At 60.9% G+C, this 92,622-nt stretch carries 87 protein-coding genes and 1 tRNA gene (1 of these 88 running past the window's edge); 52 read left to right on the top strand and 36 right to left on the bottom strand.

What is annotated here, in order from left to right; translation table 11 throughout:
• Window positions 1-211: 211 nt before the first annotated feature.
• Complete coding sequence (locus ACM6IP_RS23965) at window positions 212-1,156, bottom strand: LysR family transcriptional regulator (protein ID WP_095166120.1); 945 nt, start codon at window positions 1,154-1,156, stop codon at window positions 212-214.
• Between the two features lie 102 nt (window positions 1,157-1,258).
• Between ACM6IP_RS23965 and ACM6IP_RS23960 the strand changes: the two genes are divergently transcribed.
• Entirely contained in the window at window positions 1,259-2,434 is a 1,176-nt protein-coding gene (locus tag ACM6IP_RS23960) for an aspartate aminotransferase family protein (protein WP_095166118.1), read from the top strand.
• Between the two features lie 14 nt (window positions 2,435-2,448).
• On the opposite strand, the gene fnr is transcribed toward ACM6IP_RS23960, so the two are convergent.
• The 6 genes from fnr to ACM6IP_RS23930 form a co-directional block, all read right to left on the bottom strand.
• Window positions 2,449-3,171, bottom strand: a complete 723-nt coding sequence (gene fnr / locus ACM6IP_RS23955; protein WP_095166116.1) for a fumarate/nitrate reduction transcriptional regulator Fnr — start codon at window positions 3,169-3,171, stop codon at window positions 2,449-2,451.
• Between the two features lie 112 nt (window positions 3,172-3,283).
• The gene (locus tag ACM6IP_RS23950; protein ID WP_095166114.1) at window positions 3,284-4,957 is read right to left on the bottom strand and encodes a cation:proton antiporter; all 1,674 of its coding nucleotides are present in this window, start codon (window positions 4,955-4,957) and stop codon (window positions 3,284-3,286) included.
• 284 nt (window positions 4,958-5,241) lie between these two features.
• Window positions 5,242-5,670: a bleomycin resistance protein gene (locus tag ACM6IP_RS23945; RefSeq protein WP_414862400.1), complete on the bottom strand. Its 429-nt coding sequence runs from the start codon at window positions 5,668-5,670 to the stop codon at window positions 5,242-5,244.
• Between the two features lie 49 nt (window positions 5,671-5,719).
• Window positions 5,720-7,642 (bottom strand): alkaline phosphatase D family protein, encoded by a 1,923-nt coding sequence (locus tag ACM6IP_RS23940; RefSeq protein ID WP_414862399.1) that lies wholly within the window; start codon window positions 7,640-7,642, stop codon window positions 5,720-5,722.
• Between the two features lie 73 nt (window positions 7,643-7,715).
• Window positions 7,716-7,994: a hypothetical protein gene (locus ACM6IP_RS23935; protein WP_095166109.1), complete on the bottom strand. Its 279-nt coding sequence runs from the start codon at window positions 7,992-7,994 to the stop codon at window positions 7,716-7,718.
• Window positions 7,984-8,775 (bottom strand): VacJ family lipoprotein, encoded by a 792-nt coding sequence (locus ACM6IP_RS23930; protein ID WP_095166107.1) that lies wholly within the window; start codon window positions 8,773-8,775, stop codon window positions 7,984-7,986. Before ACM6IP_RS23930 ends, ACM6IP_RS23935 begins: the two co-directional genes overlap by 11 nt.
• Window positions 8,776-8,943: 168 nt before the next feature.
• On the opposite strand from ACM6IP_RS23930, the gene ACM6IP_RS23925 reads away from it, so the two are divergent.
• Both ACM6IP_RS23925 and ACM6IP_RS23920 read left to right on the top strand, forming a co-directional pair.
• Window positions 8,944-9,654: a response regulator gene (locus tag ACM6IP_RS23925; protein WP_095166105.1), complete on the top strand. Its 711-nt coding sequence runs from the start codon at window positions 8,944-8,946 to the stop codon at window positions 9,652-9,654.
• Window positions 9,651-10,994 (top strand): ATP-binding protein, encoded by a 1,344-nt coding sequence (locus tag ACM6IP_RS23920; RefSeq protein WP_095166103.1) that lies wholly within the window; start codon window positions 9,651-9,653, stop codon window positions 10,992-10,994. Before ACM6IP_RS23925 ends, ACM6IP_RS23920 begins: the two co-directional genes overlap by 4 nt.
• Window positions 10,995-11,176: 182 nt before the next feature.
• On the opposite strand, the gene ACM6IP_RS23915 is transcribed toward ACM6IP_RS23920, so the two are convergent.
• Window positions 11,177-12,052 carry a serine hydrolase domain-containing protein gene (locus ACM6IP_RS23915; protein WP_414862403.1) on the bottom strand — a complete coding sequence of 292 codons (876 nt, stop codon included), beginning with the start codon at window positions 12,050-12,052 and terminating at the stop codon, window positions 11,177-11,179.
• A 54-nt stretch (window positions 12,053-12,106) separates the two neighbouring features.
• Window positions 12,107-12,892 carry an AraC family transcriptional regulator gene (locus ACM6IP_RS23910; protein WP_414862398.1) on the bottom strand — a complete coding sequence of 262 codons (786 nt, stop codon included), beginning with the start codon at window positions 12,890-12,892 and terminating at the stop codon, window positions 12,107-12,109.
• A 93-nt stretch (window positions 12,893-12,985) separates the two neighbouring features.
• Between ACM6IP_RS23910 and ACM6IP_RS23905 the strand changes: the two genes are divergently transcribed.
• Both ACM6IP_RS23905 and ACM6IP_RS23900 read left to right on the top strand, forming a co-directional pair.
• Window positions 12,986-13,879 carry an EamA family transporter gene (locus ACM6IP_RS23905; protein ID WP_095166098.1) on the top strand — a complete coding sequence of 298 codons (894 nt, stop codon included), beginning with the start codon at window positions 12,986-12,988 and terminating at the stop codon, window positions 13,877-13,879.
• An 84-nt stretch (window positions 13,880-13,963) separates the two neighbouring features.
• Complete coding sequence (locus ACM6IP_RS23900; protein WP_414862397.1) at window positions 13,964-14,305, top strand: potassium channel family protein; 342 nt, start codon at window positions 13,964-13,966, stop codon at window positions 14,303-14,305.
• Window positions 14,306-14,320: 15 nt separating this feature from the next.
• On the opposite strand, the gene ACM6IP_RS23895 is transcribed toward ACM6IP_RS23900, so the two are convergent.
• From ACM6IP_RS23895 to ACM6IP_RS23885, 3 genes are all read right to left on the bottom strand, one after another.
• Entirely contained in the window at window positions 14,321-14,650 is a 330-nt protein-coding gene (locus tag ACM6IP_RS23895; RefSeq protein WP_414862396.1) for a hypothetical protein, read from the bottom strand.
• Between the two features lie 129 nt (window positions 14,651-14,779).
• Window positions 14,780-15,532: a carbonic anhydrase gene (locus ACM6IP_RS23890; RefSeq protein WP_414862395.1), complete on the bottom strand. Its 753-nt coding sequence runs from the start codon at window positions 15,530-15,532 to the stop codon at window positions 14,780-14,782.
• A gap of 151 nt (window positions 15,533-15,683) precedes the next feature.
• A complete protein-coding gene (locus tag ACM6IP_RS23885; RefSeq protein ID WP_401126383.1) occupies window positions 15,684-16,724 on the bottom strand; it encodes an EamA family transporter in 1,041 nt (346 codons plus the stop codon).
• A gap of 229 nt (window positions 16,725-16,953) precedes the next feature.
• Between ACM6IP_RS23885 and ACM6IP_RS23880 the strand changes: the two genes are divergently transcribed.
• The 3 genes from ACM6IP_RS23880 (at window position 16,954) to ACM6IP_RS23870 (ending at window position 20,892) form a co-directional block, all read left to right on the top strand.
• On the top strand, window positions 16,954-17,499 hold the full coding sequence (locus tag ACM6IP_RS23880; RefSeq protein ID WP_414862394.1) for an RNA polymerase sigma factor: 546 nt from the start codon (window positions 16,954-16,956) through the stop codon (window positions 17,497-17,499).
• Complete coding sequence (locus ACM6IP_RS23875) at window positions 17,496-18,350, top strand: FecR family protein (RefSeq protein WP_414862393.1); 855 nt, start codon at window positions 17,496-17,498, stop codon at window positions 18,348-18,350. Before ACM6IP_RS23880 ends, ACM6IP_RS23875 begins: the two co-directional genes overlap by 4 nt.
• 118 nt (window positions 18,351-18,468) lie before the next feature.
• Window positions 18,469-20,892 carry a TonB-dependent siderophore receptor gene (locus ACM6IP_RS23870; protein ID WP_414862392.1) on the top strand — a complete coding sequence of 808 codons (2,424 nt, stop codon included), beginning with the start codon at window positions 18,469-18,471 and terminating at the stop codon, window positions 20,890-20,892.
• A gap of 76 nt (window positions 20,893-20,968) precedes the next feature.
• Here ACM6IP_RS23870 and ACM6IP_RS23865 read toward each other — a convergent pair whose 3' ends face one another.
• Window positions 20,969-21,388, bottom strand: a complete 420-nt coding sequence (locus ACM6IP_RS23865) for a RidA family protein (RefSeq protein ID WP_414862391.1) — start codon at window positions 21,386-21,388, stop codon at window positions 20,969-20,971.
• Between the two features lie 31 nt (window positions 21,389-21,419).
• Window positions 21,420-22,418 carry a cyclase family protein gene (locus ACM6IP_RS23860; RefSeq protein WP_414862390.1) on the bottom strand — a complete coding sequence of 333 codons (999 nt, stop codon included), beginning with the start codon at window positions 22,416-22,418 and terminating at the stop codon, window positions 21,420-21,422.
• A 97-nt stretch (window positions 22,419-22,515) separates the two neighbouring features.
• On the opposite strand from ACM6IP_RS23860, the gene ACM6IP_RS23855 reads away from it, so the two are divergent.
• Window positions 22,516-23,460 (top strand): LysR family transcriptional regulator, encoded by a 945-nt coding sequence (locus ACM6IP_RS23855; RefSeq protein WP_414862389.1) that lies wholly within the window; start codon window positions 22,516-22,518, stop codon window positions 23,458-23,460.
• A gap of 32 nt (window positions 23,461-23,492) precedes the next feature.
• Here ACM6IP_RS23855 and ACM6IP_RS23850 read toward each other — a convergent pair whose 3' ends face one another.
• Together ACM6IP_RS23850 and ACM6IP_RS23845 are read right to left on the bottom strand one after the other, a co-directional pair.
• On the bottom strand, window positions 23,493-24,113 hold the full coding sequence (locus ACM6IP_RS23850; RefSeq protein ID WP_414862388.1) for a LysE family translocator: 621 nt from the start codon (window positions 24,111-24,113) through the stop codon (window positions 23,493-23,495).
• A 132-nt stretch (window positions 24,114-24,245) separates the two neighbouring features.
• On the bottom strand, window positions 24,246-24,668 hold the full coding sequence (locus ACM6IP_RS23845) for a DUF2000 domain-containing protein (RefSeq protein ID WP_414862387.1): 423 nt from the start codon (window positions 24,666-24,668) through the stop codon (window positions 24,246-24,248).
• A 316-nt stretch (window positions 24,669-24,984) separates the two neighbouring features.
• Between ACM6IP_RS23845 and ACM6IP_RS23840 the strand changes: the two genes are divergently transcribed.
• Window positions 24,985-25,470 (top strand): Lrp/AsnC family transcriptional regulator, encoded by a 486-nt coding sequence (locus ACM6IP_RS23840; protein WP_095166082.1) that lies wholly within the window; start codon window positions 24,985-24,987, stop codon window positions 25,468-25,470.
• 223 nt (window positions 25,471-25,693) lie between these two features.
• Here ACM6IP_RS23840 and ACM6IP_RS23835 read toward each other — a convergent pair whose 3' ends face one another.
• Together ACM6IP_RS23835 and ACM6IP_RS23830 are read right to left on the bottom strand one after the other, a co-directional pair.
• Window positions 25,694-25,990 carry a hypothetical protein gene (locus tag ACM6IP_RS23835; RefSeq protein WP_414862386.1) on the bottom strand — a complete coding sequence of 99 codons (297 nt, stop codon included), beginning with the start codon at window positions 25,988-25,990 and terminating at the stop codon, window positions 25,694-25,696.
• A gap of 126 nt (window positions 25,991-26,116) precedes the next feature.
• A tRNA-Leu gene (locus tag ACM6IP_RS23830) sits at window positions 26,117-26,201 on the bottom strand.
• A gap of 107 nt (window positions 26,202-26,308) precedes the next feature.
• On the opposite strand from ACM6IP_RS23830, the gene queA reads away from it, so the two are divergent.
• From queA to ACM6IP_RS23800, 6 genes are all read left to right on the top strand, one after another.
• Window positions 26,309-27,358, top strand: a complete 1,050-nt coding sequence (queA, locus tag ACM6IP_RS23825; RefSeq protein ID WP_095166070.1) for a tRNA preQ1(34) S-adenosylmethionine ribosyltransferase-isomerase QueA — start codon at window positions 26,309-26,311, stop codon at window positions 27,356-27,358.
• Between the two features lie 14 nt (window positions 27,359-27,372).
• Window positions 27,373-28,488, top strand: coding sequence for a tRNA guanosine(34) transglycosylase Tgt (gene tgt, locus ACM6IP_RS23820; protein WP_166592911.1), 1,116 nt, complete (start codon window positions 27,373-27,375; stop codon window positions 28,486-28,488).
• A gap of 44 nt (window positions 28,489-28,532) precedes the next feature.
• On the top strand, window positions 28,533-28,868 hold the full coding sequence (yajC, locus tag ACM6IP_RS23815; RefSeq protein ID WP_095166066.1) for a preprotein translocase subunit YajC: 336 nt from the start codon (window positions 28,533-28,535) through the stop codon (window positions 28,866-28,868).
• A gap of 62 nt (window positions 28,869-28,930) precedes the next feature.
• A complete protein-coding gene (gene secD / locus ACM6IP_RS23810) occupies window positions 28,931-30,799 on the top strand; it encodes a protein translocase subunit SecD (RefSeq protein WP_095166064.1) in 1,869 nt (622 codons plus the stop codon).
• 9 nt (window positions 30,800-30,808) lie between these two features.
• Window positions 30,809-31,723: a protein translocase subunit SecF gene (gene secF, locus ACM6IP_RS23805; protein WP_095166062.1), complete on the top strand. Its 915-nt coding sequence runs from the start codon at window positions 30,809-30,811 to the stop codon at window positions 31,721-31,723.
• A 119-nt stretch (window positions 31,724-31,842) separates the two neighbouring features.
• A complete protein-coding gene (locus ACM6IP_RS23800; protein ID WP_095166060.1) occupies window positions 31,843-32,391 on the top strand; it encodes a glycine zipper 2TM domain-containing protein in 549 nt (182 codons plus the stop codon).
• 141 nt (window positions 32,392-32,532) lie between these two features.
• On the opposite strand, the gene suhB is transcribed toward ACM6IP_RS23800, so the two are convergent.
• A complete protein-coding gene (gene suhB, locus ACM6IP_RS23795; protein ID WP_414862385.1) occupies window positions 32,533-33,351 on the bottom strand; it encodes an inositol-phosphate phosphatase in 819 nt (272 codons plus the stop codon).
• Window positions 33,352-33,496: 145 nt separating this feature from the next.
• Here suhB and trmJ point away from each other — a divergent pair, with 145 nt between their 5' ends.
• The 21 genes from trmJ (at window position 33,497) to ACM6IP_RS23690 (ending at window position 52,339) form a co-directional block, all read left to right on the top strand.
• Complete coding sequence (gene trmJ / locus ACM6IP_RS23790; RefSeq protein ID WP_159997807.1) at window positions 33,497-34,267, top strand: tRNA (cytosine(32)/uridine(32)-2'-O)-methyltransferase TrmJ; 771 nt, start codon at window positions 33,497-33,499, stop codon at window positions 34,265-34,267.
• Between the two features lie 2 nt (window positions 34,268-34,269).
• The gene (gene cysE / locus ACM6IP_RS23785) at window positions 34,270-35,046 is read left to right on the top strand and encodes a serine O-acetyltransferase (RefSeq protein ID WP_095166057.1); all 777 of its coding nucleotides are present in this window, start codon (window positions 34,270-34,272) and stop codon (window positions 35,044-35,046) included.
• A 265-nt stretch (window positions 35,047-35,311) separates the two neighbouring features.
• Window positions 35,312-35,803 (top strand): Fe-S cluster assembly transcriptional regulator IscR, encoded by a 492-nt coding sequence (iscR, locus tag ACM6IP_RS23780; RefSeq protein ID WP_095166055.1) that lies wholly within the window; start codon window positions 35,312-35,314, stop codon window positions 35,801-35,803.
• 50 nt (window positions 35,804-35,853) lie between these two features.
• Window positions 35,854-37,068: an IscS subfamily cysteine desulfurase gene (locus ACM6IP_RS23775; RefSeq protein WP_095166053.1), complete on the top strand. Its 1,215-nt coding sequence runs from the start codon at window positions 35,854-35,856 to the stop codon at window positions 37,066-37,068.
• Between the two features lie 89 nt (window positions 37,069-37,157).
• On the top strand, window positions 37,158-37,544 hold the full coding sequence (iscU, locus tag ACM6IP_RS23770) for a Fe-S cluster assembly scaffold IscU (protein ID WP_003443374.1): 387 nt from the start codon (window positions 37,158-37,160) through the stop codon (window positions 37,542-37,544).
• Between the two features lie 34 nt (window positions 37,545-37,578).
• Window positions 37,579-37,902 carry an iron-sulfur cluster assembly protein IscA gene (gene iscA, locus ACM6IP_RS23765; RefSeq protein WP_003227904.1) on the top strand — a complete coding sequence of 108 codons (324 nt, stop codon included), beginning with the start codon at window positions 37,579-37,581 and terminating at the stop codon, window positions 37,900-37,902.
• 8 nt (window positions 37,903-37,910) lie between these two features.
• Window positions 37,911-38,432, top strand: coding sequence for a co-chaperone HscB (hscB, locus tag ACM6IP_RS23760; protein WP_095166052.1), 522 nt, complete (start codon window positions 37,911-37,913; stop codon window positions 38,430-38,432).
• A 51-nt stretch (window positions 38,433-38,483) separates the two neighbouring features.
• The gene (hscA, locus tag ACM6IP_RS23755; protein WP_401126224.1) at window positions 38,484-40,349 is read left to right on the top strand and encodes a Fe-S protein assembly chaperone HscA; all 1,866 of its coding nucleotides are present in this window, start codon (window positions 38,484-38,486) and stop codon (window positions 40,347-40,349) included.
• Entirely contained in the window at window positions 40,349-40,690 is a 342-nt protein-coding gene (gene fdx, locus ACM6IP_RS23750; RefSeq protein ID WP_095166049.1) for an ISC system 2Fe-2S type ferredoxin, read from the top strand. Before hscA ends, fdx begins: the two co-directional genes overlap by 1 nt.
• Before the next feature lie 14 nt (window positions 40,691-40,704).
• Window positions 40,705-40,905: a Fe-S cluster assembly protein IscX gene (iscX, locus tag ACM6IP_RS23745; RefSeq protein ID WP_008084655.1), complete on the top strand. Its 201-nt coding sequence runs from the start codon at window positions 40,705-40,707 to the stop codon at window positions 40,903-40,905.
• 88 nt (window positions 40,906-40,993) lie between these two features.
• Window positions 40,994-41,419 carry a nucleoside-diphosphate kinase gene (gene ndk / locus ACM6IP_RS23740; protein ID WP_007916882.1) on the top strand — a complete coding sequence of 142 codons (426 nt, stop codon included), beginning with the start codon at window positions 40,994-40,996 and terminating at the stop codon, window positions 41,417-41,419.
• A gap of 28 nt (window positions 41,420-41,447) precedes the next feature.
• Window positions 41,448-42,596 carry a 23S rRNA (adenine(2503)-C(2))-methyltransferase RlmN gene (rlmN, locus tag ACM6IP_RS23735; RefSeq protein ID WP_095166047.1) on the top strand — a complete coding sequence of 383 codons (1,149 nt, stop codon included), beginning with the start codon at window positions 41,448-41,450 and terminating at the stop codon, window positions 42,594-42,596.
• 12 nt (window positions 42,597-42,608) lie between these two features.
• Window positions 42,609-43,367 (top strand): type IV pilus biogenesis/stability protein PilW, encoded by a 759-nt coding sequence (pilW, locus tag ACM6IP_RS23730; RefSeq protein ID WP_401126229.1) that lies wholly within the window; start codon window positions 42,609-42,611, stop codon window positions 43,365-43,367.
• On the top strand, window positions 43,367-44,356 hold the full coding sequence (locus tag ACM6IP_RS23725) for a RodZ domain-containing protein (protein WP_401126231.1): 990 nt from the start codon (window positions 43,367-43,369) through the stop codon (window positions 44,354-44,356). Before pilW ends, ACM6IP_RS23725 begins: the two co-directional genes overlap by 1 nt.
• Window positions 44,357-44,359: 3 nt before the next feature.
• Entirely contained in the window at window positions 44,360-45,469 is a 1,110-nt protein-coding gene (ispG, locus tag ACM6IP_RS23720) for a flavodoxin-dependent (E)-4-hydroxy-3-methylbut-2-enyl-diphosphate synthase (protein ID WP_095166042.1), read from the top strand.
• Window positions 45,470-45,491: 22 nt separating this feature from the next.
• Window positions 45,492-46,781 carry a histidine--tRNA ligase gene (hisS, locus tag ACM6IP_RS23715; protein WP_095166040.1) on the top strand — a complete coding sequence of 430 codons (1,290 nt, stop codon included), beginning with the start codon at window positions 45,492-45,494 and terminating at the stop codon, window positions 46,779-46,781.
• 40 nt (window positions 46,782-46,821) lie between these two features.
• Window positions 46,822-47,463 (top strand): tetratricopeptide repeat protein, encoded by a 642-nt coding sequence (locus ACM6IP_RS23710; RefSeq protein ID WP_095166039.1) that lies wholly within the window; start codon window positions 46,822-46,824, stop codon window positions 47,461-47,463.
• Window positions 47,456-48,607: an outer membrane protein assembly factor BamB gene (gene bamB / locus ACM6IP_RS23705; RefSeq protein WP_095166036.1), complete on the top strand. Its 1,152-nt coding sequence runs from the start codon at window positions 47,456-47,458 to the stop codon at window positions 48,605-48,607. Before ACM6IP_RS23710 ends, bamB begins: the two co-directional genes overlap by 8 nt.
• A 183-nt stretch (window positions 48,608-48,790) precedes the next feature.
• Window positions 48,791-50,254 carry a ribosome biogenesis GTPase Der gene (der, locus tag ACM6IP_RS23700; protein WP_095166035.1) on the top strand — a complete coding sequence of 488 codons (1,464 nt, stop codon included), beginning with the start codon at window positions 48,791-48,793 and terminating at the stop codon, window positions 50,252-50,254.
• 157 nt (window positions 50,255-50,411) lie between these two features.
• A complete protein-coding gene (locus ACM6IP_RS23695) occupies window positions 50,412-51,560 on the top strand; it encodes a pyridoxal phosphate-dependent aminotransferase (protein WP_414862384.1) in 1,149 nt (382 codons plus the stop codon).
• Window positions 51,548-52,339, top strand: a complete 792-nt coding sequence (locus tag ACM6IP_RS23690) for an amidohydrolase (protein WP_095166032.1) — start codon at window positions 51,548-51,550, stop codon at window positions 52,337-52,339. Before ACM6IP_RS23695 ends, ACM6IP_RS23690 begins: the two co-directional genes overlap by 13 nt.
• A gap of 168 nt (window positions 52,340-52,507) precedes the next feature.
• Here the strand turns inward: ACM6IP_RS23690 and leuA are convergent, their stop codons facing one another.
• From leuA to ACM6IP_RS23670, 4 genes are all read right to left on the bottom strand, one after another.
• Window positions 52,508-54,187 carry a 2-isopropylmalate synthase gene (gene leuA / locus ACM6IP_RS23685; RefSeq protein WP_095166031.1) on the bottom strand — a complete coding sequence of 560 codons (1,680 nt, stop codon included), beginning with the start codon at window positions 54,185-54,187 and terminating at the stop codon, window positions 52,508-52,510.
• 358 nt (window positions 54,188-54,545) lie between these two features.
• Window positions 54,546-55,367, bottom strand: coding sequence for a peptidoglycan DD-metalloendopeptidase family protein (locus ACM6IP_RS23680; protein WP_159997795.1), 822 nt, complete (start codon window positions 55,365-55,367; stop codon window positions 54,546-54,548).
• Window positions 55,368-55,370: 3 nt separating this feature from the next.
• Window positions 55,371-56,750 carry an exodeoxyribonuclease VII large subunit gene (gene xseA / locus ACM6IP_RS23675; RefSeq protein WP_159998906.1) on the bottom strand — a complete coding sequence of 460 codons (1,380 nt, stop codon included), beginning with the start codon at window positions 56,748-56,750 and terminating at the stop codon, window positions 55,371-55,373.
• Window positions 56,751-56,794: 44 nt separating this feature from the next.
• Entirely contained in the window at window positions 56,795-57,691 is an 897-nt protein-coding gene (locus tag ACM6IP_RS23670) for a LysR family transcriptional regulator (protein ID WP_401126236.1), read from the bottom strand.
• Between the two features lie 99 nt (window positions 57,692-57,790).
• Between ACM6IP_RS23670 and ACM6IP_RS23665 the strand changes: the two genes are divergently transcribed.
• From ACM6IP_RS23665 to tadA, 6 genes are all read left to right on the top strand, one after another.
• A complete protein-coding gene (locus ACM6IP_RS23665) occupies window positions 57,791-58,558 on the top strand; it encodes a sulfite exporter TauE/SafE family protein (RefSeq protein ID WP_159997791.1) in 768 nt (255 codons plus the stop codon).
• Window positions 58,559-58,693: 135 nt separating this feature from the next.
• On the top strand, window positions 58,694-59,242 hold the full coding sequence (locus tag ACM6IP_RS23660) for a sugar ABC transporter ATPase (RefSeq protein ID WP_414862383.1): 549 nt from the start codon (window positions 58,694-58,696) through the stop codon (window positions 59,240-59,242).
• 116 nt (window positions 59,243-59,358) lie between these two features.
• Complete coding sequence (guaB, locus tag ACM6IP_RS23655) at window positions 59,359-60,828, top strand: IMP dehydrogenase (RefSeq protein WP_095166020.1); 1,470 nt, start codon at window positions 59,359-59,361, stop codon at window positions 60,826-60,828.
• A 99-nt stretch (window positions 60,829-60,927) separates the two neighbouring features.
• Window positions 60,928-62,505 carry a glutamine-hydrolyzing GMP synthase gene (gene guaA, locus ACM6IP_RS23650; RefSeq protein WP_095166018.1) on the top strand — a complete coding sequence of 526 codons (1,578 nt, stop codon included), beginning with the start codon at window positions 60,928-60,930 and terminating at the stop codon, window positions 62,503-62,505.
• Window positions 62,506-62,721: 216 nt separating this feature from the next.
• Window positions 62,722-64,098 carry a multicopper oxidase family protein gene (locus ACM6IP_RS23645; protein WP_414862382.1) on the top strand — a complete coding sequence of 459 codons (1,377 nt, stop codon included), beginning with the start codon at window positions 62,722-62,724 and terminating at the stop codon, window positions 64,096-64,098.
• Window positions 64,098-64,595, top strand: coding sequence for a tRNA adenosine(34) deaminase TadA (gene tadA / locus ACM6IP_RS23640; protein WP_095166016.1), 498 nt, complete (start codon window positions 64,098-64,100; stop codon window positions 64,593-64,595). The genes ACM6IP_RS23645 and tadA overlap by 1 nt, the downstream gene beginning before the upstream one ends.
• A gap of 126 nt (window positions 64,596-64,721) precedes the next feature.
• Here tadA and cmoB read toward each other — a convergent pair whose 3' ends face one another.
• The 5 genes from cmoB to lon form a co-directional block, all read right to left on the bottom strand.
• Window positions 64,722-65,678 carry a tRNA 5-methoxyuridine(34)/uridine 5-oxyacetic acid(34) synthase CmoB gene (cmoB, locus tag ACM6IP_RS23635; RefSeq protein ID WP_414862381.1) on the bottom strand — a complete coding sequence of 319 codons (957 nt, stop codon included), beginning with the start codon at window positions 65,676-65,678 and terminating at the stop codon, window positions 64,722-64,724.
• Window positions 65,675-66,418 (bottom strand): carboxy-S-adenosyl-L-methionine synthase CmoA, encoded by a 744-nt coding sequence (gene cmoA, locus ACM6IP_RS23630; protein ID WP_095166012.1) that lies wholly within the window; start codon window positions 66,416-66,418, stop codon window positions 65,675-65,677. Before cmoA ends, cmoB begins: the two co-directional genes overlap by 4 nt.
• A 143-nt stretch (window positions 66,419-66,561) precedes the next feature.
• Entirely contained in the window at window positions 66,562-67,197 is a 636-nt protein-coding gene (locus ACM6IP_RS23625; protein WP_095166010.1) for a lysoplasmalogenase, read from the bottom strand.
• Window positions 67,198-67,199: 2 nt separating this feature from the next.
• A complete protein-coding gene (locus ACM6IP_RS23620; RefSeq protein ID WP_095166008.1) occupies window positions 67,200-67,592 on the bottom strand; it encodes a protease inhibitor I42 family protein in 393 nt (130 codons plus the stop codon).
• 205 nt (window positions 67,593-67,797) lie between these two features.
• Complete coding sequence (gene lon / locus ACM6IP_RS23615; protein WP_095166007.1) at window positions 67,798-70,227, bottom strand: endopeptidase La; 2,430 nt, start codon at window positions 70,225-70,227, stop codon at window positions 67,798-67,800.
• 306 nt (window positions 70,228-70,533) lie between these two features.
• Between lon and ACM6IP_RS23610 the strand changes: the two genes are divergently transcribed.
• Complete coding sequence (locus ACM6IP_RS23610; protein WP_414862380.1) at window positions 70,534-72,042, top strand: Fic family protein; 1,509 nt, start codon at window positions 70,534-70,536, stop codon at window positions 72,040-72,042.
• Between the two features lie 339 nt (window positions 72,043-72,381).
• Here the strand turns inward: ACM6IP_RS23610 and ACM6IP_RS23605 are convergent, their stop codons facing one another.
• Together ACM6IP_RS23605 and ACM6IP_RS23600 are read right to left on the bottom strand one after the other, a co-directional pair.
• Window positions 72,382-74,790: a glucose/quinate/shikimate family membrane-bound PQQ-dependent dehydrogenase gene (locus ACM6IP_RS23605; protein WP_095166004.1), complete on the bottom strand. Its 2,409-nt coding sequence runs from the start codon at window positions 74,788-74,790 to the stop codon at window positions 72,382-72,384.
• A gap of 224 nt (window positions 74,791-75,014) precedes the next feature.
• A complete protein-coding gene (locus ACM6IP_RS23600) occupies window positions 75,015-76,397 on the bottom strand; it encodes a carbohydrate porin (RefSeq protein ID WP_414862379.1) in 1,383 nt (460 codons plus the stop codon).
• A 279-nt stretch (window positions 76,398-76,676) separates the two neighbouring features.
• Between ACM6IP_RS23600 and ACM6IP_RS23595 the strand changes: the two genes are divergently transcribed.
• Window positions 76,677-76,907 (top strand): VF530 family DNA-binding protein, encoded by a 231-nt coding sequence (locus ACM6IP_RS23595; RefSeq protein ID WP_095166001.1) that lies wholly within the window; start codon window positions 76,677-76,679, stop codon window positions 76,905-76,907.
• Window positions 76,908-76,916: 9 nt separating this feature from the next.
• Window positions 76,917-77,582 carry a Pr6Pr family membrane protein gene (locus ACM6IP_RS23590; RefSeq protein WP_414862378.1) on the top strand — a complete coding sequence of 222 codons (666 nt, stop codon included), beginning with the start codon at window positions 76,917-76,919 and terminating at the stop codon, window positions 77,580-77,582.
• A gap of 120 nt (window positions 77,583-77,702) precedes the next feature.
• Here ACM6IP_RS23590 and ACM6IP_RS23585 read toward each other — a convergent pair whose 3' ends face one another.
• Window positions 77,703-78,485 carry a siderophore-interacting protein gene (locus ACM6IP_RS23585; protein ID WP_414862377.1) on the bottom strand — a complete coding sequence of 261 codons (783 nt, stop codon included), beginning with the start codon at window positions 78,483-78,485 and terminating at the stop codon, window positions 77,703-77,705.
• A complete protein-coding gene (locus tag ACM6IP_RS23580) occupies window positions 78,485-79,060 on the bottom strand; it encodes a PadR family transcriptional regulator (protein ID WP_095165995.1) in 576 nt (191 codons plus the stop codon). The genes ACM6IP_RS23585 and ACM6IP_RS23580 overlap by 1 nt, the downstream gene beginning before the upstream one ends.
• 555 nt (window positions 79,061-79,615) lie before the next feature.
• On the opposite strand from ACM6IP_RS23580, the gene ACM6IP_RS23575 reads away from it, so the two are divergent.
• The 5 genes from ACM6IP_RS23575 (at window position 79,616) to ACM6IP_RS23555 (ending at window position 85,339) form a co-directional block, all read left to right on the top strand.
• Window positions 79,616-80,104 carry a CS1 type fimbrial major subunit gene (locus ACM6IP_RS23575; protein ID WP_414862376.1) on the top strand — a complete coding sequence of 163 codons (489 nt, stop codon included), beginning with the start codon at window positions 79,616-79,618 and terminating at the stop codon, window positions 80,102-80,104.
• A gap of 107 nt (window positions 80,105-80,211) precedes the next feature.
• The gene (locus ACM6IP_RS23570; protein WP_414862375.1) at window positions 80,212-82,734 is read left to right on the top strand and encodes a CS1-pili formation C-terminal domain-containing protein; all 2,523 of its coding nucleotides are present in this window, start codon (window positions 80,212-80,214) and stop codon (window positions 82,732-82,734) included.
• On the top strand, window positions 82,735-83,979 hold the full coding sequence (locus ACM6IP_RS23565; protein WP_414862374.1) for a hypothetical protein: 1,245 nt from the start codon (window positions 82,735-82,737) through the stop codon (window positions 83,977-83,979). It abuts the gene before it with no gap.
• Window positions 83,980-84,038: 59 nt separating this feature from the next.
• Window positions 84,039-84,782, top strand: coding sequence for a molecular chaperone (locus tag ACM6IP_RS23560; protein ID WP_414862373.1), 744 nt, complete (start codon window positions 84,039-84,041; stop codon window positions 84,780-84,782).
• A 62-nt stretch (window positions 84,783-84,844) separates the two neighbouring features.
• Entirely contained in the window at window positions 84,845-85,339 is a 495-nt protein-coding gene (locus ACM6IP_RS23555) for a CS1 type fimbrial major subunit (protein ID WP_095165986.1), read from the top strand.
• Window positions 85,340-85,490: 151 nt separating this feature from the next.
• Here the strand turns inward: ACM6IP_RS23555 and ACM6IP_RS23550 are convergent, their stop codons facing one another.
• The gene (locus tag ACM6IP_RS23550) at window positions 85,491-88,610 is read right to left on the bottom strand and encodes a transglycosylase domain-containing protein (protein WP_414862372.1); all 3,120 of its coding nucleotides are present in this window, start codon (window positions 88,608-88,610) and stop codon (window positions 85,491-85,493) included.
• Between the two features lie 491 nt (window positions 88,611-89,101).
• Here ACM6IP_RS23550 and ACM6IP_RS23545 point away from each other — a divergent pair, with 491 nt between their 5' ends.
• Window positions 89,102-90,523, top strand: coding sequence for an amino acid permease (locus ACM6IP_RS23545; RefSeq protein ID WP_159997759.1), 1,422 nt, complete (start codon window positions 89,102-89,104; stop codon window positions 90,521-90,523).
• Between the two features lie 68 nt (window positions 90,524-90,591).
• Here the strand turns inward: ACM6IP_RS23545 and ACM6IP_RS23540 are convergent, their stop codons facing one another.
• The 3 genes in view from ACM6IP_RS23540 to ACM6IP_RS23530 are tightly spaced (at most 43 nt apart) and all read right to left on the bottom strand, a layout consistent with a single transcriptional unit that may run on beyond the window.
• On the bottom strand, window positions 90,592-90,891 hold the full coding sequence (locus ACM6IP_RS23540) for a putative quinol monooxygenase (RefSeq protein WP_320332946.1): 300 nt from the start codon (window positions 90,889-90,891) through the stop codon (window positions 90,592-90,594).
• A gap of 25 nt (window positions 90,892-90,916) precedes the next feature.
• Window positions 90,917-92,533 (bottom strand): FMN-binding glutamate synthase family protein, encoded by a 1,617-nt coding sequence (locus tag ACM6IP_RS23535; protein WP_159997755.1) that lies wholly within the window; start codon window positions 92,531-92,533, stop codon window positions 90,917-90,919.
• Window positions 92,534-92,576: 43 nt separating this feature from the next.
• A protein-coding gene (locus tag ACM6IP_RS23530; protein WP_414862371.1) for a response regulator transcription factor crosses the window boundary here: on the bottom strand, window positions 92,577-92,622 show its 3' portion. It continues 764 nt past the right edge of the window; the window shows 46 of its 810 coding nt (coding positions 765-810); its start codon lies off the right edge, out of view; it ends in the stop codon at window positions 92,577-92,579.

Below are 92,622 nucleotides of genomic sequence, written 5' to 3'. Positions count from 1 at the left end.
TAAGAGCGTTTTGCTTACTTTTGCCTGGGCCGGCATTCCGGCTGTTCAAAAGTGAGCCGCCGTCAGGCGGAACCATAGGAGGCCGTTACCGAAGAAATGGATATGTACTCGGCCTGATCCAACATCCCGGTCGCACCACAGTCGTGTAGATACCTATGCCGCGATGCCTCGATGCCGCCCTTGAGATCGCGATCGCGAGCAAGCTTTGCTCCTACGGTGATTTGTGCGATTTGGGTGCGCCCGGCCCGGCACCTTGTTTGCCCCACATTTGCACTGCGAACTCGACAAAACAGCGCAGCTTCGGCAAGCGGTAGCGATCCGGTGCGTAGACCAGGTTCATCGGCCGGCGGGGCAGTTGATAGTCACGCAGCAGCGCCACCAGCTTGCCGTCTTGCAGGTCCTGCTGCACCAGCGCATCGGGCAGCATGACCACGCCCATGCCGGCGCGGGCGGCCTGGTGCAGGCCGGGTGCACTGTTGATCATCATCGGCCCGCTGACCGGCACCAGCACCTCGCCTTCGGGCCCGGTCAGTGGCCATTGTTTGCCCACCGCGCTCCAGTCATCGCCGACAGGGTAGGCGTAGGTCAGGCAGGCGTGGTGGCTCAGTTCGGCCGGCGTGCGGGGTACTCCCCGGCGCTCCAGGTAGGACGGGGCGGCGCAGATGGTCAGGGTGAAGTCCATCAGCGGCCGCGCGATCAGCCCCGATGGCTCGGGGGTGCCCAGGCGAATGGCGGCGTGGACGCTGTTGTCGATCAGGTCCACCACCTGCTGGCTCAGCACCACATCGACGCGGATTTGCGGGTATTGCTGCGTGAACAGGTGCATGGCTGGCGCCAGGCATTCGGAACCGAAGCTCGGTGGGGCGGCAATGCGCAGTATGCCCTCGGGTTCGTCCTGCACGGTTTCGGCGAGCCGTTCGCTGTCCTGCACCAGCCCCAGTACCTCCAGGCACCGCTCGTAGTAGGCCGCGCCAAACTCGGTCAGGCGCTGGCGGCGGGTGGTGCGGTTGATCAGGCTGACGCCCAGGCGTTGCTCGAGGGCGCGCAAGTGATTGCCGACCATGGTGGTCGACAAGCTGCATTGGCGGGCAGCGGCGGTCATGCTGCCAGTCTCGACCACTTTGACGTACACCGTCATGGCCAGGAATAGGTCCATTATCAAGTCCAGCTTCAAGATGATTGAAGTTTCAGGCTGTTTATCCAGCTCAGGTGGCTAACGATACTGCAAAAACACCGAACCCTGCTGGAGCACGCTGCCATGACCGCCACCCACCTGATGAGTACCTACCAACCCCTGGCCCTGAGTTTTGCCAAAGGCCTGGGGACCCGCCTGTGGGACCAGGCCGGTCGCGAGTACCTGGACGCGGTGGCGGGTGTGGCGGTGACCAACGTCGGCCACTCGCACCCACGGCTGGTCAGCGCCATCAGCGAACAGGCCGGCCTGTTGCTGCACACCTCCAACCTGTACAGCATCGACTGGCAGCAGCAACTGGCGCAAAAGCTCACCCAGCTGTCAGGCCTGGAGCGGGCGTTCTTCAGCAATTCCGGGGCCGAAGCCAATGAAACCGCGCTGAAGCTGGCGCGCCTGTACGGCTGGCAAAAAGGTATCGAGCAGCCCTTGGTGGTGGTCATGGAAAACGCCTTTCACGGCCGCACCCTCGGCACCCTGTCGGCCAGCGACGGCCCGGCGGTGCGCCTGGGCTTCGGCGCTTTGCCGGGGGACTTCCTGAAAGTACCGTTCGGCGACCTCGCCGCGCTGGATCAAGCGCACCAGGATCACGGGCAGCGCATCGTGGCCATCCTGATGGAGCCGATCCAGGGCGAGAGCGGCGTGCAACTGGCGCCGCCGGGCTATCTGAGCGCGGTGCGCGAGCGCTGCAACCGGCGCAATTGGCTGCTGATGCTCGATGAGATCCAGACCGGCATCGGTCGTACCGGGCAATGGTTCGCCTTCCAGCACGAGGGTGTGGTGCCGGACGTCATGACGCTGGCCAAGGGCCTGGGCAACGGCGTGCCGATCGGCGCGTGCCTGGCCCGGGGCAACGCTGCGCGGCTGTTCACCCCAGGCAGTCACGGCAGCACTTTTGGCGGCAACCCGCTGGCCTGCCGGGTGGGTTGCACGGTGCTGGAGATCATCGAGGAACAAGGCTTGCTGGACAACGCCAGGCGCCAGGGCGAACGCCTGTTGGCACGGCTGCACGCCGAGCTCGATGGCCTGGCGAACGTGGTAGCGATTCGTGGCCAGGGCTTGATGATCGGGATCGAACTGAGCCACTCGATCCGCGACCTGAGCCTGATCGCCGCCCGCGATCATGGCCTGCTGATCAACGTCACCCGGGGCAAGACCATCCGCCTGCTGCCGCCCCTGACCCTTGATGAGCGGGAAGTGGAGATGATTGTGCGTGGGGTGTATGGGGTCTTGAAGGCGTCATGAACACGCCGCGGCGCCTAGCGGTCGGACAGCTCGCACAGCGAGGGCGCGTCAATGATCTTGATGTATTTGCCCTGCGCCTGGATCAGGCCTTGCTGCTGCAGGAAGGTGAATGTGCGGCAGGTGGTCTCGGTGGCGATCCCCAGGTAGTTGGCGATTTCCTGGCGGGTCATGCTCAGGCGAAACTGATGGGCCGAGTAGCCATTGGCGTGAAAGCGCACTGAGAGATTGATCAGGAAAGCCGCCAGGCGCTCCTGGGCATTTTTCTTCGCCAGCAGGCGCATCATGTTCTGATCGTCACGAATCTCGCGGCTCATGATGTGGATCAACTGGCGGCGCAGCTTGGGGATCTTCTCCAGCAGGTTCTCCAGTTGGTCGAAGGGGATTTCGCACACCGTGGTGGTTTCCTGGGCCTGGGCCGTTGAGGTGTAGGCGTTCAGGTCCATGGCGGAGAAGCCGATCAGTTCGCCCGGCAAATGAAAGCCGATGATGTGTTCTTCGCCGTTGCTGGTGAGGCTGGAGGTTTTCAGGGTGCCGGAACGAATCGCGTAGATGGAGGTAAAGGGGTCGCCCTGGTGGAACAGGTAGTCCCCTTTGCGCAACGGGCGTTCGCGTTTGATGATCTCGTTCAGCGCGCTGATGTCCTGGCTGTTGAGCGCCAGCGGCAGGCACAAGGCGGCTAACTTGCAGCTTTGACAATGCAGCGGTTCGGCGTGCTTGAGGGCGACAGAATTGAGCATGTTTTAGCCTTGAAAGAATCGTCGGGCGTCATCGAGGGGCACAGTCGCGCCTGGCGGGCGCCCGTTTACGCGCGCCCGTTGATCAGTGACGGTGGATTGGCTTTTATCCGGCCTACAGCAAGCGATAACGATTACGTCGCACGTCCTCGACCCGCAGTTGCACACGCTCTTTGGAGGTGCCGAGCATGATCAGGGTGTGGGCCGCCAGGGTCAGCGTCGACTCGAGCACTTCGGGGACGACCTCGGTGGCACCGGCCGTTTTCAACTCGAGGGTCTGGCTGTCGTCCTGGGTGCGCACGATGATTTCGATGGTGCTGTTGATCTGGCGCACGGCGTGGGTAATGGCCATTGCCGCATCCGGGTCATTCACCGCGATCACCACCAGGCGTGCGCGACTTATCCCCAGGGCGGTGAGCAGCTCCAGGCGCCGCGAATCACCATAGTGCACATGCGTGTGCTCGGCCCCGTGCTGGATCTGCGCGGGGTCGTCATCGACCGCGACAAACCGATAGTGCTCACCCTGCAACACACGGCCAATGGCCTGGCCGACGCGACCGTAGCCACAGATGATCACGTGCCCCTGCAGTTCCTGGCTTTGCTGGGCGATTTCATCCATGTTGACCGCATCGTTCGGCGCCCGGTGCAGGCGCTTGGCGATGGCCGGCGCGACCCGCAGCATCAGCGGGGTGACCACCATCGAGCAGAAGGTCGCGGTCAGCAACAGCCCGCTCAGCTCCTTGGACACCAGGTTGTTGGCTTGCATCTGTGTCATCAGGGCAAAGCAGAACTCGCCACCCTGGGCCAGGGCCAGGCCGCTGCGCCAGGCGGTTTCGCTGTTGCTGCCAGTGAACCGCAGGATCAGGGCGACCACCACACCCTTGGTCACCAGCAGCGCCAGGGTCAAGCCGACAATCAGCAAGCCGTGGCTCTGGAAGATTTTCAGGTCGATCAGCATGCCGATACTGACGAAAAACACCCCGAGCAAAATATCCCGGAACGGCCGGATGTCGGCCTCGATCTGATGGCGATAGCTGCTTTCACCCAGCAGCATGCCCGCCAGAAATGCCCCGAGTGCAGGTGACAGTCCCAGCAGATGGGTCAGCCAGGCCGTCAGCATCACAATCACCAGGGCCAGCAGCACGAACAGCTCGGCGGAGCGCGAGGCCGCGATCTCGTCGAACAGCTTGGGCAACAGCCAGCGGCTGATCAGGAACAGGCCGACAAACAGCACCACGGTCTTGCCCAGGGTAATCGGCAGGGCCCAATACCAGGCTTGTCCGGACGTCCCGGAAAACACCGGCACCATGGTCAGCAGCAGGACAGCGATCACGTCCTGGAACAGCAGCACGCCAATGGCGTTCTGGCCATGGGGGCTGAAGACCTCGCCCAGGCTGGTCAGCTCTTTGCTGACGATGGCCGTGGAGGACAGCGCCAGGCCGGCCCCCAACAGGACCGCGGCACTGGGCTGCACGCCCGCCATGTACAGGGCTCCGCCTAACAGCACGCTGGAGACCAGCACCTGCAGGCTGCCCAGGCCGAATACCACTTTGCGCAGGGCGAGCATTTTCGACAGCGAAAACTCCAGGCCCAGGGAAAACAGCAGGAACACCACCCCCAGCTCCGCCAGGTAGGGCAGGCCTTCGGAGTCACTGACCCAACCCAACGCCTGTGGCCCGACCAGCAAGCCGACACACAGGTAGCCAAGGATCGGTGGCAGGTTCAAGCGCCGGAACAGCGCAATGACCACCAGCGATGCCGTAAGAATAATTAAAATATCTCTGAGCATGGGTCGTTCTCTGAGTGATTGCACAGCGTGTCGGGCAGATGGGCAGTCGCGGTGTGGCACAGAACATTCAAGGTGCAGCAAGGGTAGTCCAGCGCTGGCTGGAGCGCGAAGCCGGTGTGCGACGCAGGGCTGTTTACCGGCTGACGCGCCCCCGACCAGCAGGCCGCCGAGCGGGTTCTGGTGGTCTTGCATTAGGGGCGCGCCAGGCCTGGAGCGTCAATCGCGGCAGGGGCCAAATAAGCATTATTGATAAACTGATAACCCTGTCGGCGCAGGCTATGGCGCTAGCGCAGAGGCCTTTCGCCCAGGGCTTCGACCAGTCGCAACAGATAGCCGTCGGGGTCCTGCACGATCAATTCACGCTGGCCGACCTCCACTTCACCCGAGCGATACCAGGCATCGGCAAAGGGGCGAAACAGCGGCCATTGCACAGCGGCCAGGCGGGCCAGGATCGGCTCGACGCGATCCACCGTCATCTGGAAATTGATCCCGCGGCCAAACGGCGCTTGCAGTGCGCCGGTGTGCCATTGCCCGTCGTCCTCGGCGATGTACTGTTCGAGCATCACTTGCACGCCGTCGAAATCCAGGTAGGCAAAGCCTTCTTCGCGGCGTTCGTAGGCGATCTGAAAACCAATCAGGTCGGTCCAGAACGCCAGGCTCTGCTGGATGTCGCTGACCGTCAGTTCGGGGACCATCTTGTTCCGTGTGAGCATACGTATCCTTCGTAGACCTAGTGAGTACTGCGTTGGTGTGGGGCCGTGGTCAATCGACCGTCGGCGCCACCATCCGGGTTTTTTCTGCGCCATTGGCGTTGTGCTGGTAGATCGCTTGCGGCTGGCCCTGCTGATTGAAAAACACCTGGCCGATGCCCGCCGAATTCCACAGGCGTTCGCCGGCTTCTGCGTGCTCGGGCACATGGGGCACCACCTGCATGCGCCGGCGTTTGGTCAGCCAGTTCAGCGGCGAGCGCGGCGAGTACAGCCAGCGGTTGAGGCGGTCGAACCACTCCAGCAGGCTCGGCGGAAATTCATTCTTGATGCCGCTGCTGGTGATTTGCCAGATCCGTGGCCCGGCGGTGCGATGCCGGATCAGCACCTCGTAGACGAACGAGTAATGCACATCGCCGGAGAGGATCACGTAATTGCCGGGCGTGCGCGAGTGGCGAAAGATGTTGAGGATCACCTGCGCTGCGCCACGGTGGGCCATCCAGTTTTCCGCGTCCACCAGCAGCGGGTAGCCGCACCAACTGAAGACTTTCTGCACGGTTTCGATCAGCTTGACGCCGAACACCGGCGCCGGCGACACGATGATGGCGCAGGGGTGGTCGAGCAGTTCCTGCTGCAATTCGCTGAGGGCTTCCCAGTCCAGCAAGCCCGAGGGTTGTTTGAGGTTGAACTCACTGCGCCAGCGCCGGGTGCGGGTGTCGAGCACCACCAGTGCCGGGGTGGTCGGCAGCACGTAGTGCCATTGCTGGAATTTCAGCAGGTCGCCGATCAATTCATCCTGGGCGCTGTTGTCCAGGTAGCCGTCCTGGGGGTTGAGGCCGCGGGTTTTTTCCAGCAGCGCGGTGAAGGCATCCGGGTTGTTGCCCCAGCCCTGGCACAGCATGTAGGCGAGCAGCGCGTTGCCGATGATGCGCTTGGAGAACGGATGGCCGTAGGCGGTTTCCTCCCACTGGGCGCTGAGGTTCCAGTCGTCGGTGATGTCGTGGTCGTCGAAGATCATCAGGCAGGGCAGGTGGGCAAACACCCGGGCGACATTGCCCAGCCCCTGCTTGAAGCCATCGATCCGGGTCTGTTTCAGGGTGTAGCGCTCGCGGCGCTCGGGTGTCAGCACCGGTGGCTGCGGGTCGATCAGGGTCCAGGCGGTCGGGCCCCAGACCAGCAGGTACATGGCCATGACTTCGGCGAAGGTCACCAGGTGATTGTCGGCGCTGCTGCTGGTGAAGATCGGCTTGCGCGCACCGCCGAAAAACCGTTCGCGCAGGCTGTCGTTACTTTCCAGTGCCGGCAGCAGGTCGGCGCGATGGTAGTAGCTGGCCGGGTGCTGGTAGAGCGCGGCGCTGTCTTGCACCACTGCGCCGTCCAGGTGTTCGCCGTATAGCCCCAGCCGTTCGATCAGAGCATGGATGGCCCGCAACATCGGCCCGGCGACATCGTCGGCGTAGACTTGGTCGCCACTCATCATCAGCAGTGCCGGGCGCTGGCTCGGCTCATGGGGCGTCGCCAGCAACTGGTCGACGCAGAGCAAGCCGTCGTTGGCCGGATGATGGGGTTTGCGGCACGAGCCGTGGAGCAGTTGATCGATGCGGCTGCGCAGGACGAAATTCGGCGATTGTGCCGGGTCGTAGAGCAGGTGCGGGGCCCACTGGGCAATGCCGACCAGGCTGGCGTCGTCCTCACGGATCAACAGGTCGTAGTCGATGCTGATGTCCTGGGGCAGGGCGCTGTCCAGGTGGATGTCGATCAGGTGGACAAAGGCATGGGTGCCGACCGGGATGACCTGGCAGCGCGTCGCATCGAGCACCAGGTCGCCCACAGGCGCCAGGCGCAAGGTCAGCGCCAGCTCCCGCGAGCCTACCAGCCACAGCACCAGGCGCGTCGGTTCCAGGCGCCGCAACAGCGGGCCGACCAGGACGGCGGGCAAGGGTGTGGGGGGGGTGGACTGCGGTGCTGGCGTGGACATCCGGGGCGAAGCTCCAGGGCAAAATTAGCCGGCGATGATAACCCAACTTGAAGGCGGCCCTTATCGGCGCAATTCAGTTCATTGCCTGGCGTGCCGGCAGCTCCTGGCCTTGCTCCACCGGCAGCGCTTCGCCCTGGGCGATGATCCAGCGCAGCAGGGCAGTCACCGAGACTCGGTGGCTGCGCTCGACCCACTCCACGCCTTCGGGGCGGTAGAGTTCGATGTAGCGGCTGAGGATCAATTCACGCTGGTCTTCCGACAACCGCAGGCTGGTCTCGCTGCAGTGCAGGCCGGTGTTGGCGCGCTTGACCAGGCGTTGCTCGAGCATCAGCGACGGGCTGTTACGTGGCATCGGTTGGAGCTTCTGTGCAGAGATCGTCGTGCAGCCCGGACGCGCCGCGTTTGCCGTTCTGGACAAAGTCCGCGCGTTTTTCGGCGCTGACGTCACGCAGCGCACTGTACGGGTCCGGCAGGGCTTGCAGGGCGTCGGTCAGCGGCAGCGCTTCGGCGCGCTTGTCGATGGTGCCACCGACACTGGCCACTGTCGTCAGGGTCTCGACGGTATCGCTATGGTCGCCGAACGGGTTGATGGCCACTGCCAGTACCTTGCCTACGGCATCGCGACTGTTGGCGGTCCCGAGCACTGGGACTTCGACGATCGGCCCGTCCGGGATGCCCCAGACGCCGAAGGTCTGGCCGAAGTCCGAGCTGTGGCGCGGGATTTCCAGGGAGTCCGAGACATCGATCACCCCCAGCAGGCCGGCGGTGCTGTTGAGGGTGAAGCGCCCCAGGGTGTTGAGCGAGCGCTGGCCATTGCCTTGCAACAGGTCGTTGAGGAACACCGTCGGTTCGTTGAAGTTGGTCGTGAAGTTGTGCATGCCCAGCTGGAAGAATTCCGGCGTGTAGCCGTAACCCCGGGCGACCGGCGCGACGGCGTACTCGTCAATCACCTGGTTGAAGGCGAAGATCCCGCGGTTCACCGGCTCGGCCGGGTCATACAACGGGTAGCTGACTTGCGCGCAGGTCATCGGGTTATCGGTCGAGGTGCGACTGGAGCATCCGTACAGATAGGTCAAGCTCAACAGCAGTGCGGCATTGCGAAACAGTGCAGGGGAGCGCTTGAACAAAGGCATGGCGAACAGTCTTCGTAGAAAAGGAGCTTGATCCTGGCAGCTGCGCCTTGCACAAAGATGTCTGGTTTTTTACCGCTGCGTCGCTTTGTGACCAGGATGAAATAAATGACGCGGCGCGCCGAATGGTTTTAGATATCCGCACTATCAGTCGTTGAGTGATGCCCGCCGGTGAGCCATCTTTTGATCGTGGACGACGACCTTGAGGTCCTCGATCTGCTGAGTAAGTTTTTTGTCCAGCAAGGTTATGACGTGGCCGTGGCCACCGACGGCGTCGCGCTGTGGGCGGCTATCGAGCAGCAAATGCCGGACCTGATCATCCTCGACCTGATGATGCCCGGCGACAACGGCCTGACCCTGTGCCAGCGCCTGCGCCAGCAATACACCACGCCGGTGATCATGCTCACCGCCATGGGCGAGCTGAGTGATCGGGTGGTGGGCCTGGAAATGGGCGCCGACGATTACCTGAGCAAACCTTTCGACGCCCGCGAACTGCTGGCGCGGGTGCGCGCGGTGTTGCGTCGGGTGGGTGAAGTCCGGCCGTTGACCGGCCAGGTGCCGCATCCGCTGATCAAGTTCGCCGACTGGCAACTGGACCTCACGCGCCGCGAACTGCGCTCGCCGGACCAGGTCATGATCCCGTTGTCGGCCGGCGAGTTCGACCTGCTGCTGGTATTCGTCGAACACCCGCAGCGCATCCTCACCCGCGAACTGCTGCTGGACCTGGCCCGTGGGCGTACCCATGAAGCCTTCGACCGCAGCATCGATGTCCAGGTCAGCCGCTTGCGGCGCAAGCTGGAAATCGACAGCAAACGCCCGGAAATGATTCGCACCGTGCGCAACGGTGGTTACCTGTTCACCCCCAGCGTGACCCGTCAATGAAGGGCTGGCGGGCGGGCTGGTGCCTGCGCTCGCGGGACACCGTGACGCGCTGGATCGCCCTCACCACCATCCTGGCGATGCTCACGTCGCTGGGCTTCTACGCCCTGTTCACCCAGGTGGCCGGGGTGTGGGCCTATCCACCTTTGACCGAGACCGGGCTGCTGGAAAAACTTTCCTCCCTGAGCCGGGTCATTGCCGCTTCCGAGCCCGCGCAACGCCCGCAACTGGCTGCTGCCGCCAGTGACAGTAGCCTGGGAATCCGCTGGAGCCAAAGCCATGCGGCCCTGGGCCTGCCGGTAACCCCTGAGGCGGCCACCCGGGCCAACACGGCGAAGGCCCACCAACTGTTCAACAGCCAGCACCTGGAAGCCTATCAACCGACGGACTGGCCACAACAGGACGGCCAGTACGCCATGGCGATGCAACTGAGCGACGGTTCCTGGCTGATGTTCAGCATGCCTTCGCGCAGTTGGGGCCTGGAGCATTGGGCGCGCAACCTGATCGTGATCGCCCTGGTGTTGCTGTCCACTGGCCTGGTGGCGCTGATCGCCACCCGCCGCCTGGCCCGGCCGCTGCAGACCTTCGCCCAGGGCGCGCGACGCTTTGGCGTGGACTTCCGTGCGCCGCCGATCAAGCCGCTGGGGCCGCTGGAAATCCGCCAGGCGATCCTCGCGTTCAATGCGATGCAGGCCCAGTTGCAGCACTTCATCAAGGACCGCACGCAGATGCTGGCCGCCATCTCCCACGACCTGCGCGCACCACTGACCCGCATGCGCCTGCGCGGCGAGTTCATCGACGACCCGCAACTGCAGGCCAAGTTGTTCCGCGACGTCGATGAGATGCACGCCATGATCAACTCCAGCCTGGAATTCTTCCGCGACAACGCCCGTCTCGAAGAGGCCACGCCGTTCGATCTGGCCGAACTGCTGCAAACCCTGATCGACGATTACCGCGACCAGTCCATCGACATCCCCTTCAGCGGCCCTCCGCGCCTGGCCTACCTCGGCCGGCCGCTGGGGCTCAAGCGGGTGATCACCAACCTGCTGGAAAACGCCCTCAAATACGCCAGCGAACCGGCCATTGAACTGCGCAGCCACGACGACCACGTGACCATCCGCGTCCTGGACCGCGGCCCGGGCATCCCCAAGGAAAGCCACGAACAGGTATTCGTGCCCTTCTATCGCCTGGAAGGCTCGCGCAACAAAAGCACCGGCGGCGTCGGCCTCGGCCTCTCGGCTGCACGGGCGATCGTGCTGGAACATGGCGGCGAACTGACCGTGAGAAACCGCAAGGTCGGCGGGCTGGAGGCGCGGGTGGTGTTGCCGGTGTTGGAGGGGTAGGCAGAAGTCATGCCCCTTTGATGATTTTGACTGTTCGCAGATTTTGCGTACACCCACCCAACCTGTGGGAGCGAGCCTGCTCGCGATAGCGGTGTGTCAGGCACAGTAGATGTTGAAGGCCCCACAATGATTTTTGCTGTTCGCAGATTTTGCGTACACCCACCCAAAAACGCGCTGCCGGGTTATTGGGCACTGACCAAGGCTAGTCTCAAGTCGCGGACCACCGCCGCCTCGACCTCTCCATCCATACCCCCCTGCAGAAACGCCCCACAGCTCGCCGAATGTTCGCCATCCGTGGCCCGATAAACCGCCACCACACTGCCGGGCCCACCGCCGGTATGCCCACACAGTTGCAAGCCCCCCGAGATCGTGCCGCTCATGACTCCCAGGCCATAACCTGCAGACTCCCAGGGTCGGCCAGCTATTGGTCCGCCTAACTGACGCAGGGTCTGCATTTGGCTCAACAAATGATCCGGCAACAACTGCCCGGCCAGTAGCCGATCAAGGAAGGTCACGGCCTGCTGCAGCGGTCCGAGCAACAGGCCGTGATAGACCCACGCCGGATCGTAGCCCGGGGCCATGTCTTGCAGGTCGCCGGGCACTTTGGCGAGCCGTACCTGGACGATATCCAAAGGCGCCAGCGCCCGCTGGATCAGCGCCTCTTCCAGCGCCAGGCCGGTGGTACGCTCAATCAACCGGGCGATATACAGGTAGCCGACATTCGAATAGCCCCAGCCACTGCCCGGCGCATAACGCAGCCGGGCAGCGTCCAGGCGTTGCAGCATCTCCTCGGCCGACCACGCGGTTTCATGCCGGGCAACGGCCGCGTGGTACTCCGCCAGTTCGCCGTAGTCCGCCAGCCCGGCCTCATGCCGCAGCAATTGGCGCAAGGTGAACGGACCTTCCTCGACCGGATCGTCAAGAGCCACCAGGCCATCGCGCACCAGGGTCAGCGCCGTGGCCGCCAGCACGGTTTTACCGAAGCTCCACCAGGGCACGCTGACCGGCTCGGCGGCGGGGGCGAGGGGCAGACCGTTGTTTACCGTGCAGGACATCATCAAGGGTGTACTCATCCATGGGGACCTTTGTTTGTGTGAAGCGCCACAGCTCAATCAAGCCGGGCTATTTTGCGTGAAGTAGCGACTTGGTGCCTGCCCCAGCACCCGCCGGAAAACCCCGGTGAACGCACTCGGGCTGCTGTAGCCCAGATCGGTTGCCACCCGCGTCACGGCCTCGCCATTGCCCAGGCGTACCACGGCCATCAACAGGCACGCCTGCTGGCGCCATTCGACAAAGCTGATTCCGGTCTGCTCGCGAAACAGCCGGGTAAAGGTGCGGCGGCTCATGGCGACCTGGCGACACATGTCGTCGATCCCGATCGCCAATGACGGCTGCTCCAGCAGCTTGCTGCAAGCCTGGGCCAGGCGCGGCTCACTGGGCAGCGGCGCATTGAGCGACAGCGGCTGCATGTCGGCGATTTCGTGCAGCAGCAGGTTCATCAGGTGGCCGTCCCGCTGGTCCTCGGCGTACAGCGCCGGCACGTCCATGGCGCGGATCAACAGTTGGCGCAGCAGCGCCGACACACCAAACACCTGGCAGTGCGCCGGCAGGCCGAGCCGTGTGGCGGCGATGGGGCAGATGTAGCTGTTGAGCATGGTCACCGGCCCGTGCATGTGCATTTCGTGGGGCACATGGGCCGGGACCCAGACGGCCCGTTGTGGGGGCACCACCCAGTTGCCCTGGTCGGTGAACACCGTGATCACCCCGCAGGCGGCGTAGGCGAATTGCCCGCGTTGATGGCTATGCCGAGCGAAGTGCAGGCCGTCGCAATAGTCGTTGGCAGTCACCACGGCGTCGCGGGGCGTGTGTTCGTAGGGATCGATATCAATGTCGCGCATGGCCCAAATCTACCGATCAATGACCTGATAGTGCAAGCGGGCCGTGGCGTTCATTGTCCATAGTGTCGGCCTCATTTTGTGGAATGGCCGAGCATGCAAAACAAACACCTGATCCTCGCCGTGTTGGTGACGGCGGTCTGGGGTCTGAACTTTCCGGTGACCAAGCTGGGTTTGGCGGCGATTGATCCGCTGTTGCTGACGGCCCTGCGCTTCACCCTGGCAGCGTTGCCCTGGGTGTTTTTTGTCCGCCGTCCGCCGATCGCCCTGGGCTGGTTGGCGGCCTATGGCCTGATTTTTGGGGTGGCGATGTGGGCGTTGATCAACCTGGGCATCGAGCTTGGGGTGCCGCCCGGGACGGCGGCACTGTTGGTCCAGTTCAGTGCCTTTTTCACCCTGGGCTGGGGCGTGCTGCTGTTTCGCGAGCGCTTGCGTCTCGGCCAGTTGGTGGGCGTGGGGCTGGCCGTGGTGGGCTTGCTGTGCATCATCGTCAACAGTCCTGGCCAGGCCACGACCCTGGGGTATGCGCTGTTGTTGGTCAGCGCATTCAGTTGGAGTGTGGGTAACGTCATTATCAAACAGTCGAAAGTGCGTGAGATGTTTGCCTTTGTGGTGTGGGCCAGCCTGTTTCCGCCGATTCCCTTGTTGTTCCTGACCTGGCTGGCCCATGGCTCGGCGCCTTTTACCGGGCTGGTCCGGCACTTCGAGTGGCTGGCGCTGTTTTCCCTGCTGTTCCAGGTCTACGCGGCGACTCACTTCTGTTACTGGGGCTGGAACCTGTTGCTGCGCGAGTATCCGGTGTCGAGGGTGGCGCCGCTGTCGTTGCTGATCCCGGTGTTCGGGGTTGCCGGCTCGGTGCTGATGCTGGGCCACCGAGTGGATATCAATGAAGGACTGTCGATCCTGTTGATACTGGCAGCGCTGGTGGCGGGGTTGATCCAGGGCCGCCGACCGCAGCCCAGGACAGCGGCGACCGTTGAACACAAATAATCAACAATTGACCTCGATTTTCCGAGGCCTGTGCCAAGCTGATGGGGTCCCCCAATGGGTCATCACCCCCAGGAAGCCCACACCATGACATCCACGCATTCAGCGCACGTGCGCCGTGAGTTCTACAAAGCCGTCGGCTTCTACTTTCGCGTCGTCTGGCCGATTTTCTCCATCCTGTTTTTGCTGATCGTGGTGTTCGGCCTGATCATCAGCCACCTGGAAGGGTGGGCGCCGTTGGACGGCATCTACTTCGGCTTCGTGACCGGCTTGACCATCGGTTATGGCGAGCTGGTACCCAAGCTGGGCGTCTCGCGGGTGCTGGCCATTCTGCTGGGGTTCAACGGCGTGCTGATGACTGCGATATTCGCGGCAATTAGCGTGCGGGCGATCGAAGTCGCAGTACGCGCGTCGGGCAAGGACGAGTAGGGCGCGCCAGGGCCCTCACTGAATGTCTTTCAGGTAGTCCCTGAGCGCCAGGAGCGGAACCTGCATCTGCTCCAGCGTCTGCGCCTGGCTGAACTCCGCGGCCAGGCGCTGCAGCTCACGGCCCATGGGTTTGTCCACCCCGCCCAGGGCCGCCAGCGCCAGGTCAACGCAGGTCGCCACTTTCAACTGGATCACCGCCACATCACCACGGCGCACCAGCAACTGGAAAACCTCCCGCTGGTAGTCGTCCATGATCGGATCGTCACGCAGGATCGGGCTTTGGCCTTCGCTCTCGTGAACCAGCTTGAGGGCGAAGAGGGCGACGGTTTCCAGGGGGCGGTCCATGGGGATGGGTCCTTGTGCGGTGGTGTGGGTCACTTTACTACGGGCGAAAAAAGACCTTGATAAACAAGGTCTCTTTTTAACTGGCTGGCCGATTATATCTCAGGGGTAGAGGATTGCAGCCAGCACGGCTCAGGCAATCAGCTCGACTTTACCGGTTGCCAGGCGATAGATGCCGCCGACGATTTTCAGATTGCCCTTGTCCAGTGCATCGCTCAACAGGGGAGTGGCCCTCTTCAGGCGCTCGACCGAGTCCTTGACGTTTTGCACGGTGGCGTTTTCCACCAATTCACCTGGTTGCTTGAGCACGCTTTCGATAGAGGGCTTGAGTGCGTCCGTCAGTTTCGGGATGTGCCCGGGGAACACCGTGTGATCCTTGACGGCTTTGATACCGGCCTCGATAGCGCCGCACCGCTCATGCCCCAAGACCAGGATCAGCGGTGCCCCCAGCACCGCGACACCGTATTCAAGACTCGCCAGACCTTCATCGGTAACGAAGTTGCCCGCCACGCGTATGGCGAACAGATCGCCGCGTGCGGTATCAAACGCGTACTCGGGTGCGATACGCGAGTCGGAGCAACTGAGGACTGCCACGAAAGGATTCTGGCCGGAGACCAAGGCTTCACGCTCGTCCTTGAAATCGTGGGTTTCGGAGTTACCGCTGACGTAACGTTCATTGCCGGCCATCAGCCTTTTGAGTGCCTCATCCGGGCTGATGACGTTTTTCGGTTTGGGCGGTGCGGAGGTTGCCTCGGCGGCCTGAGCAAGCCTGCCGGGCAGAGCGCCGGCCAGCAGCAGGGCGCCAGCTCCCAATCCGACCAGACGAAGAAAATGACGACGAGTGTTCACTTTTGAAACAGAGCCTGAATCGCATGATTCACACATGATTGTGTACTCAGTTCAATTCGGTGGGAATGACAGCTTCGGGGAGTGCCTGCAGGGACCTGCGGCACTGGAGTGGTGGAGTCTAGTCGGTCTGTGTGGGTGCGGTTGGCGCCGCTGGCTTCAGATACGGCGCTATGCCGAGGGCTGCCCCTCAGTGTTTATGCCGGTGATGGATATCAGGAAAGTGCGGGTGGCTATGGAGTATGGGGGCGTGTTTGTGCACATGGCTATGAGGCTCAGATGCATCCCACTCAAAGGCGTGTTCATGTTGATGGTGCTCGTCGTGAACGTGCTGATGGTCATGTGTCTGCGGATCGTGTTGATGTTCGTGTGAATGACTCTCGGTGAGGTGGATCCAGACTCCAATCCCCATCAGGCCCGCAGCAACCCAAAACTCCCATGACACGGCTTCGCCCAGAAACAGAATTGAAATAGCTGCTCCCAAGAAGGGAGCGGTAGAGAAATACGCGCCGGTCCGAGCTGTTCCCAGTCCCCGCAAAGCCAGCACGAAAAGCACCAGGCTCACGCCGTATCCCAGGAAACCTACGAGGAGGGTGGGGGCGAGCAGAGACCATTCGGGGAGATGCATGCCCAGCGCAACCCCCAGGGTGCAATTGACCACCCCGGCGACCAATCCCTTGATACCTGCAATGAACAAGGCGTCCGATGCTGAAACCTTCCGAGTAAGGTTGTTATCGACGGCCCAACAAAGACATGCGATTGCTACTGCAGCCGGGCCAACCCAGCCATTGCTCTGTGCTGAAGTTTGCGGCCAGCCCAGCATTACGCCGCCTGCCACTATCGCGATCATTCCAACGACGATCCGCCTATCAGCGTTCTCCTTGAACACCATCCACGCAAGTAGTGCGGTCAACACGGCCTCAAGGTTCAGCAACAGCGAAGCGGTAGTGCCAGAGGTAAGGGTCAGTCCAAACATCAACGACACCGGCCCCAGCACCCCGCCGAAAACAATGGCGCCAATCAGCCACGGCCACTCGGATGCAGTTAAACCGACAGGCTGCCAGCCGCGATCACGGATTAACCGACTGATCGTCAAGCCCAAGCCGCTTCCCAAGTACAGCAACCCGGCGAGCAAGACTGCAGGGACGTCCAGTCCCAGAACCTTGGCAAGCGGTGTGCTGGCACCAAAGAGCGCGGCGGCACCCAAGGCGTAGAAAATGCTTCTGGTCATCATCCGATCCGTAGCGAGGGTATCGATGGCAAACACGATACTCGTCGCAATCGGATAGCGCATTGAATCGTGGCGGGGGCGCTGAAAAGCTGGCGGGGGCCCTGAGGGTTTCTCAAGAGCAACTGCGTTGGACTTCATATCAGTTTAATGAACAACATCGGACGGCTCGCAAACGCCGCAAAGATGACGATACAATGAGACACATTCTCATCAATGCCGTTTGCTTACCATGTCGAAGACGTCGCCCAATGAAGAGCTGATGACTGCGCTGACCCTTCACTACGATTCGCTGGTGGAGTACATCCGGCTTCGTTTCAACGGCAAACACTTTGCTCGTGATCTTGTTCACGACGTTTGTATCCAGATTCTCGAAAAGCCGCCCCAGGAAAAAGTCGCACTGCCTTTGGCATTCCTGCGCAAGATGAGTTTCAACCGCGCCATCGACCGCATCCGCGCCGAGCGCACTCGCAGCCTGTATGTTCTGACGCACCAGTCACCTGAAGAGGCAATGGACAGTTGGGACGGTGCACGGGCAGTCGAATTCGAACAACACGTGCATGCCCTGCTGGCAATCATCGAGGCGCTGCCGGCGCGCCAGCGCCAGGTATTTTTGCTGCACCGTATCCATGGCATGCCGCAACGTGAAATTGCCGATGAGTTGGATATTTCCCTGAACATGGTCACCCAGCATTTTGGCCGTGCAATGGCCGCCATCATTCTGCGCTGGGAGCCTGCACGCCGGCTTGTGCGGCAACAGAAGCAGGTGAAAACATGAATCGGCCGGACACGCTCGACAAAAAACGCCGCCCCGACCTGGACGATCCGTTGCAACCGTTTGCCGAGGCTTTGCGTGAGCGCGTTCCGTCCAGGGAAGCCCTGCTGGCCGAAGGCAAGGCAATGACTGACAGCCGCCGTAAACGCCGGAATGCGGCTTGCGGCGGCCTTCTGGTCCTGGCTCTGAGCAGTGCCGTGTGGTTACTCGACCCCGCCTGGCACACCGAAGATGTTCAGGTCGCACTAGGCCAGCGGCAACAGTTTGAATTGGCCGACGGTAGCCGCGTCGAGTTGAATTCCGGCAGTCACTTGATCATTGAGAAGCGCCTGCGCAGCCGCCAATTGGAGTTACGTCACGGCGAAGCGCTGTTCACCGTCGTGCATGCCGACACGCCCTTTATCGTGCGCAGCCAAGGCGTCAGTGTCCGGGACATCGGTACGGTATTTGATGTGCGCAGTGATGCTCGTGGCGTGGACGTGGCTGTAATCGAGGGTGCCGTTGAGGTCAGCAGCAATCGTTCTGCAGCCGTCAGACTGAACGGCGGCCAGCAACTGCGGGCGTCATCGAGCCACTTTGGCGACGTGCGGCCAGTCAATGTCGCGGCCCTCACCGCCTGGCGTCAGAACAAGTTGCGCTTTGACGGCACCCCTTTGAGCGAGGTGATCGCGGACCTTCAGCATTACCGTAGCAAACCGTTGCGGTTGGCAGATGCGCAGGTCGGCGAATTGCGCCTCTCCGGCGAATTTGACAGCAACTCGGTCGAAGCGCTGATCGGCCTGCTGCCATCGATCCTGCCAGTAAGCCTCGCGCGCGCGGCCGACGGCAGCATCACTTTCAGTAAAGCTCGCTGATAAAAATACCGTCCTTTAAACAAATGAGAATTATTTCCAGATCAACCTCAACATCTGGCTCGGTCCATACGCCAATCCCATGAAGAACGCTTTTATCGACTGTTCGAATGGGGAAATCATGGGTAAGAACACGTCATCGCTTCGCCTGAGCTTGCTCGCGAGCGGCCTGATGCTGGCAGGCACCGTCAACGCACAAGGCGCTGTTTATTCGCTGGATATCCCGGCACAGGCGCTGGATAAATCACTGAACGCGCTGGCGGCGCAGACCGGGAGCCGAATACTGTTCGCCACTGACGTTGCCGAAGGTCGTCAGGCGAGCGCCCTGCATGCGCAATTGAGCGTTGAGCAAGCGCTGGAGCGTATCGTTGGTAACACCGGCCTGGTGGCGCAAAAAACCGCCGATGGCAGTTACCTGATTGCCGCTCCCTACCAGGGCGACGCCCTGGAACTGGGTGCTACCACCATTCAGGGCGCCGGTTTGGGCATCAATACCGAGGACACCCGCTCATACACCACGGGCGCCGTAAGCATCGGTAAAAGCGAGCGTCCCCTCAAGGATATTCCACAGAGCATTACGGTACTCACCGCCCAGCGCATCAAGGACCAGAACATCCAGACCCTGGATGACGTCTACAACGTCCTGCCCGGCGTGATCACCTACGGCTATATGGTGGGGGACAACCAGCCTTACGCCCGCGGTTACCAGATCGACAACTACCAGATCAACGGCATTCCGCTGCCCAACAGCAACAGCATTACCTCGCAGAACTGGGCTGACCTGGTGCCCTACGAACGCGTTGAATTCCTCAAGGGTTCAGCCGGCCTGTTTCAGGGTGCCGGTTCGCCGGGTGGTGCCATCAACCTGGTGCGCAAACGTGCATCAGCGGACTTCCACCTGGGCACCACTACATCCGCGGGGCGTTGGGACAACTATCAACAGCAAGTCGACGTCCAGGGTCCGCTTAACGAAGACAAGAGTGTTCGGGGCCGTTTGGTAACTTCCTACGGCGATCGTGGGTACTTTTATGACAACGCCAAGACCGAGCGGTCTTCGACCTATGGCGTCCTGGAGTTCGACCTGTCGCCACAAACCCTGATAAGCACCGGTTTTTCCTACCAGAACGTGAACAATCGTGGGGTGATGGACTTCGGCCTTCCAGCCTACAAGACCGGTGCGAACATTGACTGGAAACGTTCGACCAACCTGAGTTCGCCATCGGACTACAACGATGTGGAAACCACTCAGGTGTTCCTCGAAGCCAAGCACCAGCTCAACGACGATTGGCGGATGAGCCTGACCACCAACTACACCAAAATGAATCTGGACACCATTTACAGCAACACCGGCGGCCTGATTGATCCGCTGACCCATGGCGGTGGCTACAACTGGGCGGAAAGCCGTTCGGAAAACAACTATCAGTACAACACCGACGCGTACCTCAACGGGCACTTCGAACTGTTCGAACGCCGCCACGAAGTCATCCTCGGGGCCAACGCCACGCACGCCAAGCGCGACTCTGGTCGCTATGACACCCAGTGGTATGCGGAAACGGAAAACATTCCGAACATCCTCGAATTCATCCCGCCAGAATATGATCGCCTGGCCCGCTACCGCACCGTTAAGTCAACGCTCGACCAGCAGGGCGTTTATGGTTCCTTGCGGATGAACGTGCTTGATCCACTGGACGTCATCATCGGTGCCCGCGTCAGTTGGTGGGATTACAGCCAGGACCAGATCGCCGAGCCAAGCGGCGTCTCTAAACCCACCGGCCAGAAAACCAATGCCAAGGTCGTTCCCTTCTACGGGCTGGTATATGAACTGACGCATAACTGGTCGGCGTATGCCAGCTACGCCGAAATCTTCTCCCCACAAACCGACTACATGACGTATGCCGGCAACACCTTGGCCCCACGCTCTGGAGAAACCTACGAGTTGGGTCTCAAGGGCGAGTTTTACGAGGGCGCACTCAACACCTCGTTCGCGATCTACCAGACAAACTTCAATGGCCGGGCACAGATCGACCAGTCTTTTCCCTCGCCGTGCTTTAGCCCGTACACCACGTTTTGCTATATCGCCGGAGGCAAAGTCCGTTCAGAGGGGTTTGAAGCCGAAATCAACGGCCAGGTCATGACCGGGCTGCAACTCAGCGCCAGCTACACCTACACCCGCAGTCGCTATCTGGAAAATCCGGACGATGTCAGCCTGGAAGGCCGCAGCTTCCTGACCCAGATGCCCGCTCATGCGGCGCGGGTGTGGGCCAACTACACACTGCCTGACGAATTCGCCAAGTGGCAGGTAGGTGTCGGCACGCGTATTCAGAGTGGAACCTACATGCTGGGCAGCGGTGTGAAGCACGAAGGTTCGGGCTACGCCCTCTACAATGGCCGTATAGCCTACGACATCAGTAAAAACGTGAACCTGTCGATGAACATCGAAAACATCTTCGACCGTGTCTATTACGCTCAGACCGGGCCAGTAGAGTCGCAAAACTACTATGGTGCACCGCGAAACATGACCTTTACCCTGCGCACCAGTTTCTAGAATAGCGTCTCGCAAACTTCAACCGCGAGCCCGTGAAACTGTTGTTTCACGGGCTCGCTGTGTCTTGTTCGAACTATCAGTCGGGTAGCACCGCCACTGCTTCTATTTCGAACAACATGCCATCCAGCGCCAGACGCGGCACAGGTATCAAGGTACAGGCCGGTGTCGGCGAGGCGCCCCAAAGTTGCTGCAATTGCGCACCGAAAATCTCAAGGCGGGCATGGCTGTGATCGACGATTAATACCGTGAGTTTGGCCACATGGCCGACCTCGGCGCCGACTGAACGCAAAGCCACCTGCAAGTTGGCCAGGGCCTGGCGTACCTGATCGATAAAGTCGGTCGAGAGTTGGCCATCGGCAGTTTCCCCGCCTTGGCCGGCGATAAAGACCAGTCGGGCGCCGGCAGCCACCAGGGCGACATGCGAGTAGCCGTTAGCGCTGGGGTCATATAGCCCCGGCGGGTTGGACAAGGTCAGCATAGGGGAAGGTGTCGACATGGTGATCTCCTGAAAAAGTAGTGCCGCATCCTCAGTGGATGGGCAAGGCTATCGGACGCATCGGCGCCGCATCCGCTCCGCGCAGCTTCAACGAGGCTCCGACAAAGGCGAATTGGTAGACTTGATCCCGGGACAAACCTTCCAAATTCACCAACTCAATGATCGGCGCGCCCTGCATGGCCAACAGATAGGTGTGCAGCGGCAGATAGTTGCCCTCGACCTCGGAAGGGAAAGTCTCAAAACTCAAGTTGTCGGCACCGACCACCATGGCGCCGCTGGTCTCCACCAGAAACTTCGCCGCATCCAGGCTCAGGCCCGGCGGGTTGGCCATGTAGACCTGGGCGTGCTCATAGTCACGCATGCGCCCGGTGCGAATCAGCACCACATCGCCCTTTTCCAGCGCCACTCGCTGCTTGGCCAGCGCCTGCTGTAAATCACTGCGGGTGATTCGGTAGCTGTCCGCCAATTGCTCCAGGCCCTTGGCTGCGGCCACATCGATCATCACCCCGCGGGCGATGATCGGCGGCAGCTTTTCTGCTCCCGTGACATTCCAGCCACGGTCGCCGAGGTGCTGGTCGGCACGAAAGCCGTTCCAGATCTTGCCGTCGAGGCCAAAGTGATTGAGCGCGTCGATGTGGGTGCCCATGTGGGCATACATAGACACCGCCGAGCCGCTGTAGCTGACGTGTTGATTCATCGGCTGGCCAACCTGCATCGGGTCGGCGATGACATTGCCGTGTGGGGTGTGGGTCATCCACATCTGGTACGGCGGATCACCTGCTGCTTGCCAACTGGGCATACCGACAAAATATTCCACCGCCAGGTCGTAGGCCTGGGCCCCATTGACCCGGGACATGATTGCCGCCTGCGACTGCGGGGTCATCAGGTTCAGACGCCCGATCTCATCCTTCTCGCCCCAAGGGCTGATACCCACTTCGGGCTTGACCGGCGCGCCAGCGCTGCACAGTGAGCTGAGCACCGACAAGACGGCCAGCCCGGTAAGGTTTTTGATCCACGAACTCAACAACATGCCATGACTCCTGTAAGGGGAGCAGCCATGTTATGGGTAGCTAATTGATAGATAATCAGGCCTCCGATTGATTGATATTCAACCCAGGAGAAACAATATGGATGTGTTGGTGGCCATGCGTACCTTTCGCCGCGTGGTTGAGCGCGATAGCTTCAGCCTTGCCGCCGTCGACCTCGGGCAATCCACAGCCGCAGTGAGCAAACAGGTACGACAGTTGGAGGAGCGCCTGGGCAGCCTGCTGCTACTGCGCACCACTCGCCGTATGAGCTTGTCGGAGGCCGGCCAGGCGTACTTCAGCGAATGCTGCCACCTGCTCGATGAGCTGGACGCCCTGGAGCGTGCGACCCAGGTCGGCGCCAGCGAACCCAGCGGTCGTTTACGGGTCAACGCGCCGCTGTCGTTTGGCCTCAAGGTGCTGTCGCCGATCTTGGTGGCGTTCATGCAGCGTTACCCAGAACTCAAGGTCGAACTCACCCTGAACGACCGCCTGTTGGACGTAGTCAGCGAGGGTTTTGATGTTTCGCTGAGGATCCGCAGCCGTCTGCCCGACTCCTCGCTGATCGCCCGACGCTTGGGCGAAGTTCAGCAGGTGATCTGCGCCGCTCCGGCCTATTTGCAAGCCAAAGGCACTCCCCAGAGTGTTGAAGATCTGCGCGAACACAGCTGCCTGGCCTATCGCCTGGCCGAGTACCCCGACAGTTGGCACCTGCAAGGCCCGCAAGGCAGTAGCCGCCTGGAACTGCCAGTGCGCCTTGCGGTGGACAACAGCCTGATGCTGAGCGACATGTTGCAGGCAGGCCTGGGTATTGGCGCTCTGCCTTCGTTCATCGCCCAGCCTTTGCTCGACAGCGGCCAGTTGCTGCAGGTGCTCCCCGGGCAATCGATGCCTCGGCGCTCGATCTATGCGCTTTACACGAGCCATAGGCATGTGCCGCAGAAAGTGCGGGTATTTGTCGACTTCCTCGCCAATGCACTGGAAACGCTAGCGCTGATGAGCACGCCCACAGGTGCCACGGGCACTGCTGGACTCGGGCGCGCATGAAGCTGTTGCGAGATCGGATACCACTGCGTGCTTCAAGCAATCAGCATCGCCGCGGCGGCCGCCACCATGATCGCCGCCGCGCCGCGGAACAGCCACTGCTGGGCTCTCCGGCTCGATAGCAGGTGCCGGACACGCACCGCGCTGACAATGAACAGTGCGCCAACGCCCAATAGAACGAGAATGGTCAATGGCACCAGCATCAGTCCCCACGTCTGTAGCGAGATTGTTTCAAGGTTGATCACGAGCGGCAACAACGCAAGATAGAAGCCTATGGTCTTCGGGTTGCCCAAGGTAATGGTCAGGCCTGATATCGCCGCCGACAGCAGTTCCTTTTTCTTCGCTGGTTGACCTATTTCAATAGCCTGATGGTTGGCGAACCAGAATTGCCAAGCCAGATAGCACAGGTACAGCGCAGCCGCCCAGCGCACCAATTGGAACAGTGCATCGAAGTGCGCGGCAATCATCGCCAGTCCAAAGATGGCAAATGACAAGTAAGTCAGATCGCCGAGTATCAACCCAAACAGCAGGCAAAAGCCCGATAGGGTGCCACCGCTGACGCTCCGTGCTACCAGCGCGGCCATGCCGGGACCGGGAATGGCCGCTGCGATGCCCAGCGCTGCCGTATAGGTAAGTGCTTGTGATACGTTGAGCATATCGCTTTTCTCGGATTGTTTATTATTAGGTTGCTGGTTTCTTACATACTCGGAAGTCAAGATGAAATGATTTCACCTGAGTCTTTCATCTACGCCATGGCTGCGTTCTAAAAAATACGGCATCTCAGCAGTTCATTTAAATAACGAAAGATTGCCCGTCAACTTGCTGATGCTTTTCTGTGGCCCAACCAAACCGAGGGCAACCAACTCTATTCCTGAACTATCGGCCTCGCAGATACGCGCTTCATATTCCTGATACGTCTTGCAGGATTGCGCCAGGGCGCTGAAGGGCATGCTATGAATTTCATTGTCCAGCAGCGCTTTCTTATGGAGTTCCTGCAAGTGATCACTGCTGGATCGCAAAATTGGCAAAGGTGCGTATATGACTCCAGGGTAATTAACCTCGTCACTGCTTTGCAGGGCAGGTCCAACCAGACCCTCTACCGAACGTCCTAGACTGACACCTATGACGCTTACCGCATTTACTGCATGTCCCAACCCCAGCGTGTTGTCGACGACAATTACACATTTGTGAACGGCAGCATCGAAATTCATATACACCTCGATTCCATCTATAAAACGTTGGTTATGTTGATTTTATCAATGACGTCAGATCGCGATCACTTATCCATAGTCGTTTTTCCGCTTAATTACACTTTAGGGCGCTTTAGTTTTCTTGCATTTATGCCTGAGCTTCAGTCCGCCTTGGATATATTTTTCGATTTGTGCCTGGAGGCTGAGGCCCTGTACATCCGATGTCAGATGCTGAAGAAATACTATCGCCTTTAGACGGGTAATTTTTTTCTACTTTGATCCGTGGGAGGATCGGTTCTGGTAGGATTTACCTCTTTATTGCGAGAGGTGGGAATTTATGACCGATCAGATGCTCAGTCTGACAGATATTAAAATCCTTACAGCCTTGCAGCAGGATGGCAGGATCACCAACCAGACCCTGGCCGACCAGATCGGCATGTCGGCCTCGCCCTGCTGGCGCAGAGTTCGCCAGTTGGAAGAACATCGTTATATTCAGGGCTACCGGGCGGTGTTGGACCGACGCAAGATCGGCTTAGGGGTGATGGTGTTTGTAAGGGTCAGAATCGACCATCACAGCGAAGCCGAGGCCCAGAAGTTCGAGCAGCAAGTGATGCAGCTGGAGGGTGTGGTGGCGTGCTACAGCATCGGTGGCGACGCGGACTTCCTGATGCAGGTAGTGGCGCGTGATCTCGACTCTTTTTCTGACTTTGCGATGTCGGTGGTCCGACAGCTGCCTGGCATCAAAGAGATGCAGAGTATGTTTGTGCTCAAGGAGATCAAGCCTTTCGTCTCGTTCCCGGTCAAGCGCTCCCCAGAAGCTTGAGGACAGCTATCCAGGCTTCGGTTAGTTATGCGGCAGCAACCGCTTACCCCCAGGTAACCTCAAAATCGGACTGCCCCTCGCGCTAAAACTGCGTCCGAACCAAACTCAATCGGTGGCCTTGTCAACGGCCCAGCCCACCAGCACAAACGGCAACAGGGGGATCATGAGCACAGTGATCCACGCGCCCTCGTAGGCATCGTCGATCTTATCGCCCACGCCTCGTTCAGATGGAGCAGTGACAGTGTTCCTTGCGGATCATTTCCGGGCGGATCCGCCCATCAAGCAAGACCTCATAGGGATCGCCTTGCTCATCGATACGATTGAAAACCTGGGAGCCCATGCCGTTCTCGCCTCCGGGAGCGGAAAGCGCCTTGAACTCATCGCTGGAAAGCGGCTGATTCAAGGTGTAGCCGTAAACCTGAGGGACTTTGAGCGGTTCCTTCACAGGTTTTGCGGCGCACCCGATCAAGGATGACGCGATAATCGAAAGGCTCAGCGCGGCACAGAGCATCCTGTTCATGAATCGTCCTTGAGTTGCGTGCGGCACCTGGGGGCAGGGGTAAACAGACAGGCACAAAAAAACCGGCTCAAATGGCCGGTTTCTTTGGGTCTGAAAGCCTGGTAGAGACTTTCAGATACTGCTATATGGTGCCCCGAGGGAGACTCGAACTCCCACTCCTTTCGAAAACGGATTTTGAATCCGCCGCGTCTACCAATTCCGCCATCAGGGCTCAATGGCGGCGAAGTATAGAGAGGAGATAACCGTCGGTCAATCAGGTACATGGAGAATTTTTGATATTTCCGCTAGACTTCCCGGCCCTGCTAGACGAACCCCATCATGCGCGTTGCTGACTTTACTTTCGAACTCCCTGATTCGCTGATCGCTCGCCACCCTTTGGCTGAGCGGCGCGGCAGTCGCCTGCTGACCCTGGATGGGCCTAGCGGCGCCCTGGCGCACCGTCAATTCACTGATTTGCTTGAGCATTTGCGCCCGGGCGACTTGATGGTGTTCAACAATACCCGGGTGATTCCGGCGCGCCTGTTTGGCCAGAAGGCTTCCGGCGGCAAGCTGGAAATTCTGGTGGAGCGGGTGCTCGACAGTCACCGCGTGCTGGCCCATGTGCGTTCCAGCAAGTCGCCCAAGCCTGGCTCGAAGATCCTCATCGACGGTGGGGGCGAGGCCGAGATGCTGGCGCGCCACGATGCGCTGTTCGAGCTGGGGTTTGCCGAGGAAGTGTTGCCGCTGCTCGACCGCGTCGGGCATATGCCGCTGCCTCCTTATATAGACCGTCCGGATGAAGACGCCGACCGCGAGCGCTACCAGACGGTGTACTCCGAGCGCCTGGGCGCAGTGGCGGCGCCGACGGCGGGGCTGCATTTCGATCAGCCGCTGCTGGAGGCGATTGCCGCCAAGGGCATCGAGACTGCGTTCGTGACCCTGCACGTGGGGGCTGGCACCTTTCAGCCGGTGCGTGTCGAGAAGCTCGAAGACCACCACATGCACAGCGAGTGGCTGGAAGTCGGCCAGGACGTGGTGGACGCAGTGGCGGCCTGTCGGGCGCGCGGTGGGCGGGTGGTGGCCGTGGGGACCACCAGCGTGCGTTCGCTGGAAAGTGCAGCGCGCGATGGCGTGCTCAAGCCGTTCAGCGGCGACACCGATATCTTTATTTTCCCGGGCCGGCCGTTCCATGTGGTCGATGCCCTGGTCACCAACTTCCATTTGCCCGAATCCACGCTGTTGATGCTGGTTTCGGCGTTCGCCGGGTACCCCGAGACCATGGCCGCCTATCAGGCAGCCGTCGAGCATGGGTACCGCTTTTTCAGCTACGGTGATGCGATGTTCATCACCCGCAATCCCGCACCGCGCGGCCCAGAGGAAACAGCATGAGTCGCACCTGTCGTATGTCTTTCGAACTTTTGGCCACCGACGGCAAAGCCCGTCGGGGGCGCCTGACGTTCCCGCGTGGCACCGTCGAGACCCCGGCGTTCATGCCGGTGGGTACCTACGGCACGGTCAAGGGCATGTTGCCGCGGGATATCGAGGCCACTGGCGCCGAGATCATCCTGGGTAATACCTTCCACCTGTGGCTGCGTCCTGGCACTGAAGTGATCAAGAAGCACGGCGACCTGCACGATTTCATGCAGTGGAAAGGCCCGATCCTGACCGACTCCGGTGGTTTCCAGGTGTTCAGCCTGGGCGCCATGCGCAAGATCAAGGAGGAGGGCGTGACCTTCGCCTCGCCAGTGGACGGCGCCAAGGTGTTCATGGGCCCGGAAGAGTCGATGCAGGTCCAGCGTGACCTGGGCTCCGACATCGTGATGATTTTTGACGAATGCACGCCGTACCCGGCCGACGAAGACGTGGCGCGGATCTCCATGGAGCTGTCGCTGCGCTGGGCCCAGCGTTCGAAAAACGCCCATGGCGAGAACACCGCGGCGCTGTTCGGGATCGTTCAGGGCGGCATGCACCAGGACCTGCGCATGCGCTCCCTGGAAGGCCTCGACAAGATCGGTTTTGACGGCCTGGCCATTGGCGGCCTGTCGGTGGGCGAGCCCAAGCACGAGATGATCAAGGTGCTGGACTACCTCCCGGGCCAGATGCCGGCTGACAAACCTCGTTACCTTATGGGTGTTGGCAAGCCGGAAGACTTGGTTGAGGGTGTGCGCCGCGGGGTGGACATGTTCGATTGCGTGATGCCAACCCGTAATGCCCGCAATGGGCATCTGTTCATTGATACTGGTGTGCTGAAGATCCGTAACGCGTTTCATCGCCATGATGATTCGCCGCTCGATCCGACCTGCGATTGCTATACCTGCCAGAACTTCTCCCGCGCTTATCTGCATCATCTGGACAAGTGCGGCGAAATGCTGGGAAGCATGCTCAATACCATCCACAATTTGCGCCATTACCAAGTGCTTATGGCTGGTTTGCGCGAGGCTATTCAACAGGGTACATTGGCCGCCTTTGTCGATGCCTTCTATGCCAAGCGCGGGTTGCCTGTTCCGCCTTTGGACTGAGTTTTAAAACGTTTAAGACACTAATTCTGCAACTGGAGTGCTAAATGAGCTTTTTTATCTCGAATGCGATGGCAGACGCCGCTGCACCTGCTGCCGGCCCTGCTGGCACTGGCTTTGAGTGGATTTTCCTGGTCGGTTTCCTGGTCATCTTCTACCTGATGATCTGGCGTCCACAGGCCAAACGCGCCAAAGAGCAGAAGAACCTGCTGAGCAACTTGCAAAAAGGTGATGAAGTTGTGACCTCCGGCGGCATCGCCGGCAAGATCACCAAAGTAGCGGATGATTTCGTGGTTCTCGAAGTTTCTGACTCGGTAGAGCTGAAGTTCCAGAAAGGCGCCATCGCTGCCACGCTGCCAAAAGGCACGCTGAAAGCGATCTGAGTTTCATCTTCTACCAATCGACGGGGCGCGCAAGGCGCCCCGCGTCATAAGCGGGCGGCGTGATGCTGAACAAATACCCTCTGTGGAAATACGTACTGATCCTGGCGGTGCTGGCGATCGGTCTGGTTTATTCCGCTCCCAATCTTTACCCTGATGACCCGGCCATTCAGGTCAGCGGTGCAAGCACTGCGCTGCAGGTCAATCAGGCGGATCTGGATCGTGTGAGCAAAGCGCTCAACGAGTCCGGGATCACCGTCAAGGCAGCCACGCTGGCAGCCAACGGCAAGGGCGGCCTGATTCGCCTGACCAAGCAGGAAGACCAGCTTCCGGCCAAGGACGTCGTGCGCAAGGCCTTGGGTGATGACTATGTCGTTGCACTGAACCTGGCACAAACCACCCCGCAATGGCTGCGCAGCCTCGGCGCGCACCCGATGAAGCTGGGTCTGGACTTGTCCGGTGGTGTGCACTTCCTCCTGGAAGTGGACATGGACAAAGCCATCGACGCCCGCATGAAAGTCTACGAAGGCGACGTCAAGAGCCTGTTGCGCAAAGAGCGCCTGCGCTATCGCAGCCTGCCGCAACTCAACGGTGCCATCCAGCTGGGCTTCACTGATGAAGCAGCCCGCGAACAGGCCCGTGCACTGATCCGCAAGAGCTTCAGCGATTTCGACATTGTTCCCGCCGACCTCAATGGTCAGCCGGTACTGCGTCTGGCGATGACCCCGGCCAAGCTGGCGGAAATCCGTGAGTACTCCATCAAGCAGAACTTGACCACGGTACGTAACCGCGTCAACGAGCTGGGTGTTGCCGAGCCTATCGTTCAGCGTCAGGGTGCCAACCGCATCGTGGTTGAGCTGCCAGGCGTGCAGGACACTGCCGAAGCCAAGCGAATCCTGGGCAAGACGGCCAACCTTGAGTTCCGTCTGGCAGCAGAGCCGGGCGCGTCCAAAGCCACTTCCGAGATGTTCGAATTCCGCGAGGGCAAGCGTCCTCCTGCGCAGATCGAGCGTGGCCTGATCATCACTGGCGACCAGGTAACTGACGCCAAGGCCGGTTTCGGCGAGCACGGCACCCCAGAGGTGAACATTCGCCTGGACGGTCATGGCGGCGAGCTGATGAACCGTGCGACCCGCTCCAACGTCGGTCGCAGCATGGCGGTGATCTTCATCGAGCAACGTCCGGTGACCACCTACGTCAAGCAGGTCGTCGACGGCGTCGAGAAAGACGTGGCGGTGCAAACCTTCAAGGAAGAGAAGAAGATCATCAGCCTGGCGACTATCCAGTCGCCGCTGGGCGCGCAGTTCCGCATCACTGGCCTGAACGGCCAGGGCGAATCCTCGGAGCTGGCGTTGCTGCTGCGCGCCGGTGGTCTGGCGGCCCCGATGTACTTCGCTGAAGAACGTACCATCGGTCCAAGCCTGGGTGCTGACAACATCACCAAGGGTATCGATGCGTCGCTGTGGGGCATGCTGTTCGTGTCGCTGTTCATCATGGCCATCTACCGTTTCTTCGGCCTGATCGCCACCGTGGCGCTGGGCGTGAACATGGTGTTGCTGCTGGCCCTGATGTCGCTGCTGGGTGCAACCCTGACCCTGCCAGGCATCGCCGGTATCGTCTTGACCATGGGTATGGCGGTCGACGCCAACGTACTGATCTTCTCGCGGATTCGTGAAGAGATCGCGGCGGGCATGACGGTGCAGCGGGCGATCAACGAAGGTTTCGGGCGCGCATTCACCGCGATTCTCGACGCCAACCTGACCACCTTGCTGGTGGGCGGGATTCTGTTTGCCATGGGCACAGGTCCGGTCAAGGGCTTCGCCGTGACCATGTCCCTCGGGGTTCTGACCTCGATGTTCACGGCCATCATGGTTACTCGTGCGATGGTCAACCTGATCTTCGGCGGTCGTGACTTCAAGAAGTTGTGGATTTAAGGGGCTGCCATGTTACGTACAATCAACTTCATGGGCGTTCGCAACGTAGCGTTCGGCGTCACATTGTTCCTCACGGTGCTGGCGTTGTTCAGTGTTGCCACCAAGGGCATGAACTATGGCCTGGACTTCACCGGCGGTACGCTGATCGAGCTGACCTATGAGCGTCCGGCCGATGTGACCAAGGTGCGTGAGCAACTGGTTACCTCGGGTTATCACGAGGCGGTGGTGCAGAGCTTTGGTGCGACCACCGACTTGCTGGTGCGCATGCCAGGCGAAGACCCACAACTGGGTCACCAGGTAGCCGAGGCCTTGCAGAAGGTCGGCGGCGACAACCCGGCCGTGGTCAAGCGCGTCGAGTTCGTCGGCCCGCAGGTAGGTGAAGAACTGCGCGACCAGGGCGGCCTCGGCATGCTCATGGCGCTGGGCGGCATCTTGATCTACCTGGCGTTCCGCTTTCAGTGGAAGTTTGCGGTCGGGGCCATCGTGTCGCTGATCCACGACGTGATCGTGACCATCGGTATCCTGTCGTTCTTCCAGATCACCTTCGACCTGACGGTGCTGGCGGCGGTACTGGCGATCATCGGTTACTCGCTCAACGACACCATCGTGGTATTCGACCGGGTGCGTGAGAACTTCCGCGTACTGCGCAAGGCGACGCTGATCGAGAACATCAACATCTCGACCACCCAGACCCTACTGCGCACCATTGCCACCTCGGTTTCGACCCTGTTGGCGATCGCCGCGCTGTTGTTCTTCGGTGGCGACAACCTGTACGGCTTCTCCCTGGCCCTGCTGGTGGGTGTATTGGCGGGTACTTACTCGTCGATCTACATCGCCAACGTGGTGCTGATCTGGCTGAACCTGAGCAGTGAAGACCTGATCCCTACGGTCAACACCGATAAGGAAGTGGACGACCGTCCTTGAGACGTTTTCCCACTTGGTAGTACCCAAAAAGGCGCGAGTATTGAACTCGCGCCTTTTTTTGTGCTCCAAGGCTGGGAGAAGCGCGGGCATGTCCCGCATGTGATGGTCAGGAGGTTCATGTGAACAAGTCGTTGCTGGTTGGTGCGGTATTGGGTGCTGTCGGTGTGACTGCCGGGGGTGCTGTTGCCACCTACAGCCTGGTAAAAAGCGGCCCTGAGTATGCGCAAGTACTGGCCGTTGAACCGGTCAAGAAACAGATCAAGACTCCACGTGAAGTGTGCAAGGACGTGACCGTGACCCGTCAGGCGCCGGTCAAGGATCAACACCAGATCGCAGGTACCGTGGTCGGTGCGCTGGCCGGTGGCCTGTTGGGTAACCAGATCGGTGGCGGCACCGGCAAGAAGATCGCCACGGTCGCTGGTGCGGTAGGTGGCGGTTATGCCGGTAACAAGGTGCAGGAGGGCATGCAGGAGCGTGACACCTATACCACCACGCAAACCCGCTGCAACACGGTCAATGACATCAGCGACAAGGTCGTAGGCTACGACGTGCGTTATTCGCTCGACGGCAAGGAAGGCAAGGTGCGCATGGATCGCGATCCAGGCAACCAGATTCCGGTCAACAAGGAAGGTCAGTTGGTCCTGGGCCAGAACGAACCGGCTCAATAAAGGGTTCGGATTAAAAAAGAAGCACCCTGCGGGGTGCTTTTTTGTGCCCGCGATCCATGCACCGCCGCAATCCCCTGTAGGAGGGCAAATGGCAGGCATAAAAAAAGCACCCCGCAGGGTGCTTTCTCTGTCGCTGGAAGCTTAGCGTTTCAGCGAGGCTGGCAGGTGCGGCTGGATGGCCGTCAGGACTGCCTTGAAGCATTTGGTGTTGCCGGCAACGATGTGGCCTTTTTCGAGGAAGTCGTGACCGCCGGTGAAGTCGCTCACCAGGCCGCCTGCTTCCTGGATCAGCAGGGCGCCTGCAGCCATGTCCCACTCGGACAGGCCCGACTCCCAGAATGCGTCGAAACGGCCGGCGGCGACGTACGCCAGGTCCAGGCTCGCGGCGCCAGCGCGGCGGATGCCGGCAGTCTGGCCAGCCAGGGCGCGGAACATGCCCAGGTAGTTATCGAGATTGTCCATCTGGTCGTCACGGAACGGGAAGCCAGTACCCAGCAGGGCGCCGTCCAGGCTGGTACGACCGCTGACGCGCAGGCGACGACCGTTCAGTTGGGCGCCACGGCCACGGCTGGCGGTGAATTCTTCCTGGCGAACCGGGTCCAGGACCACGGCGTGTTCCAGGCGACCACGGTATTTGCAGGCGATGCTGACGGCGAAGTGGGGGATGCCACGCAGGAAGTTGGTGGTGCCGTCCAGTGGGTCGATGATCCACAGGTACTCTTCGCCTTCGATGCCGGTGCCAGCGTGCATGCCGGTCTCTTCACCGAGGATCGAGTGGTTCGGGTAGGCTTTGCGCAGGGCGTCGACGATTTTCTGTTCGGCCGCGCGATCCACTTCGGACACGTAGTCCTTGGCGTCTTTTTCATCGACCTTGATGGTATCCAGGCGCTCGATGGAGCGGAAAATCAATTCACTGGCGCTGCGGGCGGCGCGCAGCGCGATATTCAGCATGGGCTGCATGGATGTGTCACCTAAGGTTGTTAAAGAAAGCCGAGCATTCTAGCAGAAAGTTTCTACAGGTGAACGACGACGTTTGCTTTCGTAGCTTAACTTTAGGATGAACTGTAAGATTTGCGACCAAATTCCCTGTCAGAGAGCGCCTCCCTTGCTGCAGAACATTCGTGTCGTCCTGGTCAATACCAGTCATCCGGGAAACATCGGTGGGGCTGCGCGTGCCATGAAGAACATGGGGCTGTCGCGCCTGGTGCTGGTGGAGCCGCGGCTGTTTCCCCATCACGAGGCCGATGCACGGGCCTCGGGTGCCGGCGATATCCTGGAAAACGCACAAGTGGTCGCCACCCTGGAAGATGCGCTGGTGGGCTGTAACCTGGTGCTTGGCACCAGCGCGCGCGATCGTCGCATTCCCTGGCCGCTGCTCGATCCGCGCGAGTGCGGGACCAAGGTGGTCGAGGAAGCGGCGTCCGGTGCCGAGATTGCCTTGGTGTTTGGTCGTGAAGATTCCGGCCTGACCAATGAAGAGCTGCAGCGATGTCATTATCACGTGCACATTCCTTCGGACCCTGAGTTCAGCTCGCTGAACCTGGGGGCCGCGGTGCAGGTGTTGAGCTATGAAGTGCGCATGTCCTGGTTGGCCGCGCAAGGTCAGCCAAGCAAGGTCGAGAAGGAAGAAGTGGCGTCCACCAAGAGCGGTGAGCTGGCGACCATGGATGAGCTGGAGCGATTCTATGAGCACCTGGAGCAGACCCTGGTGGCCATCGAGTTTCTCGATCCGGAAAAACCGCGACACTTGATGGCGCGCCTGCGCCGGCTGTACGGACGAAGCTCGGTCAGCCGGGCGGAGATGAATATTTTGCGTGGCATCCTCACGGAAACCCAGAAAGCGGCCCGTGGTGAGCTCCTTAAGCGGAAGGATTAATGATGTTCGAGCGTTTGCGTGAAGATATCCAGAGCGTTTTCCACCGAGACCCGGCGGCACGTAATGCATTCGAAGTGCTGACCTGCTACCCGGGCATGCACGCGATCTGGATTCATCGCCTGTCGGCGGCGCTGTGGGGGTGGGGCTGGAAATGGCTGGCGCGGTTGGTATCGAACTTCGGTCGCTGGTTGACCGGGATCGAGATTCACCCGGGTGCCAAGGTCGGCCGACGCTTCTTTATTGATCACGGTATGGGCATCGTCATTGGTGAAACCGCCGAGATCGGTGATGACGTGACGCTGTATCAGGGCGTGACCCTGGGCGGTACCAGCTGGAATAAAGGCAAGCGCCACCCGACGCTGGAAGATGGTGTGGTGGTGGGTGCCGGCGCCAAGGTGCTGGGGCCGTTCACCGTAGGGGCGGGCGCCAAGGTCGGCTCCAATGCGGTTGTGACCAAGGCGGTGCCGGCCGGTGCGACTGTGGTCGGGATTCCAGGGCGGATCATCGTCAAGTCCGACGACGAGCAGGAGGCCAAGCGCAAGGCCATGGCCGAGAAGATCGGATTTGATGCCTACGGTGTCGGCGAAGACATGCCTGACCCGGTGGCACGGGCCATTGGTCAGTTGCTCGACCACCTGCAGGCGGTGGATGGTCGTCTGGAAGGGATGTGCGGCGCGCTGAAAGACCTCGGCAGCCCGTACTGTGCCAAGGACCTGCCTGAGTTGCGCGAAGAAGATTTCGCCTGTGTGAAAGACAAGGATCAGACCCAGGCCAGCTAGACCGAGTCGCCCCCATCGCGGGCGAGCCCGCTCCCACAAGGTCTTCGGTGATGCACAGCCTGTGTTGGCACCGAAAATCCCTGTGGGAGCGGGCTTGCCCGCGATGAACGATCACGCGGTACTGCTGGCTGTAACCCGCACGGCTTTGCTATGATACGCGCGCTCTTTTGCAGGTAAACCTGACTAAAGTACTAGGTCTTATAGTTGACTTAAATACTCGGGAATTGCATACTCCTCCCATCCCGAAACTCCGCGGTAATTGTCCATGCGACTGACTACAAAAGGCCGATACGCTGTCACCGCCATGCTTGACCTGGCGTTGCACGCGCAGCATGGGCCTGTGTCCCTGGCTGACATTTCCGAGCGCCAAGGCATTTCCCTGTCCTACCTCGAACAGCTTTTTGCCAAGTTGCGCCGCAGCAACCTGGTTTCCAGTGTTCGTGGTCCTGGCGGCGGCTACCAGCTGTCGCGTGACATGCAGGGGATCCAGGTTGCTCAGGTAATCGACGCGGTAAATGAATCGGTTGACGCTACCAAGTGCCAGGGTCTGGGTGATTGCCACGGCGGCGATACCTGTCTGACCCACCACTTGTGGTGTGATCTGAGCCTGCAAATCCACGAATTTCTCAGCGGTATCAGCTTGGCTGATCTTGTCACTCGCCGTGAGGTACAAGAAGTAGCCCAGCGTCAGGACCAGCGTCGTTGCAACAGCAAGTCGCCGCGCCTGGACAAGATTGAAGCGTCCGCCGTCGAATGACAGCCAAAGAGCTAGCGGCACGCCAGCCAGCCTGATTTAGGAGATAGTCCATGAAATTGCCGATTTACCTTGATTACTCTGCGACCACCCCGGTTGATCCGCGTGTCGCGCAAAAGATGAGTGAATGCCTGCTGGTCGACGGAAACTTCGGTAACCCGGCGTCCCGCTCCCACGTGTTCGGCTGGAAAGCCGAAGAATCGGTCGAGAACGCTCGCCGCCAGGTCGCCGACCTGGTCAACGCCGACCCGCGTGAAATCGTCTGGACCTCCGGTGCCACCGAGTCCGACAACCTGGCAATCAAGGGTGCGGCACATTTCTATGCCACCAAAGGCAAGCACCTGATCACCACCAAGATTGAGCACAAGGCTGTCCTCGACACCATGCGCCAACTGGAGCGTGAAGGTTTCGAAGTGACCTACCTCGAGCCGCGCACCGATGGTCTGGTGACTCCGGAAATGATCGAAGCTGCACTGCGTGACGACACCATCCTGGTTTCGGTCATGCATGTGAACAACGAAATCGGCACCATCAACGACATCGCCGCCATCGGTGAGTTGCTCCGTTCCAAGGGCATCCTGTTCCACGTCGACGCCGCACAGTCCACTGGCAAGGTCGAGATCGACCTGCAGAAGCTGAAAGTCGACATGATGTCGTTCTCCGCCCACAAGACCTACGGCCCTAAAGGCATCGGCGCACTGTACGTGAGCCGCAAGCCGCGTGTGCGCATCGAAGCGACCATGCACGGTGGCGGTCATGAGCGTGGCATGCGCTCCGGCACCCTGGCCACTCACCAGATTGTCGGCATGGGCGAAGCCTTCCGCGTAGCCAAGGAAGACATGGTTGCCGAGAACGTGCGCATCAAGGCCCTGAGCGACCGCTTCTACAAGCAGGTCGAGCATCTGGAAGAGCTGTACGTCAACGGCAGCCTGACCGCCCGCGTTCCGCACAACCTGAACCTGAGCTTCAACTACGTTGAAGGCGAATCGCTGATCATGGCGCTCAAGGACCTGGCGGTTTCCTCCGGTTCGGCCTGCACCTCGGCTTCGCTTGAGCCTTCGTACGTACTGCGCGCCCTGGGCCGCAACGACGAACTGGCACACAGCTCGATCCGCTTCACCTTCGGCCGCTTCACCACCGAAGAAGAAATCGATTACGCCGCGCAGAAAGTCTGCGAGGCCGTTACCAAGCTGCGCGCTCTGTCGCCGCTGTGGGACATGTACAAAGACGGCGTCGACATTTCGAAGATCGAGTGGGCGGCACACTGATATATAAGTCGCCGCACACGGGTCCTGTCTTGAAATTTCGGTTTGCAGGGCCCAAAGAGCGACTCTCTGATGAGTGAGGATTAAGAATCATGGCTTACAGCGAAAAGGTCATCGACCACTACGAGAACCCGCGCAACGTCGGCAAGATGGACGCGGAAGATCCTGATGTCGGCACCGGCATGGTCGGCGCCCCAGCGTGCGGCGACGTGATGCGCCTGCAGATCAAGGTCAACGAGCAAGGCATCATCGAAGACGCCAAGTTCAAGACCTACGGCTGCGGTTCCGCCATTGCTTCCAGCTCCCTGGCCACCGAGTGGATGAAGGGCAAGACCCTGGATGAAGCCGAGACCATCAAGAACACTCAGCTGGCTGAAGAACTGGCCCTGCCGCCAGTGAAAATCCACTGCTCGGTACTCGCTGAAGACGCCATCAAGGCTGCTGTTCGCGACTACAAGCAGAAAAAAGGCTTGATCTGACTTTCAGGTTTTGGCGACGAGTAAGGAGTCAACGATGGCTATCAGCATGACAGAAGCGGCTGCTCGACACGTGCGACGCTCCCTCGACGGGCGCGGCAAAGGTGAGGGGATTCGCCTGGGTGTTCGCACCACGGGCTGTTCCGGCCTTGCCTACGTGCTGGAGTTTGTCGACGAAGTGGTGGCAGAGGATCAGGTGTTCGAAAGTCACGGCGAGAAAGTGATCATCGACCCGAAAAGCCTGGCCTACCTGGACGGCACCGAACTCGATTTCGTCAAGGAAGGGTTGAACGAAGGCTTCAAGTTCAACAATCCCAACGTACGCGGTGAATGTGGCTGCGGCGAAAGCTTCAACATCTGAGGCTTGTCGTGGGTACTCCTTGTCATTTCGCTTTATTTGAGCTGCAACCGAGCTTCAACCTGGACCTCGACCAGCTGGCTACGCGCTACCGTGAGTTGGCGCGCGGCGTTCATCCGGACCGCTTTGCTGATGCTTCCGAGCGTGAGCAACGGCTGGCGCTAGAGCAATCCGCGAGCCTCAACGAGGCCTACCAGACGCTCAAGAATCCCCCCAAGCGCGCGCGTTACCTGCTCGCCATGGGTGGTGGTGAGTTGCCGCTGGAGGTCACGGTGCATGATCCGGAATTTCTTCTGCAGCAGATGCAATGGCGCGAAGAGCTCGAAGACCTGCAAGACAGTGCCGACCTGGCCGGGGTTGCGGTATTCAAGCGCCGCCTGAAGGTCGCCCAGGAAGAACTGAACCAAAGCTTCGCAGCTTGCTGGAACGATGCCGCGCAACGCGAACAGGCCGAACGCCTGATGCGGCGCATGCAGTTCCTCGACAAGCTCACCTACGAAGTGCGCCAGTTAGAAGAGCGCCTCGACGATTAACCCAGTGCCGCCTCGGTCGCACGCCTGATATACAGATAAGTCCTGATAACGATGGCCCTACTGCAGATCGCCGAACCCGGCCAAAGTCCTCAACCGCACCAGCGTCGTCTGGCTGTGGGGATCGACTTGGGCACTACCAATTCGCTGGTCGCTGCGTTGCGCAGTGGTCTTTCCGAGCCGCTGGCCGACGCTGACGGGCAGGTCATCCTGCCGTCTGCCGTGCGCTATCACGCTGATCGCGTCGAAGTGGGCGAGTCCGCCAGGCTGGCTGCTGCTACCGACCCGTTGAATACGGTGTTGTCGGTCAAGCGCTTGATGGGTCGTGGTCTGTCCGACGTCAAGCAGCTGGGCGAGCAACTGCCGTACCGCTTTGTCGGTGGCGAGTCGCACATGCCGTTCATCGACACTGTTCAAGGGCCGAAAAGCCCGGTCGAAGTCTCCGCCGACATCCTCAAGGTCCTGCGTCAGCGCGCCGAAGCGGCGTTGGGTGGTGAGTTGGTGGGTGCCGTGATCACGGTTCCGGCCTACTTCGACGATGCCCAGCGCCAAGCCACCAAGGATGCGGCCAAGCTGGCCGGCCTGAACGTGCTGCGCTTGCTCAATGAGCCAACGGCTGCGGCGGTCGCCTACGGGCTGGACCAGCACGCCGAAGGCCTGGTCGCTATCTATGACCTGGGCGGCGGCACCTTCGATATTTCGATTCTGCGCCTGACCGGCGGTGTGTTTGAGGTCCTGGCTACCGGCGGCGACAGCGCCCTGGGTGGCGACGATTTTGACCACGCGATTGCGGGTTGGATCATCGAGAGCGCCGGCTTGTCCGCCGACCTCGATCCGGGCGCGCAGCGTCAACTGTTGCAAACCGCCTGCGCGGCCAAGGAAGCGTTGACCAATGCCGCGTCGGTCGAAGTGGTCCATGGTGCCTGGAAAGCCGAGCTGACCCGTGAAGCCTTTGATGCGCTGATCGAGCCAATGGTCGCGCGCAGCCTCAAGGCCTGCCGTCGTGCCGTGCGTGACTCCGGCATCGAGCTGGACGACGTGCACGCAGTGGTCATGGTCGGTGGTTCCACCCGTGTGCCGCGGGTGCGTGAGGCTGTCGCTGAAGCGTTTGGTCGCCAGCCGCTGACGGAAATCGATCCGGATCAAGTGGTGGCCATTGGTGCTGCGATCCAGGCCGATACCCTGGCGGGCAACAAGCGTGACGGTGGCGAACTGCTCCTGCTCGACGTGATTCCGTTGTCGCTGGGGCTGGAAACCATGGGCGGCCTGATGGAGAAGGTGATTCCACGCAACACCACGATCCCGGTGGCGCGCGCCCAGGACTTCACCACTTACAAAGACGGCCAGTCGGCCATGATGATTCACGTGCTGCAGGGCGAGCGTGAGCTGATCAGCGATTGCCGCTCCCTGGCGCGTTTTGAATTGCGCGGGATTCCGGCCATGGTTGCCGGTGCAGCGAAGATTCGTGTGACCTTCCAGGTCGACGCCGACGGCCTGCTCAGCGTTTCGGCGCGCGAGCTGGGTTCGGGTGTCGAGGCGAGCATCCAGGTCAAGCCATCCTACGGCCTGACCGACGGCGAAATTGCCCGCATGCTCAAGGATTCGTTCCAACACGCCAATGACGACAAGGTCGCCCGCGTCCTGCGCGAGCAGCAAGTTGATGCCCAGCGCCTGGTCGAGGCGGTGCAGGGTGCCCTGGAGGCTGATGGCGAGCGCTTGCTCGACGCCGAAGAGCGCATGGTTATCGACCTGCAGGTGCAGGAACTGATCGAACTGATGAAAGGTACTGATGGTTACGCCATCGAGCAGCAGACCAAGCGTCTGTCGCAAGTGACCGATGCTTTTGCAGCCCGTCGCATGGACCAGACGGTGAAAGCCGCTCTGTCGGGGCGCAATCTGAATGAAATCGAGGATATCTGATGCCGCAGGTCATTTTTCTGCCACACGAGAAGTTCTGCCCGGACGGCATGGTTGTCGAGGCTGAGCCCGGCACCTCTATTCTCGAGCTGGCCCACGAACACCACATCGAGATGGAAAGCGCCTGCGGCGGCGTCTGTGCTTGCACTACGTGTCACTGCCTGATTCGTGAGGGTTTTGACTCGCTGGAAGAGGCCGACGAGCTGGAAGAGGACTATCTTGATCGGGCCTGGGGTCTGGAGCCTGTGTCCCGCCTGGCCTGTCAGGCTATAGTGGGTGAAGAAGACATCACCGTCGAAATCCCGAAATATTCGCTTAACCATGCGGCTGAAGCGCCGCACTGACTGGTAAGACTGTCATGAGCTACGGTTGGAATGATGTTCAACGCATTGCAGAAGAGTTGGCCGAGGCCAAGCCGGGCGTAGACCCGTTTTCTGTCAATTTCGTCGATCTGCAGCAATGGATCAAAGAGCTGCCGGATTTTGACAATACCTCTGGTCGTGTTGGCGAGAAGGTGTTGGAAGCGGTTCAGACGCTCTGGGCTGAAGAATTGGACTGATCGTCCCCGCAGGTTAGGCAATACCCAAGAACCCGCGTATAATTCGCGGGTTTAATTTTTCGCAAATTACCGTTTCTGGAGTTACACCATGGCTGTTCAACGTACTTTCTCCATCATCAAGCCTGACGCTGTTGCAAAAAACGTTATCGGCGAGATCACCACTCGTTTCGAAAAAGCTGGCCTGCGCGTTGTAGCTTCGAAACTCAAGCAACTGTCCAAAGCTGAAGCCGAAGGCTTCTACGCTGAGCACAGCGCTCGTGGTTTCTTCGGCGACCTGGTTGCTTTCATGATCTCCGGCCCGGTTGTTGTACAGGTTCTGGAAGGCGAAAACGCTATCGCTCTGAACCGTGAGCTGATGGGCGCTACCAACCCTAAAGAAGCTGCTGCCGGCACCATCCGCGCTGACTTCGCTGACTCCATCGACGCCAACGCTGTACACGGTTCGGACTCCGAAGCCGCTGCTGCTCGCGAAATCTCGTACTTCTTCGCAGCTACTGAAGTAACCACTCGCTAAGCATTGGCTTAAGAGTGAAGGTGAATCCATGACTACATCGACTGTTAAAACTAACCTGCTGGGTCTGACTCAGCTGGAAATGGAAAAATTCTTCGACTCAATCGGGGAGAAGCGTTTCCGTGCCGGTCAGGTAATGAAATGGATTCACCACTTTGGCGTCGACGATTTCGACGCCATGACGAACGTCAGCAAGGCCCTGCGCGACAAGCTCAAGGTCATTGCTGAAGTCCGTGGTCCCGAAGTGGTCAGCGAGGACATTTCCAGCGACGGCACCCGTAAGTGGGTGGTGCGCGTGGCGTCCGGCAGCTGTGTCGAGACCGTGTACATTCCCCAGGGCAAACGTGGCACCTTGTGCGTTTCGTCCCAGGCAGGCTGTGCCCTGGATTGCAGTTTCTGCTCCACCGGCAAGCAAGGCTTCAATAGCAACCTCACCGCCGCCGAAGTCATCGGCCAGGTGTGGATTGCCAATAAATCGTTTGGCAGCATCCCGGCGACCGCCGACCGTGCCATCACCAACGTGGTGATGATGGGCATGGGTGAGCCGCTGCTGAACTTCGACAACGTCATCGCCGCCATGCACCTGATGATGGACGACCTGGGCTACGGCATTTCCAAACGCCGCGTGACCCTGTCGACCTCCGGTGTGGTGCCGATGATCGACGAGCTGTCCAAGCACATCGACGTATCCCTGGCGTTGTCGCTGCACGCACCCAATGACGCATTGCGTAACCAATTGGTGCCGATCAACAAGAAGTATCCACTTAAGATGCTCCTCGAGTCGTGCCAGCGCTACATGTCGTCCCTGGGCGAAAAACGTGTGCTGACCATCGAGTACACCTTGCTCAAAGACATCAATGACAAGGTCGAGCACGCGGTGGAAATGATCGAGTTGCTCAAGAACATCCCGTGCAAGATCAACCTGATCCCGTTCAACCCGTTCCCGCACTCCGGTTACGAACGGCCGAGCAACAACGCTATCCGGCGTTTCCAGGACCAACTGCACCACGCTGGCTTCAACGTCACGGTGCGCACCACCCGCGGCGAAGACATCGATGCCGCCTGTGGTCAATTGGTCGGGCAGGTGCTGGATCGCACCCGCCGTAGCGAACGTTACATCGCTGTGCGGGAATTGAACGCCGACAGCGATCTGGCGCAAGACGCTGCGAATCGTACCTAAGAGAGGATCTCTATGTCCCTGCGCGTTGCGCTGCTCCTGCTGTTGGCCAGCCTCTCGGCTGGCTGCGTCTCATCGGGTGATTTCGATCCAATGAAGACCAGCAAGGGCCGTGACGAGGCGCGAGGTGCCTATGTGCAACTGGGCATGGGCTACCTGCGCCAGGGCATGACCGAGCAGGCGAAAGTCCCGCTGCGCAAAGCCCTCGAGCTCGACAGCAGTGACGCCGATGCCAACGCCGCCCTGGGCCTGGTGTTCCAGGCAGAAATGGAACCGGAACTGGCCGAGCAGCACTTTCGCAAGGCCCTCGCGGCCCGCCCGGGCGATGCGCGTATCCTCAATAACTTCGGCAGTTTTCTCTATGAAGAGAAACGCTACAAAGAAGCCTACGAGCGCTTTCAACAGGCCGCTGCCGATAGCCTTTATCCTGAACGTTCGCGGGTCTTCGAGAACCTCGGCATGACGGCCGCGATGCTCGGTCAGCGTGATCTGGCCCGGCAACAGCTGGAAAAAGCCCTGCGCCTGAACCGCCAGCAACCGCGGGCTTTGCTGGAAATGGCTGAGTTGTCCTTCGAAGACAGGCATTATGTGCCCTCGCGTGACTATTACGACCGTTTTAGCCTGCTCGCCGAGCAAAATGCACGTAGTCTATGGCTCGGCGTTCGGCTGGCCAGTGTGTTCGAAGATCGCGACAAGGCTGCCAGTCTGGGCCTGCAATTAAAACGACTCTATCCCGGTACGCCGGAATATCAGCAATACCTGTCGGAGCAATGATGAAAGCGGCGCATCCCGAAGTTGTAGCAGCGACTCGCGTAAACCCCGGAGAGACCTTGCGTCAGGGCCGCGAAAGCAATGGTTGGTCGTTGGCTGAAGTAGCGGTAAAGCTCAATCTCACCGTGATTTCCCTGGGTAACCTGGAAGCTGGCGCGTTCGACAAGTTGCCAGGGCATACCTTTGCCCGCGGCTATATCCGTACCTATGCCAAATTGCTCGGCATGGACCAGGCCGTCCTGGTTCAGCAATTCGACCAGCACACCGGCACCGACGCCCAGGGCAGCAACGTCCATAGCCTGGGACGTATCGAGGAGCCCAGCCGTATTTCCCATACCATCCTGCGCATTGTCAGCCTGCTGTTGCTGATTGCGGTCGTGGGCGGCGGTTTTGTCTGGTGGCAGGATCAAACCTCGCTGCGCACCAAGGACTTGATCGGCCTGAACCCCGAGCACGTCGAAGTCGAAGGCGCCGACGGCACTACCCAGATCCATCCGCTGGACGAGCCGGAAGACCAGGCCGTCGTCCAAGCCCAGACCGAAAGCACCACTCCACTGGCCTTGCCTGAAGGTGCCTCCGAGGCCCCAGCCGCGCAAACTACCCAGGTCCCGGCGGCGACGCCTGCTGCGCCTGTGGTTGCGACGCCAGTCACCCCTGCGGCACCTGTCGCCCCGGTTGCTCCCGTGGCCCCGGCACCCGTGGTCAGTGCGCCGGTAGCGCCTGCCCCGGTGGCAACCGCGCCGGTGGCCGGCTCTGGCCAGGTCCGTATCCAGTACGTGTCCGACTGCTGGACGCAGGTCTCCGACGGCAACGGCAAAGTGCTGTTCAGCGGTCTGAAACGCAAGGGCGAGACCGTCGATGTCAGCGGCAAGCCACCCTTTGCTGTCCGCCTGGGCTTTGCCCGCGGCGCGCAAGTCAGCTACAACGGGCAAGCAGTCGATGTAGCTCCGTTCACCAGTGGCGAGACTGCTCGCCTGAAGTTGGGTCAATAAGTCATGCACGGCGAATCTCCAATCAAACGTCGCGAATCCCGCAAGATCTGGGTCGGTTCGGTACCGGTGGGCGGTGATGCGCCTATCGCTGTGCAGAGCATGACCAACAGCGACACCAACGATGTTGCTGCCACCGTGGCCCAGATCAACCGTCTGGAAGCCGCTGGCGTCGACATCGTGCGGGTTTCCGTCCCGGACATGGACGCTGCGGAAGCCTTCGGTCGGATCAAGCAGTTGGTGAAGGTGCCGCTGGTGGCCGACATTCACTTCGACTACAAGATCGCCTTGCGGGTCGCTGAACTGGGTGTCGATTGCCTGCGGATCAACCCGGGCAACATCGGTCGTGAAGATCGCGTGCGTGCGGTGGTCGATGCCGCCCGCGACCGTGGGATCCCGATCCGCATCGGGGTCAACGCCGGTTCCCTGGAAAAAGACCTGCAAAAGAAATACGGCGAGCCAACGCCAGCAGCGCTGGTGGAGTCGGCCTTGCGCCACGTCGAGCACCTTGAGCGCCTGAATTTCCAGGACTTCAAGGTCAGCGTGAAGGCCTCCGACGTGTTCATGGCCGTCGAAGCCTACCGCCTGCTGGCTAAGGAAATCGTCCAGCCGTTGCACCTGGGCATCACCGAGGCCGGTGGATTGCGTTCAGGCACAGTGAAATCCGCGGTGGGCCTCGGTATGCTGCTCGCCGAAGGGATTGGCGATACTATCCGCATCTCGCTGGCGGCTGATCCGGTCGAGGAAGTGAAAGTCGGCTACGACATCCTCAAGTCCCTGCACCTGCGTTCCCGTGGCATCAACTTCATCGCCTGCCCGAGCTGCTCGCGGCAGAACTTCGATGTGGTCAAGACCATGAACGAGCTGGAAGGGCGCCTCGAAGATCTGCTGGTGCCGCTGGATGTCGCGGTCATCGGCTGTGTGGTCAACGGTCCTGGCGAAGCCAAGGAGGCCCATATCGGCCTTACTGGCGGCACGCCGAACCTGATCTACATCGACGGCAAGCCGGCGCAGAAACTGACGAATGACAATCTGGTGGATGAACTGGAACGGCTGATCCGCCAGAAAGCGGCCGAAAAGGTCGAAGCCGACGCAGCGCTGATCGCTCGCGGCTGATCAAACGAATTAAGGAATTTTTGTGAGCAAGTCTCTGCAAGCCATCCGTGGCATGAACGACATCCTGCCCGAACAGACCCCGCTGTGGCGTCATTTCGAAGGTACTGTTTCGCGTCTGCTGGATAACTACGGTTACAAGCAGATCCGCATGCCGATCGTCGAGTTCACCGAGCTGTTCAAGCGCTCCATCGGTGAAGTGACCGATATCGTCGAAAAAGAGATGTACACCTTCGAGGACCGCAACGGCGATTCGCTGACCCTGCGTCCCGAGGGCACCGCAGCCTGCGTCCGGGCCGTGCTGGAGCACGGCATCACCGGCGGTGGCCAGGTGCAGAAACTCTGGTACATCGGCCCGATGTTCCGCCACGAGCGTCCACAGAAAGGCCGCTATCGCCAGTTCCACCAGATCGGTGTCGAAGTGTTCAACCTCGACGGTCCGGACATCGATGCCGAGCTGATCGTGCTGACCTGGCGCCTGTGGGGCGAGCTGGGGATCCGCGATGCGGTCAAGCTCGAGCTCAACAGCCTGGGCACCAGCGAGTCCCGTGGGCGTTACCGCGAGGCGCTGGTCGAGTACCTCTCGGCACGCCTGGACCAACTGGACGAAGACAGCCAGCGTCGCCTGAAGACCAACCCGCTGCGCGTGCTCGACACCAAGAACGCCGATACCCAGGCGGTACTGGTCGATGCACCGAAGATGGCCGACTACCTGGATGACGAGTCGCGCGCGCACTTCGAAGGCCTCAAGGCCCGTCTGGACGCCGCCGGCATTCCTTATGTGATCAACCCCAAGCTGGTGCGCGGGTTGGATTACTACAGCAAGACCGTATTCGAATGGGTCACCGACAAGCTCGGCGCCCAGGGCACCGTGTGCGCGGGCGGCCGGTACGATGGCCTGGTCGAGCAGATGGGCGGCAAGCCAACCACCGGCGTGGGTTTCGCCATGGGCATCGAGCGCCTGGTGTTGCTGCTGGAAACCCTGGAGCAGATCCCGCAAGAGATTTCCCGGCAGGTCGACGTCTACCTGTGCGCCTTTGGCGAGGCTGCCGAACTGGCCGCCCTGACCCTGAGCGAGCGGGTGCGTGACCAGTTGCCCAACCTGCGCCTGCAAGTGAACGCCGGCGCTGGCAGTTTCAAAAGCCAGTTCAAGAAAGCCGACAAGAGCGGTGCGCTGTACGCACTGATCCTCGGTGACGACGAGATGGCCCAGCAAGTGGTAGGTTTCAAACCCCTGCGTGGCCAGGGCGAACAACAAAGCATTGCCTGGGACGCGCTCGCCGCTCACCTGGCCACCTGCGTCGTGCAGGGTTGAAGCTGTCAAACAGCCGATTTAGCGAATAAGGAGTATTGGGGTGTCGAGTACCGAAGATGAACAGCTGGCGGATTTGAAGGACTGGTGGACGCGCAACGGTAAACCCCTGGTCACTGGCGGCCTGTTGGCGCTGGTCATCGTGTTCGGCTGGCAGGCGTTCCAGAAGTATCAGAGCAACCAGTCGCAAGGCGCCTCGATGCTCTACCAGGAGTTGCTGGAAACCACGCTGACCCCGGACGGCAAGCCTGACGCGGCCCGTGTCGCGGACCTCGCCAACAAGCTCAACAGCGAGTTCGGTGGTACTGCCTACGCGCAGTACGGTCGCCTGTTCGTGGCCAAGGTCGCGGTCGACAGCGGCAAGCTCGACGACGCTGCCAACGAACTCAAGGCCGTGGCTGACAAACCGGTCAACCCGACCCTGGGCGAAGTGGCGCGTCAGCGTCTGGCCCAGGTGCTGGCGGCGCAGAACAAGACCGACGAAGCCCTGAAGCTGCTCGAAGGCGACGCGGACAAGGCATTCCTGGCTACTCGCGAGGAACTCAAGGGTGACCTGCTGGTCCAGTTGGGTCGTACCGACGAAGCCCATGCGGCATACCAGAAAGCCAAGGCGGCGCTGTCGGATGAAGCAGCGGTCGGTGGCCTACAAATCAAGCTGGACGACCTGGCCAAAGGGGATGCGTGACGTGATTCGTTGGAAACATGCAGCATTGCTGGCTCTGGCCGTCCTGGCCGCGGGTTGCAGCAGCAACAGCAAAAAAGAACTGCCACCGGCCGAACTGGTCGACTTCAAGGAAGAAGTGGTCCTGCAAAAGCAGTGGAGTCGTTCGATCGGTGACGGTCAGGGCGAAACCTACAACATGCTGGTGCCGGCCATCGACGGCGACACCATCTATGCCGGTGACGTGAATGGCACGGTCATGGCGATGGATCGCGGTAACGGTGACGTCAAGTGGGAGAAAGACCTCGAGCTGCCGGTTTCCGGCGCCGTCGGCGTGGGTTACGGGCTGGTCATGGTCGGTACCCTCAAGGGTGAAGTCATTGCCCTGGATGCCATCAACGGTGAAGAGAAGTGGCGTGCCCGGGTCACCAGCGAAGTGCTGGCCCCGCCTGCCAACAACGGTGATGTGGTCGTGGTGCAAACCCAGGACGATCGCCTGATCGGTCTGGACGCCGCCACTGGCAACCAGCGTTGGTTGTACGACAGCACCCCGGCGGTCCTGACCCTGCGCGGCACCAGCGCGCCGATCGTGACCAACCGCCTGGCGCTAGCCGGTCTGTCGACCGGTAAAGTGGTGGCGCTGAACATCAACAACGGCGTGCCGATGTGGGAAACGCGTGTAGCGATCCCGCAGGGCCGTTCCGAGTTGGATCGTGTAGTCGACATCGACGGTGGCCTGCTGTTGTCCGGCGGTACCCTGTATGTCGCCAGCTACCAGGGTCGCGTTGCGGCACTGGACCTGGAGAGCGGTCGTCAGCTGTGGCAGCGTGATGCTTCCAGCTACGCCGGTGTCGCTCAAGGTTTCGGCAACGTTTATGTGAGTCTGTCTTCGGGTACCGTTGAAGGCGTCGACGAACGTTCCACCACAGCCTTGTGGAGCAACGATTCGCTGGCCCGTCGTCAACTGTCGGCCCCGGAAGTGTTCTCCAGCTACGTTGCAGTCGGTGACCTGGAAGGTTACCTGCACCTGTTGAGTCAGGTGGATGGCCGTTTCGTCGGCCGTGAACGCATCGACAGCGACGGCCTTCGTGCCCGTCCGCTGGTGGTGGGTGACACGATTTATGTGTATGGCAACAGCGGCAAACTGGAAGCGCTGACCATCAAGTAAGAACTATGCTGGACCTATAGGTAGGAGCGAGCTTGCTCGCGATGGACGTCAACGATAACGCGTGCAGTCTGGATAAACGCGGTGTGGTGACGTTCTTCGCGAGCAAGCTCGCTCCTACACGAGCACCAGCCGCTGCCTCGCAGCGGCTTTTGTATTTTCTGAAATAACGAAGTGGAGAGCCGCATGGTTCCCGTAATCGCCCTGGTGGGCCGACCGAACGTCGGCAAATCCACCATGTTCAACCGCCTGACCAAAAGCCGCGACGCTATTGTCGGCGACCTTTCCGGTCTGACCCGTGATCGCCAATACGGTGAGGCAAAGTGGCAAGGGCGCTCCTATATCCTGGTCGACACCGGTGGTATTTCCGGTGACGAACACGGCATGGACGAAAAGATGGCCGAGCAGTCGCTGCTGGCCATCGAAGAAGCCGATGTCGTTCTGTTCCTGGTAGACGCCAAGGCGGGCTTCACCGCCGCTGACCAGATGATTGCCGAGCACTTGCGCAAGCGCAACAAACGCTCCCTGCTGGTTGCCAACAAGATCGACAACATCGATCCGGAAATGGCCCGCGCTGAATTTGCCCCCCTGGGCATGGGCCACGCCATTGGCGTTGCCGGTGCACAAGGTCGCGGTGTCAACACCCTGCTGGAAGCCGCCCTCGCCGATTTCCCGCGTGACACCGAAGAAGAGGATCTGAACGCCAACGTCGCCGAAGGCGAAGAAGCGGTACGGATTCCTGGTCCAAGCGAAAAAGACGGCATCAAGATCGCTATCATCGGCCGGCCGAACGTCGGCAAGTCGACCCTGGTCAACCGCATGCTCGGTGAAGACCGGGTGATCGTCTATGACGAACCCGGCACCACTCGCGACAGCATCTACATCCCGTTCGAGCGTAACGACGAGAAGTACACGCTGATCGACACCGCGGGTGTGCGCAAGCGCGGCAAGATCAACGAGGAAGTCGAAAAGTTCTCGGTGGTCAAGACCCTGCAAGCAATCAAAGACGCCAACGTGGTGATCTTTGTGATGGACGCCCGTGAAGGCGTGGTCGACCACGACCTGAACCTGCTGGGCTTTGCCCTGGAAGCCGGTCGCGCCATCGTTATCGCACTGAACAAGTGGGACGGCATGACGTCGTCGGAACGCGACTTCGTGAAGATCGAGCTGGAGCGTCGGTTGTTCTTCGTCGACTTCGCCGACATCCACTTCATCTCGGCCTTGCACGGCACTGGCGTGGGCAACCTGTACCAGTCGGTACAGAACTCGTTCAAGTCGGCGATCACTCGCTGGCCGACCAACCGCCTGACCCAGATCCTCGAAGACGCCGTGGGCGAGCACGCGCCGCCGATGGTCAACAACCGCCGGATCAAGCTGCGCTACGCCCACTTGGGTGGTGCCAACCCGCCGCTGATCGTGATCCACGGTAACCAGGTCGAGAAGGTTCCGAATTCCTACGTGCGTTACCTGGAAAACACTTACCGCCGTGTGCTGAAGCTGGTCGGTACGCCGATCCGCATCGAGTTCAAGGGTGGCGAGAACCCGTATGAGGCGAAGAAGAACACGCTCACCGACCGCCAGGTCAACAAGAAGCGTCGTTTGATGTCGCACCACAAGAAAGCCGACAAGAAGCGCCGCGATAAAAAGTGAGCCGCTTCGAGTGAGCCGCTGCAAGTGAACGCTTGCAGCTTGCTCAAGCCAGCAAAAAGGGTCCTCTTCAGGACCCTTTTTTGCATCTGCTGGGTTGAGGCTTGACCACTTGCCGCTTGTCGCTTGAAACTCATGGCTCACCAGCAGGGGCCCACTGATGATCACCAGCAAGCTGCCGAATGTCGGCATCACTATCTTCACCCAAATGTCCCAGCTCGCGGCTTCGAGCGGCGCGCTCAACCTGTCCCAGGGTTTCCCCGATTTCGATGGCCCGCAAGCCCTGCGCGACGCGCTGGGATGGCATGTTGCCAATGGGCACAACCAGTATTGCCCCATGACCGGCCTGCCGGCATTGCGCCAACAGGTGGCGGCGAAAATCACCCGCAGCTATGGGGTCAGCGTCGATGCCGAGGATGAGGTGACGATCACCCCGGGTGCCACCCAGGCGATCTTCTGCGCGATCCAGGCGGTGATCCACAGCGGTGACGAGGTCATCGTCTTTGACCCGGCCTATGACAGCTACGAGCCCTCGGTGGCCCTGGCAGGCGGGCGCTGCGTGCATGTGCAGCTGGCAGCGAAGGACTTCTCGATCGACTTCCAGGCTCTTAAGGATGCGCTCAGCCCGCGGACGCGGATGATCATCCTCAACTCGCCGCACAACCCCAGTGGCGCGCTGATTTCCCGTGCCGAGCTGGAGCAACTGGCCGAGTTGATCCGTGACCGCGACATCTACCTGGTCAGCGACGAGGTCTATGAGCACCTCGTTTATGACGGCGTACCCCATGTCAGCGTGCTGGCCCATGAAGAGCTGTATCAACGCGCCTTTGTGGTCAGTTCGTTCGGCAAGACCTACCACGTCACCGGCTGGAAGACCGGCTACGTCGTGGCGCCACCGGCCCTCACCGCAGAGCTGCGCAAGGTGCACCAGTACGTCAGCTTTTGCGGCGTGACCCCGTTGCAGTACGCGCTGGCCGACTATATGGCGGCCCATCCGGAGCACGTCGAACAACTTCCGGCGTTCTATCAGGCCAAGCGTGACCTGTTCTGCGATCTGTTGCAGCCATCGCGATTCAGCTTTATCCGGGTCACCGGGACGTATTTCCAACTGGTCGATTACTCGCAGATCCGCCCGGACCTGAACGATGTCGACATGGCTGTCTGGATGACCCGTGAGCACGGTGTGGCGGCGATTCCGGTGTCAGTGTTCTACCAGAACCCACCGCAGGAACAACGCCTGGTGCGCCTGTGTTTTGCCAAGCGAGAGGAGACGCTGCGTGAGGCGGCGGAAAAATTATGCGTGATCTGAGCAACCTGCCCAACCTCAACCTGGCGCTGATCCAGACCACCCTGGCCTGGCACGACCGCCAGGCCAATCTCGAGCACTTCGAACTGTTGCTGGAGCAGGCGCGCGGCGCGGACCTGATCATCCTGCCGGAGATGTTCACCACGGGTTTCTCCATGGAGTCGGCCACCCTCGCCGAAGCGGAAAACGGCCCGACCAGCAAATGGCTGCGGACCCAGGCGGCGAAGCTGGATGCGGTGATTACCGGCAGCATCATCGTCCAGGCCGCCGATGGCAGCCACCGCAACCGCCTGCTGTGGGCGCGACCCGATGGCGAAGTCTGGCATTACGACAAGCGTCACCTGTTCCGCATGGCGGGCGAACACAATCACTTCACGCCTGGCGAGCGCCAAGTGCAGTTCGAACTCAAGGGGTGGCGCATACGCCCGTTGATTTGCTACGACCTTCGCTTCCCGGTGTGGAGCCGCGATCCCCAGGACACTGACCTGCTGCTGTACACCGCCAACTGGCCGGGCGCGCGCCGCCAGCACTGGAATCGCCTGCTGCCGGCCCGGGCCATCGAGAACCTGTGTTACGTCGCCGCGGTGAACCGGGTGGGTACCGATGGCAAGGGCTTTGCCTATACCGGCGACAGCCAGGTGCTGGACTTCCAGGGCGAGACCCTGCTCAGCGCTGGCGAGGCGGACGGGGTGTTCCAGGTGGTGCTCGACGCGGCCGAACTGGCCGCCTACCGCACACGGTTCCCGGCGAACCTGGATGCCGATACCTTCGAGTTCACCTGAATTTCGCATCGTCTGATCTGGCCTCATCGCGGGCAAGCCCGCTCCCACAATGGATTGCACACCCTCTGTGGGAGCGGGCCGGGCGGCGCTCCGCTTGCCCGCGATGAGGCCCTCAAGGACAAACAAAAAGGCCCCGAAATTCGGGGCCTTTTGCATTGCAGCGTAGGCTTAAGCCGCTTTGGCCTGTGGCTGGCTCAGGGAGCGGTTCAGCGCGCTGAACAGGGCCTTGAAGCTGGCGGTGGTGATGTTTTCATCGATGCCCACGCCATGCACTGCGCGTTCGCCGTTGACTCGCAGTTCAATGTAGGCCGCGGCCTTGGCATTGGTCCCCGCGCCGATGGCGTGTTCGTTGTAGTCCATGATCTCCACCGGGATCGGCAAACCGGCCACCAGGGCTTCCAGGGCGCCATTGCCCTTGCCGCGCCAGTGCAGGTTGGTTTCGCCCTGGCCCTTGCTCGAGACTTCCACTTCCACGGCGCTGTGGCCGTTTTCTTCCTGCAGGCGATGGCTGACCAGCGCGTACGGGGTGTTGGCCTGCAAGTACTCGCTGTGCAGCAAGGCGTGGATCTGTTGTGCGCTCATCTCGAGGCCCAGGCGATCGGTCTCGCGTTGCACCACCTGGCTGAACTCGATCTGCATGCGGCGCGGCAAGTTGATGCCGTATTCCTGTTCCAGCAGGTAGGCAATCCCGCCTTTGCCGGACTGGCTGTTGACGCGGATCACCGCCTCGTAGCTGCGCCCGATGTCGGCCGGGTCGATCGGCAAGTACGGCACTTCCCACAGGGCGTCCGCCTGCTGCTGGGCGAAGCCCTTGCGGATGGCGTCCTGGTGGGAGCCGGAGAACGCGGTGTGCACCAGGTCGCCGACATAAGGGTGGCGTGGGTGCACGGCAATCTGGTTGCACTCTTCGACGACTTTACGCACGCCGTCGATGTCGGAGAAGTCCAGCTCAGGGTTCACGCCCTGGGTGTAGAGGTTCAAGGCCACGGTGACCAGGTCGACGTTGCCGGTGCGCTCGCCGTTGCCGAACAGGCAGCCTTCGACACGGTCGGCGCCAGCCATCAGGCCCAGCTCGGTGGCAGCAACACCAGTGCCACGGTCGTTGTGGGTGTGCAGGCTGATGAGCACGCTGTCACGACGGTTGATGTGGCGGCCGAACCACTCGATCTGGTCGGCATAGATGTTCGGCGTGGCACACTCGACGGTCGCAGGCAGGTTGAGGATCATCTTGTGTTCCGGCGTCGGGTTCCAGACCTCGATCACCGCGTCACAGACTTCCTTGGCGAACTCCAGCTCAGTGGCGCTGAAGGTCTCTGGCGAGTATTCGAACGTCCACTCGGTCTCCGGCTGCTGCGCGGCGTACTTGACGAACAGCTTGGCGGCGCTGACCGCGATTTCCTTGATGCCGTCCTTGTCCTGGTTGAAGACGATCCGGCGGAAGGACGGGGAGGTGGCGTTGTAGAGGTGAACGATGGCCTTTTTCGCCCCGCGCAGGGATTCGAAGGTGCGGGCGATCAGGTCTTCACGACCCTGGGTCAACACCTGGATGGTGGTGTCGTCAGGGATGTGGCCGTCTTCGATCAAGGTCCGCACGAAGTCGAAATCGGTTTGCGAAGCGGCCGGGAAGGACGCTTCGATTTCCTTCACGCCCACCTGCACCAGGGTTTTCCAGAAGCGCAGCTTTTTCACCGCATCCATCGGCTCGATCAGCGACTGGTTGCCATCGCGCAAGTCGGAGCTGCACCAGATCGGCGCGGACGTGATGGTCTTCGACGGCCAGGTGCGATCTGGAATGTCGATGGTCGGGAACGCGCGGTATTTCGAAGACGGGTCTTTGAGCATGCTCATCTGGGAGTCCTTATTCTGTTGTTGGCCGAAAAGAGGCGGCCTGCCGGTGGATCACTGTTGCGTTGGATAAATCTAGGGGCGAGGCGCTGCGATTCAGCCTGGCAGTCGTGCGCTGACGAGGCACAGGCTGCGGTGCTGGCGAAGCTGAATGAGGGTGTGAGAGGTTTTCATGCTTTCAACCCTAACCGCGCCGGGAAAAGATGGCAAGCAGTCGAAAAACTTTGATAGGAATACTCGAAAAGTTACTTTTATCGAGATTTTATTGCGGGCTGTTTTGATAATTATCTGGATGTTTGCGTAGGGGTGGAGCAATGCGCAATTGAAGGCTGGCGATGAGGCCGCCAGCCTCGCCAATCCATCAGGGCTGGAATGCCCCAATGAAAATCGCCGGGTCAACCCGCGCATCGTTCAGGCTGATATTCCAGTGCATGTGCGGACCGGTCGCGCGGCCGGTGGCGCCGACCTTGCCGACCACGGCACCACGTGCCAGCGTCTGGCCGAGCTTCACGTCGATCTTCGACATGTGGCAGAACATGCTGATGAAGCCCTGGCCGTGGTCGACGAACACGGTATTGCCGTTGAAGAAGTAGTTACCGATCAGGATCACCTTGCCATTGGCCGGGGTCTTGATCGGGGTCCCGGCGGGTACGGCGAAGTCCAGGCCCGAGTGGGGATTGCGCTCTTCACCGTTGAAGAAACGGCGCACGCCGAACTTGCTCGACAGTGGCCCGTTGACCGGTTTGTCCAGCAGCAGGTTGCTCGGGGTATTGGGGCTGAAAGTGCGGTAAGCCTGGATCTGCACGGCCAGCTCGCTCTCGATGCGCTTAAGGTTGGCCGGGTTGGGGTTGACCTGCTGGGTGTTTTTCAGGGTGATGCGTTGTTCCGGATATTTCTTGTTACCCACCGCGAAGCTCAGGTTGCGTCCCGCGCTGCTGATTTGCTGGGTACCCGGCTTGACGGTCAGGGGCACGCCGACTATCGCCAGCCAGTTGTTCTGTTCCTTGACCACCAGCACCGGCTTGCCCTGGTAGCTGGCTTTGGGCGCCTGCGCCGCAGAACCGAGGTCGACCACCGCCACACCACCCGGCACCGGCTTGTTCAGCAGGCGGGTGATGTAACTGTCGGCGTGGGCGTTGAAGGTCAGGCATAACAGCAGCAGCGGAGCAAAAAAACGCGGCATCGATCAATCCAGTAGAGAAAGGGTGACGGGTGTCAGGTGATTGTCTTCGACCCGGACCTGCAATTGGCCTTCGCCCAGCTTGGCTGTCAGGCGCTGGCCGGTATGGGTTTGTCCGGCGCTGCGGATCGCATTGCCACGTTCATCGAGCAAAATGCTGTAGCCACGGGCCAGTGTCGCGAGCGGGCTGACCACCTGCAGGGTCTGGACCTGACTTTGCAACTGCAGGCGCCGGGATTTGAGCCCTTCACGCATGGCCCGGGGCAAACGTTCGGCAAAACTATCCAGGCGCTGGCGCAGCAATGCCAGTTGCCGCCCCGGATGTTGCCCGGCGAGGCGGGTTTCCAGGCGGATCAAGCGTTCGCGGCGGGTGTTGAGGCTGCGCTCGAAGGCTCGACGCAGGCGCATGTCCAGATCATCGAGGCGTTGTGCTTGTTGGCGCAGGCGTTCACCCGGATGGCGCAGGCGGCGGGACATGCCTTCCAGGCGCAAGCGATCGCGCATCAGGCGGTCGCGTATGCGCATCACCAGGCGCCGATGCAGGCTTTCGACCCGGCGCAGCAGATCGCTGGAGTCCGGTGCCAGCAGTTCGGCGGCGGCCGACGGCGTGGGCGCACGGACGTCCGCCACAAAGTCGCTGATCGACACATCGGTCTCATGCCCGACGGCGCTGACGATTGGCGTGACGCAGGCATCCACGGCACGGGCCACGGCTTCTTCGTTGAAGCACCAGAGGTCTTCCAGCGAGCCGCCGCCCCGGGCCAGGATCAAGGCGTCAAAACCCCTGGCGTCGGCCAGTTGCAGGGCGCGGACAATCTGCGCAGTGGCCTCGCGGCCTTGCACGGCGGTAGGGATCAAGGTCAGCGACACCTGAGGCGCACGGCGGCGAAACACGCTGATGATGTCGCGGATCACCGCGCCGGTGGGCGAACTGATAATACCAATGCGCTGCGGATGGGCCGGCAGCGGCACTTTGCGCTCGGCGCTGAACAGGCCTTCGGCGCTGAGCTTTTCCTTCAGTGCATCGAATGCCAGGCGCAGTGCACCTTCGCCAGCGGGCTCGACAGTATCGAGAATCAGCTGGTAGTCGCCGCGTCCTTCAAACAGCGAGACCTTTCCCCGCACCTTGACGGCCAGGCCATCCTTGAGAGCCTGGCGCACCCGTGCGGCGTTCTGCCGGAACAGCGCGCAACGCACCTGGGCGCCGCTGTCCTTGAGGGTGAAATACACATGACCGGACGCCGGGCGGGCGAGGTTGGAGATTTCGCCTTCGACCCAGATGTTGCTGAACACGTCTTCGAGCAGCACCCGCGCGCGGCCATTGAGTTGGCTGACGGTGAGGACTTCGCGGTCCAGGCCGAGTCTTGCAAAGGGATCTTTAATCATGGGGCGCATGATAAAGCCAATCTCCCGCGCAATGCACGATCCCCCTACGCCGGCCGGCTGATGTGTTCAACGAATTGCTCGACCAGCGCGCTGGGATCTTGCCGGCAGGCGAGGGCGACGCTGCTGTAGCAATCCGGGTCGGCCAAGGGCAGGAAGTGAATGTCCGGCGGCGCGATGTCCTGCATCGATTCCGGGAGCAGGGCAATGCCGAACCCGGCCTGGATCAGTTGCAACTGGGTGGTTTTGCGCGACACCACCCGCGCGGCCTTGGGAAAGAAACCCTGGCGCATGCACAGCTCGGCGGACAGGTAACTCAAGCCGCCGCGTTGCGGGTGCGGAATGGAGATGAACGGCAACTCCCTCAGTTGCCCCAGCTCGATGCCTTGTTCGGGTGTATTGCGCGCCAGTGCATGCCCAGGCGGCACCGCCAGCAGCAAGCGTTCGCGGTACAGCTCGATGATCTGCACCCCTTCGCGCTGGCGCAGCACGGGCAGGCGCAGCAGGCCAACGTCCAGGCGACCCTCGGCGAGTTCCTGCAGCTGGGCCTCGGAGGATAGCTTGACGATGTCCATCGACACGTCCACCTGCTGCTCCAGGTAAGCGCTGATGCCGCGCAGCACCCGGCCACTCATGGGAACGGTGCTGGAGTGACTCAGGCGCAAGGTGCCGAGTTGGCCGTTGCCGACCTGCGTCGCCATCTCACTGGCCTTGAGCAGTTCACTCAGCAGGCTTGCGGCCCGAGGCAGGAAAGCCTGGCCGGCGGCGGTGAGCCGTGGCTGGCGCGCAGTGCGTTCGAACAGCGGGGTCTGCAGGCGGCTCTCCATGTCCTTGATCTGCCGGCTCAGGGCTGATTGGGCGATGAACAGGCGTTCGGCGGCGGCACTGAAGCTGCCGCACTCGGCGATTTCCACGAAGTAACGCAATTGACGGGTCGAAAGCACAAGCCATGCCTTTTTGAGATGGGTTGAGGGTCGGGAAGATATTAGTCGCAATGCTCCACGCTGGCTAAAGTGATCAGCGCCAAATTAAGGAAAGCCCTGATGAACCTGATCGAGTTATTGCAGCAATGGCCATTCGGCGCCACGGACTGGCTGATCATCGCCCTGGCAATCAGCCTGGCCTATATCGTGTTTGGCATTGCCGGTTTTGGCACGGCCCTGGTGGCGGGGCCGATCCTGATCCTGTTCCTGCCGCTGTCGAAAATCGTGCCCTTGCTGGTCCTGCTGGATTTTGTCGCCGCGTTCGGCAACCTGCTGCCCTCGCGCCGTGATGTGGCCAGGCCGGAGTTGTTGCGCCTGCTGCCGTGCATGGCGCTGGGCTGCACCCTGGGGGTGATCTTCCTGCTGAACCTCAAGTCTGACCTGTTGTTGCTATTGATGGGCCTGTTCATCACGGCCTACGCCATGTACAGCCTATGGGTGAAGGTACGCCCGGCGCAGTTGGCCGCCGGTTGGGCGATTCCCATGGGCACGGTCGGTGGCTTGTTTGGCGCGTTGTTCGGCAGTGGCGGCTTTTTGTATGCGATTTATCTCAACAGCCGCCTGTCCAAGGATGCCGCCCGCGCCACGCAAAGTGCCTTGATCAGTTGCAGCACCCTGGTGCGCCTGAGCCTGTTCCTGATCGCCGGGGTCTACGCCGAGCTACCCTTGTTACTGTTGGCCCTGTGTCTGTTGCCGGCCATGGCGCTGGGATTGTGGATCGGCCGGCGCCTGGCCCTGAAGTTGTCTCGCGAGGCCTTCGTGCGGTTGGTCACCTGGCTGGTGCTGGCCAGCGGGATTGCCTTGTTGACCCGCTACTTCAGCACTTGACCTGAGTCTGTCAGGGATTAAGCTGCCGGCCTTTAGGGCGCCATCGCGGGCAAGCCCGCTCCCACATCAGACTCGATCACCTGTGGGAGCGGGCTCGCCCGCGATGGCGGCAGTAGCCATACAGCAGGACTCGTCATGAACTCGCAAAGCATCCTCGTCCCGAAAATCTCCACCCTGCCGGTGCACGAACCCCGGGCGCGGGCGATTGTGCGGTGGCTGGTGCGCAAGAACATCATCGAAGAACAACTCACAACCTGCGGGCGCACTGGCAATCGCATGGCCCACGCCATTGCCCCCGGCGCGCGCGACGTGGTGCTGCACCCGCAGGCGCTGCCGTTCGGTGAGTCGATCAACGGCCTGGAAATCATCACCAAGCGCTGCATCTATACCCCCGCCAAAGGGTTTCTCGAGGAGGCCGGCTGCGCCGAGTGCCGCAAGGAAGTCGGCGAGGCGCTGTTCGACAGCCTGGAAGACTGGATGCCCGGGCGCACCGACAACTTCATCTGCCCCGAATGCGGGCATGAAGACGACATCAATGGCTTCCTGTTCTTGCAGGAGTGCGGGTTTTCCAACCTGGGCTTCATCTTCAACAACTGGGCCGAGGCCGGCTTCAAGCAGAGTTTTATCGACGAATTTGCCGAGTGGCTGGACTTGCCTGTCAGTTGGGTCAGGGTCGAGTTGTAGGCGACAACAACCCCCGTCGATCACCGCGTCGATAATAGACAGAGTTTTACATTGAACCTGAGGGGGTGTCTGACTATAATGTCGCGCTTCCAATTTCCCGCTCGGGAGCCCCCGCGATGCTGCGTATCAGCCAAGAAGCTCTGACCTTCGACGACATTCTTTTAGTGCCCGGTTATTCCGAAGTACTGCCTAATGAAGTCAGTTTGAAGACCCGCCTTACCCGTGGCATCGAGCTGAATATCCCACTGGTTTCCGCCGCCATGGACACCGTCACTGAAGCCCGTCTGGCAATCGCCATGGCTCAGGAAGGTGGCATCGGCATTATCCACAAGAACATGACCATCGAGCAGCAAGCTGCCGAAGTGCGCAAGGTCAAGCGTTACGAAGCCGGTGTGGTCAAGGACCCGATCACCATCGAGGCTGACGCCACCGTTCGCGAACTGCTCGAACTGACCGGCCTGCATAACATCTCCGGTGTTCCTGTGCTGCACGATGGCGACCTGGTCGGCATCGTCACCTCCCGCGACGTCCGTTTCGAAAACCGTATGGAAGCCACTGTCCGTGAAGTGATGACGCCTAAAGAGCGCCTGGTCACGGTCAAGGAAGGCGCCGACAAGAACGACGTGCGCGAACTGCTGCACAAGCACCGCATCGAGCGCGTGCTGATCGTCGACGACAAGTTTGCCCTCAAGGGCATGATGACCGTCAACGACATCGAAAAAGCCAAGGCTTACCCGCTGGCCAGCAAGGACGATCAAGGTCGTCTGCGTGTGGGCGCTGCCGTCGGTACCGGCAAAGACACCGGTGATCGCGTCGCGGCCCTGGTCAACGCCGGCGTTGACGTGGTGGTGGTCGACACTGCCCACGGTCACTCCAAAGGCGTGATCGACCGCGTGCGTTGGGTCAAGCAGAACTTCCCGCAAGTCCAGGTGATCGGCGGCAACATCGCCACCGGCGCTGCTGCCAAGGCCCTGGCCGAAGCGGGCGCGGATGCGGTCAAGGTCGGTATCGGCCCTGGCTCGATCTGCACCACCCGTATCGTCGCGGGTGTCGGCGTGCCGCAAATCAGCGCCATCGCCAACGTTGCCGCTGCCCTTGAAGGCACTGGCGTGCCGTTGATCGCCGATGGCGGCATCCGTTTCTCCGGTGACCTGTCCAAGGCCATCGTGGCCGGTGCGTCCTGCGTGATGATGGGCTCGATGTTCGCCGGTACTGAAGAAGCGCCAGGCGAGATCGAACTGTACCAGGGCCGTTCGTACAAGGCTTATCGCGGCATGGGTTCGCTGGGCGCCATGTCCCAGGCGCAAGGCTCCTCCGACCGTTACTTCCAGGACTCCTCGGCAGGCGCCGAGAAACTGGTTCCGGAAGGGATCGAGGGCCGTGTTCCTTACAAGGGCACCCTGAGCGCGATCATTCACCAACTGATGGGCGGTCTGCGTTCCTCGATGGGCTACACCGGCAGCGCCGACATCGAAGAAATGCGCACCAAGCCTGAGTTCGTGCGGATCACCGGTGCCGGCATGGCCGAATCCCACGTTCATGACGTGCAGATCACCAAAGAAGCGCCAAACTACCGCGTAGGTTGAGGCTTCAGGCAAATCATCAAGCAACCGGGGCTGTTTTATTCAGCCCCGAGTTGTTTCTGAATCAAGACTGTTTCTGAATTACTAAGACGAGACTGAATCATGGCCCTCGACATTCACGCTCACCGCATCCTGATCCTCGACTTCGGTTCCCAGTACACCCAACTGATCGCCCGCCGCGTGCGTGAGATCGGCGTGTACTGCGAACTGCACCCGTTCGACATGGACGATGAAGCGATTCGCGAGTTCGCTCCCAAAGGCGTCATCCTCGCCGGCGGCCCCGAGTCCGTGCACGTCGCCGACAGCCCGCGCTGCCCGCAAGCGGTGTTTGACCTGGGCGTGCCGGTCTTCGGTATCTGCTACGGCATGCAGACCATGGCTGAACAGCTGGGTGGCAAGGTCGAAGGTTCCGAGCTGCGTGAGTTCGGTTATGCCCGCGTTGACGTGGTCGGCAAGAGCCGCCTGCTCGACGGCATCGAAGACCACATCGACGCCGACGGCCTGTTCGGCCTCGACGTGTGGATGAGCCACGGTGACAAGGTCACCAAGATGCCGGAAGACTTCCACATCCTGGCCAGCACCCCGAGCTGCCCGATCGCCGGCATGTTCAACGACGAACGCGGCTACTACGGCGTGCAGTTCCACCCGGAAGTGACCCACACCAAGCAGGGCGGGCGCATCCTGTCGCGCTTCATCCTCGACATCTGCGGTTGCGAAGCCCTGTGGACGCCGTCGAAGATCGCCGAAGACGCCATCGCCAACATTCGTGCCCAAGTGGGTACCGACAACGTGCTGCTGGGCTTGTCTGGCGGTGTCGATTCCTCGGTCGTTGCCGCGCTGTTGCACAAGGCCATCGGCGACCAGTTGACCTGCGTCTTCGTCGACAACGGCCTGCTGCGTCTGCACGAAGGCGAGCAAGTGATGGCCATGTTCGCCGAGAACATGGGCGTCAAGGTGATCCGTGCCAACGCCGAAGAGCAGTTCCTCAACAACCTGGCTGGCGAAAGCGACCCAGAGAAGAAGCGCAAGATCATCGGCCGTACCTTCATCGACGTGTTTGATGCCCAGTCCAACAATCTGGACAACATCAAGTACCTGGCCCAGGGCACCATCTACCCGGACGTGATCGAGTCGGCTGGCGCCAAGAGCGGCAAGGCCCACGTGATCAAGTCGCACCACAACGTGGGTGGCCTGCCGGAAGAAATGAACCTCAAGCTGGTGGAACCCCTGCGCGAGCTGTTCAAGGACGAAGTCCGTCGTCTGGGCCTGGAACTGGGCCTGCCGTACGACATGGTCTATCGCCACCCGTTCCCGGGCCCGGGCCTGGGCGTGCGGATCCTCGGTGAAGTGAAGAAGGAATACGCCGACCTGCTGCGTCGTGCCGACCACATCTTCATCGAAGAACTGCGCAAGGCCGACTGGTACCACAAGGTCAGCCAGGCGTTCGTAGTGTTCCAGCCGGTGAAATCGGTTGGCGTGGTTGGCGATGGCCGTCGTTACGCCTGGGTCGTGGCCCTGCGTGCCGTGGAAACCATCGACTTCATGACCGCGCGTTGGGCACACCTGCCTTACGAACTGCTGGAAACCGTCAGCGGCCGCATCATCAATGAAATCGAAGGCATCTCCCGCGTCACCTACGACGTGTCGAGCAAGCCGCCGGCGACCATTGAGTGGGAATGATCCCGCGCAAGCCTTGATGGCTTGATTGCCGGTATCAAAAAAGGCCGTGTGGACCTCGTGTTCATGCGGCCTTTTTGCGTTGTGGGGAGCGCTCGTCTGATTTGCCTGCGTCCCGTGGTCACGTCCGCTTTGCTGTTTCTTTCACAATTGCGGGTGTATCGTATTCGCCTTTTGCGGGCCCTGGGCCTGCGGCAGATACGTGAGGTAGTTGAGTCCATGTCCTTTACCCGTCGACAAATACTCGGTGGTCTGGCCGGTCTGGCAGTGGTTGGCGTCGGGGCCGGTGGTGCATCGCGTTACTGGCTGGGGAAAGTGGCGGACGCCAATGCCGGGCATGACTACGAGCTGATTGCCGCGCCGCTGGACGTGGAACTGGTGCCCGGGCACAAGACCCAGGCCTGGGCCTTTGGCCCTTCGGCGCCTGGGACCGAACTGCGGGTGCGCCAGGGCGAGTGGCTGCGGGTGCGTTTCATCAACCACCTGCCGGTGGCGACCACCATTCACTGGCACGGTATTCGCCTGCCGCTGGAGATGGATGGCGTGCCCTACGTCTCGCAACTGCCGGTGCTGCCGGGCGAGTATTTCGACTACAAGTTCCGCGTGCCGGATGCCGGCAGCTACTGGTACCACCCACACGTCAGCAGCAGCGAAGAGCTGGGTCGCGGCCTGGTCGGGCCATTGATTGTCGAAGAGCGTGAGCCTACCGGCTTCAAGTATGAACAAACCCTGAGCCTGAAAAATTGGCACATCGATGAGCAAGGCAACTTTGTCGAGTTCAGCATCCCCCGGGAAGCGGCGCGTGGCGGTACAGCGGGGCGCCTGTCGACCATCAACGGCGTGCCGTTGCCCGTCATCGAGCTGCCCGCGGGGCAGATCACTCGCGTGCGCCTGCTCAACCTCGACAACACCCTGACCTATCGCATCAACATTCCGGGGGTCGAGGCGCAGATCTACGCGCTGGATGGCAACCCGGTACAGCCGCGGCCGCTGGGCAAGGAATACTGGCTCGGTCCGGGCATGCGCATCTGCCTGGCGATCAAGGCCCCGCCCGCGGGCACTGAGCTGTCCCTGCGTAACGGTCCGGTGCGCCTGGGCACCCTGCGTTCGGTGGCCAACACGGATGCACCGGGTGAGTGGCCACCGGCGCTGCCCGCCAACCCGGTTGCCGAGCCGGACATAGCCACTGCGCAGAAGCTCAACTTTAACTTCGAGTGGGTCGGTTCGGTCTCGGTCAATGTCGAAAACGGCAAGCCCCCCAGCCTGTGGCAGATCAACGGCCAGGCCTGGGACATCACCGACAAGACCTGCGCCGACCGACCGATTGCTACGCTCAAGCTAGGCCAAAGCTACATATTCGAATTGAAGAACATGACCCAGTACCAACACCCGATCCACCTGCATGGCATGAGCTTCAAGGTCATTGCCTCGAACCGGCACAAGGTGATCCCGTACTTCACCGACACTTACCTGTTGGGCAAGAACGAGCGCGCGCAAGTGGCGCTGGTGGCGGATAACCCTGGGGTGTGGATGTTCCATTGCCATGTGATCGACCACATGGAAACCGGCCTGATGGCCGCGATCGAGGTGAAGTGATGCGCCAGATTCGCCCGAGCGCCATTATCGACCGCAGCCGTGACCAGCACTTCATGCGCGAAGCCCTGCTGCTGGCGGCCCAGGGAGCGGCCCTCGGCGAGGTGCCGGTGGGTGCGGTGCTGGTGCAGGACGGGGAGATCATCGGGCGCGGCTTCAACTGCCCGATCAGTGGCAGCGACCCCAGCGCCCACGCCGAAATGGTCGCGATCCGCGCCGCCGCCCAGGCCCTGAACAACTACCGCCTGCCCGGCAGCACGCTCTATGTGACGCTGGAGCCGTGCAGCATGTGCGCCGGGCTGATCGTCCACTCGCGCATCGCTCGGGTGGTATACGGCGCATTGGAGCCCAAGGCCGGGATCGTGCAGAGCCAGGGGCAGTTTTTCACCCAGGGCTTTTTGAATCACCGGGTGCTGTACGAAGGCGGAGTCCTGGCCGAGGAGTGCGGGACGGTGTTGAGCGAGTTCTTCAAGGCCCGCAGAGCTAAATCTTCAGAATAACTACTAACCCTGTGGGAGCGGGCTTGCCCGCGATGAGGCCCTTTCAGTCAACGAAGATGTTGAATGTTAGTCCGCTATCGCGGGCAAGCCCGCTCCCACAGGTTTTTTTGTGTCAGGAAGATCGGGTTACTTCCTGGCCACAATCACCGCGCGCATTGGCGCCGGCAGCCCTTCGATGGTCTTGCCGTGGTCATCCGGGTCGAGGAAGTCGCTCAGCGACTGATATTTCATCCACTCGGTGGCGCGTTGTTCCTCGATGCTGGTCACGCTGACATCCACGCAGCGCACGTCGCTGAACCCGGCGCGGCGCAGCCACAGCATCAATGCTGGAACCGAAGGCAGGAACCAGACGTTGCGCATCTGCGCGTAACGGTCTTCCGGCACCAGTACCTGCTGCTCGTTGCCCTCGATCACCAGGGTTTCGAGCACCAGTTCCCCGCCCTTGACCAGGCAATCCTTGAGCGCCAGCAAATGCTCGATCGGCGAGCGGCGATGGTAGAACACGCCCATGGAGAACACCGTGTCGAAGCCTTCCAGGTTCGCTGGCAAGTCTTCGAACGGGAACGGCAGGTGCCAGGCATTGGGCTTGGACAGGTAGCGCTGCACGGCCTGGAACTGGCAGAAGAACAGCCAGTTGGGGTCGACGCCGATGACACTGTCGGCCCCGGCGCCGAGCATGCGCCACATGTAGTAGCCATTGCCGCAGCCGACATCGAGGATGCGTTTGCCCACAAGGTCCAGGTGCGGGGCGACCCGCGACCATTTCCAGTCCGAACGCCATTCGGTGTCGACGTGCACGCCGAACAGGTCGAACGGCCCTTTGCGCCATGGTGAAAGGCCCATCAGGGCCGTGCGCATTTGCGCGCGGGTTGCATCGTCGCAATCGGTGTCCAGCTTCAGGCCGTTGAGCAAATCGACTTCGCTTGGCTGGATCTTCGGCAAGGCGTCCAGCGCGCTTTGCCAGCGCTCCAGGTCACCGTGGCCCTTCTCCATTTTCACGTCGAGTTGCGCTTGCAGGGTGTTGGCCCAGTCGGCCAGCGGCGTGCCGGCCAGGCGGCGGGCGAGGGGAGACAGATCAATCATGGCAAGGCAATCAACGAGGCAAAGTTAAGACACTGGAACCACGGCACGACTTTCGAGAACCCGGCGGCCAGCAGGCGTTCGGTGTGTTCTTCGAGGCTGTCGGGCTTCATGACGTTTTCGATGGCGCTGCGCTTCTGGGCAATTTCCAGTTCGCTGTAGCCGTTGGCGCGCTTGAACGCGATGTGCAGGTCGCCGAGCAGCTGGTGCTCCTGGGCATCGGCAAAGCGCAGTTTTTCCGAGAGGATCAGCGCGCCGCCGGGCAACAACGACTGACGGATACGCCCGAGCAGGGCCAGGCGTTGTTCAGGGGCGATGAACTGCAGGGTGAAGTTCAGCGCCACCACCGAGGCCGGCTTGAATTCGAGGGCCAGGATGTCACCCTCGATCACCTCCACCGGCAGCAGTTCCTGGAACATCGAGTCCTGGCCGTTGAGGTATTCACGGCAGCGTTCGACCATGGCGGCGGAGTTATCCACCGCGATCACCCGGCAACCGTCCGTACGCACGTGCCGGCGCAGGGCCTGGGTCACCGCGCCGAGGGATGACCCCAGGTCGTACAGCACGCTGTCTGGCTGGGCAAACTGCGCCGCCAGCACACCGAGGTTTTCGACAATGGTCGGGTAACCCGGCACCGAGCGCTTGATCATGTCCGGGAACACTCGCACCACATCCTCGTTAAAGGCGAAGTCGGGTACCTGGGCCAAAGGCTGGGCGAAAAGGCGATCGGGTTCTTTGCTCACGGCGGTTCCAGCGGCGGAATTGGAAAAGGCCGGCATTTTAGCCAAGTTGGCGCGCAGATGCGCGGCTTGTCTGATAAAGCGCCCCGGCTCGCTCCCACAGGCTAAACACCGTACGTGTGGGAGCGAGCCTGCTCGCGATGAATTCAGCGCGTTCGTGTGTGGAACGCCGACGCGGCGATGCCCCATTGCCCCAGCCAGTAACTGAGGATGATCACATACGGCGCGGCCGCGAAGGGCATGGCAAAACGGTCGATGCCGATCACGCTGTCGGAGAACACGAAGGCCAGGGCGCCGCCAGCGGCCAACAGTGCCGAGCGTTTCGGCACGTCGGTGCCCAGGCGGGCCAGGGCGCGCCAGAGCATGGCGCTGATGGCCGTGCCATAGACGATCACCGGAATCAGCAACGGCCCCAGGCCATGGGCGATCAGGATCCCCAGCAGCAGTGCGCCGACCAGCAGCGCCAGGAGCAAGGGCCCAGGGGCCAGGCGCCGGCAATCGCTCAGATAGGCTTTGAGGTAGGCCAGGTGGGCCACCAGGAATGCGCCGAGGCCGAACACGAACAAGTCGCCGGGCCAGGCCAGCAGCACATCGCCCAGCAGGGAAAAGATCAGGCCCAGGCTGACCCAGCGCCGGTAGTCGCTGGGCGGTGCATCGTGCAACCAACCCAGCAGGGCCAGCACCGGCAGCGGCTTGACCAGCAGGCACAGTAGCTCGGCATGCACACTTAAGCCGTAGAGGAACGTGACGGCTCCCATCAACGCCAGAATCAGCCAGCCCATGCTCAGTTCACCACGATTGCGCAGTCGAAAATCTCTACCGGTTCGACTTCCGGTGCCCACGGCTGCTGTGAAGTCAGGCGCAAGCGCCCGTTACCGCTGGTGAAGGCTTGGAAGCGCCAGGTCGATTGCCCCGCGCTGCCCACCAGGCCGCTGTTTTCCGGGTTGGTGTAGACCTCGGGGCTGATGGCCCGCAACACACCGCCGGCCGAATCCTGGATCGCCCAGCGATAACCCGTGGTCGGGTTGCTCGGTAAGGTCAGGATCAGGTTTTGCCCGTTGTGCAGTTGCACCGGGCATTGGCTCTGCTGCTCCACGGTCAGGTTCTGTTTCGGCTGCGAGGCGCAGGCCGTCAGCAAGGCAAGGCTCAAGGGCAATAGCAGGCGGGTGGGGGACATCAAGTCAGGCACTCCGGAATTCGCGACGAACGGCGAGCATAACCGAAGATGAGACAAAATGTGACCGTTAGGCCCAGATGGGTGTTGCCAGCACCGCCGCCATCGCGGGCAAGCCGCAAGCGGGCGCCCGCTCCCACAGGGTTACTGCAATCCTTGTGGGAGCGGGCTTGCCCGCGATGGCGTCAGTCCAGGCGTTACACAGTTGTCAGAACAACACCTTGGCCACGTCGGCAAAACGCTTGGCAAAGTGCACGGTAATGCCCTCTTTCAGGTAATCGGGCAATTCTTCGAAACTGCCACGGTTGGGTTCCGGCAGGATCAGTTCGTGGATCTTCTGTCGGCGTGCGGCAATCACTTTTTCGCGCACCCCGCCAATCGGCAGCACGTGCCCGGTCAGCGTCAGTTCACCGGTCATGGCCACGCCTTTTTTCGGCGGCTGGTTGCGTGCCAGGGACAGCAGGGCGCTGGCCATGGTCACTCCGGCGCTAGGGCCGTCTTTTGGAGTCGCACCTTCCGGTACGTGCAAGTGCACGAAAGCTTCGTCGAAGAACTTCGGGTCACCGCCAAACGACTTCAGGTTGGAGCTGACGTAGCTGTAGGCGATCTCGGCCGATTCCTTCATCACATCACCCAGTTGCCCGGTGAGCTTGAAGCCACGGTTGAGGGTGTGGATGCGGGTGGCTTCGATCGGCAGGGTGGCGCCGCCCATGCTGGTCCAGGCCAGGCCCGTGATCACCCCGGTGCCCGACAGCACTTGCTCGTTGCGGAACACCGGCATACCCAGGGAAGCCTCAAGGTCCTTGGGGCCGATCTTGATCACTTGCTGCGGATCGTCCATCAGCTTGACCACCGCCTTGCGCACCAGTTTGCCCAGTTGTTTCTCCAACTGGCGCACCCCGGCTTCGCGGGCATAGCCATCGATCAAGGCCTTGAGCGCACTGTCGCTGATGGACAGGCTGGTTTTCGCCACGCCGGCCTTGTCCAGTTGCTTGGGCCACAGGTGGCGTTTGGCAATGGCGACTTTTTCTTCAGTGATGTAGCCGGACAGGCGAATCACTTCCATGCGGTCGAGCAACGGCCCGGGGATCGAGTCCAGGGTGTTGGCGGTGCACACGAACAGCACTTTCGACAGGTCCAGGCGCAGGTCCAGGTAGTGGTCGAGGAATTCCACGTTCTGTTCCGGGTCGAGGGTTTCCAGGAGCGCCGAGGCCGGGTCGCCCTGGAAGCTCTGGCCCATCTTGTCGATCTCGTCGAGCATGATCACCGGGTTCATCACTTCGACGTCTTTCAACGCCTGCACCAACTTGCCCGGCAGGGCGCCGATGTAGGTGCGACGGTGGCCCTTGATCTCGGCTTCATCACGCATGCCGCCGACGCTGAAACGATAGAACGGCCGCCCCAGGGATTCGGCGATGGACTTGCCGACACTGGTCTTGCCCACGCCCGGCGGGCCTACCAGCAACACGATGGAGCCGGCGATCTCGCCCTTGTAGGCGCCCACCGCGAGGAATTCGAGGATCCGGTCCTTGATGTCATCGAGGCCGGCATGGTGTTTGTCGAGCACCTTGCGTGCGTGCTTGAGGTCGAGCTTGTCTTCCCCGTACACGCCCCAGGGCACGGCCGTCGCCCACTCCAGGTAGTTGCGGGTCACGGCGTATTCGGGGGAGCCGGTCTCGAGGATCGACAGCTTGTTCATTTCCTCTTCGATGCGTTTTTGCGCCTGGGGCGGCAGGACCTTGCCCGTCAGGCGTTGCTCGAACTGCTCGACGTCGGCGCTGCGATCATCCTTGGTCAGGCCCAGCTCCTGCTGGATCACCTTGAGTTGTTCCTTGAGGAAAAACTCGCGTTGGTGTTCGCCGATCTTGCGGTTCACTTCCGCGGAGATTTCTTTCTGCAGGCGCGCGACTTCGACTTCCTTGCGCAGCATCGGCAGGACTTTTTCCATGCGCTTGAGCATGGGCACGCAGTCGAGCACTTCCTGCAATTCGTTACCGGTGGCCGAGGTCAGGGCGGCGGCGAAGTCGGTCAGCGGCGACGGGTCGTTGGGGCTGAAGCGGTTGAGGTAGTTCTTCAGCTCTTCGCTGTACAGCGGGTTGAGCGGTAGCAGTTCCTTGATTGCGTTGATCAGCGCCATGCCATAGGCCTTGACCTCGTCGGTCGGCTCGCTGGGCTGGTGCGGGTATTCGACTTCCACCAGATACGGTGGGCGATGGTGCTTGAGCCAGGTGCGGATGCGCACACGGGTCAGGCCCTGGGCGACGAACTGCAGCTTGCCGTTTTCGCGGCTGGCGTGGTGGACCTTGACCAGGGTGCCGTATAGCGGCAGGGCGCTGGTGTCGAAATGCCGTGGGTCTTCCTGGGGGGTGTCCATGTAGAACAGCGCCAGCGAGTGGTGCTCGGACTTGGCGACCAGGTCCAGGGTCTCAGCCCAGGGTTCTTCGTTGACGATCACCGGCAGGACTTGGGCCGGGAAGAATGGCCGGTTGTGGATCGGGATGATGTAGACCTTGTCCGGCAGGTTCTGCCCGGGCAGGGCCAGGCCAGTGCCGGAGGAGGCGTGGTGTTCGGGGTGTTCGGCGTGTTCCGGGTCGGCGTATTCGCTGGGGTCTTCGGGGAATGCTTGCTGGTCGCTCATGGGGCACCTGCGCAATGGGGTATGGGAGTTAGATGGGGCAGGTGGCGGGTGGTTTCAATGGTGGGAGCGCTTTGCGGGGGATTTGTTTGGTAAGCGGGTTGTTACCTGAAGGCTGCGAACCGAGCGTCGTGGTTGATCGTTCCCATGCTCTGGGAATGCAGGTCATTTCAATTCTGTATAGGGTGGACGGTCAGAGGATTGTGTGGTGAGTTAAAAAAAAATATGGATAATTACTCGGAATTAAGATTTTCTTTGCGTAGTGAAGAAAATCTGTGCTGCTAATACGGATTTGAGGATTTTGCGCCGATGAACTCAGTTGGTTATGCCTGCCTCCAACAAGTGCTGCGGCTTTGCGCATTCCCTTTGCGTCGACCGGCGATTGTGCAGCCAGTGACACGGATTGAACGGATCGGTGAAACTCTGGCGGTACCACCTGCAATTGCACCCGCGCAAGTCGACTTGCTGGCTCATGTACTGTTTGCCTTGAAGCACGAGGGTGTCAATCTGGGGATCCTGGCCCAGGCACTCCCGCAAGTACCCGTTGAAGCGCTTGAAGCCGAGCTGCGGCAGTCACCTAATGGAGTCTACATTCGCAAGGCTTGCTATCTGCGGGAAGCTTTCACGGGTGAACAAATTGCGCAGCACTCTCCGGTAAAGGGGCGTTTCATGCCCCTGTTCGATCCAGAGCAGTACCTGACCATGGCCGGGGCCCGGAACTCTCGGTGGCGTATCGAGTTTAATGGCCTGGGCACACTTTCCTACTGCGCCACGGTCGAGCGGACCCCCCAGATTGTTGCTCTGCTCGAACATGACATTCTCGGTCGCACCCGCGAATTTATTGCGAACTTGCCATCGGGAATGATGGACCGGGCGATAAACTGGGCCTACCTCTCTGAAACCAAGGACTCGTTCGCCATTGAGCGCGAGGAGCCCAGCGAAGACAAATCGCGCCGCTTCATCCAGCTTTTGAAGCAAGCTCATGAGCGCGCTCCACTCACCGAGGACTATCTGGTAAGCCTGCAGAACGCGACGGTATCGAATCCGCTCGACATGGCGGCAGGATACCGTCACGAGCAGAACCACCTGGCCAACTCTTTTCACGGTGCGGCCGGTGTCACCTACGTACCTCCAGAGCCAGAGCTGTGCCGCGAACTGATGGATCAACTGGCCGCGTTCGCCAACGAAGCACCCACCCATATCGACCCGTTGGTCGCTGCCGGCATTATCTCCTTCGGCTTTGTCCTGAATCATCCCTTTATGGATGGAAATGGGAGACTTTCCCGTTTTCTGATTCACCACACGTTGTGCCGTGCCGGGGTATTGGAAAACGGTCTTCTTCTGCCCGTCTCCGTGGCGATGAAGCGGGAGGAGCGGCTCTACCTTGAAACCCTGCAAGAGTTCTCCAGGCCGGCTCGGGAGTTCTGGGACGTCAGGTGGATCGATCAGGGTAACTTGTCATTTAACTTCACCGGGAGCCCGGCCATCTATCGGTACTGGGATGCCACCCCGGGCGTCACATTCACGCTGGAAATGGCAAAGCGCGCCCTTGAAGTCGAGCTTCGCGAAGAGACTACGTTTCTCGAAAACTATGACCGGATCGTAAAGCGGGTCGATGAACGCTACGACGTGCGGGGTAGTGATCTGGCTAACCTCGTGATGATGTGCCTGACGCAAGGGGGGACAGTCTCGATTAACCGTCGCAAGCAATACAGGTACACGGTTCCCGAAGCGGTATTTGATTATATAGAAGAAGTCACGCAGGCCTTGCTACTGGAGCAACAGGAGCAGCTTGAGGTCACTGCTGCACAACCGTGAACGTACCTGAGAACCTGGCAGCCGAGGCGGCCTACCGGCCTAATGCCGATCAGTTACGGAGAAACGACCACCTATGTAGGAGCGAGCTTGCTCGCGATGGCGGCCTCTGCCAAACCCTAGATCTCGGATGTACCCCAATCCCCCGTAGCAGCTGCCGAGCCCGCGAGGCTGCGTTCGAGGACGCAGTCCTCGCCAGGTCTTGATGGCGATACAGACGACTGCTGCGCAGCCGAACGCAGCCTCGCGGGCTCGGCAGCTGCTACACGGGTTGTGATGTGGGTAGGCACAAAAAAGGCGACTACCCTGCGGTAGTCGCCTTCTGGTTACGGCCGATGCAGCTTATTTCGGCAGTTTGTAGGCGATGACGTAATCGCCCATTTTGGTGCCCAGGGAGCCATGGCCGCCCACTACCAGCAGGACGTATTGCTGGCCGTCCTTGCCGGTGTAGGTCATTGGCGTGGCCTGGCCGCCGGCTGGCAGGCGGGATTTCCACAGTTCCTTGCCGGTGTTGACGTCATAGGCGCGCAGATACTGGTCCAGGGTGCCGCTGAGGAAGCCGACGCCGCCGGCAGTGACGATCGAGCCGCCCATGCTTGGTACGCCGATCGGCAGGCCGATAGGCAGTGGCGAGCTGTCGCGGCTGGTGCCGTTCTTGCGTTTCCACACCACTTTGCTGGTGGTCAGGTCGATGCCAGCCACGTAGCCCCAGGCCGGAGCCTGGCAGGGTACGCCGAACGGCGACATGAACGGGTGCATGATCACCGCGTAAGGTGCGCCGGTGTTCGGTTGCACCCCGGCGGTTTCGCTCTCGCGCTTGCTGCCGGCCGCCACTTGGGCGCGGGGCACCATTTTCGAGACGAAGGCCATGTAGTTCGGGCTGGTGAACAGCATCTGGCGCACTGGATCGACCGATACGCCACCCCAGTTGAACACACCAACGTTACCCGGGTAGATCAGGCTGCCCTGTTCCGACGGCGGGGTGTATTGGCCTTCGTAGCGCAGTTCCTTGAACTGGATGCGGCACAGCATCTGGTCGAACGGACTGGCGCCCCACATGGCTTTTTCGGTCAGTTCCGGGGCCAGCAGGTTGAGGTCCGAACGGGCCTGGGTCGGTGCGGTGCGATCGCCCGGGACCGCGCCTTGCGGGACAGGGATCTCACGAATCGGCACGATCGGCGTACCGTCGCGACGGTCCAGCACGTACAGGCTGCCCTGCTTCGTTGGCGCGATCAGTGCCGGCTTGATACCGTCGGCGGTTTTCATGTCCAGCAGGGTTGGCTGGCTGCCAACGTCCATGTCCCACAGGTCGTGGTGGGTGAACTGGTAGTTCCAGCGCACCTTGCCGGTGGCCAGGTCCAGGGCCACCAGGCCGGCGCTGTATTTCTCGGCGCCCGGGGTGCGGTCGGCGCCCCATTGGTCTGGAGTCTGGTTGCCCAGTGGCAGGTAGACCATGCCGAGTTTTTCATCGACGCTGGCCAGCGACCACATGTTCGCCGAGTTGCGGCTGTAGTGTTCGCCCGCCGGCAAAGGCTCGGTGGCGTCCGGGTTGTTGCTGTCCCAGTTCCACACCAGGTGACCGTCGTGGACGTCGAAGGCGCGGATCACGCCGGACGGCTCGTTGGTCGACTCGTTGTCGGTAACGTGGCCGCCCATGATCACCAGGTCACGGGTGATGGCTGCTGGCGAGGTGGCGTAGTAGCCGCCCGGGGTGAACGGGCCGATACCGGTGGTCAGGTCGACCACGCCCTGGTTGCCGAAGCCTTCGCAGACTTTGCCGGTGTCGGCGTTCAGGGCAATCAGGCGGGCGTCGGCGGTCGGCAGGTACAGGCGGCGCGGGCAAGCCTGGGCCACGGCCTTGCCGGCGTCGGAGATCACGGTCGCAGAAGCGCCAGCGGCTGCGTAGGCGTTCTCGTCATAGTAGGAAACGCCACGGCAGGTCATGTGGGCGAAGCCCTTGAAGCCCACCGGGCTCTTGATCTGCGGGTCGAAGCGCCAGATTTCCTTGCCGGTGTCCGGGTCCAGCGCCAACACCTTGCTGTGGGCGGTGCAGGCATAGAGCATGCCGTTGACCTTGAGCGGGGTGTTTTCGTTGGTCAGCTCGACCGGGTCGCCGGCGGTTGGCAGGTCGCCGGTGCGGATGCGCCAGGCTTCCTGCAACTGGCCGACGTTGTCCGGGGTGATCTGCTTGAGCGGCGAGTAGCGGTCACCGAACTCGGTGCGGCCATAGGCCTGCCAGTCGCCGTCAGGCATGGTCGGTGCGGTGTTGGTGGTGTCGGCACTGTCGCGCCCCAGCTCACCGAGGACTTCGCCCGGGTTGGTGAACTGGCTGCCCACAGCAGCGGCGCCGGCCAGGACCACGGCCACGCTCAAGGCGGCGGTGCCCAGCGGCGCAGGGCCCTGGCGCAGCAGCGGACGGCGGAACCACGGCAGCAGCAGGACGATGCCGAGGGCGAACCACAGCGACAGCCGCGGCACCAGTTGCCACCAGTCCAGGCCAACTTCCCACAACGACCACGCAGTACTGGCCAGCAGCACCAGTGCATACAGGCCCAAGGCTGCACGACGGCCGGCCAGCAGCAGAATGCCGGTCAGCACCAGGCCGATACCGGCCAGCAGGTAGTACAACGAGCCGCCAAGCATGCTCAGCTTGATCCCCCCGGCCAACAAGGCCAGGCCCATTAGCAGCAGCAGGATACCGAGCAGGCTCGGCATCAGGCGGCTTGGACTTGAAGCACCTTCAGTGCTCATAGTGCGATTCTCCGTGACGTTTTAAGTAGCCTTGCGCAAGTTCACTGTAGATGACGATCGTGCGCGGGCGTGGTTCAGATAAAAACGGTGATCCCTGTAGGAGCGAGCCTGCTCGCGATGGGCGTGAACGATGACGGTGGGTGCCTGACACCCCGCGTAGCTTTCGGATCCATCGCGAGCGGGCCGCAAGCGGGTACTCGCTCCTACAGGGTTTGTAGCTCGGGTCAGAACGACGACTGCACCTTGATGCCGCCAATCAGCGCGTCATCCACATTGTTCACGCCACCGGGATGGCGGATGTACTGCAGGTTCGGACGTACCGTCAGCCAGTTGGTCAGGTGCACGCCGTAATAGAGTTCGGCACTGTATTCGGTGTCTTGCGGCGGCAGGTAGGCCGGGTTGTCGTAATCGAACACCGCGCGGGCCTGGTTGCTGGCCTCGGCATTCTTGCGGTAGGCCGGGTTGACGTGGACGCGGGCCATGGCAAAGCCGATGTCATCCTTGGCGCGGGCATCGAACAGGCCTTTGTAGACCAGGCCGGCCTGCACGTAGTTGTCGATCGCGTTGGTCTTCTTGTCGTGCATCGTGCCGTTGGCGAACAGGCTCAGGCCGCGCGAGTTGTCGCTGGCCACGCTGCTCACTTGCTGCTGGATACCCAGCCACACCCCATGTTTGCTCGACGAGCTGCGATAAGCCTCGCCGCTGAGGGCGGCGGGCTGGCCATTGCTGTCCTTGTAGACATCGCTGGCCTTGGCGCTGCTGTAGTAGTAACCGGCGCGGTATTCACCCGGCAGGCCATTGAATTTCGGGGTCCACACCAGTTCCACCGGGACCACGGTGCCCTGGGTGCCACTGCCGCTGAGCTTGAAGCCATTGTCCTTGTCCAGGTTGGACGGGTTCTGCTCATAGGCGCCGATCTGCGCGTAGACCTCCGGGCTCAGGTGGTACTTGACCCGCAGTGCCCACTGGCTGACCGGCCAGTTGTACCAGATGCCGCCGGCCCAGTTGCCGACCTGGGAGCCGCAGAACGCCAGGTTCTGGAAGTCGCAGGGGAAGCTGTTGAAGTCCTCGCCTTCGCCGAACCGGCCGGCCTTGATATCGAGTTTCTGGTCGAGGAATTTCTGCTGGTACCACATTTGCGTCAGGCGTGTGGTCTGGCCCCGGCCCCAGACTTCCTGGGCCGAGGTGAAGCCGCCGACCCGTGGATCGTTGATCCGGTCGTTGCTGATGTTGTTGCCGCTGCGCTTGGTGATGGTCAGTTGAAACTCGGCGTCGTCCCAGCCGAGGATCTTTTGCAGGTCCAGGTGGGTGCCCAGGCCAAACTGGTCGCTGTAGCGCGCAGTGCGATCGTGGTCGTAGCCGCCGTGCAGGTTGCTGCCCATTTCGCCGGTGTAGTCGAGCTTGAAGTCGTAGCCTTGTTGCGCGAGTTCAGTGCGGGTGCCGTTCCAGTCGCCGAGCATCCACGGCGATTGGCTATCGAACGCCGGGGCGGCCTGAACGCAGTTGGCAAGACCCAGGGCGGTGAAGCCGCCGATCAGGTTCAGGGTTTTACGGCGCGCAGCCGGTGTTGAGACAGCGCTGTCTCGGAAGATCTGCAAGTAAGGCATAAAGAAGAAATTCTGGGTCTTTTTCTAAGGGAGTGAGCTGCGCGGGTAAGAGCTGCGGCCGGCAGCGGAAGCGTTTCAGCTTAAGGGCGTAAGGATAATGATCTGTTACAAATAGAGAAAGGGCTTTTCTCGACATGCTTCCTTTCGGATTTGGTAACAGTCGTACGCGGCCGGTCAGGTGACCTACATTTACCCCAGAGCGCACAGAATCCTTCCACCCGCTGTCCCCCTCGGCTAAGGTGCGCGCCTTCCCATCCTGATTAGGTTCAAAGGCCCGGCATGACCGAACACACCACTGACCCGCTGCATGGCGTGACGCTTGAACAGATCCTCAATGCGCTGGTTCAACACTACGAATGGTCGGGGCTGGCCGAGCGTATCGACATTCGCTGCTTCAAGAGCGACCCGAGCATCAAGTCGAGCCTGACTTTCCTGCGCAAGACTCCCTGGGCCCGCGAGAAAGTCGAAAAGCTCTATGTGAAGCTGATGCGCACCAAACGCCCGCTCTAAGGAATGTCCATGGCTGTCGAGCTGACGCGAGGTTCGCCCGTCGAACGCCGGTGCATTCGCCTGGCTGCCGTACTCGGTTGGCTGGGCCTGAGCATCCAGCTGTACCTGGTGTTTTATGGCCGCTGGAGTGTCGAGGCCAGTTTGCTCGGCGGCCTGGTGAGCTACTTCAGTTATTTCACGGTACTGACCAATACCCTGGTGGCCGCAGTGCTGACCAGTGCGGCCACGAGCCAGCAGTCTCGCGGACGGACGTTTCTGTTGCAGCCGTGGGTCAGCAGCGGCATCGCGGTCAGCATCAGCGTAGTCGGCCTGGCCTACAGCCTGTTGCTGCGCCACCTGTGGCACCCGCAGGGTTGGCAATTGATCGCTGATGAGTTGCTGCACGACGTGATGCCGCTGCTGTTTGTGCTCTATTGGTGGCGTTGCGTGCCCAAGGGTCACTTGCGCCTGGGGCATATCGGCCTGTGGGCGATCTATCCGCTGCTGTACTTTGCCTATGTCCTGCTGCGGGGGCGCTCGCTGGGGATTTACCCTTATCCCTTTGTGGATGTGGAAAAGCTCGGTTATCCCCAGGTGTTTCTCAACGCCTCGGGGATCCTGCTCGGGTTTGTCGTGGTGGCGTTGGTGGTGCTGGGGTTGGATCAGTGGCGCGCACGACGGGGATCACGTGTGTAGGCGCGAGCCTGCTCGCGAAAAAACTGAGCCCGCCGTGGGGAATCAGGGAGCGCGCGTTATCGTTGACGCCCATCGCGAGCAAGCTCGCTCCCACAGTGTGATGCGGGCTTGCTCGCGACGTTACTGTTCGTTGTCGTCGAGTTGCCAGTAGCCTACGGCTTTGACGAATTGCTGATCCAGGCCCTTTTCTTCCAGCAGCACCCGGCGGATCTGGCGTGACGCCTTGGCTTCGGTGGCGATCCAGGCGTAGAGCTGGCCCTCGGGCAGGGACAGCTGCTGCACGGTGGCCAGCAGGTGATCCTTGCCACCTTCACGCAAGACCCAGATCACCTCGACCTCGGCCGGGCTGTCGAGCTCTTGCTGCTCGGCGCCATTCTCGATTTCCACCACCACCAGTGCCCGGCGATTGGCGGCCAATCCTTCCAGGCGGCGAGCAATGGCGGGCAGGGCGGTTTCGTCGCCGATCAGCAGGTAACTGTCGAAGATATCCGGCACCACCATCGAGCCGCGCGGCCCGGCAATGTGCAGGAATTGGCCGGGTTGCGCCTGTGCCGCCCAGGTCGATGCAGGGCCGTCGCCGTGCAGGACAAAATCAATGTCCAGCTCCAGGGTGTCCAGGTCATAGCGGCGCGGGGTGTAGTCGCGCATCGCCGGCTTTGGCCCCTGATCGTTATTGGCCCCCAGTTCGAGCGTTTCCAGGGCCGCCTGTTCCTCGGCATTTTGCGGGAACAGCAGTTTCACGTGGTCATCCGTGCCCAGGCTGATGAACCCGGCCAGTTCCGGCCCGCCAACAGTGATCCGGCGCATGCGCGGCGTCAGGTCGATTACCCGCAGTACCTGCAGGCGGCGGCGTTTGATTTGGTGCATGACGCGGTGGATGGTCTGGGTGATCACTTCAGTCATTACGCGTTCTCCTGAACCGATTGTGCTTGCGGGCCATCGACTATGGCCTTGGCGGTGTTGTTGAGCAGGTCGCGGACCCGCAGGATTTCTTCCGGGCTCCAACGGCCGTGGTGCATCTGCAGGGCATGGCGCAGGTTGTGCACTGCCTCGTGGATCTCGGCGGGGCGGTCGTGGCCGCGCAGCGAGCGCTTGCTGACTTCAATGCGCATCCGCACGCCGTCCAGGGCAATCGCTTGTTCGCCCAGTGACTGGCGGCCGGCGTCGGTGATGGCGTAGCGTTTTTTGCCGCCGTCGGCGTCGCCCAGGATCAGTTCGCTTTCTTCCAGGAAGGTCAGGGTCGGGTAGATCACCCCGGGGCTGGGGCTATAGGCGCCATCGAACATGCTTTCGATCTGGCGGATCAGGTCATAGCCGTGGCAGGGCTGTTCGGCGATCAACGCCAGCAACAGCAGCTTCAGGTCGCCAGGGGCAAATACCCGGGGCCCGCGGCCACCGCGTTCGCGGCCGGGGCCCGGGCGTTTTTCGAAGCCGTCGCGGCCGTCGGAGTGTTCGCGGTGGGAATGATGGTCTCTCATTTTTGCTTTCTCTCGTCGTGTTTAGACATAACTTAAGATATATCTTTGAGAAAAAGCAAGCACCCCGGACCAACGGCGCAGGCTGCCTGCAACCCCTCTGATCGACACCCCTGTGAATCTGCCAGGCTTGCCGTGTGCTCGCCTGGATACGGCTCGATCCTGCGCCGGCGGTAATTTCCTTATTGCGTTCGCAGGTGTTTTTAGTGCTAACTCTCTAATTAACTTGTTTGCCCCTTTATTTATTAAGGCAGTGCTATTAGTCTTACGGAAGTTGCACTGCTGGTTCTCTCTGTATGGGATTTCCAGAGAATCTGTATGTGGTTTCAGTCTGACGGCTGTTGAGCTGAGTGTTTGATTTTTATTGTTTTTTCTTTCCGCTTGAATAGCACTCCAGCTACGCAAAGGACGGAACTTGCCTGCTTACTTTTAAAAATAAATGTTCGATGATTTGCTGGCTTTGAAAGTTGAGACAAAACGCCATCTCGGCGTTTGGCTGGTCACCAGTCAGTTGTCGCTTTTACTGCATCGACCCTATTAAAAAGACAGGTACTGAAGATGTTCAAGAAAATCGCGTTCGCTGCTCCCCTGGCTGTTCTGGCTCTGAGTTCTTCGATGGCGTTTGCCGCCGGTGAAGCCCGTCACTCGATCAGCCTGATAGCTGAAGTGCCGACCAACGGCTTCTATGTAGTCCCGACCGATCCTGACTTGGTCAACAAGGACCAGGACATGAGCTATCAGCCAACCACCGGCAAAATGGGCGAGGTCAATGGCTTCTTTGACATGATCAACACTAATGGCTCTGTACACGCCAGTCTGGATAACGTGCCGCAACTGTACTCCGGTTCCAACGCAATCAATCTGCAAGTGGCAATCAATGGTGTCGTCCTCTCCACGACTCCGCAAATGGTGGTCGGCGAAACCGAGTCGAACGTAAATTTCCGTGCGCCACTGAATATCAAGGCGGTCAGCCCCAACATTGCAGCTGGTTCTTACAACGGCTCGGTCAATATGACGTTTGACGCCGTTCTCCCGGTTTCTCTTTGAACTTGATCGATAGCGGTAAGCGCTTACTTGCTTAAGTAACGTGACCGGTCGGCACTGCGTTCGCGTGTCGGCCGGGATTCAACCTTTCGTAATCAGAGTATTCGTTCATGTTCCCGATGACGCCCATCGCGGCGGCGCTCGCGCTGCTGTTATGTAGCAGTGCATTTGCGGCGCCCACTTCGATTGATTACACGCCGCGAAGTTTGCTGGCACAGGCCAAGGGCCTGCCGGCCGAGTTCGAAGAACATTTTTTCGATGTGCCGCTGGCGGTTCGGGTCGAGCTTGATCAACAACCGCTGGGCGAGGCGATGATTGTGTTGTCCCGTGATGACCGGGTGACCTTGCTCGATTTCACCGACACCAGCGAGAGTCGCTTCGGTGCCGGCGAACGTGAGACCTGGGCCGATACCCTGAAGTCCGGCGTGGCGCTGGGCACCTGCACGGGGCAATGCCCGGAGCAGATGCTGGCGGTGCACTACAACCTGGAAAACTCTTTGCTGTCGATCGTCACCGAGAATGCCGAACGCGATAGCGAAGCCAAACACTTCTACGATCAGCCCGAAGGCGGCAGCAGCGGGTTGATGGTGCGTAACCAGCTCAATCTCAATGGCGGCCAGGAGCAAGACCTGGGTGGACGTTTTGGCCTTGAGGCCAGCGCCAGCCTGGGCAATTGGAGCCAAGTGTTCAATATGCAACTGGCGCGCCTGGGCGGGCCGGATGAGCAGACCTATCACGCGGTGCATGAGCTCTATACCCAGCGCGAACTGCAGGGCAGTTTTTTGCGCCTGGGCTACTTCACTCCCAACTCCGAAGGCCTGACACGCCAGCCACGCTCGTTCGGCACCAGCCCGGACACCGCTGTGGGCGTGATGTACGGCAGCTCCGACAGCCTGGCGATCGACAGCCCCAAGCCCAGCGTGTATCCGGTGTATGTCACGGCCAACCGCCAGGCGTCCGTGGAGATCTATCGCGAGGGCCTGCTGATCAACACGCAGTCGGTGCCGGCCGGCTTGCAGACCCTCGACACGCGCCCGCTGCCGGGAGGGATCTACGAGGTAGAGGTACGCTTGATCGAGGACGGGCAAATCACCTCGACCACCCAGGAGCTGATCTACAAACCCAACAACTGGCGCAACCACGAGGAGCGCTGGCGCTACAACCTGTTTGCCGGGCAGGAAAGCAAACTGCTGAGCAATTGGGATGAACAGGACAGCGGCGATGCCACGGCTGGGGCCTCGATCAACTACCTGCTGCACCCACGGGTGATTCTCGGGCTGTCGGCTCGCCAGGTGCGGGAAAAGCTGCAGTACGGCAGCTCCATCGACTGGACCTTGGGCGATCGCGTCAGTCTCTACGCCAACCTGTACCAGACCGAAGATCATGGCACCGGTGCAGACCTGCAAGGGCTGTACAACTACGGCTCCGGCAGCCTGGTGATCAGCCACAACCGTAGTTGGCTCGACACCACCAACACTTACGAAACCCTGCCCGACGGCACCCGTGTGCGCCAACGCAATGTGTTCACCGGCGAGACCAGCAATTCATCGCTGGCGCTGAACCACCGGATCAGCCGCAAGAGTTCGCTCAACGCGCGGGTGTCCCACAGTGAAGGCAACGTCGAAGGTATGGGTGTCGACCTGGGCTGGACGCAACGCACCGAGTTGTTTGGCAGCGATGCCAACTGGCGACTGTCGCTGTTCGATCGCCCCGGCAGCTATAGCAGCGGTGATGCGCGCAATCGCGGCGTCGACCTCAGTATCAACCTGGCGCTCGGCGGTCCGGGCCAGCAGATTTCCGGCAGCATCGGCAGCCGCACCGCCCGTGATGGCAGCCGCGACAACAACGCCTCGTTCGGTTACCGCAAAGACCTGCAAGACCACGTGCTGCAGAGTGTCTCGGTGACCGCGCTCACCGATACCTATGGCGTCGGCTTGTCGAGCCTGGCGAACTTTCGTACCGATGCCATCAACGGCGATGGATTCATCCAGCGCTCATCGTTCAACGACAAGTTCACTGGCGGCGTGAACCTCGACAGCACCCTGGTGGTCGGTGCGCAACGCATGGCGCTGACCAGCCAGCATCAGGGGCGCGGTGCGGGGATGATCGTCGACGTCGAGTCCGATATCGACGGCATTGCCTTGCGCGCCGACGACCTCAGCGGTGGCAGCGCAGCCTTGCGTCCGGGGCGCAATTTCATTCCGCTCACGGCGTACAGAAACAGCTCGGTGAGCTTCGACTTCGACGGCAACCACGTACCGGCGGCGAGCATCGAACCGGCGCGCACCCGCTATCACCTGAACAAGGGCGGCGTGGAGTACCGCAAGGTGCGCGTGATGAAAACCCTGACCGTACTTGGTCGCCTCGTCGACCCACAAGGACGGCCGCTCAAGGGGCACCACGTGATCAACCACGCCAGTCGTGGGGTCAGCGAAGTCGACGGCTTTTTCTCGATGGAAATGCATGCCGGCTCGCCGACGCTGGAAGTGCGTTATGCCGACCAGTTGCTGTGCCAGTTCCGGCTTGATGTCGACAAGCATCGTAGTGAAAACAACGTGTTGATGATCGGCGATTTGCGCTGCTCGCCAGATACGTTGGCGGATGCTTCATTCACTCGACAGGAGGCCAGTTAAATGGTGAATCTCAAGACTTGCATACCGCAATTGCTGTGCGTGCTGGCGCTGTTTGTGGCGACACCGGCCGAGGCGGTGAATCAGGAAATCAGGGCGTTGTTCCGCCCCGACCCTGCGAATCCGCAGCGCAACGCGTTCCTCAACAAGACACCGTCCACCGGGTACTGCGAGTACTACCCGGTTATCTGCAGCAATAGCGATACATTCAGTATCCGTCTGATGACACAACTCGAGTCGAACAAGGCAATTCAAGCCGATGCCGGACCGCGTGACAGTGCAATGTTCAAAGTGCCCGGAGGATGGCGTTCATTGACGGTTACCAATGCCGATACGGGGGGAAGAGAAACAGTCGAGGTACGTATTTCCGGCGTTGGCTCCAATTATGTCTTGAGTGATACGGCCGCCAATCTGACCGGAGCTCCGAATGCGGGGGAAGGGCACGATCGGTTATGGAAAGGCGCAGGCTGGGTGTATCCAGCACCTCCCTGCTCAACCACTGGAATGGGTTTTTTCGGGTCGAGAACGTACGCTTTTTTCTGGAAAACTCCCGATGAGCGCCCTTGCGTCAAGGTGGCCAACTTTGCAATCCCTGCCATGACCTATGGCTATCTGGATTTTGCCTACGAACTGCGTACGCCCAAACCGCTGGGCATGTCGTCGGGGCTCTATACCGGAAGCTTGAGTTATAGCCTGGGCCCTAACGGTGACTTCGACTTCGGCGACGTCATGATTCCAAACGATTCGGACCTGACCCTGGATTTCGTGCTGGATGTTCAGCACACCCTGAAAGTCGAGATTCCTCCTGGTGGTGAAAAGATCCAGCTGGTGCCCGCCGGTGGCTGGCAGAGCTGGCTGCAGGCCGGGCGGAGGCCGGTGAGCCTGTTCCGCGATCAGACCTTCAACATCTCGGCGTCGTCGCGTTTCAAGATGCAATTGATATGTGGCATCGGCCTGTTTCCCAATTGCGCGCTTGAGAATCGTGAAGCGAACCGTCGAGTGCCGCTGTTTGTCAGTGTCAGCCTGCCCAATGGCTTGACCGACCTCTCCGGGCAACCGGTCAGGCGCCTGCGATTGATGCCGAGTCCGGAGAATGCGCAACAATTTCAGCCTGGGTTCTATGTTGATCGGGCACCGGGAACCCTGCATTTCGAAATCTCGCCACAGCATGTGGAAAGCATGCTGAAACCCGGTGTGGCAGGCACTTATTCCGGCGGTGTCTATGTGATCTGGGACTCGGATATCTGATGGCGCGCGCATCGAAGCGTGGAGTGTGTGTTGTGTTCAATGTGAAGAGGTTCATGGGTATGAAGCGTTTGTTGCTAGTGATGGGTTTGTGCGGTTTTTCCCTGGCTGTTTCGGCGGGGCCGCAGATTAACGTCGGGACGGTCTACGACTATCTGGAAGGCGACAAAAGTACCTACCTCAAACGCGTATTCAACAGCGGTGACAGCACGGCTTTCGTCAAGGTCAATATTCTGGAAATCGTCTACGACGCCAACGGCGTCCCCAATGAAGTGCCGGTCAAGAGTGACCCGGATGCGACGTCCCGTGACGGATTGATGGCCAGTCCGGCGCGCTTGATCATCCCGGCGAACGGGATGCAGGGCACGCGGTTGTTGTTCATGGGAGAGCGTGACAACGAACGCTATTTTCGGGTGCGTTTTGTCCCGGTCGTCCCGGAAAAGGAAGACGAGTTCGCGGTGTCCAGTGACGAGCGCGAGGATTACAAAAAGAATCTTTCGGCCGGGGTCAACGTCATGACCGGGTTCGGCACGGTGTTCTTCGTCCGGCCGAACAACAGCCGTTACGACAGCGTGATCGAGAACGGTGCAAGCACCTACCGTATTCGTAACAACGGCAACGCTTCAGTGGTGGTCGACGAATTTCGCAACTGCTCGATCAAACAGGAAAACGAGTGCGAACCCATCACCAAGCACCACATCCGTGCAGGCAAGGATTTCGTGTTCGACAAGAAGCCGGGACGTGAGTACCGCTTCAACCTGGTCGAGGGCCCATCGAAAAAAGTGCTGCAGGTTGCCGGCCAGTAATTCCCCTGGGGCGGGTCGCCTTGACGGGCTCGCGGTATTAATTGACGCAACAGGTACCTGACATGATCAAGCAATCGGCCATCGCCGTGTGGGCTGGCGTGATGGCGCTGGTGAGCTCCCTCGCGTTCGCGGCGCGGGAAGAACACAGGTTCGAGGTCTCGGTGGACATACCGACGCTGGGGTTTTACGTGATCCCGGCCGAAACGGACTGGATACATCGTGAACAGATATTGCCATGGAACATTCACAGCAAAACGCTGGTGGGGTTGCGCAAGAACTTCGACGTCAAGCACGACACCAGCGCGATCGAAGCACGGCTGGAAGCCGAGCCCTATTTGTCCAACGGGCGCGACGAGCAGAACATCTATTTGCGCGTCAGCTTCAATGGCCAGGAGTTGAGCCATGATCCGCAACCACGCGAAGTGGTATCGGCAGCCCAGGCCATGGCCGGTGGACGCTTCCCGCTGGAGATCCAGCCGAAAGTGCCCGCCGGCGGATACAAACCGGGTGTTTATTACGGCAATGTACGAGTGATATTCATCGCCGCTGCGCCTTGATGTCCGGTAGTCCGACAGCAGGAATCCGACCTTACATAAAAAAAGCGCCAAACCAGGTTCTCAATGACGTCGATTTCGTCCCGAACCCGGAAAAAAACAGGAGTGAAAAGTATAGGGTTGCCGCCACGCGGGTGCGTCTGTCGATCCTTGCCTAGCGGCGGACGGTTGCCTCGGTTGTCGCGGTTGGCTGGCACATCGTGTGGGTGCCCGGTTGCAGGTAGGGCGTGAGGATCGGTGCCATGCCCTTGAGCACTTGCACCGGCAAGGCCGAGGTGAACTTGAAGCCTTGGGCGGAGGCTCCCGGCACGAAGGCAGTCAGGGTGCCGAAGTGATGATCGCCAATGTAGAACACGAAGGTCGCGGTGCGGTTGATCGCCTTGGAACTGAGAATGCGCCCGCCCGAACCGACGGCTTCGATGCGGTTGTCGCCGGTGCCGGTCTTGCCGCCCATCGCCAGTGGCGTGCCATCGGCCAGTTTGAAGCTGCCAGCCACACGTTTTGCGGTACCGGCGTCGACCACCTGTGACAGTGCTTCACGCAGGGCCGTAGCCACTTCCACCGGCATGACCCGCTTGCCGGCGTCGGGGTCGTTGGTCAGGCGAGTCTCGTAGGGAGTGTCGGCGGCGAAATGCAGGCTGTCGATGCGCAGGGTCGGCATGCGCACACCGTCGTTGAGGATGGTGCCGACCAGTTCTGCCAGGGCGGCAGGGCGGTCGCCGGAACTGCCGATGGCGGTAGCCAGCGACGGCACCAGGTGGTCGAAGGGGTAACCGACTTTTTGCCAGCGTTGGTGAATGTCGAGGAAGGCTTCGATCTCCAGCATGGTGCGAATGCGGCTGTCGCGGGCGCTCTTGTGCTTGCTCTTGAACAGCCAGCTGTAGACCTCCTGACGCTCGAACTGGCTGGCCTTGACGATCTGGCTGAACTTGGCGTCCGGGTTATTGAGCAGGTAGCCGATCAGCCACAGGTCCAGCGGGTGGACCTTGGCAATGAAGCCCTGGTCGGGAAGGTCATAGGCACCGGGGCCGTAGCTGGCGTAGAGGCGCTCCAGGCGCTCGTCGGTGAGCTTTTCCTTGGTCTTGAGGGTTTTCAGATGCGAGCGCACAAAGCTGTTGAAGCTCTCCTGGGAAGCTTCGGGCAGCAGGTAGCGGTGCACCGCGGCCAGGCGAATAGCGGTGGGATGCATGCTGTCCAGGAAGGTGTCGAGACGCGCCTGGGTGTCCTTTTTCTGGTACTTCTTCCAGAACTTCAGCAGGAACGAAGTGCCTTCGCGGTCGGCGAACTGGGCCAGGTATTCCTGGCGTCGCGGGTTGACGTCATCCTTGAGCAACTGGCCGCTGTTGTCCGGCCCGGAATAGGTGGTGTAGCGCACCAGGTCGCGCATCAGGCGGATGAACGGCAGGTTGATCGACTCGCGCAGGGAATCGCGCAAGGTCGGCAGGCGGCCGTTGTCCTCTTTGCGAAAGTTGTGGAAGGTGTGCAGGCCGCCGCCGGTGAAAAAGGCTTCGCCGGGGCTCGCCGAGTATTTGCGGTCCAGGGCGGCGCCGAGCATTTTCGCCAGGCTGCGGTCGGTGTTCTGGATCAGGTAGTCGACGGCCCAGCGGGTCAGTCGGTCCTGGTCGGCGACTTCGACTTTTTTCAGTTCGGCCGGGGTCTGGGCGACGTAACGGTCGTGCAGCTGCGCGATGATTTGCAGGTAGGTGGTCAGCACCCGCAACTTGGCGGTGGAGCCCAGCTCCAGTTTGCTGCCTTCGTTGATGTCGAACGGTTGGTCGGTGCTGTCGGTTTGCACCCGCACGCGCGAGCCGTCGGGGGTCAGCTCGAGCAAGGTGAAGCTGTAGCGCACTTGCGCGGTGCTGGTGGCTGTCAGCAGGCGCTCGCCAAGCAGGCCGATTTCGGCGGCAAACACCGGGTCGGCGAGGCGCTTGAGGTAGTCGCTGGCTTGGGTCTGCAGGTCGCCCTGCAAGGTGCTGGTGGCGGACAGGTCGAGACGGTCCAGGTCATACAGCGGGCGGTTGAGCATGGAGGCCAGGCGACTGCGCGCGACGCTGATGCCTTTGTTGGTTTCAATCGGCTGGATGGTCGGTTGTTGCACCCAGTCACGGTAGGTGACCTTGCTGGCGAGTGCCGCGCTGGTCAATGCCGGGTCGAGCACGGCGTTCTGCGCCAGCAGGCGGATATGGCTGTCGGTGAGGTTCGCCAGGTCTGCCTGGCCCTTGGTCAGGTAATACGACGGCCGGCGCTGGGCAATCATCAATGACAACACTTGGCGCAAGGCCAGGCCGCGTTGCGCCAGGCTTTGCGGATCGCTGGCGTCGCTGGCCAGGGCCTGGTTGACCTGGTTGAAGTCGGCGCCGTACCACACGCGCAACCCCTCGGCCATGCCATGCACTTCGCCATGGCCGGGGACTGCCGACAGCGGCACGCTGTTGAGGTAGTCACGCACGATATTCTGCCGGGCCTCGAGGGTCTGCGGGCCGTCCTGATAGGCACGCACGCTGGCGGAAATCATCTGGCGAATCTTCTCGCCACCTGAAACGGTCAGGCCGTCCGGCGAGTGGCGGTACTTCTCCAGTTGGGTGGCGAGGGTGCTGCCGCCGGCAGTCTGGCCGGGCAGGTGGAGCATCTTGGCCACTTGTGACCAGGCGGCCTTGGCGAAACGCGGCCAATCGACGGCAGGGTTGGCCTTGGGTTGCTTGGGGTCCAGCAGGTCACGGTTTTCGATGAACAGCAGGCTATGGGTGACCAGTGGCGGAATCGAGGCGAAGCTCGAATACAGCTGCTGTGGGTATTTGAATTGATAGAGCGCGGCGGTGGTGCAATCGGTGATCGACAGGCCGGCCTGGATTTTCTCGGCGTAGGGCACAAAAAAGCCATTCTTGCTGTACTCGAGCAGCTTGGGTGAAAAGCGGGTTTGCGCGGCGATCACATAATCGCGCTTGAGCAGGCGTGGCAGAAAGTCCCCCAGCGCGCTGTAGCCCAGGCGTTTATCGAAAGGCCCGGCGCCCGGGTAGAAAATCGAATCGCTGGGCCCTGGGTGCATCGAGTAGCTCAAGGACGTCGCGAACCGGCTGAACTCCCGTGCCTGGAAGCGCGAGGTCCGCACCTCTTTTTCAATGGCAAAGCCAAGCACGATCAGGATGATCACCAGCAATAGCCAGAACGAGCGCCAAGCATAGCGGCGACGGCTTTTTTTCGGTAAAGGCGCTTCTTCCACGCTGTCAGTTGGCACCACAGGTTTACTCGAATCGGTTTGCCATAAAGCGCCCATAGTCGACTGATCCATTCACGCAGATTGATCGGACTTGTCTGAAGCTTAGACGCTGGTGGCGCGGGGTGAAAAATTTGTATGAGCACAATCGCAGCGCGTGGTGCGTTGCGCCTACCAGTCGTCGGTAAACCTCTGGAGGAGGCACTCTAGAGCCTTCAAACCGGTAAATACGGCCTAGGTAGGGGCATGACGTTGCACCATTGCTGTGCAATACTCCGCGCCGCTTCGCAGCTCAGTAAATGTGCGAAATGCAGGTGATACACCTCTGCAGATGGGGCTTTTGTCGAGAGTTCCTTCTGAATTTTGTCGTTTATAGAGTGAAAGTAACTGCGATAAGCTTTTTATACTGCGCGTCCCGCTGATCCTGCAGGTTTTGTCCTACAGGACGGATTCACCCACGAAGTGGATCCGGTTTCAGGAAGTGTCGGCCTATCGGTCGGTGCTTCGACACTCGGTGGTCATATCCAATAACAAGACGAGGTTGTACCCCTATGCCAGTCGGCAATCACCAGCACCACGGCGAGACCGCTCAAGGCGGCCCGCTCAAACGCGAACTCGGCGAACGGCATATTCGCTTGATGGCGCTCGGCGCCTGTATCGGTGTCGGTCTGTTCCTGGGTTCAGCCAAGGCCATCGAAATGGCCGGCCCGGCAATCATGCTGTCCTACATCATCGGCGGTCTGGCGATCCTGGTGATCATGCGCGCCCTCGGTGAGATGGCCGTGCACAACCCGGTGGCGGGCTCGTTCAGCCGCTACGCGCAAGACTACCTGGGCCCGTTGGCAGGTTTTCTCACCGGCTGGAACTACTGGTTCTTGTGGCTGGTGACCTGCGTTGCGGAAATTACCGCGGTGGCGGTGTACATGGGCGTCTGGTTCCCGGACGTGCCACGCTGGATCTGGGCGCTGGCCGCACTGATCAGCATGGGCTCGATCAACCTGATCGCGGTCAAGGCATTCGGTGAGTTCGAGTTCTGGTTCGCCCTGATCAAGATCGTCACCATCATCGCGATGGTAGTCGGCGGCATCGGTGTGATTGCCTTCGGCTTCGGCAACGATGGCGTGGCCCTGGGTATTTCCAACCTGTGGACCCATGGCGGTTTCATGCCCAACGGCGTGCAAGGCGTGCTGATGTCCCTGCAGATGGTGATGTTCGCCTACCTGGGCGTAGAGATGATCGGCCTGACCGCCGGTGAAGCGAAGAACCCGCAGAAGACCATCCCCAATGCCATTGGCTCGGTGTTCTGGCGCATTCTGCTGTTCTACGTGGGTGCCTTGTTCGTGATCCTGTCGATCTACCCATGGAACGAAATCGGTACCCAGGGTAGCCCGTTCGTGATGACCTTCGAGCGTCTGGGCATCAAGACCGCCGCTGGCATCATCAACTTCGTGGTGATCACCGCAGCGCTGTCGTCCTGCAACGGCGGCATCTTCAGCACCGGGCGCATGCTCTACAGCCTGGCGCAGAACGGCCAGGCACCTGCCGGTTTCGCCACCACCTCGAGCAACGGCGTACCGCGTCGGGCCTTGCTGCTGTCGATCTTCGTGCTGTTGCTGGGCGTGTTGCTGAACTACATGGTTCCGGAAAAAGTCTTCGTCTGGGTGACCGCGATCGCCACCTTCGGCGCCATCTGGACCTGGGTGATGATCCTGCTGGCGCAACTCAAGTTCCGTCGCGGCCTGAGCGTTTCCGAGCGTGCGGCCCTGAAGTACCGCATGTGGCTGTACCCGATCAGCTCCTACCTGGCGCTGGCGTTCCTGGTGCTGGTGGTCGGCCTGATGGCCTACTTCCCGGAAACCCGCATCGCCCTGTATGTCGGCCCGGCGTTCCTGGTGCTGCTGACCGTGCTGTTCTATGCGTTCAAGCTGCAACCGACCAATGCCACACAAGGTGCGGTCAGCCAGGCGTCTTGATGGCCTGATGCGCTGTACCAAAAAGCCCCGGTTGATTGACCGGGGCTTTTTATTTGTGCGCTGTTTGTTTATCCCGACTTCGGCAAGAACGCGTCCATCAGCAATACCTCGCACTCCCGGGCCTGGTACTGGTTGATCTGCGGCACCAACCGGCGGAAGTGCTCGGATTGGCAATGGGCGTCCAGCGCAGCCTGGTTCGGCCATTGTTCGACGAAGACAAAATGTCCCGGATCGTGCTGGTCGACGAACAGGTCGTAGGCGATGCAGTCGGGTTCCAGGCGGGTTTTCTCCACCAGTTCGGCGTACCACGGGCGCACGGTGTCGATGTGTTCGGGCTTGATGAAGTCCTGGGCAATCACTTTGAGCATGGGTTCTTCCTTGGGGTGCGCGGTATCAGGCCGCCACGTCATTGGCTTCGAAGCTGTCGGCCCGAGCCATTTGCCACATCCGCGAATAGAACTCGCCGCTGACTTCACCGGTCAGCAGTTCACCGGGCTTGAGGAACACGTGCAGTTGGGAGAACAGTTTGATCTCGGTGGCTGACATGCGCCGCACCAGGTGTTTGGCTGACAACTGCGAGGGGTGTTCGAGGCCGGCGGCGGCGAGCATTTCCGCCAGGGCCTTGAGGGTGCTGCGGTGGAAGTTGAACACCCGCTGGGCCTTGTCCGGGACCACCAGGGCGCGCTGGCGCAAGGTGTCCTGGGTGGCGACGCCGGTCGGGCATTTGTTGGTGTGGCACGACTGCGACTGGATACAGCCGATGGCGAACATGAAGCCGCGGGCCGAGTTGGCCCAGTCGGCACCGATGGCCAGTACGCTGGCGATATCGAACGCGCTGACGATCTTGCCGCTGGCGCCCAGCTTGATCTTGTCCCGCAGGTTCAGGCCCACCAGGGTGTTGTGTACGAACAACAGACCCTCGCGCATTGGCACGCCAATGTGGTCGGTGAACTCCACGGGCGCGGCACCGGTGCCGCCTTCCTTGCCATCGACCACGATGAAGTCCGGGAGGATTCCGGTTTCCAGCATGGCCTTGGCGATGCCCATGAATTCCCAGGGGTGACCCAGGCAGAACTTGAAGCCCACCGGTTTGCCGCCGGACAGCTCACGCAATTGCTGGATGAAGTGCATCATTTCAATCGGCGTGGAAAACGCACTGTGGCGCGACGGCGAGACGCAGTCTTCGCCCATGGGTACGCCGCGGGTGTCGGCGATTTCCCGGGTCACCTTGTGCTTGGGCAGGATCCCGCCGTGGCCCGGCTTGGCGCCCTGGCTCATCTTGATTTCGATCATCCGCACTTGTGGGTTCTGGGCCTGGGTGGCGAAGCGTTCCGGGTCGAAGCGGCCATCGGTCGTGCGGCAGCCGAAGTAACCGCTGCCCAGTTCCCAGGTCAGGTCGCCGCCGTGTTCACGGTGATAGGGGCTGATGCTGCCCTCGCCGGTGTCGTGGGCGAAGTTGCCGAGTTTCGCGCCCTGGTTCAACGCCCGGATGGCGTTGGCGCTGAGGGAGCCAAAGCTCATGGCCGAGATGTTGAACACCGAGGCCGAGTACGGCTGGCTGCACTGCGGGCCGCCGACGATCACCCGGAAGCTGCTGGGATCGGTCACCGGGGCCGGGCGCATCGAGTGGCCGATGAATTCGAACCCTGACTGGTAGACATCGATCAGGGTGCCGAAGGGTTTGTCGGCACTTTCATTCTTGGCGCGCGAATAGACCAGTGAGCGTTGGGCCCGGGAAAAGGGCAGGGCGTCGCTGTCGGATTCCAGCAGGTACTGGCGGATTTCCGGGCGGATGCCTTCCACCAGGTAGCGGATATTGCCCAGGATCGGGTAGTTGCGGCGCACCGCATGGGGGCTTTGCAGCAGGTCGAAGATGCCCAGCAGGCTCAGCAGGCCGGTGATGATGGTCAGTGGCCAGACCCACTCATGGTGCAGAAACGGTAGGCTGGCGAGGGTAAAGATCACACAGGCGGCAAAGAAGGCGTAGCGGCTCAGGAGTGACAGGCTCATACGGGTTCCTTGGGTTCGGACTCATCAAATTCGGCACGATTTTCTACAGGTCGGGATTTCCTTGTGCCTGCAAAAATATCGAAAACAGC

This window comes from Pseudomonas sp. IT-P176, from assembly GCF_949767245.1.
Lineage (GTDB): Bacteria > Pseudomonadota > Gammaproteobacteria > Pseudomonadales > Pseudomonadaceae > Aquipseudomonas.
This window is presented reverse-complemented; position numbering and strand designations above follow the sequence as displayed.

Bases quoted from the DNA above. Each gene is read 5' to 3' on its own strand.
- ACM6IP_RS23965 (WP_095166120.1), bottom strand. From the start codon at position 1,156: ATGGACCTATTCCTGGCCATGACGGTGTACGTCAAAGTGGTCGAGACT.
- ACM6IP_RS23960 (WP_095166118.1), top strand. From the start codon at position 1,259: ATGACCGCCACCCACCTGATGAGTACCTACCAACCCCTGGCCCTGAGT.
- fnr (WP_095166116.1), bottom strand. From the start codon at position 3,171: ATGCTCAATTCTGTCGCCCTCAAGCACGCCGAACCGCTGCATTGTCAA.
- ACM6IP_RS23950 (WP_095166114.1), bottom strand. From the start codon at position 4,957: ATGCTCAGAGATATTTTAATTATTCTTACGGCATCGCTGGTGGTCATT.
- ACM6IP_RS23945 (WP_414862400.1), bottom strand. From the start codon at position 5,670: ATGCTCACACGGAACAAGATGGTCCCCGAACTGACGGTCAGCGACATC.
- ACM6IP_RS23940 (WP_414862399.1), bottom strand. From the start codon at position 7,642: ATGTCCACGCCAGCACCGCAGTCCACCCCCCCCACACCCTTGCCCGCC.
- ACM6IP_RS23935 (WP_095166109.1), bottom strand. From the start codon at position 7,994: ATGCCACGTAACAGCCCGTCGCTGATGCTCGAGCAACGCCTGGTCAAG.
- ACM6IP_RS23930 (WP_095166107.1), bottom strand. From the start codon at position 8,775: ATGCCTTTGTTCAAGCGCTCCCCTGCACTGTTTCGCAATGCCGCACTG.
- ACM6IP_RS23920 (WP_095166103.1), top strand. From the start codon at position 9,651: ATGAAGGGCTGGCGGGCGGGCTGGTGCCTGCGCTCGCGGGACACCGTG.
- ACM6IP_RS23915 (WP_414862403.1), bottom strand. From the start codon at position 12,052: ATGATGTCCTGCACGGTAAACAACGGTCTGCCCCTCGCCCCCGCCGCC.
- ACM6IP_RS23910 (WP_414862398.1), bottom strand. From the start codon at position 12,892: ATGCGCGACATTGATATCGATCCCTACGAACACACGCCCCGCGACGCC.
- ACM6IP_RS23905 (WP_095166098.1), top strand. From the start codon at position 12,986: ATGCAAAACAAACACCTGATCCTCGCCGTGTTGGTGACGGCGGTCTGG.
- ACM6IP_RS23900 (WP_414862397.1), top strand. From the start codon at position 13,964: ATGACATCCACGCATTCAGCGCACGTGCGCCGTGAGTTCTACAAAGCC.
- ACM6IP_RS23895 (WP_414862396.1), bottom strand. From the start codon at position 14,650: ATGGACCGCCCCCTGGAAACCGTCGCCCTCTTCGCCCTCAAGCTGGTT.
- ACM6IP_RS23890 (WP_414862395.1), bottom strand. From the start codon at position 15,532: ATGTGTGAATCATGCGATTCAGGCTCTGTTTCAAAAGTGAACACTCGT.
- ACM6IP_RS23885 (WP_401126383.1), bottom strand. From the start codon at position 16,724: ATGACCAGAAGCATTTTCTACGCCTTGGGTGCCGCCGCGCTCTTTGGT.
- ACM6IP_RS23880 (WP_414862394.1), top strand. From the start codon at position 16,954: ATGTCGAAGACGTCGCCCAATGAAGAGCTGATGACTGCGCTGACCCTT.
- ACM6IP_RS23875 (WP_414862393.1), top strand. From the start codon at position 17,496: ATGAATCGGCCGGACACGCTCGACAAAAAACGCCGCCCCGACCTGGAC.
- ACM6IP_RS23870 (WP_414862392.1), top strand. From the start codon at position 18,469: ATGGGTAAGAACACGTCATCGCTTCGCCTGAGCTTGCTCGCGAGCGGC.
- ACM6IP_RS23865 (WP_414862391.1), bottom strand. From the start codon at position 21,388: ATGTCGACACCTTCCCCTATGCTGACCTTGTCCAACCCGCCGGGGCTA.
- ACM6IP_RS23860 (WP_414862390.1), bottom strand. From the start codon at position 22,418: ATGTTGTTGAGTTCGTGGATCAAAAACCTTACCGGGCTGGCCGTCTTG.
- ACM6IP_RS23855 (WP_414862389.1), top strand. From the start codon at position 22,516: ATGGATGTGTTGGTGGCCATGCGTACCTTTCGCCGCGTGGTTGAGCGC.
- ACM6IP_RS23850 (WP_414862388.1), bottom strand. From the start codon at position 24,113: ATGCTCAACGTATCACAAGCACTTACCTATACGGCAGCGCTGGGCATC.
- ACM6IP_RS23845 (WP_414862387.1), bottom strand. From the start codon at position 24,668: ATGAATTTCGATGCTGCCGTTCACAAATGTGTAATTGTCGTCGACAAC.
- ACM6IP_RS23840 (WP_095166082.1), top strand. From the start codon at position 24,985: ATGACCGATCAGATGCTCAGTCTGACAGATATTAAAATCCTTACAGCC.
- ACM6IP_RS23835 (WP_414862386.1), bottom strand. From the start codon at position 25,990: ATGAACAGGATGCTCTGTGCCGCGCTGAGCCTTTCGATTATCGCGTCA.
- queA (WP_095166070.1), top strand. From the start codon at position 26,309: ATGCGCGTTGCTGACTTTACTTTCGAACTCCCTGATTCGCTGATCGCT.
- tgt (WP_166592911.1), top strand. From the start codon at position 27,373: ATGTCTTTCGAACTTTTGGCCACCGACGGCAAAGCCCGTCGGGGGCGC.
- yajC (WP_095166066.1), top strand. From the start codon at position 28,533: ATGAGCTTTTTTATCTCGAATGCGATGGCAGACGCCGCTGCACCTGCT.
- secD (WP_095166064.1), top strand. From the start codon at position 28,931: ATGCTGAACAAATACCCTCTGTGGAAATACGTACTGATCCTGGCGGTG.
- secF (WP_095166062.1), top strand. From the start codon at position 30,809: ATGTTACGTACAATCAACTTCATGGGCGTTCGCAACGTAGCGTTCGGC.
- suhB (WP_414862385.1), bottom strand. From the start codon at position 33,351: ATGCAGCCCATGCTGAATATCGCGCTGCGCGCCGCCCGCAGCGCCAGT.
- cysE (WP_095166057.1), top strand. From the start codon at position 34,270: ATGTTCGAGCGTTTGCGTGAAGATATCCAGAGCGTTTTCCACCGAGAC.
- iscR (WP_095166055.1), top strand. From the start codon at position 35,312: ATGCGACTGACTACAAAAGGCCGATACGCTGTCACCGCCATGCTTGAC.
- ACM6IP_RS23775 (WP_095166053.1), top strand. From the start codon at position 35,854: ATGAAATTGCCGATTTACCTTGATTACTCTGCGACCACCCCGGTTGAT.
- iscU (WP_003443374.1), top strand. From the start codon at position 37,158: ATGGCTTACAGCGAAAAGGTCATCGACCACTACGAGAACCCGCGCAAC.
- iscA (WP_003227904.1), top strand. From the start codon at position 37,579: ATGGCTATCAGCATGACAGAAGCGGCTGCTCGACACGTGCGACGCTCC.
- hscA (WP_401126224.1), top strand. From the start codon at position 38,484: ATGGCCCTACTGCAGATCGCCGAACCCGGCCAAAGTCCTCAACCGCAC.
- fdx (WP_095166049.1), top strand. From the start codon at position 40,349: ATGCCGCAGGTCATTTTTCTGCCACACGAGAAGTTCTGCCCGGACGGC.
- iscX (WP_008084655.1), top strand. From the start codon at position 40,705: ATGAGCTACGGTTGGAATGATGTTCAACGCATTGCAGAAGAGTTGGCC.
- ndk (WP_007916882.1), top strand. From the start codon at position 40,994: ATGGCTGTTCAACGTACTTTCTCCATCATCAAGCCTGACGCTGTTGCA.
- rlmN (WP_095166047.1), top strand. From the start codon at position 41,448: ATGACTACATCGACTGTTAAAACTAACCTGCTGGGTCTGACTCAGCTG.
- pilW (WP_401126229.1), top strand. From the start codon at position 42,609: ATGTCCCTGCGCGTTGCGCTGCTCCTGCTGTTGGCCAGCCTCTCGGCT.
- ACM6IP_RS23725 (WP_401126231.1), top strand. From the start codon at position 43,367: ATGAAAGCGGCGCATCCCGAAGTTGTAGCAGCGACTCGCGTAAACCCC.
- ispG (WP_095166042.1), top strand. From the start codon at position 44,360: ATGCACGGCGAATCTCCAATCAAACGTCGCGAATCCCGCAAGATCTGG.
- bamB (WP_095166036.1), top strand. From the start codon at position 47,456: ATGCGTGACGTGATTCGTTGGAAACATGCAGCATTGCTGGCTCTGGCC.
- der (WP_095166035.1), top strand. From the start codon at position 48,791: ATGGTTCCCGTAATCGCCCTGGTGGGCCGACCGAACGTCGGCAAATCC.
- ACM6IP_RS23695 (WP_414862384.1), top strand. From the start codon at position 50,412: ATGATCACCAGCAAGCTGCCGAATGTCGGCATCACTATCTTCACCCAA.
- ACM6IP_RS23690 (WP_095166032.1), top strand. From the start codon at position 51,548: ATGCGTGATCTGAGCAACCTGCCCAACCTCAACCTGGCGCTGATCCAG.
- leuA (WP_095166031.1), bottom strand. From the start codon at position 54,187: ATGAGCATGCTCAAAGACCCGTCTTCGAAATACCGCGCGTTCCCGACC.
- ACM6IP_RS23680 (WP_159997795.1), bottom strand. From the start codon at position 55,367: ATGCCGCGTTTTTTTGCTCCGCTGCTGCTGTTATGCCTGACCTTCAAC.
- xseA (WP_159998906.1), bottom strand. From the start codon at position 56,750: ATGATTAAAGATCCCTTTGCAAGACTCGGCCTGGACCGCGAAGTCCTC.
- ACM6IP_RS23665 (WP_159997791.1), top strand. From the start codon at position 57,791: ATGAACCTGATCGAGTTATTGCAGCAATGGCCATTCGGCGCCACGGAC.
- ACM6IP_RS23660 (WP_414862383.1), top strand. From the start codon at position 58,694: ATGAACTCGCAAAGCATCCTCGTCCCGAAAATCTCCACCCTGCCGGTG.
- guaB (WP_095166020.1), top strand. From the start codon at position 59,359: ATGCTGCGTATCAGCCAAGAAGCTCTGACCTTCGACGACATTCTTTTA.
- guaA (WP_095166018.1), top strand. From the start codon at position 60,928: ATGGCCCTCGACATTCACGCTCACCGCATCCTGATCCTCGACTTCGGT.
- ACM6IP_RS23645 (WP_414862382.1), top strand. From the start codon at position 62,722: ATGTCCTTTACCCGTCGACAAATACTCGGTGGTCTGGCCGGTCTGGCA.
- tadA (WP_095166016.1), top strand. From the start codon at position 64,098: ATGCGCCAGATTCGCCCGAGCGCCATTATCGACCGCAGCCGTGACCAG.
- cmoB (WP_414862381.1), bottom strand. From the start codon at position 65,678: ATGATTGATCTGTCTCCCCTCGCCCGCCGCCTGGCCGGCACGCCGCTG.
- ACM6IP_RS23625 (WP_095166010.1), bottom strand. From the start codon at position 67,197: ATGGGCTGGCTGATTCTGGCGTTGATGGGAGCCGTCACGTTCCTCTAC.
- ACM6IP_RS23620 (WP_095166008.1), bottom strand. From the start codon at position 67,592: ATGTCCCCCACCCGCCTGCTATTGCCCTTGAGCCTTGCCTTGCTGACG.
- lon (WP_095166007.1), bottom strand. From the start codon at position 70,227: ATGAGCGACCAGCAAGCATTCCCCGAAGACCCCAGCGAATACGCCGAC.
- ACM6IP_RS23610 (WP_414862380.1), top strand. From the start codon at position 70,534: ATGAACTCAGTTGGTTATGCCTGCCTCCAACAAGTGCTGCGGCTTTGC.
- ACM6IP_RS23605 (WP_095166004.1), bottom strand. From the start codon at position 74,790: ATGAGCACTGAAGGTGCTTCAAGTCCAAGCCGCCTGATGCCGAGCCTG.
- ACM6IP_RS23600 (WP_414862379.1), bottom strand. From the start codon at position 76,397: ATGCCTTACTTGCAGATCTTCCGAGACAGCGCTGTCTCAACACCGGCT.
- ACM6IP_RS23595 (WP_095166001.1), top strand. From the start codon at position 76,677: ATGACCGAACACACCACTGACCCGCTGCATGGCGTGACGCTTGAACAG.
- ACM6IP_RS23590 (WP_414862378.1), top strand. From the start codon at position 76,917: ATGGCTGTCGAGCTGACGCGAGGTTCGCCCGTCGAACGCCGGTGCATT.
- ACM6IP_RS23585 (WP_414862377.1), bottom strand. From the start codon at position 78,485: ATGACTGAAGTGATCACCCAGACCATCCACCGCGTCATGCACCAAATC.
- ACM6IP_RS23580 (WP_095165995.1), bottom strand. From the start codon at position 79,060: ATGAGAGACCATCATTCCCACCGCGAACACTCCGACGGCCGCGACGGC.
- ACM6IP_RS23575 (WP_414862376.1), top strand. From the start codon at position 79,616: ATGTTCAAGAAAATCGCGTTCGCTGCTCCCCTGGCTGTTCTGGCTCTG.
- ACM6IP_RS23570 (WP_414862375.1), top strand. From the start codon at position 80,212: ATGTTCCCGATGACGCCCATCGCGGCGGCGCTCGCGCTGCTGTTATGT.
- ACM6IP_RS23565 (WP_414862374.1), top strand. From the start codon at position 82,735: ATGGTGAATCTCAAGACTTGCATACCGCAATTGCTGTGCGTGCTGGCG.
- ACM6IP_RS23560 (WP_414862373.1), top strand. From the start codon at position 84,039: ATGAAGCGTTTGTTGCTAGTGATGGGTTTGTGCGGTTTTTCCCTGGCT.
- ACM6IP_RS23555 (WP_095165986.1), top strand. From the start codon at position 84,845: ATGATCAAGCAATCGGCCATCGCCGTGTGGGCTGGCGTGATGGCGCTG.
- ACM6IP_RS23550 (WP_414862372.1), bottom strand. From the start codon at position 88,610: ATGGGCGCTTTATGGCAAACCGATTCGAGTAAACCTGTGGTGCCAACT.
- ACM6IP_RS23545 (WP_159997759.1), top strand. From the start codon at position 89,102: ATGCCAGTCGGCAATCACCAGCACCACGGCGAGACCGCTCAAGGCGGC.
- ACM6IP_RS23540 (WP_320332946.1), bottom strand. From the start codon at position 90,891: ATGCTCAAAGTGATTGCCCAGGACTTCATCAAGCCCGAACACATCGAC.
- ACM6IP_RS23535 (WP_159997755.1), bottom strand. From the start codon at position 92,533: ATGAGCCTGTCACTCCTGAGCCGCTACGCCTTCTTTGCCGCCTGTGTG.